This is a genomic window from Ectobacillus ponti, assembly GCF_024294785.1.
GTDB classification, from domain to species: domain Bacteria; phylum Bacillota; class Bacilli; order Bacillales; family Bacillaceae_G; genus Ectobacillus; species Ectobacillus ponti.
In genome coordinates this window covers 1-115343 of sequence record NZ_JANCLT010000006.1, presented here as the reverse complement: position 1 = coordinate 115343, position 115343 = coordinate 1, and the positions used below count along the sequence as shown (strand labels likewise).

Annotated in this window: 101 protein-coding genes, 13 tRNA genes and 1 riboswitch (1 of these 115 running past the window's edge); of the genes, 23 read left to right on the top strand and 91 right to left on the bottom strand. The window is 49.8% G+C overall.

The genetic code is table 11. The features are described 5' to 3' along the window. Nucleotides 1-724 carry the 3' portion of an FAD:protein FMN transferase gene (locus NK662_RS12940; RefSeq protein WP_254759356.1) on the top strand. Its footprint begins 149 nt before the window's first position, so the window shows 724 of its 873 coding nt (coding positions 150-873); its start codon lies off the left edge, out of view; the stop codon is at nucleotides 722-724. Between the two features lie 265 nt (nucleotides 725-989). Further along, nucleotides 990-2816: an APC family permease gene (locus NK662_RS12935; protein ID WP_254759355.1), complete on the top strand. Its 1827-nt coding sequence runs from the start codon at nucleotides 990-992 to the stop codon at nucleotides 2814-2816. Between the two features lie 35 nt (nucleotides 2817-2851). On the opposite strand, the gene NK662_RS12930 is transcribed toward NK662_RS12935, so the two are convergent. Then, on the bottom strand, nucleotides 2852-4462 hold the full coding sequence (locus tag NK662_RS12930) for an MDR family MFS transporter (RefSeq protein ID WP_254759354.1): 1611 nt from the start codon (nucleotides 4460-4462) through the stop codon (nucleotides 2852-2854). After that, nucleotides 4440-4919: a MarR family winged helix-turn-helix transcriptional regulator gene (locus NK662_RS12925; RefSeq protein WP_254759353.1), complete on the bottom strand. Its 480-nt coding sequence runs from the start codon at nucleotides 4917-4919 to the stop codon at nucleotides 4440-4442. Before NK662_RS12925 ends, NK662_RS12930 begins: the two co-directional genes overlap by 23 nt. A gap of 225 nt (nucleotides 4920-5144) precedes the next feature. Between NK662_RS12925 and NK662_RS12920 the strand changes: the two genes are divergently transcribed. Together NK662_RS12920 and NK662_RS12915 are read left to right on the top strand one after the other, a co-directional pair. Then, nucleotides 5145-6224: an AI-2E family transporter gene (locus tag NK662_RS12920; protein WP_254759352.1), complete on the top strand. Its 1080-nt coding sequence runs from the start codon at nucleotides 5145-5147 to the stop codon at nucleotides 6222-6224. 93 nt (nucleotides 6225-6317) lie between these two features. Then, the gene (locus NK662_RS12915) at nucleotides 6318-6746 is read left to right on the top strand and encodes a hypothetical protein (RefSeq protein WP_254759351.1); all 429 of its coding nucleotides are present in this window, start codon (nucleotides 6318-6320) and stop codon (nucleotides 6744-6746) included. 13 nt (nucleotides 6747-6759) lie between these two features. Here NK662_RS12915 and NK662_RS12910 read toward each other — a convergent pair whose 3' ends face one another. The 9 genes from NK662_RS12910 to NK662_RS12870 form a co-directional block, all read right to left on the bottom strand. Further along, complete coding sequence (locus NK662_RS12910; protein WP_254759350.1) at nucleotides 6760-7512, bottom strand: DUF4247 domain-containing protein; 753 nt, start codon at nucleotides 7510-7512, stop codon at nucleotides 6760-6762. A 12-nt stretch (nucleotides 7513-7524) separates the two neighbouring features. After that, nucleotides 7525-8028, bottom strand: coding sequence for a DUF4178 domain-containing protein (locus NK662_RS12905; RefSeq protein ID WP_254759349.1), 504 nt, complete (start codon nucleotides 8026-8028; stop codon nucleotides 7525-7527). A gap of 50 nt (nucleotides 8029-8078) precedes the next feature. Then, complete coding sequence (locus tag NK662_RS12900; RefSeq protein ID WP_254759348.1) at nucleotides 8079-8744, bottom strand: PspA/IM30 family protein; 666 nt, start codon at nucleotides 8742-8744, stop codon at nucleotides 8079-8081. Between the two features lie 403 nt (nucleotides 8745-9147). Next, nucleotides 9148-9507, bottom strand: coding sequence for a group I truncated hemoglobin (locus tag NK662_RS12895; RefSeq protein ID WP_254759347.1), 360 nt, complete (start codon nucleotides 9505-9507; stop codon nucleotides 9148-9150). Nucleotides 9508-9520: 13 nt separating this feature from the next. Further along, complete coding sequence (locus tag NK662_RS12890; RefSeq protein ID WP_254759346.1) at nucleotides 9521-9715, bottom strand: hypothetical protein; 195 nt, start codon at nucleotides 9713-9715, stop codon at nucleotides 9521-9523. Nucleotides 9716-9726: 11 nt separating this feature from the next. Continuing rightward, nucleotides 9727-10230 carry a QcrA and Rieske domain-containing protein gene (locus tag NK662_RS12885; protein WP_254759345.1) on the bottom strand — a complete coding sequence of 168 codons (504 nt, stop codon included), beginning with the start codon at nucleotides 10228-10230 and terminating at the stop codon, nucleotides 9727-9729. Then, nucleotides 10227-10796, bottom strand: a complete 570-nt coding sequence (locus NK662_RS12880) for a 4Fe-4S dicluster domain-containing protein (RefSeq protein WP_254759344.1) — start codon at nucleotides 10794-10796, stop codon at nucleotides 10227-10229. Before NK662_RS12880 ends, NK662_RS12885 begins: the two co-directional genes overlap by 4 nt. After that, complete coding sequence (gene fdhF / locus NK662_RS12875; protein WP_254759343.1) at nucleotides 10796-12946, bottom strand: formate dehydrogenase subunit alpha; 2151 nt, start codon at nucleotides 12944-12946, stop codon at nucleotides 10796-10798. Before fdhF ends, NK662_RS12880 begins: the two co-directional genes overlap by 1 nt. After that, nucleotides 12924-14066, bottom strand: coding sequence for an MFS transporter (locus tag NK662_RS12870; protein ID WP_254759342.1), 1143 nt, complete (start codon nucleotides 14064-14066; stop codon nucleotides 12924-12926). The genes fdhF and NK662_RS12870 overlap by 23 nt, the downstream gene beginning before the upstream one ends. A 133-nt stretch (nucleotides 14067-14199) precedes the next feature. Here NK662_RS12870 and NK662_RS12865 point away from each other — a divergent pair, with 133 nt between their 5' ends. Then, complete coding sequence (locus NK662_RS12865) at nucleotides 14200-14934, top strand: Mrp/NBP35 family ATP-binding protein (RefSeq protein WP_254759341.1); 735 nt, start codon at nucleotides 14200-14202, stop codon at nucleotides 14932-14934. A 43-nt stretch (nucleotides 14935-14977) separates the two neighbouring features. Here the strand turns inward: NK662_RS12865 and NK662_RS12860 are convergent, their stop codons facing one another. The 6 genes from NK662_RS12860 to NK662_RS12835 form a co-directional block, all read right to left on the bottom strand. Continuing rightward, nucleotides 14978-16306, bottom strand: coding sequence for a 6-phospho-beta-glucosidase (locus tag NK662_RS12860; RefSeq protein WP_254759340.1), 1329 nt, complete (start codon nucleotides 16304-16306; stop codon nucleotides 14978-14980). Next, the gene (locus NK662_RS12855) at nucleotides 16303-16632 is read right to left on the bottom strand and encodes a PTS lactose/cellobiose transporter subunit IIA (RefSeq protein WP_254759339.1); all 330 of its coding nucleotides are present in this window, start codon (nucleotides 16630-16632) and stop codon (nucleotides 16303-16305) included. The genes NK662_RS12860 and NK662_RS12855 overlap by 4 nt, the downstream gene beginning before the upstream one ends. Nucleotides 16633-16737: 105 nt before the next feature. Next, entirely contained in the window at nucleotides 16738-18081 is a 1344-nt protein-coding gene (gene celB / locus NK662_RS12850; protein WP_254759338.1) for a PTS cellobiose transporter subunit IIC, read from the bottom strand. A 14-nt stretch (nucleotides 18082-18095) separates the two neighbouring features. Beyond that, on the bottom strand, nucleotides 18096-18401 hold the full coding sequence (locus NK662_RS12845; protein WP_254759337.1) for a PTS sugar transporter subunit IIB: 306 nt from the start codon (nucleotides 18399-18401) through the stop codon (nucleotides 18096-18098). Between the two features lie 266 nt (nucleotides 18402-18667). Continuing rightward, on the bottom strand, nucleotides 18668-19585 hold the full coding sequence (locus NK662_RS12840) for a DMT family transporter (RefSeq protein WP_254759336.1): 918 nt from the start codon (nucleotides 19583-19585) through the stop codon (nucleotides 18668-18670). A gap of 135 nt (nucleotides 19586-19720) precedes the next feature. Beyond that, on the bottom strand, nucleotides 19721-20146 hold the full coding sequence (locus NK662_RS12835) for a DoxX family protein (RefSeq protein WP_254759335.1): 426 nt from the start codon (nucleotides 20144-20146) through the stop codon (nucleotides 19721-19723). Nucleotides 20147-20357: 211 nt separating this feature from the next. On the opposite strand from NK662_RS12835, the gene NK662_RS12830 reads away from it, so the two are divergent. Beyond that, nucleotides 20358-20903 carry a helix-turn-helix domain-containing protein gene (locus NK662_RS12830; protein WP_254759334.1) on the top strand — a complete coding sequence of 182 codons (546 nt, stop codon included), beginning with the start codon at nucleotides 20358-20360 and terminating at the stop codon, nucleotides 20901-20903. A gap of 69 nt (nucleotides 20904-20972) precedes the next feature. On the opposite strand, the gene NK662_RS12825 is transcribed toward NK662_RS12830, so the two are convergent. Further along, nucleotides 20973-21962, bottom strand: a complete 990-nt coding sequence (locus NK662_RS12825) for a Gfo/Idh/MocA family protein (RefSeq protein WP_254759333.1) — start codon at nucleotides 21960-21962, stop codon at nucleotides 20973-20975. 137 nt (nucleotides 21963-22099) lie between these two features. On the opposite strand from NK662_RS12825, the gene NK662_RS12820 reads away from it, so the two are divergent. Then, the gene (locus tag NK662_RS12820) at nucleotides 22100-23494 is read left to right on the top strand and encodes a PAS domain S-box protein (RefSeq protein ID WP_254759332.1); all 1395 of its coding nucleotides are present in this window, start codon (nucleotides 22100-22102) and stop codon (nucleotides 23492-23494) included. A 41-nt stretch (nucleotides 23495-23535) separates the two neighbouring features. Here the strand turns inward: NK662_RS12820 and NK662_RS12815 are convergent, their stop codons facing one another. From NK662_RS12815 to NK662_RS12805, 3 genes are all read right to left on the bottom strand, one after another. Beyond that, nucleotides 23536-23694 carry a hypothetical protein gene (locus NK662_RS12815; protein ID WP_254759331.1) on the bottom strand — a complete coding sequence of 53 codons (159 nt, stop codon included), beginning with the start codon at nucleotides 23692-23694 and terminating at the stop codon, nucleotides 23536-23538. Nucleotides 23695-23846: 152 nt separating this feature from the next. Further along, nucleotides 23847-24161 carry a DMT family transporter gene (locus NK662_RS12810; protein ID WP_254759330.1) on the bottom strand — a complete coding sequence of 105 codons (315 nt, stop codon included), beginning with the start codon at nucleotides 24159-24161 and terminating at the stop codon, nucleotides 23847-23849. After that, nucleotides 24161-24493 carry a DMT family transporter gene (locus NK662_RS12805; protein ID WP_254759329.1) on the bottom strand — a complete coding sequence of 111 codons (333 nt, stop codon included), beginning with the start codon at nucleotides 24491-24493 and terminating at the stop codon, nucleotides 24161-24163. The genes NK662_RS12810 and NK662_RS12805 overlap by 1 nt, the downstream gene beginning before the upstream one ends. A 58-nt stretch (nucleotides 24494-24551) precedes the next feature. Beyond that, nucleotides 24552-24649: riboswitch (guanidine-I (ykkC/yxkD leader) on the bottom strand. A gap of 163 nt (nucleotides 24650-24812) precedes the next feature. Here NK662_RS12805 and NK662_RS12800 point away from each other — a divergent pair. Further along, the gene (locus tag NK662_RS12800; protein ID WP_254759328.1) at nucleotides 24813-25403 is read left to right on the top strand and encodes a nitroreductase family protein; all 591 of its coding nucleotides are present in this window, start codon (nucleotides 24813-24815) and stop codon (nucleotides 25401-25403) included. A 75-nt stretch (nucleotides 25404-25478) separates the two neighbouring features. Then, a complete protein-coding gene (kynA, locus tag NK662_RS12795) occupies nucleotides 25479-26306 on the top strand; it encodes a tryptophan 2,3-dioxygenase (protein WP_254759327.1) in 828 nt (275 codons plus the stop codon). 34 nt (nucleotides 26307-26340) lie between these two features. On the opposite strand, the gene NK662_RS12790 is transcribed toward kynA, so the two are convergent. The 4 genes from NK662_RS12790 to NK662_RS12775 form a co-directional block, all read right to left on the bottom strand. Next, a complete protein-coding gene (locus tag NK662_RS12790; protein WP_254759326.1) occupies nucleotides 26341-26952 on the bottom strand; it encodes a flavin reductase family protein in 612 nt (203 codons plus the stop codon). A gap of 472 nt (nucleotides 26953-27424) precedes the next feature. Beyond that, a complete protein-coding gene (locus NK662_RS12785; protein WP_254759325.1) occupies nucleotides 27425-28132 on the bottom strand; it encodes a FadR/GntR family transcriptional regulator in 708 nt (235 codons plus the stop codon). Nucleotides 28133-28211: 79 nt separating this feature from the next. Beyond that, nucleotides 28212-29099 carry an ROK family protein gene (locus tag NK662_RS12780; RefSeq protein WP_254759324.1) on the bottom strand — a complete coding sequence of 296 codons (888 nt, stop codon included), beginning with the start codon at nucleotides 29097-29099 and terminating at the stop codon, nucleotides 28212-28214. A 138-nt stretch (nucleotides 29100-29237) separates the two neighbouring features. Next, on the bottom strand, nucleotides 29238-30089 hold the full coding sequence (locus NK662_RS12775; protein WP_254759323.1) for a VOC family protein: 852 nt from the start codon (nucleotides 30087-30089) through the stop codon (nucleotides 29238-29240). A 172-nt stretch (nucleotides 30090-30261) separates the two neighbouring features. Between NK662_RS12775 and NK662_RS12770 the strand changes: the two genes are divergently transcribed. Then, a complete protein-coding gene (locus NK662_RS12770) occupies nucleotides 30262-31308 on the top strand; it encodes a lactonase family protein (RefSeq protein WP_254759322.1) in 1047 nt (348 codons plus the stop codon). Nucleotides 31309-31339: 31 nt separating this feature from the next. Here NK662_RS12770 and NK662_RS12765 read toward each other — a convergent pair whose 3' ends face one another. The 3 genes from NK662_RS12765 to NK662_RS12755 are packed head-to-tail and all read right to left on the bottom strand — an operon-like array spanning nucleotide 31340 to nucleotide 33735. Further along, a complete protein-coding gene (locus NK662_RS12765; RefSeq protein WP_254759321.1) occupies nucleotides 31340-31903 on the bottom strand; it encodes a 5' nucleotidase, NT5C type in 564 nt (187 codons plus the stop codon). Nucleotide 31904: 1 nt separating this feature from the next. Further along, a complete protein-coding gene (gene ribD, locus NK662_RS12760; protein ID WP_254759320.1) occupies nucleotides 31905-33002 on the bottom strand; it encodes a bifunctional diaminohydroxyphosphoribosylaminopyrimidine deaminase/5-amino-6-(5-phosphoribosylamino)uracil reductase RibD in 1098 nt (365 codons plus the stop codon). After that, the gene (locus tag NK662_RS12755; protein WP_254759319.1) at nucleotides 32995-33735 is read right to left on the bottom strand and encodes a GTP cyclohydrolase II; all 741 of its coding nucleotides are present in this window, start codon (nucleotides 33733-33735) and stop codon (nucleotides 32995-32997) included. The genes ribD and NK662_RS12755 overlap by 8 nt, the downstream gene beginning before the upstream one ends. Before the next feature lie 201 nt (nucleotides 33736-33936). On the opposite strand from NK662_RS12755, the gene NK662_RS12750 reads away from it, so the two are divergent. After that, the gene (locus NK662_RS12750; RefSeq protein WP_254759318.1) at nucleotides 33937-34791 is read left to right on the top strand and encodes a manganese catalase family protein; all 855 of its coding nucleotides are present in this window, start codon (nucleotides 33937-33939) and stop codon (nucleotides 34789-34791) included. Nucleotides 34792-34856: 65 nt separating this feature from the next. Here the strand turns inward: NK662_RS12750 and NK662_RS12745 are convergent, their stop codons facing one another. The 5 genes from NK662_RS12745 to NK662_RS12725 form a co-directional block, all read right to left on the bottom strand. Then, entirely contained in the window at nucleotides 34857-35507 is a 651-nt protein-coding gene (locus NK662_RS12745; protein ID WP_254759317.1) for a TetR/AcrR family transcriptional regulator, read from the bottom strand. Nucleotides 35508-35522: 15 nt separating this feature from the next. Further along, nucleotides 35523-36581 (bottom strand): ABC transporter permease, encoded by a 1059-nt coding sequence (locus NK662_RS12740; protein ID WP_254759316.1) that lies wholly within the window; start codon nucleotides 36579-36581, stop codon nucleotides 35523-35525. Next, entirely contained in the window at nucleotides 36559-37302 is a 744-nt protein-coding gene (locus tag NK662_RS12735; RefSeq protein WP_254759315.1) for an ABC transporter ATP-binding protein, read from the bottom strand. The genes NK662_RS12740 and NK662_RS12735 overlap by 23 nt, the downstream gene beginning before the upstream one ends. Nucleotides 37303-37461: 159 nt before the next feature. Continuing rightward, complete coding sequence (locus NK662_RS12730; protein ID WP_254759314.1) at nucleotides 37462-37662, bottom strand: cold-shock protein; 201 nt, start codon at nucleotides 37660-37662, stop codon at nucleotides 37462-37464. Between the two features lie 102 nt (nucleotides 37663-37764). Continuing rightward, complete coding sequence (locus NK662_RS12725) at nucleotides 37765-38304, bottom strand: DUF1836 domain-containing protein (RefSeq protein WP_254759313.1); 540 nt, start codon at nucleotides 38302-38304, stop codon at nucleotides 37765-37767. A gap of 132 nt (nucleotides 38305-38436) precedes the next feature. Between NK662_RS12725 and trhA the strand changes: the two genes are divergently transcribed. After that, nucleotides 38437-39084, top strand: coding sequence for a PAQR family membrane homeostasis protein TrhA (trhA, locus tag NK662_RS12720; RefSeq protein ID WP_254759312.1), 648 nt, complete (start codon nucleotides 38437-38439; stop codon nucleotides 39082-39084). A gap of 74 nt (nucleotides 39085-39158) precedes the next feature. Here trhA and NK662_RS12715 read toward each other — a convergent pair whose 3' ends face one another. Continuing rightward, a complete protein-coding gene (locus NK662_RS12715; protein WP_254759311.1) occupies nucleotides 39159-40043 on the bottom strand; it encodes a LysR family transcriptional regulator in 885 nt (294 codons plus the stop codon). A 132-nt stretch (nucleotides 40044-40175) separates the two neighbouring features. Between NK662_RS12715 and NK662_RS12710 the strand changes: the two genes are divergently transcribed. The 3 genes from NK662_RS12710 to NK662_RS12700 all read left to right on the top strand — a co-directional run bounded on the left by NK662_RS12710 (nucleotide 40176) and on the right by NK662_RS12700 (nucleotide 43421). Further along, complete coding sequence (locus NK662_RS12710) at nucleotides 40176-41438, top strand: APC family permease (protein ID WP_254759310.1); 1263 nt, start codon at nucleotides 40176-40178, stop codon at nucleotides 41436-41438. A 158-nt stretch (nucleotides 41439-41596) separates the two neighbouring features. Further along, nucleotides 41597-42271 carry a hypothetical protein gene (locus tag NK662_RS12705; RefSeq protein WP_254759309.1) on the top strand — a complete coding sequence of 225 codons (675 nt, stop codon included), beginning with the start codon at nucleotides 41597-41599 and terminating at the stop codon, nucleotides 42269-42271. Nucleotides 42272-42476: 205 nt separating this feature from the next. Then, a complete protein-coding gene (locus tag NK662_RS12700; protein ID WP_254759308.1) occupies nucleotides 42477-43421 on the top strand; it encodes a L,D-transpeptidase family protein in 945 nt (314 codons plus the stop codon). Nucleotides 43422-43510: 89 nt separating this feature from the next. On the opposite strand, the gene NK662_RS12695 is transcribed toward NK662_RS12700, so the two are convergent. The 32 genes from NK662_RS12695 to NK662_RS12540 form a co-directional block, all read right to left on the bottom strand. After that, nucleotides 43511-43765, bottom strand: coding sequence for a hypothetical protein (locus NK662_RS12695; RefSeq protein ID WP_254759307.1), 255 nt, complete (start codon nucleotides 43763-43765; stop codon nucleotides 43511-43513). A gap of 7 nt (nucleotides 43766-43772) precedes the next feature. Next, nucleotides 43773-51104 carry an Ig-like domain-containing protein gene (locus NK662_RS12690; RefSeq protein WP_254759306.1) on the bottom strand — a complete coding sequence of 2444 codons (7332 nt, stop codon included), beginning with the start codon at nucleotides 51102-51104 and terminating at the stop codon, nucleotides 43773-43775. 47 nt (nucleotides 51105-51151) lie between these two features. Beyond that, nucleotides 51152-51820 (bottom strand): hypothetical protein, encoded by a 669-nt coding sequence (locus NK662_RS12685; protein WP_254759305.1) that lies wholly within the window; start codon nucleotides 51818-51820, stop codon nucleotides 51152-51154. Continuing rightward, nucleotides 51817-53520 carry a serine/threonine protein kinase gene (locus tag NK662_RS12680; RefSeq protein ID WP_254759304.1) on the bottom strand — a complete coding sequence of 568 codons (1704 nt, stop codon included), beginning with the start codon at nucleotides 53518-53520 and terminating at the stop codon, nucleotides 51817-51819. Before NK662_RS12680 ends, NK662_RS12685 begins: the two co-directional genes overlap by 4 nt. 16 nt (nucleotides 53521-53536) lie before the next feature. Continuing rightward, nucleotides 53537-54304, bottom strand: coding sequence for a PP2C family protein-serine/threonine phosphatase (locus tag NK662_RS12675; protein WP_254759303.1), 768 nt, complete (start codon nucleotides 54302-54304; stop codon nucleotides 53537-53539). A gap of 17 nt (nucleotides 54305-54321) precedes the next feature. After that, on the bottom strand, nucleotides 54322-55563 hold the full coding sequence (locus NK662_RS12670; protein WP_254759302.1) for an FHA domain-containing protein: 1242 nt from the start codon (nucleotides 55561-55563) through the stop codon (nucleotides 54322-54324). Between the two features lie 30 nt (nucleotides 55564-55593). After that, nucleotides 55594-55896: a WXG100 family type VII secretion target gene (locus tag NK662_RS12665; RefSeq protein WP_254759301.1), complete on the bottom strand. Its 303-nt coding sequence runs from the start codon at nucleotides 55894-55896 to the stop codon at nucleotides 55594-55596. A gap of 28 nt (nucleotides 55897-55924) precedes the next feature. Next, entirely contained in the window at nucleotides 55925-56230 is a 306-nt protein-coding gene (locus NK662_RS12660; protein WP_254759300.1) for a WXG100 family type VII secretion target, read from the bottom strand. A 30-nt stretch (nucleotides 56231-56260) separates the two neighbouring features. Further along, entirely contained in the window at nucleotides 56261-56497 is a 237-nt protein-coding gene (locus NK662_RS12655) for a hypothetical protein (protein WP_254759299.1), read from the bottom strand. 515 nt (nucleotides 56498-57012) lie between these two features. Beyond that, nucleotides 57013-58527 (bottom strand): Mbeg1-like protein, encoded by a 1515-nt coding sequence (locus NK662_RS12650; protein WP_254759298.1) that lies wholly within the window; start codon nucleotides 58525-58527, stop codon nucleotides 57013-57015. 1 nt (nucleotide 58528) lies between these two features. After that, the gene (locus NK662_RS12645; RefSeq protein WP_254759297.1) at nucleotides 58529-59239 is read right to left on the bottom strand and encodes a hypothetical protein; all 711 of its coding nucleotides are present in this window, start codon (nucleotides 59237-59239) and stop codon (nucleotides 58529-58531) included. A gap of 252 nt (nucleotides 59240-59491) precedes the next feature. Then, nucleotides 59492-59797: a WXG100 family type VII secretion target gene (locus tag NK662_RS12640; RefSeq protein WP_254759296.1), complete on the bottom strand. Its 306-nt coding sequence runs from the start codon at nucleotides 59795-59797 to the stop codon at nucleotides 59492-59494. Between the two features lie 23 nt (nucleotides 59798-59820). Beyond that, a complete protein-coding gene (locus tag NK662_RS12635) occupies nucleotides 59821-60123 on the bottom strand; it encodes a WXG100 family type VII secretion target (protein ID WP_254759295.1) in 303 nt (100 codons plus the stop codon). A 27-nt stretch (nucleotides 60124-60150) separates the two neighbouring features. Continuing rightward, nucleotides 60151-60402, bottom strand: coding sequence for a ubiquitin family protein (locus tag NK662_RS12630; protein WP_254759294.1), 252 nt, complete (start codon nucleotides 60400-60402; stop codon nucleotides 60151-60153). Continuing rightward, nucleotides 60395-64990, bottom strand: coding sequence for a type VII secretion protein EssC (essC, locus tag NK662_RS12625; protein WP_254759293.1), 4596 nt, complete (start codon nucleotides 64988-64990; stop codon nucleotides 60395-60397). The genes NK662_RS12630 and essC overlap by 8 nt, the downstream gene beginning before the upstream one ends. 460 nt (nucleotides 64991-65450) lie before the next feature. After that, nucleotides 65451-67661 carry a bifunctional 2',3'-cyclic-nucleotide 2'-phosphodiesterase/3'-nucleotidase gene (locus tag NK662_RS12620; RefSeq protein ID WP_254759292.1) on the bottom strand — a complete coding sequence of 737 codons (2211 nt, stop codon included), beginning with the start codon at nucleotides 67659-67661 and terminating at the stop codon, nucleotides 65451-65453. A 386-nt stretch (nucleotides 67662-68047) separates the two neighbouring features. Beyond that, a complete protein-coding gene (locus NK662_RS12615; RefSeq protein ID WP_254759291.1) occupies nucleotides 68048-68575 on the bottom strand; it encodes a YceI family protein in 528 nt (175 codons plus the stop codon). A 207-nt stretch (nucleotides 68576-68782) separates the two neighbouring features. Beyond that, nucleotides 68783-69457, bottom strand: a complete 675-nt coding sequence (locus tag NK662_RS12610; protein WP_254759290.1) for an NAD(P)H-dependent oxidoreductase — start codon at nucleotides 69455-69457, stop codon at nucleotides 68783-68785. A 170-nt stretch (nucleotides 69458-69627) separates the two neighbouring features. Then, a complete protein-coding gene (gene rpiB / locus NK662_RS12605; RefSeq protein WP_254759289.1) occupies nucleotides 69628-70107 on the bottom strand; it encodes a ribose 5-phosphate isomerase B in 480 nt (159 codons plus the stop codon). A 1-nt stretch (nucleotide 70108) separates the two neighbouring features. After that, nucleotides 70109-70252: a GapA-binding peptide SR1P gene (locus NK662_RS12600; RefSeq protein ID WP_254759288.1), complete on the bottom strand. Its 144-nt coding sequence runs from the start codon at nucleotides 70250-70252 to the stop codon at nucleotides 70109-70111. A gap of 36 nt (nucleotides 70253-70288) precedes the next feature. After that, nucleotides 70289-71242, bottom strand: a complete 954-nt coding sequence (gene pfkA, locus NK662_RS12595) for a 6-phosphofructokinase (RefSeq protein ID WP_254759287.1) — start codon at nucleotides 71240-71242, stop codon at nucleotides 70289-70291. Between the two features lie 103 nt (nucleotides 71243-71345). Then, nucleotides 71346-72677 (bottom strand): MFS transporter, encoded by a 1332-nt coding sequence (locus tag NK662_RS12590; protein ID WP_254759286.1) that lies wholly within the window; start codon nucleotides 72675-72677, stop codon nucleotides 71346-71348. A 442-nt stretch (nucleotides 72678-73119) separates the two neighbouring features. Next, a complete protein-coding gene (locus tag NK662_RS12585; RefSeq protein ID WP_254759285.1) occupies nucleotides 73120-73785 on the bottom strand; it encodes a FadR/GntR family transcriptional regulator in 666 nt (221 codons plus the stop codon). Between the two features lie 172 nt (nucleotides 73786-73957). Further along, entirely contained in the window at nucleotides 73958-74716 is a 759-nt protein-coding gene (locus NK662_RS12580) for an SDR family NAD(P)-dependent oxidoreductase (RefSeq protein ID WP_254759284.1), read from the bottom strand. Nucleotides 74717-74740: 24 nt separating this feature from the next. After that, on the bottom strand, nucleotides 74741-75688 hold the full coding sequence (locus NK662_RS12575; protein ID WP_254759283.1) for a transketolase family protein: 948 nt from the start codon (nucleotides 75686-75688) through the stop codon (nucleotides 74741-74743). Beyond that, on the bottom strand, nucleotides 75688-76521 hold the full coding sequence (locus NK662_RS12570) for a transketolase (protein ID WP_254759282.1): 834 nt from the start codon (nucleotides 76519-76521) through the stop codon (nucleotides 75688-75690). The genes NK662_RS12575 and NK662_RS12570 overlap by 1 nt, the downstream gene beginning before the upstream one ends. Nucleotides 76522-76831: 310 nt before the next feature. Next, on the bottom strand, nucleotides 76832-77815 hold the full coding sequence (locus tag NK662_RS12565) for an NAD(P)H-dependent flavin oxidoreductase (protein ID WP_254759522.1): 984 nt from the start codon (nucleotides 77813-77815) through the stop codon (nucleotides 76832-76834). A gap of 203 nt (nucleotides 77816-78018) precedes the next feature. Continuing rightward, on the bottom strand, nucleotides 78019-80154 hold the full coding sequence (locus NK662_RS12560) for an SEC-C metal-binding domain-containing protein (RefSeq protein WP_254759281.1): 2136 nt from the start codon (nucleotides 80152-80154) through the stop codon (nucleotides 78019-78021). Nucleotides 80155-80426: 272 nt separating this feature from the next. Beyond that, nucleotides 80427-81713 carry a TIGR02679 family protein gene (locus NK662_RS12555; protein ID WP_254759280.1) on the bottom strand — a complete coding sequence of 429 codons (1287 nt, stop codon included), beginning with the start codon at nucleotides 81711-81713 and terminating at the stop codon, nucleotides 80427-80429. Further along, a complete protein-coding gene (locus tag NK662_RS12550) occupies nucleotides 81706-85815 on the bottom strand; it encodes a TIGR02680 family protein (protein ID WP_254759279.1) in 4110 nt (1369 codons plus the stop codon). The genes NK662_RS12555 and NK662_RS12550 overlap by 8 nt, the downstream gene beginning before the upstream one ends. Continuing rightward, nucleotides 85808-86965, bottom strand: coding sequence for a TIGR02678 family protein (locus NK662_RS12545; protein WP_254759278.1), 1158 nt, complete (start codon nucleotides 86963-86965; stop codon nucleotides 85808-85810). The genes NK662_RS12550 and NK662_RS12545 overlap by 8 nt, the downstream gene beginning before the upstream one ends. A 5-nt stretch (nucleotides 86966-86970) precedes the next feature. Continuing rightward, a complete protein-coding gene (locus tag NK662_RS12540) occupies nucleotides 86971-88458 on the bottom strand; it encodes a TIGR02677 family protein (RefSeq protein WP_254759277.1) in 1488 nt (495 codons plus the stop codon). Nucleotides 88459-88716: 258 nt separating this feature from the next. Here NK662_RS12540 and NK662_RS12535 point away from each other — a divergent pair, with 258 nt between their 5' ends. Then, on the top strand, nucleotides 88717-89127 hold the full coding sequence (locus NK662_RS12535) for a VOC family protein (RefSeq protein WP_254759276.1): 411 nt from the start codon (nucleotides 88717-88719) through the stop codon (nucleotides 89125-89127). 199 nt (nucleotides 89128-89326) lie between these two features. On the opposite strand, the gene NK662_RS12530 is transcribed toward NK662_RS12535, so the two are convergent. From NK662_RS12530 to NK662_RS12520, 3 genes are all read right to left on the bottom strand, one after another. Then, nucleotides 89327-89890, bottom strand: a complete 564-nt coding sequence (locus tag NK662_RS12530; RefSeq protein ID WP_254759521.1) for a Uma2 family endonuclease — start codon at nucleotides 89888-89890, stop codon at nucleotides 89327-89329. Nucleotides 89891-89967: 77 nt separating this feature from the next. Further along, nucleotides 89968-90459 carry a GNAT family N-acetyltransferase gene (locus NK662_RS12525; protein WP_254759275.1) on the bottom strand — a complete coding sequence of 164 codons (492 nt, stop codon included), beginning with the start codon at nucleotides 90457-90459 and terminating at the stop codon, nucleotides 89968-89970. A 136-nt stretch (nucleotides 90460-90595) separates the two neighbouring features. Further along, the gene (locus NK662_RS12520) at nucleotides 90596-90775 is read right to left on the bottom strand and encodes a hypothetical protein (RefSeq protein WP_254759274.1); all 180 of its coding nucleotides are present in this window, start codon (nucleotides 90773-90775) and stop codon (nucleotides 90596-90598) included. A 197-nt stretch (nucleotides 90776-90972) separates the two neighbouring features. Between NK662_RS12520 and NK662_RS12515 the strand changes: the two genes are divergently transcribed. The 3 genes from NK662_RS12515 to NK662_RS12505 are packed head-to-tail and all read left to right on the top strand — an operon-like array spanning nucleotide 90973 to nucleotide 93186. Next, a complete protein-coding gene (locus NK662_RS12515; protein WP_254759273.1) occupies nucleotides 90973-91506 on the top strand; it encodes a sigma-70 family RNA polymerase sigma factor in 534 nt (177 codons plus the stop codon). Between the two features lie 2 nt (nucleotides 91507-91508). Continuing rightward, nucleotides 91509-91934: a PadR family transcriptional regulator gene (locus NK662_RS12510; protein ID WP_254759272.1), complete on the top strand. Its 426-nt coding sequence runs from the start codon at nucleotides 91509-91511 to the stop codon at nucleotides 91932-91934. After that, a complete protein-coding gene (locus NK662_RS12505; protein WP_254759271.1) occupies nucleotides 91921-93186 on the top strand; it encodes an FtsW/RodA/SpoVE family cell cycle protein in 1266 nt (421 codons plus the stop codon). The genes NK662_RS12510 and NK662_RS12505 overlap by 14 nt, the downstream gene beginning before the upstream one ends. A 104-nt stretch (nucleotides 93187-93290) precedes the next feature. Here NK662_RS12505 and NK662_RS12500 read toward each other — a convergent pair whose 3' ends face one another. The 8 genes from NK662_RS12500 to NK662_RS12465 all read right to left on the bottom strand — a co-directional run bounded on the left by NK662_RS12500 (nucleotide 93291) and on the right by NK662_RS12465 (nucleotide 108227). Then, complete coding sequence (locus NK662_RS12500; protein ID WP_254759270.1) at nucleotides 93291-93461, bottom strand: nucleotidyltransferase domain-containing protein; 171 nt, start codon at nucleotides 93459-93461, stop codon at nucleotides 93291-93293. Nucleotides 93462-93792: 331 nt separating this feature from the next. Beyond that, the gene (gene yhbH / locus NK662_RS12495; protein WP_254759269.1) at nucleotides 93793-94968 is read right to left on the bottom strand and encodes a sporulation protein YhbH; all 1176 of its coding nucleotides are present in this window, start codon (nucleotides 94966-94968) and stop codon (nucleotides 93793-93795) included. 350 nt (nucleotides 94969-95318) lie between these two features. Next, nucleotides 95319-97214: a PrkA family serine protein kinase gene (locus NK662_RS12490; protein ID WP_254759268.1), complete on the bottom strand. Its 1896-nt coding sequence runs from the start codon at nucleotides 97212-97214 to the stop codon at nucleotides 95319-95321. A 455-nt stretch (nucleotides 97215-97669) separates the two neighbouring features. Beyond that, nucleotides 97670-99703, bottom strand: coding sequence for a putative bifunctional diguanylate cyclase/phosphodiesterase (locus NK662_RS12485; RefSeq protein WP_254759267.1), 2034 nt, complete (start codon nucleotides 99701-99703; stop codon nucleotides 97670-97672). Nucleotides 99704-99874: 171 nt separating this feature from the next. Then, nucleotides 99875-100363 (bottom strand): tRNA (uridine(34)/cytosine(34)/5-carboxymethylaminomethyluridine(34)-2'-O)-methyltransferase TrmL, encoded by a 489-nt coding sequence (gene trmL, locus NK662_RS12480; RefSeq protein ID WP_254759266.1) that lies wholly within the window; start codon nucleotides 100361-100363, stop codon nucleotides 99875-99877. Nucleotides 100364-100428: 65 nt separating this feature from the next. After that, nucleotides 100429-101325 carry an amidase domain-containing protein gene (locus tag NK662_RS12475; RefSeq protein WP_254759265.1) on the bottom strand — a complete coding sequence of 299 codons (897 nt, stop codon included), beginning with the start codon at nucleotides 101323-101325 and terminating at the stop codon, nucleotides 100429-100431. A 56-nt stretch (nucleotides 101326-101381) separates the two neighbouring features. Continuing rightward, nucleotides 101382-102518 (bottom strand): tRNA epoxyqueuosine(34) reductase QueG, encoded by a 1137-nt coding sequence (gene queG, locus NK662_RS12470; protein WP_254759264.1) that lies wholly within the window; start codon nucleotides 102516-102518, stop codon nucleotides 101382-101384. 447 nt (nucleotides 102519-102965) lie between these two features. After that, nucleotides 102966-108227: a pullulanase X25 domain-containing protein gene (locus NK662_RS12465; RefSeq protein WP_254759263.1), complete on the bottom strand. Its 5262-nt coding sequence runs from the start codon at nucleotides 108225-108227 to the stop codon at nucleotides 102966-102968. 320 nt (nucleotides 108228-108547) lie between these two features. Between NK662_RS12465 and NK662_RS12460 the strand changes: the two genes are divergently transcribed. The 4 genes from NK662_RS12460 to NK662_RS12445 all read left to right on the top strand — a co-directional run bounded on the left by NK662_RS12460 (nucleotide 108548) and on the right by NK662_RS12445 (nucleotide 113064). Further along, nucleotides 108548-109252: a response regulator transcription factor gene (locus NK662_RS12460; RefSeq protein ID WP_254759262.1), complete on the top strand. Its 705-nt coding sequence runs from the start codon at nucleotides 108548-108550 to the stop codon at nucleotides 109250-109252. Then, nucleotides 109249-110268, top strand: a complete 1020-nt coding sequence (locus NK662_RS12455; RefSeq protein WP_254759261.1) for a sensor histidine kinase — start codon at nucleotides 109249-109251, stop codon at nucleotides 110266-110268. The genes NK662_RS12460 and NK662_RS12455 overlap by 4 nt, the downstream gene beginning before the upstream one ends. Nucleotides 110269-110399: 131 nt before the next feature. Next, the gene (locus tag NK662_RS12450; protein WP_254759260.1) at nucleotides 110400-111170 is read left to right on the top strand and encodes an ABC transporter ATP-binding protein; all 771 of its coding nucleotides are present in this window, start codon (nucleotides 110400-110402) and stop codon (nucleotides 111168-111170) included. Then, nucleotides 111145-113064 carry an ABC transporter permease gene (locus tag NK662_RS12445; RefSeq protein WP_254759259.1) on the top strand — a complete coding sequence of 640 codons (1920 nt, stop codon included), beginning with the start codon at nucleotides 111145-111147 and terminating at the stop codon, nucleotides 113062-113064. Before NK662_RS12450 ends, NK662_RS12445 begins: the two co-directional genes overlap by 26 nt. Nucleotides 113065-113090: 26 nt before the next feature. Here NK662_RS12445 and NK662_RS12440 read toward each other — a convergent pair whose 3' ends face one another. The 14 genes from NK662_RS12440 to NK662_RS12375 form a co-directional block, all read right to left on the bottom strand. Beyond that, entirely contained in the window at nucleotides 113091-113738 is a 648-nt protein-coding gene (locus NK662_RS12440) for a DsbA family protein (RefSeq protein ID WP_254759258.1), read from the bottom strand. Between the two features lie 201 nt (nucleotides 113739-113939). Next, nucleotides 113940-114020: transfer RNA gene (locus NK662_RS12435), tRNA-Leu, on the bottom strand. 183 nt (nucleotides 114021-114203) lie between these two features. Then, nucleotides 114204-114284, bottom strand: a tRNA-Leu gene (locus tag NK662_RS12430). Between the two features lie 3 nt (nucleotides 114285-114287). Continuing rightward, nucleotides 114288-114361, bottom strand: a tRNA-Cys gene (locus NK662_RS12425). Nucleotides 114362-114369: 8 nt separating this feature from the next. Further along, a tRNA-Gly gene (locus NK662_RS12420) sits at nucleotides 114370-114444 on the bottom strand. 8 nt (nucleotides 114445-114452) lie between these two features. Beyond that, a tRNA-Gln gene (locus NK662_RS12415) sits at nucleotides 114453-114527 on the bottom strand. Between the two features lie 130 nt (nucleotides 114528-114657). Continuing rightward, a tRNA-His gene (locus NK662_RS12410) sits at nucleotides 114658-114733 on the bottom strand. 6 nt (nucleotides 114734-114739) lie between these two features. Further along, nucleotides 114740-114813: transfer RNA gene (locus tag NK662_RS12405), tRNA-Trp, on the bottom strand. A 4-nt stretch (nucleotides 114814-114817) separates the two neighbouring features. Continuing rightward, a tRNA-Tyr gene (locus NK662_RS12400) sits at nucleotides 114818-114902 on the bottom strand. Between the two features lie 5 nt (nucleotides 114903-114907). Further along, nucleotides 114908-114983: transfer RNA gene (locus NK662_RS12395), tRNA-Thr, on the bottom strand. 10 nt (nucleotides 114984-114993) lie between these two features. Continuing rightward, nucleotides 114994-115066 (bottom strand) — tRNA-Phe (locus tag NK662_RS12390). 5 nt (nucleotides 115067-115071) lie between these two features. Beyond that, nucleotides 115072-115147 (bottom strand) — tRNA-Asp (locus NK662_RS12385). 4 nt (nucleotides 115148-115151) lie between these two features. Then, nucleotides 115152-115228, bottom strand: a tRNA-Met gene (locus tag NK662_RS12380). A 36-nt stretch (nucleotides 115229-115264) separates the two neighbouring features. Beyond that, nucleotides 115265-115340 (bottom strand) — tRNA-Val (locus tag NK662_RS12375). Between the last annotated feature and the right edge of the window lie 3 nt (nucleotides 115341-115343).

Below are 115343 nucleotides of genomic sequence, written 5' to 3'. Positions count from 1 at the left end.
GCTGAATCAGCGGGTGGACAAAGAAACAGCCGTGTCATCCTTTATGTTTGATGTGCTCCGCCAGGCGGCGCGGTTCCATCAAGAAACAGACGGCTTGTTTCAGCCGGGCATCCTTTCCGCCCTGGAGCAGGCCGGATACCGGCAATCCATTGAACTGATTCGGGACCGGGAGCTGTACGGACAGCATGCGGATTCACAGCCTGTTCACGCGCTCCCTTACGTGCTGAATGAACAGACCAAGACGGCCATACTGCACCGGCCAATTGACCTTGGCGGCATTGTAAAGGGCTGGGCTGTGGACCGGGCAGCCGAATTGCTTTCTCCATTGGAATACGGCTTTGTGAATGCAGGCGGCGACATCCGCATATTCGGCACCCTGCCGCAGCCGTTGCAGGTTGGCATTGAACACCCGCTGGCAGCCAACCGCATTTTTGAGACGCTGTCTCTTGTCTCCGGCGCCGTGGCCACTTCTTCCACCGGCAAACGGCGCTGGCTGCAAAACGGTGACCTCTCGCATCACCTGATTGACCCGCGCACCGGCGCCCCCGCTGACAGTGCCATTGTTTCAGCCACTGTCACTGCGGTCACTGCGACAGAAGCAGATGTCCGCGCCAAAGTCACCTTATTGCTCGATGAACAGGCCGGCCGGAAGCAGGCAGAGATGTGGAATTCACGGACAGTGCTGATGAACTGCCGCGGAGAGATTTGGAGGAACCCGGCTTGACCTTATACACACGGTACATCACCCGATCCGCTGGAACGGTTACGTGCCTGCCACTTATGTAAAAGCACACAGGAATGTCCTGTGTGCTTTGCTATTCCCCACCTGCTGCTATTTAGATTTTTCCGTCTTCAAATATCATACCTTCAACGAACTGACTGCTATATATCTAAATATAAAATAGTTGGCAAGATTGCATCTCTCATCTATTCAGGATTGTAAAACAATGATACAATTCTCGTGAAAATTTCCTAATGGTGGTGTATGTATGTATTCTTCCCTTAAGCGGTTTCTCATTGGAAAACCGCTGAAGTCCACAGAGCTGGGAGAGCAGAAGCTGACTAAGCTGAAAGCATTGGCAATCCTGTCCTCTGATGCATTGTCTTCGGTCGCGTACGGTACCGAGCAAATTTTGCTGGTGCTGGCTACGGTCGGCGCTGTTGCTTTCTGGTATTCGCTTCCGATCGCAATCGGTGTACTGATCCTACTGACTGCACTCATTCTTTCTTACCGCCAAATCATCTACACATATCCCCAGGGCGGCGGCGCATACGTTGTATCGCGCAATAACTTGGGGGAAAACGCCGGCCTCATTGCAGGCGGTTCACTGTTGGTGGATTACATTTTGACAGTGGCAGTAAGTGTCTCAGCTGGAACCGATGCCATAACCTCCGCTTTCCCGCAATGGCATGCGTATACGGTGCAAATCGCAATTGTATTGGTCATTTTGATTACTATTTTAAACCTGCGCGGTGTAACGGAATCTGCTTCTGTGCTTGCTTATCCCGTTTACCTGTTCGTTGTGGCGCTTGTCGTTTTAATTGGCGCCGGCATTTATCACGCGGCAACAGGAGGCATAACAGCTGAGCATGAAGCTGCGGCTGTCGGCACTGCTGTACCGGGAATCACCCTGTTCCTGCTGCTCCGGGCATTTGCTTCCGGCTGCTCTGCTTTGACAGGCGTAGAGGCCATTTCCAATGCCATCCCGAACTTTAAGGATCCTGCCGCCAAAAATGCAGCCACGACACTTGTTATGATGGGGGCGATTCTGGCGGTTCTGTTCTCAGGCATCACCTTCTTGGCTTACACATACGGTGTTGCGCCAAAGGTGGAGGAAACGGTTGTATCGCAGATTGCCGAGCATGTGTTTGGCCGCAGCTTCATGTACTACTTTGTACAGGGAACCACTGCGTTAATTCTTGTCCTGGCAGCCAATACAGGCTTCTCCGCCTTCCCGCTGCTCGCTTATAATCTGGCTTCCGACAAGTACATGCCGCGGATGTACCTGATGCGCGGAGACCGTCTTGGCTACTCAAATGGAATTCTGACACTTGGCCTGGCTTCCATTATCCTGATTATTGCCTTTAAAGGCCAGACAGAACAGCTCATTCCTTTGTACGCAGTGGGGGTATTTATTCCTTTTACCTTGTCACAGACAGGGATGACCCTGAAATGGATCCGCGAAAAGCCGCAGGGCTGGCTTGGCAAAATGCTCATTAACTCAATGGGAGCAATCATCACTCTTACCGTGTTGTCCATCCTGTTCCTGACGAAGTTCGGACAGGTATGGTCCGTGCTTATATTCCTGCCGATTATCGTGTCCATTTTCCACCGCATCCACAGCCACTACAGCTCAGTCGGCGAGCAATTGCGGGTGGAGGCGGGCTATGTGCCGGAGCAGATTGAAGGCAATGTCATTGTCGTACCCGTTGCCGGCATTACCAAAGTGGTGGAGCATTCTGTGAATTACGCCAAGTCTATTGGAGATCAAGTCTTTGCGGTATATGTATCCTTCGACCGTGAAGAAGAAGTGCGGATGAAGAAGAAATGGGAGGAACGCCATCCCGATGTGCGGCTGATTGTCCTGCACTCCTCCTATCGCTCGCTGACACGCCCCATATTGAAGCTGCTCGACACAATTGAAACGAAAGCAAACGAAAACAACTATGAAGTGACAGTGCTAATTCCGCAGTTTGTACCGAAAAAGGGCTGGCATAATATTTTGCATAATCAGTCCAGCGTTCTGCTGCGGACGTATCTGCTGTACCGGCGGAATATTATTGTCTCAACAGTTCCATATCGTTTCTCTAAATAGAAAAAGGAGGGTACCTTGACGGTGCCCTCCTTCCTTTAGTTAGTGGCCGCAGCCTGCGGCTCTTCTTGTGTTTCCTTTTTCCCTGTCTTCCGGTCTGACAGCTTAATTTGGGGTACAAGCAATGTGAACAGCGCACCCACTACAATCACTGCCAATCCTGTCAGGAATACGCTGTGCAGCGAATCCATCAAGGAGGTTCTTAAGATCGGAACCAACTTCTCGGCCATTGCTGACGGAATTTGCTTCAGGGCGGCAGGGCTGAAGAGCGACTGCAGCAGACCTTCCGGATTATCCGCAATCATGGCTTTGAACTGCTTCACCATGGCTCCGGCTTGTGCCGGCAGCGTATTCAGGAACGGTACAAGCTTATCATTTAAAGCTGTGCCGGCGCGGCTGTTCATGACAGCGCCGAGCACGGTGATGCCGAAGGTTCCGCCGATGGAGCGGAAGAATTGGCTGGAGGAGGTGACAACGCCAAGCTCCTGCTTGGAGAAGCTCTCCTGCAGCGCCAGGGTGAGGAGCGGCATAACCAAGCCCATGCCCAGACCAATCACCACCATATACGACGTGGCAGCCAGCTTTGTTGTATCCACATCCATCGTTGTCAAAAGGCCGAAGCCGCCGGCCATCACCAGCATGCCAATGACAATTTGAATTTTAATCCCGATTTTATAGACAAGCTGTCCGCCCAAAATACTGGAGACAATCATGGAAATCATCATCGGTGTCATGATGGTGCCGGATGCTGTGGCACTTACACCGACAATCCCCTGCATGAAGAATGGAACAAACATGATGGCGCCGAACATGCCGATGCTCATGAAGAAGCCGATCAGATTCAGCGATGTAAATGCGCGGTTCTTAAACAGATGCATTGGCAAAATAGGTTCCTTTGCCTTCGTCTCCACAATCACAAAGCTGATCAGGCCGATTGCCGCTACAGCAAACATGCTGATGATCTGCCAGGAATTCCAATCATAATCCTTGCCGCCAAGGCTCATCGCCAACAGAAGGCTGACAACGCCGACAATCATCGTGAACATACCGGCAATATCAAAGTTGACAGGGCCTGTATGCTTGCGTCCCTGCAATCCTAATGCGATAAAAATTGTTGCGACAATGCCGACGGGCAGATTGATGTAAAATACCCATTTCCAGTTCCAAGCATCGACAATCCAGCCGCCGATTTGCGGTCCGATTACAGAGGCAAGGCCGTAGATGCCGCCGAATACCCCTTGAAACTTCGCGCGCTGGGCGCCCGTGAACAAGTCACCGATGACAATCATGGCCATCGGCATCATAATGCCGCCGCCAAGTCCTTGAATGCCGCGATAAATAATCAGTTCTGTCATGTTATGGGCCATGCCGCAAAGGGCGGAGGCACCCATGAAAATAATTAAGCCTGTTACGTAAACCACACGCCGCCCTAAAAGGTCGGCCAGCTTTCCCGCAATCGGCACAACTGTGGTGGACGTCAGCATATATCCTGTCGTCAGCCATGTCATCATGCTTAAACCGCCCAAATCACCGACAATTCGGGGCATTGCTGTCCCGACAATCGTCCCATCCAGCGCGGAAAAGAACATTGCGATAATCAAACCAATTAACAGCAATGTCCGCTTGTTATCCTTCTCCTGCATAGCCATTTTGTTCTCTCCTCTGCTCTTCTGTTGTACTGGCTGCTTGAATGATTTTCTCACTCATATCCGCCAAAGCCCCAAGCTCTTCTTCGTTCAAGAATGACAGATACCGCCTTACTATATCCCTTCGTTCCTGCAAGGCATGACGAAGCTTTTCCTCTCCCTCATCGGTCAGACGGATATTGACCACTCTTCGGTCCTTCTTGTCATGCTCGCGGACCACAAACCCATGCTGCTCCAGACGGTCCATCATTAAAGTCACTGCGCTTGGCTTTACATCCAAATGCTCTGCCAGCTTCGACACCTTGCTGCTGCCCTTTTTGCTCAAATACATTAATACAAAAAACTGTGATGGTGTAATGCTTTGACGTTGCATGCTTTCTGCCATCAGCGGCTGCAGCTGCTGAAAAGCCGTATGCAAGGCTGTCTGAATCCGGTCCATGTAGCCTTCTGATTTTGCCATCTTATAACACCCTTTACTATTTAATCCAAGCTAATATATAACACACATATATATTTAATGCAGATTAAATATTTTCATTTGATAACTATACAATTTAACGTTTGTATTGTCAACTTGTTTTATCCGGCAGCCGGTTTCTTTTTGCCATAACGATAAACAAGCAGTTAATTTTTTCCTCGTTTCCTATTATAATGGCTATATATTCAAGATAGAGAAGGTGACCCTATGCCCCAGTCCAAGCTGTTCCGGTTCGGCTACGGCGTTTTGCTGCTGTTCCTCATTATTTGGATCGGAACCAAAATCAATTTCATGTTCCGTCCTCTCGTTGTACTGATTCAGACCCTCTTTTCCCCCTTTCTTGTGGCAGGGGTATTGTACTATTTGTTCCGGCCGTTAGTAAACTATTTGGAAAAGAAGAATGTCAAGCGCCCTCTGGCCATCTTGCTCTTATATGCAGCGGCGGGAGGCTTGCTCATTTTGTTTGTTGTATGGCTCGGTCCCGTGCTGCAAAAGCAAGTGCAGAGCTTTATCCAAAACGCGCCTGCATTAGTGGAGGCGGCGCGGGTGAAATTCACGGAGCTGCAGGAAAATGAACTGATCCGCCGCTTTCTGCAGGATAATACCCCTCAGCTTGAGGGCGCGGCAAATCAAGTATTTCAATACATATCCTCCAGCCTGTCCCATGTCGGCACCAATGTTGCCAATGTGGTCGGCGTCATTACCAGCATTGTTACTGTGTTTGTCACAGTGCCGTTCATCCTGTTCTACATGCTGAAGGAAGGGGAAAAGGCACCGCAGCAAATTTTGCGTCTGCTTCCATCTGCCCAGCAGCAAAACGGTTGGAGGGTCTTAAACGACCTCGACGCGGCGCTCAGCTCTTACATCCAGGGACAGATTTTCGTAAGCATCTGCGTGGGTGTCATGCTGTATATGGGATACCTGATTATCGGCATCCAGTACTCGCTTGTTCTGGCCATTGTCGCCATGTTCACAAACGTTATCCCGTTCCTTGGACCTATCATCGCCATCATTCCGGCGCTTGTGGTAGCAATTCTGCAGTCCCCGGCTATGATTGTAAAGGTGCTGATTGTCATGGTGATTGCCCAGCAGGTGGAAGGCAACATTATTTCGCCTCAGGTCATGGGCCGTTCCCTGGCCATCCATCCGCTCACAATTATTTCCATTCTGCTGGTCGCAGGCAGCCTCGGCGGTGTATTCGGCTTAATCCTCGCCGTTCCGGTCTATGCAGTGCTGAAGGTCATTGTCCAAAATGCCTATCGCCTTTGGAAGCTGCGCCAAGATTAAAAAAGCAGGGCAGAGACTCATGGGTCTCTGCCCTGCTTTTTCTGTCAATAAATAGGAGAAGAACTGGACAACCTATACATTGAGGTGATACAGATGAATTATTCCTTCCTTGCAGCACTATTCTTTGCACTTGGACAAAGGCTGCTGGACAAGCGCTCTCAACAAACAAACTGGGAGCGAATCGTAAGTCTTCTTTTTCATACATCCTTTGATGTGGTAATCAATCGCTTCACCATTAAAAAGAAGCCTGCCCCCATTGCCTGCCGGTCTCCATACACGGATGATCTGCCTGGAAACGGTCCAGCTCCGAGAATCCCCGGGCTGAATGCCTTATCCGCTGTACTGGCGGCTGCCCTGATTTATGCATGCCGCGGACTGAAGCTGATGCAGTACAAACGGCTCTGGACATGGCTCTATACCCTGTTTGTCATCAGACGGCTTGCGCGCGGCCTGATTGTGCTGGTCCGGCAGGCTCAGCGCAAAGAACAAGATGCATGCCAAGCAGAAGAGGCGCTCCGGTAAAGGGCGCCTCTTCTTATCTTCGCCGTATGATTCTTCCGCCCCCTGATCCGGTGCGCGGCGGAGAAACCCTCGGCGGTGTGGTGACCCGCGGGGTGCTCGGCGTAACATTGGTGCCGCTGTCCGGGGATCTGATAATCTTCCCGCTGCTTCCGCCTGATGGGGTCCTTGTACTTGGCGTGCTGCTGCCGGATCCGCCGGCCGAATCGCCCCGGCGGATGATGCTGCCGGTGCCATCCCGCGTCAGCGGCGGTACAATGCGCTTTTCTTCCGTAGTCGGCTTCCGGTAATCAACGCTCGGTTTTTGCAGATCGCGGGAATTATATCCGCGGTAATTGCCGTAGTAGCCACCGCGCCCGCCGAAAATATTATCGAGAACACTGGCCAGCAGAAATCCCTGCAGAAAGGAAGGGCTGTAATTCTGCCGGACAAACTCGTCATTGCTGACTTCAATGATCGTGTCCGATGGTTTGTCGGCATCCTGCTGCAGGTTATACAGCTCATCCGGATACACAAGAAACATTTGCTTCGAGTCTTCCTTGGACATCTGATCCGGCTGCCGCTGCTCCGTCAGCTTTTTTGCCACCTGCGGCACTGTTTCACCGGCAGCCCAGTACACGTAGGACCGCTGATTGCCGTCACGGACGACGGATTCCAGCGGATAATCCTTCTGGACTGTCTGGCTCACGCTGCCGCACCCTGCCAGCACGGTGAACGCAACAGCCATTGCGACAACGACCTTCAGCCATGTCAGCAGCCGCTTCGTCATATTGCTTCCCCCTTATGTTGCCCGAATGACCTGCACATCCGCAGGAAGCACAGCTTCCCCTTCATACATCATCATCTTTCCCGCCTGCCATTCAATCCGCAGCAGCTTGCGCTGGTCAGACTGAAAATCCCAGACATGCTGCTCGCCTGATGCAGGAAAAGGTGTGTGGCCCAGAATCAGTACATGGCCGGCATACTGCTCCTCCAAATGGTACACGATGTCTTCCAGTTCAATCGTGGTTGGAATGTCCGCAGAATCCAGACGGCCGTCAATCGGGGCAAACAGTTTATAATATAGCTTCTCTCGCTGCTCTACTTTTAAGTATCGGATGATATTGCCATCCCGCAGGGTCAGAAACATTTCCCGGCGCTCCCGCCAATCCGCCTTGCCGATGACTTCATATGTAACAAGGGATACCTCCACGATATCGCCCGGCATGAGTGTTAAAATGCTCCGTTCCGGCCGCGGCGGCTCCGGCGCCTTCATTAAGTTCTTCACCCGTTTGAACAAATCCACGCTGCTGCACCTCCCTTATTTCAAAAACCGGGGAAAATCCCCGGTCATCCTTATTTGCCATATTGCTGCATAAGCTTGGCCAGTTCGTCATCCACTTCTTTATTCCGGTTGAGGGAAGCAAATTCTTCATCCAATGATTTCTCCCGCTTGTGCACCTCACCGCTTGCTTCCGCCTCAGCCTCAAGCTGCAGCGCCTTCTCTTCCATCCGTTTCAGGCCCGCCATTGCTGTGTTGGAATCGAAGCCTGACATTGCTTTGTTAATGTTCTTCTGCGCCTTCGCAGCGTTCACACGCGCCACCAATGTCTCACGCTTATCCTTCAGGGCCGTTACCTGCTTGCGCATTTCATCCAGTTTGCCGCGCAAATTGTCAGCGGCCGCTTTATTCTGCTCGTAGCTTGCTTTATATTCACTCGCCTTTTGCTCGGCGCTTTTCTTCTCTTCCAACGCCCGGCGCGCCAAATCAATATTGCCGGCCTGCACCGCGGTATGCGCTTGCTCCTCGCGCTTCTTCACCAGCGCTTCCTGCTCTTCATACAGGGTTTTAAATTTCTTCTCCAATGCAATCTGGGCAGCAACACTTTTCTCGGCCTCCGCTACATCTTCCTGCATGTCGCGCAGATACTGGTCCGTCATTTTAATCGGGTCCTCCGCCTTCTCAATCAAAGCATACACATTGGACATGGTCAGATCACGCAATCGTTTGAAAACAGACATATTTATTTCCTCCTATTCGTCGCTTCACCCGTTATGTTACAGAAAAACAGCTGCCTGCATACGACTCGGGCGACTGCTGCGGGTTATCTACTATATTACACCTTTCACATCATATGTTCAATTGAATTTTTCAAGATAGGGTTCTTATGAACTTATTTTATTATGGGCCAAATGTAAGATTTCACCCAGCTCCAACATTCATAGGAGTCCTTCTCTTCCTATTATACCTGTCTGGGCCAGCAAATCGCTTCAGTTCTTTACTTTTTTGTTTCAAATTTACAAAACATAGTTTTCTTGCACTGTCCTATTATAACCTTTTGCAATTGCTCCACATCCGCAAAAACTGCTTGAAAGGCCCCCCTTATTGCTTCGCCTGCAAAAGAAAAAAGGAGGACGCATCCCCCTATTCCTTCACAATATGCTGACGATACCCCGCCACATGATTCATCACTTGGGCCAGATGATGGTCTTCGACTCCATGCGCCTGCATCGTATCACGCAGGTATCCGACAATGGCATCGAAATGCTCATGCTTTTGCGCCATGTTCCGATGGGCTTCCGCCACAGCGTCACTGCTGTATCCATGCGGGCCGCCCGTCGCCATCGTCAGCAAACGCTGCTGATGCTCATGCTGCTGCTCCGGGCTCAGTCCGCCAAAGAAGGCTTGCAGGGATGCATCTCCCTGTATGCGATCATGAAGATCCGCCGCCATCATGCCCAGCTTCTCCTGACCGCCAATTTGCTGAAATACGTTGTTCTCCATTTTCTCTTCTCCTTTACTCTTCCCGTACCTGGTTTGTCTTTTGGAAGAACTTGTAGGTAATATAGGAACAAATGAACGTGAAGCCGAGTGCCCCCGCATAATACGGGAGTTGGTGGTAATGCTCGGCTAAATATACCTCCACCATGTATTGCACGAGAATAATTTGCACTGCCAGCAGCGCCATGAAAATCCACCAGGCCATTCTCATCCTTTCACCCCCTACATGCTGCGGCCATCCAAGCCCATCGCATAAATGCCGTCATTGCGCTTTTCGAGCAGCACGGCTGTCAGCGGCCGCTGCGGCGGTCCGGCCAGTACGTTTCCATCTTCTACAGAGAAATAGCCATTATGGCATGGACATGCCATTTGGTTGCTCGGCTTATCGTAATAGACGGGGCACTGCAAATGCGTGCATTTAATGTTATAAGCCCGGTATTCCTCCTCGGAGATACGAATTAACAGCGATGGCTCATGCTCATCCGGGTAATGGAACGGCTTGCTGTCGCCGACCTTCAGCTCATCAGCGCCCGCAATCTTTATCCCTTTTGGCGGGTCCTCCAAATTTTGATGCAGTGTGCGGGCCACCAGCGGGAAGGAGGAAGCGAACATGACTCCCATCAGGCTCAGGCTGGAGACAATAAAGCCTCTCCGGTTCAAATCAATTTCCTTGTCACGCCGTACATTGAATGCTGCCTTTTGTAAAAATTCATCGAGTCTCTTCATCTTTCGTCACCCTGTGGATCGTAATAGCCGTACTTGTGCGTCTCCGTATCCGGCATGCCAATCACCGTTCTTGTTTCAATCAGCGTGCCGCCAAAGTTCCAAACAAACTGCACCGGTTTGCGGGATTTCCGCTTGACCTCTTCTTCCTCCAAAAACTGAATCGTATCCGTCGGACATACACTGACACACATCGGCGGACGTCCCTTGGAGGTGCGGTCATAGCACAAATCGCACTTATACATCAGCTTCCGCTCATCATCCACACGCGGAATGCCGAATGGGCAGGCATATGTACAGTTTTTGCAGCCGATGCATTTTTCGTGGGAGGCCGACAGCACAACGCCGTCGCTCGTGATGCCGATGGCCTGCACCGGGCAGGATTCGGCGCAGGCCGGTGTGTAGCAATGCATGCAGGGTGTCGGTGATGCAGCCACCGTTTCACCCGGCATGAGCTGGTCTACAAACATCCGGGAGAGATGATCATGGCCGCTGCACTCCTCGCAGCCGATCATACAAGCCCGGCAGGCAATGCATCTCTCGAAGTCAATGTATAGAACCTTTGCCATTATGCTCTCCTCTGTTCCGTTTTTTCAATGCGGACCGCGCATACCTTGAATTCCGGAATTTTGGACTTCGGATCCAAGGCCGGGTTGGTCAAATGGTTGATGGCCATCGTCTTGCCCCAATGGTATGGCACAAAGAAGGTGTCAGGGCGGATAATTTTCGTCACGCGGGCCGGCACCGTCAAATCGCCGCGGCGGCTGACAAGGCGCACCATTTCCCCCTCCCGGATGTTCAGCTTGCGGGCTGTTTCCGGATTGATTTCCACATACGGCTCCGGACACAGCTTGCGCAGCGCTTCAATCCGGCGCGTCTGATTGCCGCTGAGATAGTGGTAGACAACCCGGCCGGTCGTCAGGATATAGGGATATTCCTTGTCAACCTTTTCATTCGGACCCTTGTATTCAAAGGAAAGAATGCGGGCCTTGCCATCCGGAAAGAAGAATTTTTTATCCTCAAATAAGCGAGGGGTGCCTTCATGCTCCTCGGACGGGCATGGCCAAAACACACCCTGCATCCGCTCAAGCTTCTCGTAGGTGATGCCGGAATAGTCGGCTTTGCCATCCTTGCTGGCAATCCGCAGCTCCTCAAAAATGTCCTCCGGCGAGTCGTATTGAAAATACTTGCCGCGTCCGAGGCGTTCTGCGATTTCGCAAAGCACCTTCCAATCGCGCTTGGACTGCCCAGGTGTCCGGTCCAGCCCTTGCAGCAGGATTACACGCCCTTCCACATTTGTCGTCGTCCCGGTATCCTCAATCCAAACGGTGGACGGCAGGACAACATCGGCAAGCTCTGCCGATTCTGACAGGAACATGTCCATGGCGACGAAGAAGTCCAGCTTCTCCAGATACGTCTTGACACTGCCGACGGTCGGCGCGGACACCATCGGATTGCTGCAAATGAGCAGCAGCCCCTTTACCTCTTCGCCAAGCGACTGCAGCAGTTCGAAGGCAGACAGGCCCGGCCCCGGAATTTCAGCTTCATCCACACCCCATACCTTCGCGATGTAAGCACGTGCTTCCGGATCCGTAATTTTGCGGTAGCCCGGCAGCTGGTCCGTCTTTTGTCCGTGCTCGCGGCCGCCCTGGCCGTTTCCTTGGCCGGTGAAGGTGGCAAAGCCTGCGCCTTTGCGTCCGACTTTTCCCGTGATCAGGCACATGTTGACGTAATTAGATACTGTGTCGGACCCATTGGAGTGCTGCTCGATGCCGCGTGCGAACATGACCATGCCGTTTTTTGCCTGTCCGAACATCCGGGCAGCCGCCTCAATTTTTTCAACCGAGACACCTGTAATATCCGCCACTCGTTCCGGCGTATAGGAGGCTGTCAGCTCCTTTAATTCTTCGAAACCGTTCGTATGATTTTGCACAAACTCCTGATCAATCATATTTTCCTTAATTAAGATATGAATGAGCCCGTTGACAAGCGCAATGTCTGTTCCCGGACGCACATCGAGGTGCACATCCGACACAAGAGCCGTTTTCGTCTGGCGCGGATCCACTACAATGAGCTTCGCGCCGCGGTCACGGGCCCCCCATATGTACGGCATGGACAGCGGATGGCACTCTGCTGTATTGGAGCCGGCAATCAGCAGCACGTCCGCAAACTTAATATCGGACCAGGGGTTGGTGGAGCCGCGGTCAATGCCCACTGTCTGGTTGAAGCCTACCGCGGCCGAGGACATACAATAGCGTCCATTGTAGTCAATATTTTTCGTGCCAAGGCCGATTCTGGCAAACTTGCCGACAAGATAGCACTTCTCATTTGTCATGGAGGAGCCGCTGTAGATGCCGAATGCATCCTTGCCGTACTTCCCTTGAATCTCTTGAATCTTAGAAACAATGAGATCCAGTGCTTCCTCCCATGTCGCCTCCACCAGCTCCCCGTTTTTGCGGATCAGCGGATGCATAAGACGTTCATCATGCTCGGCCTGCCGATAGGCTGACACGCCCTTTGGACATAAGCGTCCGCCATTCATCGGAAAGTCATAGCGCGGCTCTACGCCCAGCACCTGATTCGTTTCTGTGCTGACCCGGATATTCATGCCGCACTGCATGCCGCAAAAGCAGCAGTGCGTCACAAGATTTTTTTCCCCTTGCCTCTCAATTGCATCATAGGCTCTTTGTGAGTAATCAGCGTTCTGTGCGTGTCCCATCATTAACTCCTCCCTCTTGCTGTAATATGAGGCCATTTTGTCCGTTTGGCTTTACCAGCACATCAGCTTGCCCGAAGTGCACTGGTGAACCGAAGGCGGCCAAACGGTTTGTCACCCGGCGGCATTGCGAGCACAAGTCAGACATGTGCAAATGCGACTGCTCAATCGGTACAGACAATCTTCTCTGCGATAAGGCGTCCTGCACGTCCTTGATTTGTGTTTTTGTCGCGTATTTCACCCCGCAGCGCGCGCAATGCTTCTCTTCCTCCAGCGCGTGATAGGCAGGGATGACAACCGCCAGAAAACGCAGCGGGATATGCCAGAACTTCCCGAATGGAAAGTACAACAGAAAAATGATGACAACAATCTGATGCGCCAGCGAGATGCCGACATAGAAGGTGCCTTCCATAAAATAAGTGGACAGCGTCAGCAGCGATCCTGTCACCGAAATGGCAATGAGCAGAATGAGCGGAAAGAAATCATACTCCTTGGACTGCTCGACAAGCTGCTTTTCCTCCTTGTACCGGCGGTAAATCGCCATGAAGCTGCCGATAATGACCGCAATTCCGGCCCAGTTCAAACCGTGATAAATCATGAAGGCCAGTACGGAATCCACCGGCATCCGGAACACCGGCAGGCCGAACATGACAACCTGATAAGTACGGGAGCTTACCAGTTCAAAGTGCAGCCAGCTGAACACAAGCGAGAAGGTGATGGCAAAGGAGAGAATGACCCCCCAGGAAATGCACATATGCTGTGTCCACCGGTACCAGGAGCGGTGTGAGATAAACTTTTGGGCGCCGATATTGTTGTACAGCGTTCCGAAGAGGAACTTCCAGCCTTTCGGGCTGCTGAACATTCGAAAGCCTTGCTTCCAGAGCCGCCGCGCCGGCGGACGCAGGGTCCAAGCTGTGACGCGCATGGTCATTAAAATAAAGCAGAGAATGCTGGCCCACAAATAGCCATACAGGGCCATGTCAAAATAACCGAATGCTTCTGAGCCAATGTAAATTGAGAAGAACAACAGCACGGTCACGATGAACGCATTCCGCATCGCCCGGACCGAGAAGGTGCCGCCCGACACCGTGTAGGCTTGATACGAACGTGCATTTTCCTCCATACAAAAACCCTCCTGTCTCTATCGCGTAATTACCCTTATTCTGTCTGCATCAGCCTGTATTATTCCATAATTTGATAAATCTGAAGCATCCTGCCCATACTGATAAAACACACATGATAGAGGAGGAGTTTACATGAAGCCTGTGCATGTTTCCATCGTGAGCGGGAAAGGCGGGGTCGGCAAGTCTACTGTATCTGCCAATCTGGCGGTCTCACTGAGCCGTCTTGGCAAAAAGGTGGGACTCATCGATGCAGATATATACGGATTCAGCATCCCCAGCATGATGGAGGTGCGAATGGAGCCGGAAACCGTACAGGAGCGCCTGCAGCCCATTGAAAAATTCGGGGTGAAGCTGATGTCCTCAGGGTTTCTGCGGCTGGATAATCAGCCTGTGGTCATGCGGGGCCCCATGCTGGGGCGTGTGCTGAAGACCTTTTTACATACGGTAGATTGGGGCGAGTTGGACTATTTGCTGTTTGATTTGCCGCCCGGAACCGGGGATATTCCATTGGATTTGCATGATTTGGTGAAGGATATGAGGGAAATTGTGGTTACGACACCGCATGAAACAGCTTCCGAAGTGGCATTCCGCGCCGGGGCCATGACTGCCCGGACCGGAAACGAGATATTGGGTGTGGTGGAGAACATGTCCTATATTCAATGCGGCTGCTGCGACAAGCCGCTGTATCCGTTTGGAGAAAACGGCGGAAAGCAGCTCGCGGAAAGTCTGCGCAGCCGGGTGCTGGCACAGTTTCCGATTGAACGCCCGGGACAGGAAGCACCGGCGCTTGGGATTTACCATGAAGACTCCTTGATTGGCAGACAATACCGGGAATTGGCCGATGATGTTATCAGACTGACCTCTTGAACAAAAAGCAGGGAAATCCGGCACCCCGGATTTCCCTGCTTCTTTATGCCTCTACCGGCTGAAAAAACTGCGGCAGATACTCTTTGTGCGCTTCCAGCATTTCATCCAGAATTTCCTTGGCAATCTTGTCTGTCGGCACGAGCGGGTTAATGGTCATCGCCAGCAGTGCCTTGTTGTAGTCACCTGTTACTGCTGCCTCTGCCGCCACACGCTCAAAGGACTTGATTTGTTGAACAAGCCCGCGTACAGCCACCGGCAGGTCGCCCACAGCAATCGGCTTCGGGCCTTCCTTCGTGATGACGCAGTTCACCTCTACCGCAGAATCGTCCTCAATGCTGGCAATCGCACCATTGTTCCGCGTGTTTACCGGCTGAATATCACGCTTGTCATTATAGATGGAATTGATTAAATTGCAGGCTGCATCGCTGTAATACGCGCCTCCGCGTTTTTCCAGCTGAGGCGGCTTGATTGCCAGATTTGGATCCTTGTACAGCTCAAACAATTCTTTTTCCACCTGCTTCACCACTTCGGCGCGTGTGCCCTTTGTTTCAGCTGCTTCCAGCTCCTCGGCAAGCATTTCACTCGTCTTGTAGTAGTAGCGGTGGTACCCGCATGGGATTACACCGAGGCCGCGCAGAAAGTCAGGCTCCCAAGACAGGCCGGAAATGTTTTTCATTGTCATCGCATTGGATGGGTCAGCCATTGCCTCAACCACCTGCGGCAGCACGGACACTCCGTCCAGGTACACATTCAGACCGTATACCATATGGTTCAAGCCGGCGAAGTCCACCTGCACGCGGGAAGCATCCACATCCAGTGCCTTGGCAATTCCCATGCGCATGCCGATTGGCACATTGCACAAGCCGACAACTTTTCGAATATTGGAGTAACGAAGCACCGCTTCCGTCACCATACCGGCCGGGTTTGTAAAGTTGATCAGCCACGCATCCGGACACAGCTCCTCTATATCCTTGCAAATCTCCAGAATGACCGGAATGGTTCTTAATCCCTTGAACAATCCGCCTGGCCCGTTTGTTTCCTGGCCGATAACGCCGTATTTCAACGGAATTCTTTCATCCTTGGCACGCGCATCCAGCAGGCCGACACGGAACTGTGTTGTAACAAAATCTGCATCCTTCAACGCAGCGCGGCGGTCCAAAGTCAAGTGCACTTCAATCGGAAGACCAGCCTTCTCCACCATACGCTTTGCCAGTGCGCCAACAATGTTCAGCTTTTCCTGTCCCTCTGGGATGTCCACAAGCCATAGCTCTCTGATTGGCAATTCATCATATCTTTTAATGAAGCCCTCAACCAGCTCCGGTGTATAGCTGGAGCCGCCGCCAATTGTTACGATTTTAATTCCTTTTGTCATACCATCACACCTCCAAGTTTTGAAAGACGCTCATGCATTTCCACAATCTCTGCCGCCAAATCCTTGACTGTCATTGCATTCATCAGATGATCTTGTGCATGAATCATGAGGAGCGAGACTTCCACCTTTTCACCGCGTATCTCGCCTTGAATGAAGGATGTCTGCACATGATGTGCTTCAGCAAGCGCTTCGCCGGACTGCTGCAGCAGTTCCTTCGCTTTGGCGAAATCACCTTCTTTTGCACTGATGATGGCCTCCATCGCCAGGCTTCTTCCGTTTCCGCCGTGCAAAATCAGCTGGAAGATTGCAGTTTCTAGTGATTCCATTGTAATCTCTCCTCTATATGCTTTGTTCTTTGGGCCCTATTCCTGCACCAAGTGTAGTTTTCTGTGAAGGGGCGGGGCCTGCGTGAAGCGCAGCCCCATCCTCTCTTATCCAGCCTTTGTAGTGCTTGTTGGGGTCGTATCTGTACCTTGCTCCATCTTCAGGTTCTGCTTATCAATGATGCGGAAGAATGGATAGTAGATTAAGAAGTTGATGGCAATTGTGACGAGCTGAATGACTGCGCCGGAAATCTTGCCGCCCGTTGCCATGTATCCGCTGATGATTGGAGGCATTGTCCAAGGAACTGCGATACCCGCTGTCTTTGCCACCATACCTGTTTTCATCGCGAAGTAAGTTACAATAACTGAAGTAACAGGTCCGAGAATAAACGGTACCATCATAATTGGATTCATTACAATCGGCATACCGAAAATGATTGGTTCATTAATGTTAAAGAGCGCCGGACCGAATGCCAGTCTGCCGAGCTGTTTGGATTGCTCACTTCGTGCACGGAGAAGCATGGCAAGTGCAAGTCCAAGAGTAGCGCCGCTGCCGCCGATATTGATAAAGTTATCGAAGAATTGCTGTGTGAAAATGTGCGGCAGTGCATCACCTGCTTGGAAAGCCACACGGTTTTCATCTGTCGCAGACAGCCAAATTGCTGCCATAACGCCGCTTACAATGGAGGAGCCGTGCAGGCCGCAAGACCAGAGCAGCATTTGTACAAGTACGATTACAATCATGCCCGGCAGGGTTCCCGCAAGATGTCCCAGCGGTTTTCCCAGCAATTCGCCAACAATGTTGTGCAAGCTTCCAAAGGATGTGTTCTCAACAATCAAGCGCAGAACCCAAATCACTGTCAGAACTGCGGCCGCCGGAATTAAAGCAACGAAGGATTTACTTACGGATGGCGGTACACCGTCAGGCATTTTAATGACAATGTCTTTTTGAATAATCCAGCGATAAATTTCTGTGGACAGCATGGCAATCAGCATAGCTACGAAAAGGCCTTTACTTCCCATCAGAGCAGATGGAATAGCGCCGCCAACCATCACGGCTGTCTTTGATCCTGCTGGTGTAAAAGCTACTTGATACGGTGTTGCCAGCAGGAATGCTGCGACGGAGACCGCACCCGCTGCCAAAGCATCCACGTTATACTTCTCTGCCAGGCGATAAGCAATTGCGAAAGCAGCAATAAGGGCCATAATGTCGAAGGTTGCGCCAACCGGGTACGTCAGCTTCGTCAGCCATTGGGCGCCGAAGGTATGTGCCATGAAATCACTGTATCCTGGAATCGGAAGATAACCCAAGACAAGAAATACAGAACCGACAATGATCAGCGGCATTGTCATCAGGATGCCATCACGCAGCGCCTGCAGGTGGCGTTGCCCCGCAATGCGGCCGGCTACCGGTATAACCTTTTCTTCTAGGAAACTGTTTACCTTACTCACAGCGTTCACTCTCCTTATTTTGAAATCATCTGCTCAGCAAACTTCAGGACCTCAGGACCATTGCACATACCGTAATGAACAGGATTGATTACATCTACCGGAATACCTTTTTCCGCACCCAGCTTCTTCATCTGCGGCAGCAGAAAGCGCACTTGCGGACCCAGCAACAGTACATCCGCCTCATTAATATGGTTCTTCACCGCATCGCCCGGAACAGCCCAAATCTTGCAGGACTTCCCTTGATCTGCGGCACTCTTCTCCATCTTTGTTACCAGTAAGCTTGTAGACATACCTGCTGCACAGCACAATAAAATATTCATCTTCGGTTCCTCCTATAAAAGTAGTTTTTTCAGTATATTTTGCAGTCCGGCTATAATGAGAGCCCTCTCACCAGCCTGCACAGGATGGTTTTTGCTATCCTCCTTATCAGCTTGATCTTCTTGATAGTTTTATTCTAATTTGCAAACGTTTTCAACTACACATAACCTTTTTCCGTTGCCCGGCGGAAAAAGGTGGTTGAATATTCAGACTTAGTAAAATTGAAAGAACAGCTTTGTGTAATGCCATTAAAAAAGGCGGCGGGATTTTATCCCGCTGCCCTCATCTTTCGCTTTCGGTTCAAATACAGCTCCTCTGCCGAACCCGAGCCGAGAAGCACACCGCCCAAAATCATGACAAAGCCCGCAACCTGGGCAAACACCAGCTTTTCCCCCAGGAATACTACCGCCCCGAGCAGGGAGAAAAACGGCGTCAGATTCAAGAAGATAGATGCTTCCGCCGCCCCCACCGCCTGAATCGCATAGTTATAGCTCATATGCCCGAAAGCAGTGGCGAGCACTGCCGAAGCAAAGAATACGGCCCAAATGCCCGGAGAGCCATGCTTCATCTGCGCCAGCCCATCCGGCTCCATCCAGAGTCCCAATACGAACAAAAAGCCCGAACCGATCAGCAGCATATATCCGGTCATCAGACGAGGATCCAAGGTTTCTGAAGCTTTCTTAATCAGGATAAAGCTTGCGGCCTGCAGGAGGATTGCCAGAAATACATCCACATCTCCGAAGGAAACACCGGCTATCCCGCCGCCTTCAAGCACAATGAAGGAAACACCGGACAGCCCCAGCACAATGCCGATTACCCGAAGCACCGACATGGCGCTCCCCAGAAATATGACTGCCATGATAGATGTCAACAGCGGCCCCAGCCCAAGAATCAGGCCGCCGTTGGAAGCTGTTGTTTTGGACAGCCCGACTGATAGAAAATAATGATGCCCCACCACATTCAGCAATGCGCCAAATGCGACATAGAGGAACTCTCTCCTTGTCAGCCGGCGCACCTTCTTCATTAAAAAGAGCACGATAAACACACTGCAGCCTGCTGTGAAAATACGGAAAGCAGTCATTGTCACCGGCAAAAATGCGGCCACCAGCAGCTTCGTCGCAATGACATTGAATCCCCAGGCAACCATGACACAAAACAACAATACATACATATGGTACTTTTTCAAATTCCCAATTTCCTTTCTCATACATTCGATGTATCTTCCATTCTAGCAAATCCTTCACCAAGTGAATATAAAAAAGCATTTCCATATGTATGCATTTTACGGCAAAAAGGGACTGCATCTGCAGTCCCTCCCCCCTTATACAAACCGGCTCGCCTGAACCTCGCGCTTGTTCCGCAGCATACTGTCCACAGAAAAAGTGCCTCCTCCTGTTACAAGCAGACTGATTGCCATTGCCAGCAGCGCCAACTCCAGCTCCCAGCCAGCTCCTTGTCCATTTCCTGTAAAACCGGCTGCCAGCTTTACCTTTACAATGGCCCCGGCCATCACCAAAGCAAGCAAAGCGGCAACAACCTTTGTGCCCAATCCAAGAAGAATGGCAATTCCGCCGATCAATTCAACCGTGGCGACACCGTACGCAAGCACGCTCGGCAAACCAATGCTCTGGAACCAGCCTGCAATATTGCTGATTCCGCTGGAGAACTTCATTGATCCGTGCACAATAAAGGTTGCTCCCAATACAATCCGTAAAACCAACGCGCTCATTTCACTCTTCCACGCCATATTTCATTCCTCCTCAAATATGTAAATGTGTGAAAACCAGAGCAAACTGCCTCCCTTACATACAAAATAAGCAAAAGAGTTCCCACGCTTGTTGTTCACAATGGTAAAACTTAATTTTTTATTACAAAACTTATTATAGAGAACTGACTTCCATCCGTCAATTCGTTACAATAAAATGATGAGAAAAAACTTGCAGTAAAGGAGCAACAGTATGGACGTAGGTGCAACCATCCGCGAAGTGCGGCTGCGCAAAGGCTTTACCCTGGCGCAAATCTGTGAAGGAACGGGCTTGTCAAAAGGCTTCATGAGCCAGGTGGAAAATAACAAAACCTCTCCTTCCATTTCAACCTTGGACTTGATCGCCAAGTTTTTAAATGTGCCGCTGCCTTATTTTCTGTTGGAAAAGAAGGACCGGCTGAGCATTGTAAAGAAGGAAGAGCGCCAGCACAGCATGTATGGCCGGGATCAACTGAAAATTGAGCATGTGGCAGAGCAAGGCGGATTGCGCCTGTCACTGGTGGAGATTCCGCCGGGCTTTCCGCGCGAAAATCGGGAAAATGTCCACGAAGGAGAAGAGTGCCATCTTGTGCTGCGCGGCACATTGGAGGTCCGGCATGGCGATGACATTGCCATTGTGAGCGAGGGGGACTCCTTTTCCTGGAATGCCAGTGTGCCGCATCTTGTGCGCAACATCGGCGAAGAGCCGGTGCTGCTGCTCATCTCCTCCCATGCTGAAAATCGGCAGCGCATCTATTAAACGGATGCGCCCCTCACAAACAGACATAAAGAAAGGACTGACTCTGTGGGTCAGTCCTTTCTTTATGTCTCATCTCTTGCGATCAGCTGGATACACAATCCCCATTTGCTTTCGGGCCTCGTCCATGATTCCCACGGTAATCAAGGAAGCCTGATGGGAATTGACAGCAGACTCCCGCTCACCCATCTGAATCAGCCGGATAAACTCCGCTGTTTCGTAATACATGGCCGGCCGCTGCAGCAGGCTGGTTAAATCCTCGACCTCCCCGTTGCGATAGCGAAGCTCCACCTTTTCCGGGGTATGGATCCGGTCAATCCTGATGCTTCCGTTCTCCCCTTGAATTTCCGACGGCAAGGCGGAATCCGTAATTTTGGAGTACATGACAACCGCGTCCATCTCCGGATATTGCATTACCATGCTGCCTTCCCCGTCCACGCCGGATTGCAAAACCAGGCCGCTTGCCTTTACTGTATCAGGCTTCCCGAACAAAACAACGAGCGGATACAGGCAATATACCCCGATATCCATCAGTGCCCCGTTGGAGAAGGCTGGATTGAATGCATTCAAGATGGTTCCTTGCTTATAGGCATCGTAGCGCGAGGAATATTGGCAATAGCTCGCAAAGTACCGGCGGACCGGCCCGATTTTATGCAGATTCTCCCGGATGAGCCCGAAAGCCGGCAGCAGAGTGGACTTTACCGCCTCCATCAGCAGCACCCCATTTTCCTTTGCCGCTTCCGTCATCAGCCTTGCCTCCGCTTCATTTGATGCCAGAGGCTTTTCACAAAGCACATGCTTGCCGTGCTTCATGAATAACACAGCCTGTTCGGCATGCAGAGAATTTGGGCTGGCAATATATACGGCATCAATTTCTTTGCTGGCTGCCATGCTCTCCATATCTGTGAAAACCAGGGCAGCCTCATGCTTGGCTGCAAATGCTTCTGCCGTTTCCCGGCTGCGGGAATACACTGCGGCAAGCGCAAACCCGGGCACCTCTCTTGCCGCCTGAAGGAAGGCATCCGTAATCCAATTCGTACCGATTGTTCCAAAGCGAATCATGTTTCATGCTCCTTTTTTATCAGTAATCATATTTTTAAAATAATATTATTGCAAAACTCCCCTGGTTTCGGGGAGGAATTCCTTGTAAAAAAAGAGAATATTACCTAAAAGTCTAACAATAAGGCGAGGGTTGCTTCATGATCATTCCGCAAATCAACGCATTGGAAATCTTAGACCGCATTACTGATGGATTTTTTGCATTGGACCGGGATTGGAATTTTACTTACATGAATGCAGAGGCCGGCCGCCTGCTGTTTCGTGACCATGCTGACATATGCGGCAAAAATATTTGGGCCGAGTTTCCGGCCGCATCTGCGTTGCCGTTTTATAAACAATACCATAAAGCCATGTCCGCGCAAACAGCTGTCACCTTCGATGCGTATTTTCCGCCGCTTGATGCTTGGTTTGATGTCAGGGCGTATCCCTGCGAAAATGGACTGTCTGTTTTCTTTAAGGATATTACGGACCAAAGGCTGGCTTCTGCGCAAAACGAACAGCATTACCGTTCCCTCTTTGAACAGAATCCCGATGCCGTATACTCCTTTGACCTGCAGGGTAACTACTTAAGCGTCAATCCGGCCATGGAGAAAATGTTCGGCTACAGTGAGGCAGAGCTGCTGCAATCCTCCTTTACGCTTCTTGTGGCGCCGGAGGATTTAGAGCGGACCATCCACCATTATGAATTGGCTGCCAACGGGATTACCCAGCATTATGAAGTAAAGGCCCGGCACAAGGATGGCCATGTGATTCATGTACGTGTTACAAACATCCCGATTATTGTAGACGGGGAGATTGTCGGTGTTTATGGCATTGCCAAGGATGTGACCATACAAAAGCAAACGGAAGACCGCCTTGTGCGCTCTGAAAAGCTGACGGCCGTCGGACAGCTGTCTGCATCCATTGCCCATGAAATCCGCAATCCGCTCACCTCCCTGAAGGGCTTCCTGCAGCTGATGCGGACATCTGCCGAAGACAGCAGCACCAACTATTTCCACATTATGGAATCAGAAATCACACGCATTGAAGCCATCACAGGAGAATTGCTTTTGCTGGCCAAGCCGCAGGCACAACAATTCCGCCTGGAAAGCGTACAGGATATTGTGGAAGATGTTATGCTGCTGCTCAGTTCCCAGGCGCTCATGAATAAAGTTACTCTGGAAGCCGATTGCGAAGTGCTTCCTCCCGTGCAGTGCATCGGCAATCAGCTGAAGCAAGTCTTCATTAACCTTGTTAAAAACTCCATTGAGGCCATGCCTGAGGGCGGCTGCATACGCATTACCCTGCAGCAATATGATGCAGAAAGCATCTGTGTCCAAATTCAAGATGAAGGCTGCGGCATTCCGGCCGAGCTGCTGGACAAAATCGGCCTCCCCTTCTACACAACAAAGGAGAAAGGCACCGGGCTTGGCATGCTGACCACCTTCAAAATTGTCGAGTCCCACGGCGGGCGGATGCACATTGAAAGCAAAGTTGGCACAGGAACAAAGGTTTCTATCTATCTGCCATTTCAACCGCCATTATCCGGTGCTTAAAGAAAATAGACCATTACTGAAGCCCGGTGCAATTAGGGACTTCAGTGATGGTCTATTTTCAGCCGAATTTCCCGCAGGGCTGGTTCAGACGGATACTGGCTCAACAAAATCGCGCCATTACTTGCATGCCATGATAAAACTGATGGGGCAGCCAAGGCATTCAACAGGGATTGTTTCATTTTTTGGACTTTTTGTTTCACTGCTTGCACTCCCGCCGGGGAAACAATTCTGTTTTGTTTCATTTGTGCTGGTTTTGTTTCACCACAATCGCCTATTGTTTCACGCCAGGAAGCCAACAAAAAAGGAACTGATTGTCAGCTCCTCCGTTGTTTTTTCTGTAACTAGATTTCTCTCAAGAAACCAGCTTCAGCCCGACAGCGGATCCCAGCACAAGCGAAATGAACAGGATGCGCAGCCCGCTGCGCGGCTCCCCATACAGCACCATTCCCAAAATTGCGCCGCCGGAAGCACCGATGCCGGTCCAAATCGCATAGGCAGTTCCCATCGGCAGCGATTTCATCGCCAACGCCAGGAAGCCGAAGCTTGCGCCAAATCCGATTCCCAGCAGCAAAAGGGATTTCCAGCTGCGGTCGCGATGCAGCCGGCTAATCATCACAACGCCCATCATCTCAAACAAACCGGCAAGCACCAGATACAACCATGCCATTATGCTTCTCCCCCTTCTTCTTTGGTCACCAGCTTCAGTCCAACCACCCCGATTAACAAAATGCCAATCAGCAGAAGCTTGATGAGCTTCATCGGCTCCTGAAACAACACAATTTCTGCAAGGACTGTCCCGGCTGTGCCAAGCCCGACAAATACTGCATACACCGTCCCGACCGGCAGCCGTTTCCCTGCCATGATCAGCATATAAAAGCTCACTGCAATCGCAATCGCAGTCCCGGTCCATTCCCATATCGTATCAGCATGCTTAAGCCCCACGACCCAGCCCACTTCAAAAAAAGCAGCAAAAAATACCTTTGCCCATTCTCTGTTCATGAAATCTCCTCCCTTTCAAAGAGGTGCCGCAAAAAAGCCCGGAAAGATATCCTTGATATCCTCCCGGGCTTTTGTCCCTCCGTGTGACACAGGCACCCTGTGCGTTTTCTCTCGGACCAGGCCAGCCACTGCTGCGGAACCCTAGAAAACTGTATGCAGCTTTTCTCTTCCTTGCATTATAGCAAAGCGGGCGGCTGCCTTCAATTGGAAAACACAACCCAACCATAAATCCCAATAGTCAAAAGTTCATATGTTTGGAATACACATAAAACACACGCTACAATAAAAAGACACTATACTTTTGTAAGGAGGTTATCCTATGTCTGTACAGACAAATGCAAGTCGCCAATCCGCTTACGACATTAATCCGGTCTTTCTGAATCGCTGGTCACCGCGTTCCTTCTCCACACAGGAGGTGCCGGAGGACATTCTTCTCAGCCTGTTTGAAGCGTCACGCTGGGCACCATCCGCCTTTAACCGCCAGCCTTGGCGTTTTATTCTTGCCCATACACAAGAAGCACGCGAGAAGTTCCACTCCTTCATTGGCGAATTTAACATGCTGTGGTGCAAGCCGGTGCCGGCATTCGCGCTCATTATTTCCGAGAAAGTAACAGAGCATGGCGAAAACCGCTCCGCCAGCTTTGATGCAGGAGCAGCTTGGGGATTCCTGGCTTTGGAGGCTGTGCACAAAGGCCTTATCACGCATCCGATGACAGGCATCGACTTTGCCAAAGCGAGAGAGGTGCTGAATATCCCGGAAACCTATGAAATTGACGCACTTGTTGCCATCGGCTATCAAGGCACCCCGGAAGCACTGCCGGAGCAGCTGCGGGAACGCGAACAGCCTTCGCAGCGCCGCGCCACGAAGGAATCTGTATTCGAAGGCAGCTTCGGCCGCTCCCTTAAATAAATCACGCAGCCCGGCCATTGTGCCGGGCATTTTTTTGTTTGTCTCCCATATAGTGAACTAAAAGGGGGAGCGCTTATGGCAGAGCAAGAGGAGCCTGGTCTTCACACTGACTTTCGGGAACGCATGACATATGGGGATTATCTGCAGTTGGATGCCATTTTGTCCAGCCAAAACCGGCTGTCCGGGCATCATGATGAAATGTTGTTTATCATTATTCACCAGGTGAGTGAGCTTTGGATGAAGCTGACCTTGCACGAGCTGGATGGAGCTGTTGCCTGTATCAGCCGGGACCAATTTTCTCCGGCCTTCAAAATGCTGGCACGTGTCTCCCGCATCCAGGCACAGCTCATCCAATCCTGGGACGTACTCGCCACCATGACTCCGGCCGAGTATTTGGAATTCCGCAGCGAGCTGGGACAATCCTCGGGCTTTCAATCCTATCAGCACCGCCTGATTGAATTTGTCCTCGGACATAAGTCCCCGCACATTCTGAAAATCTATGAAAAAGACCCGGCTCTGCAAGCCCGGCTGCAGGAGGCTTTCCGCGCGCCCAGCCTGTATGATGCCGCCATTGGGGCGCTGGCCCGGAACGGATTCTCCATCAACCAGACCGTTTTGCAGCGGGATGTTACCCGGCCGTATACAGCTGATGCCAGTGTGGAAGCAGCCTGGATTGCTGTCTATCATAACGTGAATGCGTATTGGAACCTGTATCAGCTGGCCGAAAAGCTGGTGGATGTAGAGGATTGTATGCAGCAGTGGCGCTTCCGCCATATGAAGACGGTTGAGCGGATTATCGGACATAAAACCGGCACGGGCGGCTCATCCGGAGTATCCTATCTGAAGAAGGTATTGGACCACCGCTTTTTTCCGGAGCTGTGGGACATCCGGACGAAGCTGTAACCAGCTTGCCGGATATCCCTGAAGCTTCCTTGCGTCACAGCGGACGCTGCAAATCAAAGGTTTCTCCCAGCTTTACAAACGTATTGCCTGCCAAACGGCCAATCGGGCGCAGCGCAGCCGCATCAATGCGCCCGTTCTCATACAAATCTTCCCGGACATGATATTGCACCACACGGCCAATCAGCAGGTCACAGGCCGGACTCTCCCCGTTCCCGCCGAGCTGGATTGCCTGTTCGAGCACACATTCCATTCTGATGCCAGCTTCTCCAAGGCCGGGCACCGCAATTTCCTTGCTCGGCACAGGAGTCAATCCTGCAAAGTCAACTTCACTTTCATCACCAGGCAGGCTCGCACTTGTCTTATTTAATGCTTCCACATATGCTTCATCCCCGATATGGACGACAAATTCTCCTTTTGCTATCGCATTGCGGGCTGTATCCTTCATCTCTTTCCCCTTCCGCTGCACTGACACCGAAATCAGCGGCGGGTTGGATGCAACAATGCTGAAATAGCTGAACGGCGCCGCATTTAACACACCCTCCTCAGAGAGGGTGGTCACCAAGGCCACCGGCCGCGGGATAATGCTGCCAATCAGCAGCTTATAGTTTTCACGTTCTGACAGCTCGTTTGGGTTTATTTCTCTCACTTAAGTTCCTTCCTTTCAAGCTCCTCATTTAAAAATGAGAATCATTTTCAAATCAAATGAAAGTAACATCTCTTCATGCTATAGAAACGGCAGCGGAAAGTAATCCGCCCAGAGCCGGCATGAATATAAGGAGGCATACGTATGAAGCGTCAGTTTGTTGTGCTTGAATGGTTTCAGCACGAAGCCGGCTGCAGAAGCTGAAAGAGCAAATTCATTGTGCAAATCTATCTGTATGATTCCCCGTGTGCGTTCGGTTTCCTTCCGGAGCATATAAAAAAAGCAGAAAGCTTTGTGAAGCCTGCAGAACTTTCCCTTAGCTTGAACTATTGCCGGTTCAGATGTTTCTTCCTGGGCACGCTTTATAATGCTTCTCTCTCGCATATTATAAAGCCCTTCCCTATAGGCTTCGAAGGTACGGCATCGCCTTGGGACAGGAACGTTCTTCTCTTTCATGCCAGGAAAGAGCTGTCTCTTACGACAGCTCTTTCGAAAAATGGTCCAGCACGCGCTTGACTCCTTCCAGATGCCGCAGCAGCGCTTCTTCTGCCCCTTGCACATCCTGGCGGGCAATGGCCGCAAAGATATCCTGATGCTGCTGCACCAAATCTTCCGCAGTTGCCCGTTCTCCGTGTAAAGCGACGCGCCGTGTTTCATGGACCGCCTCAAGCACCCGGTTCATCAACTCCAGCAGGGTGTTGTTGTGGGCGGCCTTCGCCATAGCCATATGAAACTGCAGGTCAGCCCATTCACTGGCTTTTTCGTCGCCAAGGTGCTGTTGTCCCTCGTCCAGCCATGCTTTCATCACTGCCAAGTCTGCGTCCGTCCGCCGCAGGGCAGCCCCTCTTACTACACCTACCTCCAGCACTTTGCGCACTTCCAGCAAGTCCATCAGGTCCTGATGCTTCATTAGGAGCATCTGATGCAGCGGCATGGCTGCGGCTGCCGGTTCCGGAGCCTTGACAAAGGTTCCTTCGCCCTGGCGAACCTCAATCAAGCCTCTGGCCCGCAGCGCGCTGAGCGCCTCGCGGACCGCCGAACGCCCGACCTGGAACTGTTCCGCAAGCTGCCAGGAGGACGGAAGCTTGTCCCCAGGCTTCAGAGAACCTTCCTGTATCCGTTGATGAATAATATCAAAAATCTGCTCATAAATCTTCTTTGTCTGAATTGATGAATACTCCAATGACACCCCTCCACTTTTGTCCGAATCATAGTATACGTGATAATTGTGAAAAAGCGTACTCATTTATAACCGGCATACTTCAATTATCCTGCGTGCTTGTGCGCTGGAAATGGCAAACCGCCCCCAGAAGCCCGGCATCATTCCGATGCTTGCAGACCTGCAGCGGCACCTGCAGCATCTCCCAATATGGCAGCGCTTCCAATTTTGTGGTAAGCTCCGCTGCAATTTCCTCCCTTGCGCTGACGCCGCCGCCGATTAAAATCTTCTGCGGGTTCAGCGTTGCCGCCAGATTGTAAATCCCGTAGCTCAGGCTGCTGTACCATTGATCGAGAATACGCTTTACCTCTTCGTCACGGTAGGCCTCTGCGAACACATCCGCACCTTCTACCGGAGTTTCAATTCCTTTATATTCCTTATATTTCTTGATCAAAGCAGCAGTAGAAGCATTGTCATGCATGCTGTCTTTATTTGTGTCACTTGCTTGGGTAAACATAAAACCAAATTCGCCGCCCCGGAAGCGGTGGCCATGCACGATTTGGTCATTGACGAAGATGCCCCCGCCAATCCCTGTGCCGATGGTCAGGCAGATGAAATTCCGGCACTCCACTGCATTTCCATTCAATTTCTCAGCCAAAGCGGCACAGTTTCCGTCATTTTCAATCTCAACCCGCAAGGAAGTCCGTTCTACGAGCAATTGCTTCAAATTCTGGCCTTGCAAAGCAGCTACTGCTCCGGCCCACTCTGCATAGCCCGTGTCCACATTAATAAAACCAGGCATGCTGATCGCAATCCCCGCTGCCTCCTCCTGGCCATATTCCTCTATAACCCTGAGCATATCAGCCAGAAATATCTCCAGACTGTCACAGTCAGTCCGGTAGCTTCCTTTATGTATAATGGTGCCATCGGCCAATACCAGTCCATGCTTCACCTTTGTTCCCCCGATATCAAAGGCAATATACTTCTCCATGCAATCCCCTGTCCTCTCATCACATCATCATATCCTTTTACATCTCTATTATAGCTTTTACTGCCAGGTTTCGCTTCATTTTCCTGACTTTCTCCCCCTAAAAAATGAGGATGCCCAAATCAGGCATCCTCCGCAATCCTATACATGCAGCAAAATACGGTTCCCGGCCGGGTCCTCTGTAAAGAAGCGGCCGTTCTCCTCGGTTACCGGGGAACCAATGGCCTGCAGCTGCCGGACAACCTGCTTTCTCATTTCCTCACTCGGAAGCACAAGTGTATACCATTGCAGCCCCGCACTGTTCCGGGCCGGCGCAGGCGCCCCAACTCCATTCCACGTGTTGAGGCCGATATGGTGGTGGTAACGCCCGTAGGAAACAAAGAGCGCCTGGCTGCCATAATGCAGAACGACATCCATGCCAAGACCCTTTGTATAGAACTGTTCCGCTTCTTGCAGGTCAGATACATGAAGATGAATATGCCCCATAATGGTGCTTGCAGGCAGCCCTTCCCATGGCGACTCATCAGCTTCTGCCAGCACACCTTCTGCGTCCATGCCCACTGTTGTCATAAAGACATGGTCGCCTTCCCATTTCCAAGCTTCCGCAGGGCGGTCGACATAGATCTCAATTCCGTTTCCATCCGGATCCCCAAGATAAATGGCCTCGCTCACATGATGATCGGATGCGCCCTGCAGCGGCCAACCCGTATGAAGCAAATGGCGAAGTGCCTTTCCAAGCTCAGCACGGTTCGGCAGCAGCAGAGCAAAGTGGTACAGCCCTGTTGCGCGCGGCTGCTTTGGCAGCACATCCGCCGGCTGTTCCAGGGTAAGAAGCGCTGTTTTTCCATCTGCAGTTAAAGATGCTTCATGATTGGACTGCTCCAAGATGCGCAATCCGATGACTTCCTGATAAAACCGAAGGGAACGCTGCAGATTTTGCACATTAAGACGAGCATGACTGACAAATGCATGTGGATACTGATGAAATTTCATCTGCTTCTCTCCTTTTAAAAAATAAATAAGTTAATTACTTTATGTAAGCTATTATACTTTCTCGAATTATATCTGTCAATCTGATATAGAATTGCAGAAACATGCATTTTCTATGGGGAATATTAGGCTATAATGGAACATGAGAACATTTTCACAAAAGGAGCATCTACCTATGACGCAGAACCTTTTCCACGGCTACATCGGTACCTACACAAAAGGTGACAGTGAAGGCATCTACTCCTTCACCCTCGACACCGCCGCCGGCAAAATCGGCCATGTGCAGACAGCCGCGAAGCTGGACAATCCTACATACCTGACCATCAGCTCTGACAACCGCTATGTGTATGCAGTTGTCAAGCAGGGAGACGAAGGCGGCGTGTCCTCCTACACATTGCAGGATGGCACGCTGACAGCGCTGAACACACAAACCTCAGCCGGTTCCCCGCCTTGCCATATCAGCACTGACAAGGAAAACACAACGGTGGTGACGGCCAACTATCATAAGGGCACTATTGAATCTTATCTTGTCCAGGAGGATGGCTCTGTAAGCCCCGCTGTTTCTGTGATGGAGCACGCCGGCTCCGGACCGGACCCGCGCCAGGAAAAGCCGCATGCCCACTATGCCGGATTCACGCCGGACGGGCAGTATGTGGTCGCGGTTGACCTTGGCACAGATACTGTTTTCTCGTACCGCTCCTATAACGGCAACCTCACAGAGGCGAGCCGATTCTCTGTGAAGCCGGGAAGCGGCCCAAGACATATCGTCTTCCATCCAAACGGCACATATGCATATATCATGACAGAGTTCGGCTCTACCGTAATCGCTGTTTCCTACAATCCGGCTGATGGCAGCTTCACGGAGAAGCAGTACGTTTCCACACTGCCGGCTGATTTTACAGCCAACAACCAAGGAAGCGCCATCCACATCTCTGCCGACGGCCGCTTCGTCTATGCCGGCAACCGCGGACATGACAGCATTGCAGTCTTCAGCGTGAATCAGGACTCTGGTGAACTGACATTCGTGGAGCATGTATCCACAGAAGGCCACTGGCCGCGTGATTTCGTGTTGGACCCTACGGAGCAATTTGTCATTGCGGCGAACCAAGAGTCCAGCAACCTCGTTTTATTCGCGCGTGATGCTGAAACAGGAAAGCTCCGTCTGCTGCAGTCTGATGTGCAGGTGCCAGACCCGGTTTGCGTGAAATTCCTGCATGTATAAGAAAAAGGGAGGCAGCCGCCTCCCTTTTTCTCTACCCTTCCAAGATTCCCTTCAGCTCCGACCAGCAGGTGATGCGCGGAATATGTAGGTGCTGATTGTAGGAATTGCTTTTGGCGTACACCTTCAGCTGCTGATCCATCAATGTTTCCAGCACCCGCGGCTTATCATCAAAGTAATAATCGAGCCCAAGCTGCCCGATAATCTGCAGCTTCTCTTCATCCTTCATGCCGTAATAGAACCGGTCATCACGAACAGGAAAGCCGTTATCCTTCATCCACTGCTTGGTCCGTTCGCCATGTTCCTTCGGGCGCGCAGTGATGTAATAGATTTCATGCCCCTGCTCCTCCAGCTCCCGCAGCACTTCGACCGCATACGGAAACGGGGGACAGTCGGTAAAGTACACCTCTTCCATGGAATCACGCCACATCCGGCCGCCTTCCTCCTTCGTCAGACCGAATGCCTCATGAATCTCCAATGTTTTCAGCCCGTGAAACACATCCAAGCCGACATTTTGGTTCAGCTTCCTATTGTACAAATGAAAGGCATGCTCCCGCAGATTAATCAAGGTATCATCAATATCAAAGCCAAGCTTCATCTTAGGCCTCCCGGTATACAGGATATCCTGTAAATTTGAAGTCTTTGCCGGCCTGCGTCATTGATACATCGGTAAACTCAATTGCATCCTTCATCTTCTCTGCGCCAACGCCCTCCAAAAAGCTTGGCGCCAGTTTGCCGCCGATGGCCTTGGGCGCAATATACAAAACGAGCTTATCAATCAGCCTTTGCTCCAGAAATGCGGCGTTGATTTCACCGCCGCCCTCCAGCAGGACCGAGGAAACAAAGCTCTGCCCCAGAATCTCCATTGCCTCCTGCAGATCTACATGCTGCTCTCCCTTGGTCACAAACACCTTGACACCCGCCGTCTCCAACGCATGCCGCTTGTCTGTATCGTGCCGCTCTGTTGTGAAAACCCAGGTTGGCGCCTGCCCGTCTGTTACCACCTTTGCTGCGAGGGGAATGCGCAGCGTGGAGTCCAGGATAATCCGGATGGGATTGCGCCCGTTTGGAATGCGGGATGTCAGCTCCGGATCATCGTGAATCACCGTGCTGACACCGACCAGAATGCCGCTGTTTTCGTTTCGCATTTCATGCACTTCCCGGCGGGCGGCTTCGGAGGTAATCCATTTGCTGTCGGAGGAGGCTGTCGCGATCTTGCCGTCCAAGGTTACCGCAGATTTCAGGGTGACAAACGGCAGCTTCGAGACAATATATTTATTGAAAACCTCATTCATTCTGCGGGACTCTTCCTCCAGAATGCCTGTTTCCACTTCAATGCCGGCGTTGCGCAAGATTTCAATGCCGCGTCCAGCTACAAGGGGATTCGGGTCCAACGCTGCCACAACCACCTTTTTCAAGCCTGCCTGCACAATGGCCTCCGCGCATGGGCCGGTCCGGCCATGATGCGAGCACGGCTCCAGCGTCACATAGATTGTGCCGCCCCGCGCCTTCTCGCCCGCCATACGGAGCGCATGAATCTCGGCATGCGGCTCCCCCGCTTTCATATGTGCGCCAAACCCGACAATGCGGCTGTCATTCACAATAACAGACCCCACCAGCGGGTTCGGGTCCGTCTGTCCCTTCATCGCACGGGCATTATCCAGCGCCAGGCGCATATAATGCTCATGCTCATTCATCCGGATGGCCTCCCTTTAGGTGGCCGGAGCGCTTGATTTTTGTCTGCAGATATTTCTCGTTGAACTCGGACACGTCGCCCCAAAGCGGCTGGCGTTCAGACACATTCAAGCCTGCCTGCTGCAGCGCCTCCAGCTTGCGCGGGTTATTGGTCATCAACGTTACCGGCTTGGAGCGCAGCGCCTTGAGCACTTCAATGGCATCGTCATAATTACGGGCATCATCGACAAAGCCGAGCGCCAGATTTGCCTCCACTGTATCCAGACCATTCTCCTGCAGCACATAGGCCAGCGCCTTGCTGAACAAGCCGATGCCGCGCCCTTCATGGTTGGCGAGATAGAACAGCGCCCCTGTGCCAAACTCGGTAATAAGCTGCATGGACTTTTTCAGCTGATAGCCGCAGTCGCAGCGCTTGCTGCCGAAAATATCACCTGTGTGGCAGATGCTGTGCATACGGATAATGGCTTCCTCCGCATTCTCGAAATCACCGTAGACAAGCACACTGGACTGCTGCATTTCAGCCAGGTTGACCGAGGACAGCTTTTCCACGATACGCTCCACATCCTCCGTCACTTCACCGCATTCGAGCCAGCAGTACCACTGAAAAATCTTTGTTTCGCCGTATAGATTAACCGGCAGCTTGACCGGGCCGACCAAATAAATGGCCTGATCCTCCTTTGGGCGAATGAGCTGTATTTTATCCTTTAATATGCCAATGGCATTTGCTGTCAGCATGAAACCTCTCCTTTTCATCATTTCTGCTTATGCTGTTAGTATCAGCATGCATAATCATCTCATGTATCATGCTAGAGGAACTTCTATCCACTTGTCAAAGGACAAGGTTTTGTAAGGAATTCCCGACGCTTGAATCGGAGGAAAAGGCGAACACTATAAGAGGTATTCCATACCATCATTATCAGAAAAGAGGGATAGCCTATGTACTATTACAAAGAAGAGCTCATTAACATAATTGTACCGGACAAGCCGGACCCGGCGGCAGCCAAGGTACTGCAGGAAGCGCTCGGCGGCCAGTTCGGCGAAATGCGCACACTGATGCAATTCTCCTTCCAAAGCGCCAACTTCCGCGGAAAAGCCAAGCAATACCGCGACTTGATCCGCGGCGTTTTCCTGGAGGAGCTGAGCCATGTTGAATTGGTCCAAACAACGATCAATCAGCTGCTGAATGAGTCCGGCGGCGAAATGCCGGGGAATATGGCAGCCGATGGCGCACCGCTTGATGATGTGGTAAAACACGCCAATCCGCACCATTATATTATCGGCGCGAAGGCTTCCCTGCCGGTTGATGCCGGCGGCAACCCTTGGAACGGCTCTTGGGTATACGACCACGGCAATCTCGTGGCGAACCTGCTGAACAACGTCATGCTGGAGTCTACCGGCGTACTGCAAAAGTCCCGTATTTACGAAATGAGCTCCAACAAAACACTCCGCGAAACCATCGCCTTCCTGATGGTGCGCGACAATGCCCACCAGAATGCCTTTGCGAAGGCGCTGGAAACTCTGGGCGTTCAATGGGGCAAGCTGTTCCCTGTGCCAAACTATGATTTGAACAAATATCCGGAATGCCGCAAGTATGTGGAAATGGGCTTCCATAATACGCAGTTCAACTTCCGCCTGGACCCGACCCGCATTGGCGAGATTTACAGCGGCACAACACCAAGCCGCAACGGGGGCGAACTCATGGTTACAGAGCCTCCGCAGGGATATCCAGTACCGGAGCTGCCTGATATGCCGAACGAGCATGCATCCGGCATGTGGGATTTGAACGCCTAAAGCAAGATTCCCCGGCTTATGCAGCCGGGGAATTTGCGTATCATCATTCAATCTGGACAGACTGCTTACCCGCCAATTCCACGCAGGATAAAGCCAACCATCCGATCAGCCTCCGCTTCATGGTTCAGCGGCTGCCCCGGAAGCAGGGCAAACCGGGAGAAAAAATAACCGAACAGATATGTTCCCGCCAGCTCCACGATTGCTTCAGCCGGTATATCTGCCACTTCGCCGCGCTCCCGATACACCTCAATGACAGTATACAAATGCTTCAGGACGCGCTTCTGGAACATCCCGAAGAACTGCTGGCGAAGGTCATCCCGATGCAGCAGTTCCATCACCAAAATCTTAAAGATTTCACGGTTTGCTTCCAGGAATGCCAAACGATTTATAATGAGTGCCCGAAGGAAGGATGCAAGGCTGTCGTGCGGCGGAATCAGCACATCATGCACCAGTTCGTCAGCAATAACAGGCGCTGCTTCCATTAGGAAAGGCACCAGCACGGCAAGCAGCAGATTCTCCTTTGTGCCATAATGCCGGAAAATCGTTCCCTCTGCCACGCCGGCCGCTTTTGCAATCTCGCTGGTGGAGGCTGCCGCATAGCCTTTCTCCGCGAAAATCCGGACAGCCGCATCAAGAATCTGCTGCTGCTTATCCGTCTGCTTCCCCTTTACCTGCAGCCGGGCAAGTGCAGCTTCAATTAGATTATGGGATGACACAGGCCCTGCCCCTTCCTATAGCTTGCGATATTTTTTCAGGGCGACGATATTCAGGATCATAAAGAGCAGTGCGAACCCTGCCAGCACCAGCAAATTGCCCGATACATCCGCCAGCCCCATTCCCTTGTACATGACATCCTTCAATGCCTCAGCACCGTAGTACATCGGCATAATTTTCGCGATTGCCTGCAGCCAAACCGGCATCCCCTCCAACGGAAAAATCCCGGTAAAAAAGACCTGGGGAATAATCACGAGCGGAATGAACTGAATCATTTGGAATTCGGAAGCGGCAAAGGCCGACAAGAGAATTCCGAGCGACAAAGCCACCAAGGCCAGCAGCAGATTGATTGCGATCACACTCCAAATGGACCCGACCAAAATAATGCCCAGCACATTCACGGCATACAGGACGACAATTGTTGTTTGCAGAACCGCCAACGCACCGTACCCAATCAGATATCCGGCAACAATTTCCCAGCGGCGGACCGGCGTCGACAGAAGGCGCTCCAGCGTTCCGGTGACCCGCTCCCGCAGCAGGCCGATGCCTGAAATCAAGAAAACGAAAAAGAAGACAAAGAAGCCGACCAGAATCGGGCTGAACACATCAAAGAAAGAGGTATCCTTGTTGCCGTATACATACTCCACTCCCATTTGCGGCGGCTGCGGCACAGCCTGCTTCATTTTTGCCGCCTGCACCTGCTGCATATAGGCGGCCAGAATCTGCTGCGTCTTCATCTGCAGCTGCTTGCTCTTGGTCGGGTCTGTATTATACAGGGTCAGCTCTGTTTTGCCGTTTTCTATTTTCAGCAAGCCATCCAGCTTCTCTTCCTTCAAGATGTCGTTGCTGCTTTTCTCAGTGTTGTAAGTTGTAACGTCCAAATCAGCAGCCTTCAGCTTTTCCACCAGAGCACTGTCTGCCCCCACTACACCAAGCTTCGGGTCCACCGCGCTGCTGTTGAACAGAAAGTGCATGAGAGTGAGCACAAGCAAGGGCGCCAAAAACAGCAGCGCCAGCGTCCGCTTATCCCGCCCGATTTGCCGCCAAATTCGTTTAATGAGCGCCGCTGTCCGCATGCTTGCCGCCTCCCGCCATCAGAAATACCTGCTCCAGTTCTCCTACGCCATACCGCTCCTTCAGCTCCTGCGGTGTGCCGCTCGTCAGGATGCTGCCGTCCCGGACCATGGCCAGACGGTCGCATTTTTCCGCCTCATCCATAACATGTGTCGTCACCAAAATTGTTTTCCCTTCCTCACTCCTCAGCCGCTTCAGCTCCTCCCAAATGGAGAGCCGCAGCTCCGGGTCAATGCCGACAGTCGGCTCATCGAGCACGAGCACACTCGGATTTTGAATGAGTGCGATTGCCAGGGAGAGACGGCGCTTCATGCCGCCGGAGTAAGCTGAGACCCGCTTGCCAAGGTCCTCTTTCAGATTGACCAACCCGGCTGCATACGAAATCCGTTCCTTCTGCGCAGCCCTGTTCAACCCGAACAAAGCGGCAAAGAAGGCCAAATTTTCCCGGCCGGTCAGCTCCGGATATAAGGCATCTGATTGTGCCATATAGCCGATTTCCTGCAGCAGCCCCAAATCCGGGACTGAGGTGCCGCGCACCTCCACCGCGCCTTGTGTCGGCCGGTCCATGCCGACAATCAGCTTGACAAGAGTGGTCTTCCCGGAGCCGGACGGCCCAATCAGCCCATAAATTTGGCCCTCCTCCACCGTCAGATCCACATGGTTCAGTACTTCCTTCTTCCCAAAGTGCTTGCTTACCCGCTTGACTGCAATTGCCGCTTTCATCCTCTCAGCTCCTCACAAGTGAGTGATTACTCACTTTATACTATACAGGATATAGTTCATATAAACAGATCTTTCATTGAACACTTTTTTACATGTCGCGACCGCTTTCGGCAAATAAAAAAACAGACCCTGTATCGGGTCTGTCTGACATGTCGACAATTATACTTTTTGCACGTTTGTCGCTTGTGGTCCACGCTGGCCATTTTCGATGTCGAAAGTAACCTCCTGGCCTTCTTCGAGTGACTTGTAGCCTTCGCCCTGAATCGCGGAGAAATGAACAAACACATCCTCGCCGCCTTCACGCTCGATGAATCCAAAACCCTTTTCGCTGTTGAACCACTTTACTTTACCACGTTCCATTGTTGTTGCCTCCTAGCATGTAACAAGTACATAAAATTGCAATTTTCATCTTGCGTACTTATTATGACCCGCCCATTCTGTATTTAAACCTGTCAGCAAAAATTATTTTTGCTCCAGCCGATCCACCAGCTTTTCCGCAGCCCGGCGGTACAGATTGCTCATATGAACAAGTGAGGCGGTCAGCAGCACCTCCGGCAGCTGTTGTTGCTCTGCCGCCGCGGCGCGCACCTGCAGATCCTCTTTGAATGCCGCTGCATTTTGGGCAGCCAGCTGCAGATAGCCGCCGTATACTTCTTCCAGGTCAATTTCGTTCTCCGTCACTTTTTCATTCATGGGGCTCAGCAGCGCCTTAATATCATTGATGGACAGAGCTCCCTTCAGCTGGTAAATCAAGCTGATCAGAATTAAATGCTCTTTGGTGTACTTTTTATTTCTAATCGGAAAAAACAGCTTTCCCTTTGCGTAGTTATTGATCATCGTTTTCGTTAAAATTTTTTCCTCGCCGGTCCGTTTGGCATCCTTGAATTTGTTCTCAAACAGCTGAATGACTTGATCCATATACAAATCCAAATTCGGGATATCCTCCAGCTCCAGCTGACTGTCGACGTCCAATTCTCTCATGATTTTCTCAATCTCGCCCACATTAAAACCCCTGTTTTCAAATTTTGTTCACATGCTGATCGTATCATAGACTGTAATGATTGACTACTGCACAGAATACATATATCATTATAAGTAGTAACAAAAACTACATAAGGTGATGGAGGTCTTTTTATGAATCAATATATTCGCGAGCCAATCAATGGACTGACGCACTTGGCCGGCGCCATTCTTTCCTTTGCGGCGTTGTTGGCCATGGTAATCAAAGCTGCCATGACTACACCGTCGGCTATTGCCATTGCAGCTGTCACTGTATTTGGCATCAGTATGATTCTGCTGTATGCGGCATCCGCCACCTACCATATGGTGATTGCCCGGGATAAAGTGATTGCTTTCTTAAGAAGACTCGATCACTCCATGATTTTCATCTTGATTGCCGGCTCTTATGCTCCCTTCTGCCTGATCAGCCTGAACGGGCTGACAGGCTGGACACTTTTCTCGGTGATTGCTTGTACAGCCATATTCGGAGTTGTCTTTAAAATGGTATGGTTTAACTGTCCCCGTTGGCTGTCCACTGTCCTTTATATTCTGATGGGATGGATGATTGTATTTGCGGCAGGCCCGCTTGCAAAGGCACTGGCCGGCGGCGGCTTATTCCTTCTTATACTGGGCGGCATCTTCTATACCATCGGCGGTGTCATCTATGCGGTGAAGCCAAAGTTCCTTGAATTTAAGCACATGGGCTTCCATGAGATTTTTCATATTTTTATTCTGCTTGGCACGCTGGCCCACTTCTTGAGTGTATTCCTGTTCGTGCTGTAAGTGAGAACAGGGGATGATTCCGAAGGTGCGCCTTTCATCGCGCCTCCGGGATCATCCCCTTCACTCTTCCTGCTTCAAGTCCACCCCTTCGCCTGCTCCCTTGTCATCTCCAGAAACACCCGCGCTGCCTGTGAGAGCCACCTTTGCTTATGATAGGACACGAGTGTTGATGTGCTGCCAAGTGCATTATCCCACGGAATGCCGCGCAATTTGCCTGCTTCCAGCTCGTTCCGTACGGTCATAAGCGGCAGCATGGCAACACCCAAACCGCAGATCACACATTGCTTGATGGCCTCGATGCTCCAAAACTCCATGCCGTTGTCTGTGCGGATGCCCTTCTGGCGCAAAAAGGCTTCAAAGTAATCCCGGTAGCCGCCCCGTTCCGTAAATAATACATGGTCCTGTGGAGACAGCTGCAGTTCCCCCAACGCTCCCGCCGGATGCTCCGGCGGAAGAATAATGACAAACGGCTCTATGAGAAGCTGCTCTGTATGAACAGCCGTGTTGGTCAAGGATGCCTGCAAGGCAAAGGCAATATCCAAATCCCCTCTGCGCAAGTCCTCCTGCAGCGTCCAGCAGGAGGCTGTCTTCATTATAATTTTGACCTTTGGATATTGACGCCGGAAGGCTTGGATAATGGAGGGCAGCCGGTACACTGTCAAGGATTCCGGCGCGCCGATCCGCAGCTCTCCCTGCGGCTGATCCTGCAGCCTGGAAATGTCCTTTGCCTTCTCGTACAGCTGAATCATTTCCGCAGCATGCGGCAGCAGATGCTTTCCTGCTTCCGTCAGCAGCACTTTCTTCCCGACCCGGTCAAATACAGGCATTCCAATTTCCTGCTCCAGCGCTTGAATGTGTGCGGTCACTGTTGATTGGGCATAGCCCAACTGCTCGGCAGCTTTTGTAAATCCTCCCGCTTCCACTATTGTCTTGAAGGTAACCAGCTGTCTGATTTCCATCTCTCTGCCCCCATTATCACTTTTTCCGATCGCTTACATCAAAAACATTCATTTTACTGATGGAAGATACATGAATATACTCAAGATAAAGGAAAGTACCTTTTCCTTCAAGTATATATTGGGGTGAAGTAAATGAAACGAAAACAAATCGGTCCCATTGCTTTAAGTGGTCTCATGATTGGTCCTATTCTTGGGTCAGGTATTATCATTCTGCCGCCGGCCGTATATGAGGCTGCCGGCGAATATGCGATTGCCGCCTGGCTCATTATTCTCGGTCTCAGCTATTTGTTTGCCCGCCTGTTCGGGCAACTGACCATGCAATTCCCCGGTGACTCCGGTATTTCGCTTGTTGTGGAGCGGGCCTTTGGGCGCTCCATCAAAAATCTGTCAGCTCTATATTTTATCCTTGCGGTTTGCTTCGGTCCCGTCGCAGTGCTCGGCACAGCCGGGAGCTATCTGCAGCTTTTGCTGGGGCAAGAGCTTATACGCCCGGAATGGCTGACACTGGCCCTCCTTCTTTTTACCTATGCAGTGCTGACCCGGGAAATTGCCGCAGTCGGAAAAATTGCCTTCATCATGTCCAGCCTGGCAGTCATTATACTGCTTATAGGCAGTGCGGCCACATTGCTGCAGGCAAAGCCTGATTTGCATCTGGACACCCCATTTCAAGCAAAAGCCTTCGGATACAGCCTGCTGCTGTTGTTTTGGGCCTTGATTGGCTGGGAGGTGATCGGCAGCTATTCCTCCGATATCCGGGATATGAAGCGCACCATTCCGCGTGCCATCCTGCTGAGCTTCTCAGTAATTGCCGCTGTCAGCATAGCTGTTGCACTCGCCTTTCAATGGTCACCGCATTCTGATGCTCAATCGTATTCACTTGCTGTCATTTTGCAGGCAGCCTTTGGCCGGCTTGCCGTTCCCTTCATTTCAGGAATCACCATTATTCTGTGTATTTGCACGGTTCTGCTTGTCATTGGAGCTGTAGCCCGCCTAATCAGTGATCAGGCACAAAGTGGAGCCCTGCCTGTTTGGCTGGCCGCGAGAAATCAAGAGCACGTGCCGGTCCGGGCTTTCCTGCTCATGTTTCTCCTTCATACTGCCGTCTTTGTTCTCCTGTATTTGCAGGTTGTTGCCATTCATCAGCTCGTAGCCATTGCCAATGCCTTTTTCCTTTGCAATGCCCTGCTTGGCACATTGGCTTCCATTTCCGTGCTTCCTTCACGTCCCATGAAAGCAGCCGGCATTCTTCTCTCACTTTGCTTCTTCGCTATTCTGCTGTTTTCTTCTTACTGGATGCTGATGATCGTATTCGCTCTGGCGGGCGGTTTCGCCTACCTGCAATATAAAGAGCATATGCGGCAGGCTTGCCGCCATACAGACCCCCCCTTCAACTGAAGGGGGTTTGCCCTTATCTTCTTCCTGGCCTTCGTTCAAAATTAAATCCATGTATACGGATTTGGTATTATTCGTGGATGTTTTCTGACAATTTAATTACACTTACTATAGATGATATAACGTGTTTTCTTTATATCCCGAGAAAGGGGGATAACACCTTGAAGCAACTGCTCTGGAATCGAATGGATTTAAGGCGATTTTTGCTTGTCAATCAGGAAACCGTTCAAGCGGAGAAGACAGCTCTTTCTCATTATACCGTCCGTGCAAAATTTCTGGCCATTGCCGGCTCACGTGTTGAAGCACTGCAGCTTTTTCAAAAACGGGTTCGTGATTTTGCCTCACTTGAAGTAATCGACTCTTACCGCTTTTTTGACTATAACCTGTATATTGTTTCCGTCATTTCTTTACAGGAGGATGCCAAACAGGTACAGAAGAAGCTGCTGCCCTCACTTGACATTTATGCCTTGGATGGCGCCATTACCTTCCTGCGCAGGAACAGACAGCACTTGGATTTATATATTAAGCAGCTGGAACGGGAAAGAGTCCTTTTTACGATGTTTCCTGATGTCCCCACTGAACTTATTCTTTGGATTCAATCCCATATGGCGGCTCCTGAAATGGATAAGCAAAGGATGTACATGGCAACAGGAGCCGGCGGGCAGCGGCAATGCTTGCTGGCTGCCAATGCACAAGGTGTTCTGCATGACCTGCAGAAGCTTTATCCGGATGCTGTTGATTGGTCACAGAAGCAGCTGGCAGAGCAATACTGGACGATTACAGTCATTGGTGAGGAAACGGACAACGGCCTGCAAATACACACCCAGCAGCGCTGACATATTGAACGATGAAAAGAACCCGCGTGTGGGTTCTTTTCACATTCAGCATACGTAAGAAAAGGAGAAGCCTATGCCGGCATCCGCAAGAACACAAAAGCCCCCTCTGCTGCAAAGAATATATATCCTGATAAGAAGAAATGTCCGAAAGTACTATCCAAAAGCAGAACATCCGCAGAAGCAAAGCCGCAAGGGAAAATCCATTGTGTTTGCTCTGCTTTTTCTGCTGCCTCAGCTGTTGGCGCCGGCAGCCTTAAATGACAGCTCCATTCTCCGATTTGCGTCAAGAACCGGACAGCAGTCATCCAGTATAGAAGCTGCCGCTGAACAGCCGGGTAGAAAGGAGCTGGCCATCATGCGCACCGCCATCTATCAGTTTGCCATTGCAGAAGGCAGGTTTCCGGAGAGCTTGGCCGAACTCACCTCGCCGTTTCCGGCAAACTATCTGTCCTTCCTCTTCCCGGAGCCGATTTCAGGCAGCCGTCAAGTGGTTTCCCGCTACGATGGCAAGGGCGGCTGGGTATATCAAAAACCAGAAAAGCTTGATCCGGATGACCTGCAAAAGCAGGTGGAAGCTGCACTCTCTCCAAATGTACCGGGCTCTCCGTCATACGGGTTTCAGCCTGTCCACCTCGTTGTGTCCAAGGAGAAGCACACCATCAGTATGCTGTCCGGTGAGGAAACGCTCGCTTCCTTTCCGGTCGGGCTGGGACAGAAAACACCTGCGGGAACCTTCTTTGTGAACAGACGGGTTGCAGAGCCAAAGTCCCGCGTCCCCAAGGTATATGGAACGCGGGGGATGGAGCTCTCCGACCCGGTCTACGCCATTCACGGGACATATGACACGGGCAGCATCGGGCAAAACAAGTCAAAAGGCTGTATCCGCCTGGGTGTTGCCGATATGGAAGAGCTGTATGCCATGACGCCATTGCATACCCCGGTTACCATTGTTTCCGGTGATCCATTGCAGGCTGACGTTGCACCGGATTCGCAGGTGCTGCAATATCAGCAGAAACAAAAACAAAGAGAACAAGGAACACCATTGAGCAAGGTAACGCCGCAGGCAGCTCAGCAAAGAGCACAGCGGCAGCCGGGAGCACCCGGTTCCTTCGAGCAGGACCCGCAAACCATCTATCACTGGGCCCATTAGCTTCTAAGCATGGACGCTGCCCACAAAAACAGATAATAACAAGAAACTCCCCGTCTGCCGAGAGACGGGGAGCTTCAGTTTTCCACTGGTTAAGCTCTTGCTGTTTTACAGTCCGGGCAAGCTGTTGCCGCCGAGTCGTACTGTGTGCCGCAGCTTCGGCAAAACACAACTCCCGACCCTGCAGAGGCGCTTGCTGCTTGTAACGCGCCAGCCTGCAAAGAGGCTGCTTTTTCTGTCTGTACCTTTACCCTGCGCCACAGCACAAGGACAAGAATCAGTGTAATTACGCTTACAGCCAAAGAAGAGGCTGCAAGTACTGCGACGAGTGTTGCTTCTCCAAACATTGTTGTATTAGCCTCCAATCGTTTCTTCTTCGCGGACTGCTCTTTTATTTCGGGAAAGGATGAAGTATCCGGCAATGGCCATGGCCATTGTGCCGATCCCAATTAAAGATCCGACAAACAAGGCTGTGTTATTGTACCAACGTGCAAATACATTTGTTGTAACCAGGAAGCCATCCACCTTCGCAACCAGCTCATTCCCGGCCGCATCCACCGCCTTGATCGTGACATCCTGCTTTTGGTTGCTTCCCGGAATTTCGAAGGTATAGCTTTCGCCGCTTGCCTTATACGTTACCTTCTCGTCATTCAAGTAGATGGAAGCATTTTGCAGCACCAAGTTGTCTTTTATGGACACGCTGGCCGTTTTCCGGTCCACTGCGTACTGCTGGCCGTTTTCCAAATCAATCGGTACAATCACAGGCGCCGTTTTATCGATGCCGAAGGAGATTTCAGCTCTCTTTGTCTCATCGATATTTTCATTCACATTGCCGGCAGCATCCTCTGAGTAGAGCGCCACTGTGTACCGGCCATCGCCGGCAAACAGTGTTTTCTTCACTGTATACTGGTACTGGCTCCATTTTCCGTTGCCGCCCGACTTGGCGACAGTATAATCTGCCCCCTCCTTCAGGTCGGAAGGCGTGCCATTCTTCGTCATTTTGACCCGGATGGAGCCTTCCTTCAAGCTGTCGACGTTTGTTTCTGTCAGTGTAATATCTCTCTCGTTTTTCACGTACTTGCCATCGATGTTCTGCAGGGAATTATCGAACACATAGACGGAACCAAAGCGGTTTACCGAGAAGGCAATGGTTTGCTTTGTTTCATTTCCGGCAAGGTCTGTCAATCTTGCTGTCAAGGTGTAGATATCATCCACTTCTTTTTCCTTCTTGAAGTTACGGAAAGTAAATGCTTGCCCATTCGGCACATCCGCATAGCTGCCATCCAGCTCCACCTTCTCCCGATTGGCGCCGGTTAAAGTAATCGCCGCGGCATTTTTGTTAAAGTTCGTATCCGAATACGTTACGACCGGCACGACATCGCCGTTGTTGGCCGATTTGTCCTGTACGCCTGTAATGGCAAGGGCCGGAGCCGTCTTGTCGACATAAAACTCCTCTGTCTTATAGTCATCCATGACATTGCCCGCCATATCGGTGAAGTCGATGTCAAAGCTGTATTTGCCATCCGCCTGATACGTAACGGTAGCTGTGTGCACATCCCCATTTGCAGTCCATCCGCTTGCCTGGGGGAAGCTGATGGCAGCGCCCTTATCACTTGCGGAGCCTGTGATCTTGATGCGGCTTGGATTGAAATTGTGCTCCGTCATGGAGATGGTTGCTGTTCTCGCAGCCTTATAATAGTTGCCGTTCGCCGCGGCGCTGTTGCTGTAGGAAACCTTCACCTGCGGCTTCGTCTTGTCAATGGTAAACTTCTGCTGGGCAAACGGTGCAGCCGCATTGCCGGCATTATCCTTGTATGCGATATCAAACGTGTAATCCCCATCCGCCTCATACAGGATGGTCGCCGTATGCGTGGTCTCATCAGGATCAGCCGGATTGGCTGTTGTTCTCCAGCCTGACAGAGCCGGGATTTTGCCATCCGTATTGGTGATAAGATGCTTCGCATCCTCTGCCCGGAAGTTGCGCTCGGTAATAATAATGGTTGCTGTACGGTTTTCCTTATAGAACTCTGCATTTTGGGCATCCGCTCTGTTGTTATCATACGTGACCTTAATCTCCGGCGCTGTCTTATCAATGCTGAAGCTCAGCTTCTTTTCAGATGTGTTGCCGGCCCGGTCCGTCATCTTCACGTTAACCGTAATGCTGTTGCTGTTGTTCTTGACGTTCAGAACCTTCGTCATTTCATAGACAAGATTCTTTTCCGTTCTTGTCTGTGTCCAGCCTTCCGTGCTGCTGCCGGCTGCATATGACTTGTCATTATTCAGAACAACCGTTCCGCGTTGATTGTTTGCCGTGTCATACGGGGCTTCCACGGACCACTCTATTTGGCCGATGCCGGAGTACGTGTCCGTCACTGTCAGCTTCACATCCACATTGCCAGCATACAAGTCCATGCCGTTGTTATCCTTGTAAGATGTGACTGCCTTCTCCAGCTGAATATGATCTCCTTCATCAGCATGCTTCTCGGCATTTTCAACAATCGTGCCGTCCGGTGTTTGGAAAGCACTCGTGTTGTAAACGCGGTCTGTCGCTTTGGTGAAGATTTGCCCTTTGAATGCTGCCGGAACGTTGAAGGTGATTTCTTCTGTTGCCGCAACAGGGGTGATCTTTCCAATGGCAGACTCTTGAATTTCCTGCAGGCCGCCGCCTTTCAGGACAGCGTAATACTTGCCATTTTCATAATCTTGCAGATAAGCCGTGATGGATTGAACGCCGCTGGCATGATCCTTCGGAAGCTTACCGTCCACTGCCTTTATCGTCACCCGGGTTGGCTCCTCGAAATAGAAGCCGTAGCCTGTCAACTCCACTGTGCTCTGCAAACTGGCAGGCTCGCCGACTCGATCGTATCCCCCTTTGCTGTTGCGATTGAAGAAGGAAACATCGGTAATTCTCGGCTTTGTCTTGTCCCGGTAGGTTGTGATGTGTTGCTCTGTTTCATTGCCCGCGTTATCAATTGTCTTAACGGCCACTACAAAAGAGCCGTCATCATTGATGGCAATGTCTCCATTGTCTGTGCTTATCCCTGGAACATCCGGAGCCGTTTGCTTCTCAGCTCCATCTGAGTAATGATGTGTGTATACTTTTCCATTCACATTGATCTCAACAGTATTCACACCGGAATCAGGGTCCACTGCCTTTACCTTATATGTGACATCGCCGTTGTACTCCTTGTTTCCGCTGTATTGGACGCCCTCATGCGGAATGACCTCGATATTCACAGAAGGCTTTTCCTTCTCAAACATGATGGCTGCCGATTTCTCCGAAGCCATGTTGGAGTTCAAGTGTGTGATGAGGTACCCCTCTGTATTATGGGCCAGGTCTGTAACCTCCGCAGTGAACGTTCCTTCAAATCGGTCCGCGTCGACAGTGAACTCCACTTCACCTGTTAAGCCATTTTGCTTCCAAGTATTCGGCTTCACCTGTGGGATTACCTTGCCATCACTCGTACGCAGTTCAATCTTCTCTACGCCTGTAGCCAGGTCCTGGGCTTTCACCTGTACCGTGATCTGTTTATTGAAGAAGGTTCCAAACGTAAGCAGGTTCAAGATCTTGGCAATGGTGCCGCCATTTTCTTGGGTGAAGGTTACCGCTTTGGATCCATCTGCAAGAACCGGGACTGTTTTGTCCACATAAAACTCTTCAGCCTTGTAATCGTCCGCATCATTGCCTGCTTTATCTCTGAAGTCGATGTCAAAGCTGTACTTGGCATCTCCCTGGTACACAATTGTAGCAGTATGCGTATCGCCATTCGTCATCCACTCACTTGTCTGCGGGAATTCCAACGGCTTCCCGTTATTCGTTGCAGAGCCTGTCACCCGCACACGGCTTGGGTCAAAGTTATGCTCTTTAATGATGAGGGTGGCAGTCCGGTTGGCATTATAGTAGTTGCCGTTTGCCGCGTTATTATTGTCATAGGAAACCTGCAGCTCCGGCTTTGTTTGATCCAGCGTGAACTTCTGCTGCTGAAACGGTGCAGCAGCATTTCCGGCGGCATCCTTATAAGCGATGTCAAACGTATAGTCGCCATCTGCCGCATAATGAATTGTTGCCGTATGGATGGTCCGGTCAGGGTTCTCTTCATCCACAGCTGTTTCCCAGCTGCTCAGCTCCGGAATGGCGCCGGCCGTGTTTGTAATGGTATGCTGCACAGCTTTTGGATTAAAGTTGCGCTCCATTACCTTGATGGTCGCAGTCCGGCCTTTTTTATAGAAGTCCTTGTGGTCAGCATCTGGTCTGTCATTATCATAGGTTACTTGAATTTCCGGCACTGTTTTGTCAATGCTGAACTCCTGCGTTTCCGCTGATACGTTTCCGGCCCGGTCGGTGATAACAGCCCGCACCCGAATTCTATTGCTGTTGTTTTTTACAACAAGGGTTTTCTTCATTTCATGGACAAGGTTGCTATCTGTCTTCGTTTGGCTCCAGCCCTCAGATTCGCTTCCTGCTTCATACTGCTTATTGTTGTTCACCATGACTTTACCGCTTTGGTTGTTTGCTTTGTCATTGTCTCCTTCGACAAACCATTCCACCTGCTTCAAGCCTGAGTATGTGTCTGTGACAGTAAGCTGCACATTCACATCATCTGCGTACAAGTCCTTGCCGTCAGCATCCTTGAAGACGGCAGCAGGCCTTTCCAGGGCAATGTGCTTCTCTTCCTCGTGCTTTTGCTTATTTTCAAGAACGGCTGCATCCGGTTCTTGCGGAGCACCTGTGTTTTGTACATAGTCTATTGCCTTGGCAATGATCTGTCCTTTAAACACCTCAGGAATACTAAAGGTAAACTTGCTGTCTGCCGCATTGACAGGCGTAATGCTTCCAAGATCCGCTTCACTCACTTCCTGGAGGGATCCATCTTGCTTGACCGCTTGATATGTCCCGGTATTGCCGCGAAGATAGATGACCATGGACTGAACACCGCTTGCATGCTCATTCGCAGGTGCAAGGTCTTCCGCTTGCACGGTCACCTTTGTTGGCTGCTTGAAATAGAAGCCGTATGTTGCGGGCTCGACCATGTCGTGCGGTTGGGCCTCGTCTTTTAAATCCTCATACTTCCTGCTTACTTCGTCATAAACAGAGAAACGGAATCCGGAGATGATTGGACCTGTTTTGTCTACGTAGGATATAAGCTCCTTTTGCTTTGTGTTGCCGGCATTATCAACTGCAGCCACTACAATGCGGTAGGCGCCTTTCTCATCAGGCTTCCAATCCTTTGTTTGGATTTCAAAGGCTGCTGCCGTCTTCTTCTCAGCAAGCTGCGCGTATTCATCAGTCTTGTATTCTTTTCCATTGATTGTAATCGCCACCGCATGAAGACCAGAGTCCTCGTCGCCGGCTGCAATCTTGTAAGTCACGTCGCCGCTGTAGACACTATTGTGCTCGTGTACACCTTCCGGCTGATCCACTTGTATGCTGACAGAAGGCTCATTTTCCTCAAACAGGATGACTCCGCTGTTATCAGCAGCAATATTGGAGTTGTCCTTTGTAATGAGATACTCCTTCTTATTGCCGACACGATCCATAATTTCAGCAGTAAAGGATCCAGTGACCTCCTCTGCCTGCACTGTAAATGTTGCTTCTTCAGCAGTGCCATTGCCCACGGAGCGAATTTCCCCGTCCGGTTTCACTGTAATCTTGCTGTTGCTTGGATGCAAAGAGATTTCTTTGATGCCGGAGCCATCCTTCTTCGCCTTTACCTTAACAGTAATTTCTTTTTTAAAGAAGGTGCCGAAGGACAGAAAGTGCAATGCTTCAGCAAATGCGCTATCATTCCTTTGCTGAAACTCCACTGCCTTGCCATCCGCAAGGACAGGAAGTGTTTTGTCAATGTTGATATCCACCGTCTGGACATCGGACATATTTCCGGCTTTGTCTACAGCCCATATGCTGTACACACCCTTGTAGTCCTCATCATCTGTGGTGAAGGAATAACGGCCTTCGACAGGGGCGATTTCTGCACCCACTGTCCCTTGGGAGTAGTTCCCTTTGGTGTAGTAGACCTTATCAATGCCGGAGGCAAATGTGATGCCTTCGAATGTCTCCTCTTCATTTTCCACAGTGAAGGATACGTTTACCTTGCCGCTGTGCCAGATTGAGCCATCGACCTCTGCTTGCTCATCACTCTTCACCTCAGGCTTGTTAATATGAGGCGCTTTTTTATCAAATACAAGCAGCATCTTTCCGCCAAAATCCACTCGGCCTATATCTCGTTTCACGCCCTTTCTTTCCTTGACAAACAACTGCTCAATGGACGTGGACGAAGAGATTGTGTGGCTCTGCTTCCAGTTCAGGATAAGGTCAATTGGACCTAAATCCAGGTAAGACAGGCTTACATAGTTATACGGATCTTGTGGTGCAATGGTGACTTGTGCATTCTTGGAGTACAGGAGTGCCTGGTCCTTGCCCTTTTTAAATGAATCTAAATATTCCCCGGAGGTTGGATTGATGGATACATATGTATCCCAGGCATTCTTTAAATCTTGCACCTTCTCAAATACAGCAGTTACAGAAATGTCGCTGGTCACATTTGAAATGGTGTATGTTGTGCTGTTATCCTCGTGGTCTACAAATTTCTCGTCCATCGGGACAGGCGTGTTGTTAATCAGCAGCTCGGCTACCTGATAAGACAAATCCTCCGGACGCATCGTCACGGTTGTCTGGCCGCCGTGTGCCACAGTTGATGGGCTAACTGAAACACTGCCATTCTTTATACCGCTGTCAACTGTAACCTTATATGTCTTCAAGTCAAAGGTAACTTGAACGCTGTGATTCTTATCTACTTTTCCGAAAGAGTAGCGATAGCCGTCAGAATCAACCTTCCCAGCTTCCGTTCCCAGTCCAACCGCCTTTCCATCCACCAAGATTTCCTTTACAAGATATCCCTGATTGGGAATGGCGGTAAAAGCTGATTCTTTGCCGTCTTGCACTTCCACATCGACCTTGCCCGCCACAGATTGGATGATTTGGCCATTCTCGTCCTTGATATCCCCATTTCCATTGCTTTCAAAGGTAATGGTATAGCTCTTCAGGACGAATTTCACATCAATGACAGTGTCCTTGGAGATGCCGGAGAGAGCAGCCTTATAGCTGGCATTCTTAATCTCCTTTGCTTCTCCATTGATGGTGACAGATTGAATCTCGTAGTTTTCATCAGACACAGCCTCCAGCTTCACATCGCTCCCGGCCTTCACCTGAACCGCCTTCGTATAAGGAGTGCCATTCAGCTTCACTTGTCCATGCTCTGGCGCCGCAGCCAAGGAAACCTGATACATGACCTGGTCTGCGCCGCGCGTCACTGTCTTTGTTCCCACATCATAGATGTAATGGGCTGTTGTCTGCTCCTCCAAGGAAATTTCAAATGTGTCCGTTCCCGTTGCAAACCGGAATTTCTTATCAGCACCCAAGCTCGCATTCGTCAGCTCTGAAAATGCCGCAACCCCGTTTTCATCTGTTGTATGTATGCCAATTTCCTGCTCGCCGTCAAATACAGCAACGGCCTGGTTGGCAACCGGGGCTTCCCCATCAACAAGCTGCAGTGTAAAGACCCCCGGGTTCTTGTCAGTCTGGGCAAAGGCCGTCAGGATCGCTCCTGCAGGCACATTATACACAGCAAGCATGACTGCCAGGATGACTGCCAGCATTCTCGTAATCTTAAACCTTCTTCTCGCCATTTCTCCCTCTCCCTAATATGTCATTCCCGCGACAGCTTTCTTGTTTCTCAAATCACCTCACTTGTGTGTACAATCTTAATATTTTTAACTATCTTAAATGCCACGGCTTGCGGTTCGCCCTCAGGTTCAGGACTCAGCTCGCTGGTGGCGCCTAAAACAGTTGTTCCCTCGTCCTGCAGCAGTACTTCTGTTCCATAGTCTGATACAGCGGCGGATGTGCCGCTCTGCGGCTCTTCTGTCAACACAGTTGTTTCTTCGGCAAGCACAGCAGTATCTTCAAACAGTACTGTTGTTTCTTCAGGCAATACTGCTGTTTCCTCAGAAAGTACAGTTGTGTCAGGCTCTGCAAAATGGCTCTGCGGGACATGGATCTCCCGCTCCGCCTGCACCCGGTTCATCATGACCGGCGGAGGCGTTTCCTCTGTTTTGCCCTTCAGCCTTTTGGAAGCGCCGAAGGCCGTGCGGATGGTCCGGGAGACAGGTGTTGTCAGAGGCCCCCGTTCTACATTGAATACATCAGGCCGGTGGCGTTTTTCCCCTGTCCTTTGGTTCAGCTCGCGAATTTGCTGAATTTGCTTCGCCGCTGTTCTGCCGGTTACATCTCCAATCACGGCCCATATATTCATTTTAAAGAACATGAACACAGCGGCTGCGAACAGGATGCCGGCAAGGGCGTACCCTGCCACAGAGACTACCAGCCAAGTTGTCGCACTCATTCTGATCCCCCCTGTGAGCTCTTAAATGCATGATCAATGGCCTTCTCCGTTGTATCAAAGCGCTGAAGGATTTCATTCCGGATGGCTTCTGTTTTCTCAGTTGTGGCCGTCATGTCACTTGTGCTTTTCTGAATGGAAGCAGCAACAGACCTGATGTCACTCTCGGATATGCCGTCCAGCTTCAGCTTGCGGGCATATGCCTCAATGGAATGGGCAGCCAGCTTGTACAGCTCCAGCTTCACAATCTCGCTTTCGTCAGGCGTTTCATTAATCAGCTGGATCAGCTTCCTCATGTCATTCCAATACGGCTTATATTTCCCCTTGTCAGATGCTTCTTCCACATGCAGGGTAATATCGCGGTTGAACATCCCGATGTTGCTGTAGATTGCCGCAATCTTATAATAGTCCTTCTTGGCTGAGCCGTATTTCACCGCATCCTGAAACCATTGAACGGCACTTTGCATTCTTGTCAGCTGATTATCATTCTGCTTTGTTTTGCCGTAATCATAGTAATACCAATACGTCTTTCCAATTTCAAAGGCAAGGTCGGCATAATCCGGACTCTGGCGAATCTCAACCAGATGGGGGTTTATTTTTTTCTTGAACTGCTCCTCTTCCTCCACCGTATAAGCCGCATCATTTTTAAAGGTATGAAGAAGACCCATATAGGCTTTCTTCTCTTCCGGCTTAATGTCGATGGCCTGGGAGTAAAATTGAACCTTGTCCGCATATTCGGCAGATTTCTCAGCCATTTGCAGGCTTCGGTCATAATCAGCATTATTTGTCCGTGTCTGCATCGCCTGGCCGGTGATTCCGACGAACAAGGACAGCAGGGCTGCTCCCGCCACAAGGGAAACATTGCGCAGCTTTGCTTTTTGCTTCTCCCGGTACAGGTCATCCACTTCTTCATAATGCTGCAGTGCGTACAAAAGCTCGGCACAGGACTGATAGCGGTCCTCCGGGTTCAGCTGCGTACACTTTTGTATAATCCTTTCCAGGCCCCCGGACAGCTGCGGGTTCCACTGGCGGATTGGATAGAGCTCATATGGCGGCTCACATGGGTTTTGCCCTGTCACCAAGTGATACAGGGTCACACCAAGACAATACACATCCGTCCTTGGGTCTGTCTGCCCTTTCCCGCCAAACTGCTCAGGGGCTGCATATCCCTTTGTGCCAAGGCTCACTGTATCAGCCAGGTTCTGCTCCTTATATTCCCTGGCAATGCCAAAGTCGATCAGCTTCAGATTTCCATCAGGCCTCAGCATGATGTTCGCCGGCTTCATATCCCGGTAGATAATGGGCGGATTGCAGGTGTGTAGATATTCCAGCACCTCACACAGCTGCTTGGCCCATTCAATGACCAAGTCCTGCGGCTGCGCCCCATACTCATCCAAAATCTTGCTGAGCGGTTCTCCTTCAATATAGTCCATGATGACAAAGATGACGTCCCCGTTATCAATAATGTCAACAATGCGGGGCAAGGAAGGATGATCGAGCCTTTTAATCATATTCGCTTCCGCAATGGCGCTTTGAATGATGACTTCGTTATTCCTGTCCTTTGCCTTCTTTTCGATTTCCTTTACGGCCCACTGCTTGTTCAGGCGCTGGTCCATGGCAAGATATACCTTCGACATCCCGCCCTGGCCGATCAGCTTCAATATCTCGTATTTCCCGTCTATAATAGAACCGATGACTGCCAAAACAAAATCCCCATCCTCACTTGATTTTCACAAGCAACACAGTAATGTTGTCTGTTTCCTGCCGCTGCTTGTTCAATTCCACCAGTTCCTTTACCTTCCGCTCCATAATGGCCTCATCAAGCAGGCCTTCCGGCGCGAATTCCTGATACATTTCCTCACTTGTGATCATATGGCGGAATCCATCGGAGCAAAGCACATATACTTCGCCAAGCACCGGCTGCCCGCGCACAAATTGCGGCTCCACCAGCCTGGATGCTCCGATGCACTGCAACAGCACATTTCGTCTCGGATCACTTTTCGCCTGCTCAGGGGTAATCGTGCCGCGCTTCAGCTCTCTGCCAATCACGGTTTGGTCTTCGGTCAAAATCTCCAGCTGCCCACGCAGCCGGTACACCCGTGAGTCGCCAATATGGCCGATCAGCATATGCTTCTTATCAATCAGCAGCAGCGCAGTCCAAGTCGTCCCCAGATGAATGTTAATTCGTCTGCCATACTCCGCAATCCGTTGGTTTTGCTCCTGGATGATGCGGCTCCAGCGATACTGGATCTCCTCCAGGCCGCTGCCCGCAAGCTGCAGCGGCAGCTCCTGATCAAACCAGTCGGAAAAGGCATGAATGACGCTGGCGCTTGCCACTTCCCCCTTGGATAACCCGCCCATGCCATCGCATACAACCGCCAACATGACGGTCCCCAATGGGGTTTCCGCCACCTTCAGGCACAGGCTGTCTTGATTGGTTGCCTTTTGTATTCCAATATCCGTGTATACCGCACTTAATACTTCCATGTCAGAACCTTCACCGCCTAAATATAAAAAACAAATTCTTCGTTTGCGAGCTTCAGCTTTGTGCCGGAAAAAATCTCAATCTCCTTCTGTACAGGAATGGCCCGCCCATCCACATATGTTTTATTTGTGGAGTTGTTATCGAGGATGTAATACCGGCCATTGCGCGTAAGGATATCAGCATGGCTGCGGCTGACAGCGTTATTGTTCATGACAAAATAGTCACAGTAGCTGCGCTCCTTTCCGATACGGAATGAAGGCTTATTCACGCTGATTTTCTCCTCCGTCTTACTGCGGATTAAATACGGAAACACCGGCTCCTCAAACGTATCCATTCCAAGCACAGTTGTGCCGCCATTCTCCTCCATGCCAAGGACCGTTGTTTCACTGAAGTTCTGCGTGCTGATCTCATCCGCACCTGGGGCCGGGAAACCTGGCTGCAGCGACGTCCCGCAGTTCACACAAAACTTTGCCCCCTCCACCCGGGCATGCCCGCAGTGTATACAAAACTTCGGCTCAGCTTGCTTCACAGGGGAGGCGGGTTGATGCTTCTTTTCTTCATTAGAAATATTTGCAGCGTCCTGCTTGCCAAGCGGGTTGTAAGCAATATTGCCCGTGTTGCCTTTCGCATGCTCCAATCTGGCGGAGACTCCCCTGCCTTCTCCTGACTCTGTTGTATCCGTAGGAATATGCAGCCGGCTCTTCAATGGCTTTCCCATCAGCTCCAGAATCAGCTTTTCAAATCCATTCATAGAGAAAGAGCTATTATTCTGGAAATATTGCAGATAAATAGGCACATAATCATGCTTCTCATCTCTGGAGAAAATCATTTGAAACGGAAGGTCATTCAGAAACTCCGCGGCTGAACAAGCATTCTGATTATTGACAATCGGCCAGAAAATGCACTTGATTGTTTGCGACTTTGGCTGTACAAAGATGTAGTCACAGTCCAGCATCAGGTTATTGATGTTCATAAGCCCCTTCTCGCAGTGCTTCATAATGGCAATAAGCTGAGACACGATGTTAAAGAATTTGGTCTTGCTCACCACACCGCCCACATAAGAGCGTAAGGATACCACATCAGCAACAGAGCTTGTCAGCACGGTACCCTTCTTGCCCTTCTCTGCCTTGACAGGAAGGAGGCCGCTCATGTGTCCGCCGGCAATGGCTTGCAGCTCCCGCTCATTCACGGCCTCAGGATACATCAGCTTATTTGTAACAACATGTATACCGGCATTTTGTTCAATAGATGTTTTTCCCATACAAGTCTCCCAATATCAAAAATACTCAGTTTATAAATCGTTGGCGCGGTTCACGGCCTTTGCTTGCGCGTTCTTATATTCACCGGCAGCATATCGCAAAAACTTCGCATAGCTCTCCATGGATTTGGCCATCTTCTTGGCAGTGGAGTCATTGTCAGCGACCCGGTCCCATTGCTGCTGAAACTGGGCAGAATCCTTTCCCTGCCAGGAGCTTGACAATGCTGTAACCTCTTGACTTGCAGCGTTCATATTCTTGCCGTGGTTGGCAACGTACGTTTCAATAGCTGCGGCGGCAGCCTCAAACTTGCTGTGGTTCACACGAATATGGCCCACTTCCACTCCTCCTTTGCCAATACATGGATCACTTAAAGGCATCCGCCAAAGATGTGTTTGTTTGCTCTGTCTGCGTGTAGCCCGGGTCCACCTGCTGCTGCAGGAAGTTTACGAAATTCTGAATTACCTGATACTGCGGCTCATAGTAGGCATGCTTGATCTCATAGAAAGAATGCATGGCTGAGGCAGACGCCTCTCCCTCCCAGGAGCTGTCCAGGGCCTTCATTGCCGACTCAACAGCCGCAAAATCCTGCTTGATCTTGTTGTTGCAGCGGGCAATGCCTTTGGCCGCCGCCGCCACACGCGCAGTATCCACTTGAATAAAATCCGCCATCCTTCATCCCCCTTACCTTTCCATTTCCACTCAGGTTGTGCATTGGCTGCTGCCGGGGAAGCCTTCCTTAATCTTTGTCGTATCAATACGGCTCAGCTTGTCGGTCACACTCCGATAATGGTCTGCCACCTCATGAATGGCGGAAGCGCACCCGCGGTTGCCGATCCCTTCAAAGTCATGGCCAACCCCTGAGGCAATGCTCTCCAGCTCATTAATAATGCTGCGCAGCTCCTGCTTAATGGCATACAGCTCCTGTTGTCCACTCATCCACGGCTCCTCCTGATCTATACAATTTGCCCCTGCAATCCTGCGTGCTCAAATGAGAACTCCATTCTGCTCTCCAAGTCTTTTACTGACCACACTAAAAAACTGAACTAGTACATTTCTCTTATCAAAAATTTCATCCCTTGGAATTATATGTATGAATAAATATAATTATCTCAATAACTATCCATATATTCCAGAGTTTTTACCAATTACTCATGAATTCCCATAGGAAATCATAGCTGGATAACTTGCCCATCAGATAAGGCTCAAACCAAAGTCCACTGTTTTATCTATACGTTTCTAACGGATTTTCTTCTACAGAAAAATCACTTTTAATCCAATGTTCCTTCGCCTCCACAAAAGGCTTCATATGTGAGGACATAATATCCTCAAACAGAGAATCTCTAATTGTGTCGGTGCTGTCAGGAGCAATGGCCGTGAAATACACATCTTGTAAACATCCTTCTTTTCATTTACTTCAGCAAGACCGCAATTCTCTAAAACAATTATAAAAATTAGTGGAGTTGACTTGCGATTTTACGTTCTGCTGCCTCAAAATCGGCAGCCGTTTCTTCTAGATAAGCAATGCACTTATTCAGCTTTCGGCTTTTTCCCGTCATTATATCTGCCTGCATTAAGCTTAAAACATCAAGCAGCCCCACCTTAGTATATAAAGAATTCAGTCTCCTATCTAAACTGCCTAATTTCTTGTTCACATCCTGCAAGCGCTGTGCATATTGGCGAAGCTTATGGGTGTCAATTTTCACTTCCGGATGTGTCGCTGCGTACCGGTAGCCTGCATTAAAAGCTTTCTTTAATAACTCTTTAGCCCTTTGAATCTGGGAATGGACAAAATCTTTTAACTCATTTACCTTCTCCCTTGTCCAACTCACAATTTCACCAATGAGTTCACACGTTTTGTTAGCCAGCCAAACAATTCCTTCGTAAATAAGCTCACCCACCACAACTGCTGCCAAGAACGCAACTGTAACAATGGCCACTATCTTAATTACTGCAAGGATTGGACCTAACCCGATGATTCCAATGCCAACAAGCGTGGCAGCCACAACAGTCCAGCCAAAACTAGTTAAATTTCCGCCCTTAACCATTCTATCCTTCAACCAAATGGCAGAAAGCAACAGTCCACCCGTCAAATCCACCAGCTTATTTCCAATTCCGTTAGGCAAATGATCCATCCCCCGGCTGAATAAGCCGATGAATCCCGAAAACATATCTTGCTCTCCCCTATAGGCAGTTCCATATTTATCAAATTCAAGACTGCTGGCGGAATGTTTGCCGCCTATATTATAAACAAGGCTATCTTTCTCTTTAACCTTTAGCGTCTCGAACTTGACCCCTGGCAGTTTTTCAAGTATATTCCCAACTAAACTCCATTGAAAATGAAGCATCCTGTCTGCCATGGCAGCAATATGCTCTTTATGTTCACGAATATATTCTTCTGAGAAACCGGGTCCGTCAAAATTAACAACTTGTGTAATTTTTTGGGCAAGCCCATACTTGTAGGCCATTATAGCTGAATGGTCTGCCAGGTTTCCACCTAAAGAATGGCCTGTAAATGCAAGATTATCGTATTTATTGACATAATCGCTTTTAGAAATCTTCTCCAAAAACTTCTCTGCTTCCTTTTGCTGCTCTGTCAGCATGGAGTTTACTAGTTTTAAATCTGCATTATACCAATCATTTTTTGCATTGCCATACTCTCCAACAGGCTCACTCCCCCTGAAGCTTACAATAATGCCTTCTCCCGTATCAATTGCACAGCCGTAGAACCCTGTCTTTTTATTCGTGTCATGATAGTCTACAATTTTCCAATTCAGCTGTGTTTCCGACAGACCATTTAATCTATCAAAATTCATGTTAAGGTCTGGCATCTTAGATCCTTCTTGAATTAACTGTTTGACTGTGTAGGGGGGACCGGGAACATGGTCAGGCATGCCTTCAATTACCTTTGAAAAGTCAACGTAAGCTATGTCGGTAGCATTCCGCAGTTCCTGTTCTGAATTTGCCATGCTACTTGCCTCCCTTAATCAGAGATTCCAGTTCACTCTCACTTTTGTTAACTCCAGCGCCAGTAACACTTACTGAGAACTCACTCATAACTTTAAAATCTTCATACCATGTTTTTGTTACAGAAACCTCTTCTCTAAACTTCTCCGCACAGTCAGCATATTGCTCAGCCGCAATGACCTTTACTTTTCCTTCTAATCCTGTACCGTATAAATTCGCATATATATTCTGATAGGCCTGCATTATGGATGCCGCACTTGCTTTCAAGTCACCAGTTGGATTCTTCAAGATGATTTGGGCAATGAACAACTCCGGCTTGTGCGACTTCACATACTCCTCCAGTGTAATGTCCGGATTTGTCGGTTTAGCGCCAGTCGGTCCGTATATGTGTACATTCGCAAGAGCTTCCAGCGACTGATCCTGGAAGCTCTTGCGAATGATGTCTTCCACCTGCCGCGTCACTCTGCGTTCAACGTAATTGTCAAAGGTCAGTTCACCCTTCGTATTCACTTCCGCTTCAAATAGGACATCCGGCTTATTTTCAGCATATACATAAGAAGTTACTGTATCATTCGTTGCCGTGCCCAACCGATTTCCCAAGCCTGTAACCTTAAACTTCTCGCCATATTTCTTCTGTAGAGCCTCGGTGATTTGGTCTGCATTGCTGTCATTTAAAATGCTGCAGCCAAACAGATTGATTAAAGCTAAAAGCATAATAGCTACACCTGCTTTCCTTAACACAATAGAAAATTCCATGTCTAATCCTCGCTCTTAATCAGACAACACTGTCCGACTGGGTAGTCTTGTTATATCCCGCTTGCCATGCTGTTATTTCAGGAAAGAGCACAAATCTAAAAACCTACGTCTCACCAAGCCACTCCAACAGGGCATGTTGGCCAAACCCTGATGCAAATAAAAAACTTGCACTGAAGGCAGCAGAAAAGCCGCCCCCAGTGCAGGTCACTATTATTTAAACGCGTCAGACAGGCTTGTGTTGACTGTCTCTGTTTCTGTATAGCCTTGGTCAACGTTCGCACGCAGAAACTTCACATAGTTGTCAAGGATGTCATAGTAGCTTTGGAAGTACTTCGCCGCAAACTCATCGAAAGCAGCCACTGTTGCCTGCGCAGCCTCACCTTCCCAAGAGTTTGTCAGGTTTTTCAAAGTCGCCTGGCTCGTCTTCAGCTCTTCCATGAGACGCTTGTTCAGGCTTTCTACAGTGGTAGCTGTTTGCGCGACCTGGGCGGTGCTTACGCGAATATGTCCAGCCATTTCATTCACTCCTCCCGGATGGTTTAGTTTGTCAGGCGCTTAACCTGCACCGTGTTGTTTTCTTGCGTTGCCACATAGTTGTCTCTTTGCGTCTTCAGCGTAGTGCTTGCTGTCGTCAGCTTATCGGCCATTGCCTTCAGGTCTTCAGTCATGCCATTGATCTGCTCAACGAATGCGAGATTGTCCTCGCCCTCCCAAGCTTCGCCCATTGTTTTGGCAACCGTCATCAGCTGCGTGTAGATGCTTGTATAGCTTTCGGACAGCTCCGCAAACTTCTTGGAGGCTGTTTCCATCTCCTGAGGTGTTACTCGAATGCGTTTCCCCATGTTCGTTCTCCTTTCACCCTTTGTAATTTATATCAACATGAGCCTGGAGCCGTTTCGGATGCCCAGCTCCGCAACAGCCATGTTAATATTGTAGATGATTCCTGTATCGGCATCGCACAGGATTGCGTTGTCGGCAGCCTTGTACTTGCCGCCTGATACATCACTCAGTGCCGCGGAGACGAGGGCCAATACCTCGCTCATCTGGCTGTCCAACGGTATATACACATCAAAGCTCGCATTGGCTGCAGGAAGGAAAATTTCAACAAGTGCTTTATTCATCGTTGTCCTCATTCTCTCTTTCTGAGTTTAATAGCTTTACCTTCACACTCTTGCCCTTGTGCAGGGAGAAGCCGAAGTGGTCCGCTATGTCTTCGCGCATTTCCGATGTTGTTTTGCTTGGCTTCAGCTGGTATTGGTTGGCAATGCCGCTTCCCACCCAAATGCCGTCGCCGGCGTCAATGTGACGTTTGTACCATTTATCAAATGTAACAGCGGAGAGGTTTTTGGCTTGCTCGGTAAAGATGATGGTCAAGTTATACTTCACATCTCCTCTTTCCAGAATTAAACCAAGCCGTTCAGCTCCCTCGCTGGACAACACATTTTTCAGCGCTGTTATAGAATTTACAACAATGATCTTCTGATCAAACGGCTTTGCTTCCAGCCCTTGCTCCATAGCTTCCTTGCAGGTGTTATGGCGATATACCACAAGGTCAAACAGGCTTACCATGGCTGCCTCGCACTCTTTGGCTGTTGCATAGTAAGAGACATTCGCATTGTCTTTCAGCACAAGAGTTTGCGGCGCATCAAGGACCGTCACGTCAAAGCCGCCCTTTTGCGCCAATAGAAGGGACAGATCCTTTGCAAACGGCTCATGTTCGTTGCCATTGGCCAGCACCATATGAATGTAGGAGCTGCCAAACGGGTAGTAATGGACATTCAGCGAGCCCTTCTCCACACCAATTGGGATATGCAGGCTCTTATGGCTGCCCATGTACTCGGACAAGAATTCAATATCCACTTTATCAGGCAGAATTGGAATTTTCTTGGCGGTTGGCCCTTGCCAGCTGTCCTGGAGCTTTTTGCATTCCTTTTGAATGAACCCAAATGGCACCGGCTCATCGGTGATGTGGGCAATTTGGAACTCATAGAGGCCATCCCGCTTCACAAGGCCGCGTCCTTTCATCTTGGACGGCAGCAGGCCTTCTGTTTTGCCGACAATGGTTGCGTAGTCAGATTCATCATTCATTTGCAGGGCAAGCAGCTGCTTAAAGTTCTGCAGCATACGGAATTTGACGGAGCTCGTGCCGAGCGCGGTCAAAACAAAGTAAATGCCGTACTTCGTTCCTTCCCGTGACAGGAAGGATACTGCCTCTTCCTTCTCGTCATACATTTCTGTGAAAGCGGCAAAGTTGTTGATTGCAATTACAATTGCCGGCAGCTTCCCGCCGGTTGCGGTAATGTAAGAAGCATAGTCGCCTCCATAATCAGCAAACAGCTTCTTGCGCGTCTCCACCTCATCGCGCAGCATTTTAAATAGATTGCTGACCTTCTCGCTTTCATAAGACAGAATGACATCACCGACATGCGGGGCCTTTGCGAAGGCGCGCAATGTTTCAGAGGCAAAATCTAATAGGTAAATATTTACCTCTTCTGGTGTATGCTCCTGCATAAGGGAAAAGACCATCGTGTTCAGGAAGGTTGTTTTCCCGCTTCCCGCCGCCCCGTAAATGACGACGTTGCCTTCTTCAGAAAGCGGCAGGCGCAGCAGGCTCTGCTGTTGCTTTGCCGGATTGTCGTATTCGCCGATGACCGGATTCAGCTTAAAGGATCGGTCTTTGTCAGCATGATATTTCTTCTTAAGATTCTGCAGTAAAATCATGGCCGGAATCGGCTCCAGCCAAATTGGCCGAATCACAATATTCTCTTCCGCCGCAATGCTGCTTAAGTATTCTGTAATCACATCCATCTGCTTTTTCGGATGAGCAAGCAGACTTCTCTTTCTATCAAACTTCACCTGCTTGATCGGACGGCCGTTCCGGTCAATGACGACAACACTGTTATCCTTTTCCGCTATTACCTTGTCAGATGGATAATACGGTGCGCCCGCCCATGCGGATTGCCCCATTTCAAACAGTTCGTTATAGCCCACTTGGAGATAGAAGCGTCCCGCATCCGTCAGCTCGGCTGCATCCGGCCGTTTCAGCATATCCATACTGTCCGCGCGTTCCTGCACCTTCAGGGATACCCGGAACTTACTGTTGCTCCAAATCTGGTCATCCACTACACCGCTTGGCTTCTGTGTAGCCAGAATGAGGTGCACACCCAGGCTCCGTCCGATACGGGCGGCGCTGACAAGCTGCTGCATGAATTCCGGCTGCTGCGTTTTCAACTCGGCAAACTCATCAGAAATAATAAACAAGTGCTGCAGTGGCTCATGAACCGCACCTTCGCGGTACAGCTTCTGATATTTATAAATATCAATGTTGCTTTCGCCAACCTTCTTGCTGGCTTCCGCAAAAATGGCCTGTCTCCGCTTCAGTTCACTTTCCACCGCAATGAGTGACCGCTTGATTGCCGCTCCATCCAGGTTTGTGATGATGCCGGCTGTATGAGGCAGCTTCTCAAACGATTTCGCCATGCCGCCGCCCTTGTAATCGATCAGAATGAAAGCAACCTCGTGCGGATGATAGTTCACCGCCAATGATAGAATATACGTTATAATGAACTCACTTTTACCCGAACCGGTCATCCCGGCAACAAGTCCATGCGGCCCATGGAATTTCTCATGCAAATCCAGCTTAAACAGCTCTCCCATTGCATCAACCCCTACGGCTGCTTCCAGAGATTTTGTAGGGTCGTTATCCTGCCAGCGGGTAAGCGCATTTAAATGCTCAACCTTTCCCACTCCAAACAGCTCCAGGAAGGTAATCATGGATGGAAAGTTGGAAGCTTCCGCCGCCTGATCAAGCTGTACATTGGCAAGCCGAATACTCAACTCATCCGGATTTGCATCTAGGTAAATATCCGGGATAAACGGTATAGATTTGCCGGTAATATCATTTTTATCAAACAGCTTCCCGCTGTTTTCCGCCAATTCCACCACCATCGTACACTCTTTCGGCAGATTCTTGAGCTCATCGTAGAAGTGTAAGACACTGATGTGCAAATTCTTCTTCTTTGCGTAAACCTGCTTCAGCATTTCTGCTTTGACAGCCAGCTTTTTGCTCATGGAAAACACAACATAATACGGCTTGATGTCTTCCATGTCCCTGTCACTTGTTTGCGAGCTTTCTTCAACCTCTTTTTCTATGTAGGCCGAGACTTCCTTCAGTTCATTGCCGGTTGTCGCAATGAAACGAAATTTACCATCATTATTCCATACATGCGGCAGCCATTTCACAAATGCAAATTCATGTTCTTCCTCTTCATCATAGAGAAAGACCATCTTTACCTCGTCATAGCTGTATAAGGCAGCAAGCTGGAAAATGAGGCCCTTGGCAAACTCAACAGTTTGGCGGCGGCTGCCAATCACCCCGGATATATGATTTTCAAACAAAGATAGTGTAATAGGAACATTCTTCAGCTCCTTAGGGGCTTCACACAAGGTGTATAGTTCCTCTTGTAAATTATCGTCGTCAATGGTGAACTGCTTCTCAGAATATGTAAGGTTGGCAGATAAAAGCCCATTTCCAAGACCAACCCTCAGCTTTAAGAAATCATTCTGTCCGTAGCCGCGCTCCCAGAGGTTTCTTTGTACATTCTCTATTCTGCTGACACAGTCAGCCAGCGGAACATAGTTTTCCCGCAGGATTTCTTCTTGCTTCTCGCTCTCCTCCCGGAACAGCACCGCCATTCGATCCAAGTAATCTCTGTATTTCTCTTGGCGGACCTTCTCCTTCTTCCGTCTGCGCCGCATATCATATTTTTTTGAAACAAGGGGCCATAGAATTGTGCCCAGCAGCATGCTTGCAGACATAATGATGGAAGGAGTGGCTGCCGCAATATTCCCATTTGCCATCGCATGATTAATCGCAAAAATTGCCGTCCCCATGGAGGCCATCCCCATCGTCATGGAAGGGCCGAGCACCAGCATCATGGGCATCTCATCGCCAATGGCGTTTGGCGGCGGAGAGTCAATCTTCAAATGCAGCTCCTCAATATCCCGCTTGAACCGGGGCGAACGGTAGAAATACTCAACGGCCGGCAATTCATAAGCATCTTCCTCATCCACAGCCTGCGCTTCCTGATGGATGAACGGCTTCAGTGCATCCGTCTTGACTGATACAGCCCCATCCGGATTATTGAACGCAATAAACTGGGCTCCGATAATGATCTTGAAGCCCATAATGTAAATCATATCCCCAATGCGCAAGTCTCTGCTTTGCACTCTGTTCCCTTCCAAAAAGGTGCCGTTTGTGCTGTCATTATCCACGATGCTCCATTGCCCGCGTTTAAAAGACAGCTTGGCATGCGCTGCCGAGACGAAACGATTCGCAACTACGATATGATTCTGCTCCGCCCTGCCAATGGAAATATCCATATCCCGGTCTATCATATATTTCTTGAATACTTGCCGGTCATCTGTATTTGGCTCTGTAAATACAAAGGTTTTATTGTCCTCTCCGGCCACGGCTAAATGATAGATGCTGAGCGGGCTTAAGACGGTGTTGCGGATGGGCTTGCCGGAGCCATCCATTACTTTTGCATCCTTATTGGACTTTAAAATCCATTGGCTGTTCAACTCTTCAATACTGATCAGCTTTTCGGATGAACTGCTGCTGGATTTACGGATCCAGTACTGCCCTCTTACCTTCTCGGGCAGTGTGAGGGAGTTCATCCTTTCCCTGTTCATTAACGTTACAATCATTCCCAAGTTCTCCTTATAGCACGCTTCCATATATCTATGTATCTGATCAGAGCTTCCTGCAGGCAGGAGGTCTTCCAGGTTCATAGATGAAAAGAAGACAATAGCTGTCGAATCAATTAACCCACTAAATCCTCCTTGATTTTACCATGTATTTTTATGGAATGTCGATGCTTATATTTAAATTCTTAGATAAAACAAAAACTCTTTATATGCTTATATCCAGGATAAATGCTCATTAAAACTATTCCATCCCTCCTGAACTTCTCTCCCCTCTCCCAAGCGGAATAAAAGAGGTGTATCCAAGGAAATGAATCCAAAGTTCTCCCCTTGAATTTGCGGCGACCCGGTGTTTTTCCGGCAAAGCATATAAAAAGGACGACCCGGAAGTCCGCTTGTGGGCAGTCTTTTGGGTCATCCTCCTTTTCACTTCTATCTTTTCGAGACTTGTCCTATATATCTATTAAGCTTTCTTGCGGCGGTACAGACCGGCAATGCCTGCACCCACTGCCGCAAGGCCCGCTGCCAGCATCGTGAAGATGTTGGTCGCTGTGTCAGGAAGCTCACCCGTTGTATTGGAACCGCCTGTGTTTGTTGCAGGTGTTGTACCCTGATTGCCGCCTGCACCCGTTTGAGAGCCGGGAGCTGTTGTGCCGGTTCCCGGAGCTGGTGTACCCTTGTCCGGAGCTGGTGTTTCAGTTCCAGGGTCTGGTGTATCATCGCCGGGAGCCGGTGTGCTTGGCGCCTCAAACTTCAGGGAGTATCTCGCAAATCCCGTGTTTACATCAGAAGCTCCCACATATTTAATGTCAGATTCGTCCGTCAAATACTTTTGGGCATTTGGCGAGGATTCAAAGGTAACATTCAAGGTTTTGCTGTCAATCGGCTTAAAGGACCAGTTGCCGTCCGCAGATGGATTCACTGTACCTACATTGCGGATATATTCCACAATGATTTGACGGTTCTCATCCGGAGCCCGCAGGATGATTTCACCCTTGCCTACGCCAGGGAATGACGGGTTGCTGCCGCGATAGTTGTTTGTCGCCACAACGAATTCTTGCGTGTCAGCCACCGGTTTGCCCTGGTATGTCAGGTTCACAATACGATTGGCTCCTTCGTTCACTACTTTTCCATCCTTATCAAACCTGGCCGGCTGTGTAACGTCAATTTGATATTGTACGCCATCCAGCACATCATAGTTGTAGGTTGGGAAGACTGTGTTAATTAATGCCTGCTCTTCTGTCTTGGCCGGGTCAATCTGATTGAACTGTCCTGCAGACATTTCCAGCCAGTCCTTCAATTGCGCACCGTTAATTTTCACTGCATACAGTGTATTCGGGAATACATACAGGTCAGCCACGTTCTTAATGGCCAGTGTGCCCGCCGGGATATCTGTATAATAGTCTACGCCATTACGGCCGCCTGCTTTAAATGGCGCGCCTGCTGACAGAACCGGCAGCCCTTCATATTTTGTCCCCTTCATCTTCTGCTCTGTATACCACTTTTGGGCATTCGTTACAATCTGAATGGACGGGTCGTCCTTCACAAGTGCGAAGTAGCTGTTGATTGGAGCAGTTGTTTTTCCAACCGGCTGATTGACATAAGCAATGGTTCCCTCATGCTCCGGCTTCACTGCATCGACCAGTGTTGGGTCAAGCTGCACTGCTGTAGTAGGAATTGGACGGACAGACGGAACAGAAGCCTGCTGATTCACAACCCACTTTCCGTTCTCCTGCTTGAGCTCCATATCAATAATACCGAGGTTGCTGCCGAACGCGCCCGGCATAACAACGGGTACACCGTTATAATTCTTCGCGATTACAGCATGGGAGTGGCCGGTCAGCACAGCATCAATACCTTGAACCTGTGTCAAGTAGAAGGATGCGTTTTCCATGCCAAGCAGATAACCTCTCTCATCCACACCGGAGTGTGCCAGGGCCACAATCACATCGGCTCCTTTTGCTTTCATTTCCGGAACAAGCTTATTGGCTGTTTCAATAATATCCTTCGCTTTTACCTTGCCTTCCAGGTTCGCTTTGTCCCAGTTCATAACTTGCGGCGGCACAAAGCCCAACACGCCGACTTTCAGGCTGTGCTTTTGCCCGTTTTGGTCTTCTACTTGCTTATCAATAATCTCATATGGCTTGAAATAATTTTGATCATTTGCATCATTATTATCGCCATCGTCCTTGTACACGTTAGAGTTAATAACAGGGAATTTCGCTGTCTCCAATGATTTTGCCAGGAAATCCAACCCATAGTTAAATTCATGGTTTCCCAGTGAAATCGCATCATATTGCAAAAGATTCATCAATCGGTACAGCGGGTGTGTTTCGCCAGTCTGAATGCCCTTTATCTTGGCCATATAGTCGCCAAGCGGATTGCCTTGCAACGCATCTCCATCATCAAACAGGACAGAGTTCTTCACTTCGCCGCGGGCAGCCTGAATCAATGTTGCAGTCTTAACCAAACCAACCTTTTCGTCTACCTTTGTTTGATAGTAGTCGTAGTTCATCAGGTTTTCGTGAATATCGGATGTCTCCAGAATACGCAGCTGTACAACAGGATCAGCCGCAGCTGTTCCTTCAGCAGTGGCCATTGCCGGCACCAGCTGAGGAACCGTTACCCCCAATGCAATTGCAGTTCCGAGCAGCACTTTCTTGTCTTTCTTCACCGGTAAATTCCCCCCTAAAAAAGTACACACAAAAAATTCCCTGTACGTAAGCTCCGCCGCAAGAAAAAACTTGCGTATAAGGGACCTGCCAACGCTTCCCCACGAAACGGCCTGCCATCTACAAACTTCCCCCTGCTTCCATTACCGGATAGCAGCCTGTTGGCCATATCACCTTAATTACATAAGATAGTTTTTATGTATGCGTCTTCAATTATAGAGATGGCATTCTTAACAGTCAACGCTATTGTTCTCAATAATAGACAAATTCCAACTTTTCTGGACATGATTCGCCGGCGGTTTCTACCCCGAACATAAAAAATATGTTGAATCCACACCTGTTTGCAGGATGGATTCAACATATTTTAATTCAAATCATATGATAAAGCTTACGCTTGCGGATTGACTTCCAGCTCTACTTTGATTTTAACGTCTTTGCCAACGAGTACGCCGCCTGTTTCCAAAGCTGCATTCCAAGTCAGGCCGAACTCTTCACGGTTGATTTTCGCTTCTGCTTCAAAGCCGTATACTTCCACGCCCCATGGGTTCGTGCCTTTGCCGCCAAATTCAACAGCGAATGTTACCGGCTTTGTTACATCCTTGATTGTCAGGTCGCCCGTCACTTCGTAATCGTCGCCGTCTCTTGTGATGCTTGTGGATTGGAACGTGATCGCTGGATATTGCTCTGCATCGAAGAAGTCTGCAGATTTCAAGTGTCCGTCACGGTCTGCACTGCTTGTGTTGATGCTTGCCACATCAAACTTGAAGGAGATGCTTGCTGTTGTCAGGTCTGTCAGGTCTGCCGCTTCTACGTCAGCAGTGTAAGAAGTGAATTGTCCTCTCACCTTGGATACCATCATATGCTTTACTTCAAAGCCAACGCTGGAGTGCGCTTGGTCAACTGTCCACTTTGCCATGTTAAAATTCCCCCAATATTTTTATTTTATTTTCAAAGCATACAGCCTCGAAAGTAATTATCTCGAAATTAATTATCTTTAATTCGAGATAAATGTACCATGTCATGAGGAGCACTGTCAACAAAAATAACTGCCTGTGCAGTATACCCGTCCATTTTTCAGCCACTAAAGAACAACCGCCTGCTGCACGCAGACGGTTATTGTCCTTTAGTTGATCCACTGCACAATCTGCTCCAGTGACTGTCTTGTTTTTGCGCGGGCCGGATCCTGTGCCCGGTAACCGAACGCCGCCATCACAGATAAGCCCCACTCCTTGCTGTCAAGCAAGCCTTCTTCCTCCAGAATAGCTTGTACCTTATCATAAGGGAAGCCTTCAATCGGGCAGGAGTCGATGCCAATCAGGGCGGCAGCTGTCATCATATTTCCTAACGCAATGTATGTCTGCTTGGATGCCCAGTCGAACAAAGCGCGTTCGCTTTCAAACAGCTTCTGGTCTGACTCCTGGAACTCCTTGTAGCGCGGCTCAATCATCTGAATGGTCTCTTCCGGCATCCCCTTCACGTTCCGCTGCAGGTCCAACACATACTCGGAGTCATAGCGGGCATTCTTTTTCGCAAGGATAATCATAAAATGGCTCGCTGTCGGCAATTGTCCCTGCGCCCCCCAGCATACCTCACGCAGCTTTTCGCGCAAGCTCTGGTTTTGCACAATCAGAAACTTCCATGGCTCAAAGCCGACAGAGCTTGGGGATAATCTTCCTGTTTCTAAAATAAAGTGAAAATCCTCATCGCTGATTTTCTTTGTTGGGTCAAACACCTTTGTTGCATGGCGGAATTCATAAGCGGCGAGAATTTCTTGTTTCTTGGTTGTGTTATTGCTCATGTTGTTTTCTCCTTTTCATTCAGTTCATATGATGTAGGATTTAAAAAATAGCATGATTTTATGTAGATGGCAATTCAAACGCCTTGTCCAAGAGAAGAGGTTCCCAAAGAAAAGCAAGGATGCGGCAGCCACAGTTTTGGCCGCCATACCCTTGCTTTTCTGGTATGTTACTATTTTTCATGCGGAATCATGAATGTATCAGTTAACCCCAGATTCCCCTCGTATTCCATAATTTTGCTCACGCGTTGCTCATGTCTGCCGCCTGCAAAAGGCGTTTCCAGCCATACCTTTACAATCTCACAGGCCAAACCCGGCCCGATGACACGCTCGCCCATCGCAAGCATATTTGTATTATTATGCTCTCGTGTTGCCTTAGCGCTGAATGTATCGTGCACCAGCGCGCAGCGGACACCTCTTACTTTATTGGCTGCGATACTCATGCCAATGCCCGTTCCGCAGATTAGGATACCACAATCGACTTCACCGCGCGCCACCTTTTCCGCCGCTGGAATCGCATAGTCCGGATAGTCAACGGAACCACTGCAGTCACAGCCAAGGTCCAAGTATGTAATATGTAATTCCTCCAGCAACGATATAATCTCTCTGCGGATTCCTACTCCGCCATGGTCAGATGCGATTACGACCTTCATCCTATCTCTCCCCTTCACTCATCCGCTTTTTCCCCGAACAGCCCGCACATACCCCATACCATGTTTTCACTGCCTCCGCGCCGTCGACCTCGGCAATCACCTCTTCACATGCCTGGCAAATAATAATCCCCTGCTTTACCTGCATTCCTCATCCTCCATTCTCTTCCCTTTAGAAATCTCCCTATAGGAGGGTAGCCAACAGCTGATATTGCTCTTGCTTATCCGCCGTTTCAGCATGAATATCCCGGAATGCCTTATGAATCAACTTATTCTCCTTCATTCCAACGGCCTGTCCTGAGACACCCTCTAACAGCAGTTCTACCGCCTTGACACCCATCCTGCCTGCAAGCACCCGGTCAAATGCCGATGGATTTCCCCCTCTTTGGATAAAGCCCAGTACGGTTGTTCTGACGCTTACATGCAACTCTTCTTCAATATATTGCTGCAGCTCTGGCAGACTGTACATTCTCTCGGTTACAATAATGAGATTGTCATGCTTTCCGGCAACGATTCTCTCCTGCAATTGTGAACAGATTTCAGCAAATCCAAGCTTCTGTTCAGGAGTGGATATAATCTCTCCTCCGCCGGCTAAAGCAGAATACAGGGCAACATCACCGCAGTACCTTCCCATAACCTCAATGATGGTTGTTTTGTCATGAGAAGAGTCTGTGTCTTTGATCCGTCCAATGCATTCCAGCACAGTATTCAGCGTTGTATCAAACCCGATGGAGTAATCTGTGTAGGCTAAGTCGTTGTCAATCGTTCCTGGAATGCCAATTACCTGTATACCGGATTCATGCAGCTTCTCTGCTCCTTTAAAGGAGCCTTCCCCGCCAATTACAACCAGACGATTGATTTCGAGGCGCTCCAGTGTACGCAATGCCTTGCTGCGTCCTGCCTCTTCCATAAACTCCAGAGAACGGGATGTCTTTAGGATTGTTCCACCTTTATCTGCAAAATCCGCTACATCAGCAAACTGCAACTGGCGGACATCTCCTTCCATTAAGCCTTGGTAACCGCGCTGAATCCCTGTCACATCTAATCCATGATGGTTCGCAGCTTTTACCGCAGCTCGAATGGCAGCATTCATACCCGGTGCATCTCCGCCGCTTGTTAAAATCCCCAGTCTACTCATACGCCTTACACCTCCCACTTCATGAAATGGTTTATCCTACGGAAGAGATTCCAGGTGCCTGATGAATACGGCCACTGGAATCTCCTTTTGGAACATATTATGTTCAGCTGGACTTTTGCAGCTTGTCCTCCGCTTGGCGATTGACTGCTTTACCAGACTGCTTCACCAAAAATACAATGATGAGGGAGCCAACAATCATACTAATGCCAAGGAAAATCATGCTTGCATTAAAGGAACCCGTTACATCCTTTATGTAGCCTACGATGTAAGGACCAAAGAATCCGCCCAAGTTACCGATACTGTTAATGAGTGCAATCGCTCCGCCCGCTGCCGCGCCTGTCAGGAAGGACGGCGGGATGGCCCAGAACGGGGAGTAGGCGCCAAATGCTCCGCACAATGCAATTGTTAGAAGTACAAATGCCAGAACGATGTTGGAGCTTGCTACGTAGGTGCTGGAGATCATGGCAATTGCACTTACTACCAGACATACCGCTACGTGCCAGCGTCTCTCATTCTTCTTATCAGAATGGTTTCCAACAAGGAACATGGTAACCATCGCACACACATACATGAGGCCCAATACCCAGCCCATATTCTGCATCGTAAGGGATGTCTTATCAGCCAAGCCCTTGGAAATTGTCGGAAGGAACATGTTGATTCCGTAATAGCCAATCAACCAACAGAAGTACCCGGCGGACAGAATGAGCACATCCCGGTCCTTCAAAGCTTGGAGGAAGGTATAATGCTTAACCTTTTGCTTCTCCAGGCTTTCTTTTGTTGTTACATCAATCAGCCACTTCTTCTCGTCACTGTTCAGCCACTTTGCATCTTCAATCGTATCATCAAGATAGAAATAACAGATAACGCCCAGGACAAGAGCAGGCACTGCTTCAATCACGAACAACCATTGCCATCCGGCCAATCCCATCCAGTTGATTCCCAACAGGAAGGTAGAGAGCGGAGAACCCAAAGCGTTGGCACCCGGGATTGCCAGCATAAAGCCGGCGATTGCTTTTGCGTGATGCTTGGATTGATAGAATCCGCTCAGGTAATGAACCATACATGGATAGAAGCTCGCTTCAGCCATACCCAACAAGAATCGTGCTGTATAAAACTGGCCGGGTGTTTTAACAAATGCCATAAAAATTGCGATGGCTGCCCATGTAACCATGATTCGGCTGATCCACTTTCTTGCGCCAATCTTGGTCATGATAGCGCTTCCCGGCACCTCCAGCAGGAAATAGCCAAGGAAGAAAATACCTGCTCCAAAGCCGAAAACAGCATTAGAGAAACCCAAATCTTTATTCATTTGTAAAGCGGCAAAGCCGATGTTTACTCTGTCTAGGATTGCGATAATAAAACATAAAAATAAGAACGGAATAAGTCTCATAGTAACTTTTCTCGTAGCGGATTGCTCCAATGCCAGTTGATCCAAAATAACTCCTCCTTAGACCTTTATATCTTTCTTCCTTTAGACCTTGCAACTGCTTTCATATCTCTGCATGGCATGTGACATATAGAGAATTTATTGAAAACCCTTACAGTAATTTAAACACCTTTCCCCCCTGAAAGTAATGCGTATCTCCCTCCCGCCTAAACTTGACTACTTGTCTACTAAGTTACCTTATGTATTCAGTATATATTTGTTAATATTGCTTGTCAATGCAGTTCGTTTTAATAATTCTAAATATTTATACTGGGTTAAGCGTATATAACAGGGGTTCACAAAAGAGCTTCAGCCTTTCTATCTTAAGAAGCTCCCTTCTTGAAAATAAAAAAAATTCCCCTCTCTCTTTAGACGGGGAAATACAATGAATAAAGCAATATTCAGTATACTATTTCATCTATCTTGAGATATCAAAGCTGCTTGTTCTCATTTAATCCTTCCAGTACCGGTCATACAGATTCTGCATGTGTTTGGTCATAATATCGACAGCTTCCTTCTCATTGTGCCTTTCAATAGCTGCAATCAGCAATTGATGCTCCCGGAAATTAACTTCCCGATAGTCCGGTCTTGTAACCGTCCGATCCCGGATAAACTTCCACATTTCCTGCTGCTTCATCGCGTTGGCGATTGCCGCCATGATGCTTACAAACAGTTCATTATGAGAAGCCTTGGCTATGCCATAGTGCAGCCTTTCGTCCGTTTCCGGCACATAGACGCCGGCACTTGTTTCTTCTTCCATCTGCTTAATGGTTGCGCGGAGCTCCTCTATATCCTCGTCAGTAGCTCTCTGTGCCGCAAACCTCACGATTAAGGGCTCAATATTCATTCTGGCTTCTACAATCTCTTCTGGAGACACAGAGTGGGAGAAAATGGATGCTTGGGGATCATTTACTGCTACTCGATTGCTTTTTACGTATATTCCTTCGCCTTGGCGGGAGTAAATAATACCGTTCAGCTCCAGCGCGCTCAACGCCTGCCGAATTGGCGCCCGGCTTACGCCAAACTGTTCGCACAGCTCCCGCTCAGCCGGAAGCTTGTCGCCAATTTGAAAGGTGCCTGACTGGATTTCTGAAAGAATCTGATTATAAATTTGCATATACAACTTTTTGCTGGAAACCGGATTGAAACTAATAATAACCACTTCTCTCTATATTGTGTTCGCTATATCTGATGTAATTATAAAGAAAATTACCAGTAAGGGCAATATGATTGCAGGTCCGCCATACAGCAGACACAGGCATACTGGAATAGTATGCCTGTGGGGGACATTAGTCCATATGGGAACCACCGTTAATATCGATTTCTTCCCCTGTGATGTAGGATGCTTCTTCGGAAGCCAAGAAGGCAATGGCCGCCGTAATTTCCTTTGTTTCCCCAGGACGCCCCATAGGAATTCCCGCAATGACACTTTGTGCCTGCTCCTCAGGAAGCGACTTCCAGATATCTGTATTGACAAGACCTGGCGCAACACTGTTTACCGTGATGCCATCAAGGGCAACCTCACGGGCAAGGTTTTTGGCAAAGCCTAGTACAGCTGCTTTGGAGGCAGAGTAATGAGGTCCCCCAAACACGCCTCCGCCACGCTTGGCTGAAACAGAGGAGAGATTGATGATTCTGCCGTACTTTTGCTCCTTCATTGGCTGCAAAACAGCCTGCGTGCACAGGAACAGTCCAAACATGTTCACATTGAACACCCTTGTAATATCCTCCAATGACATGTCGGCAACTGTTACTTTCTGTGAGATGCCGGCGTTGTTGACAAGAATATCAATTCTTCCATATGCCTGCAGGACCTTCTCAACCATTGCCTCATTGGACTCTTTGCTTGTAACATTCAACTCTACACCCAAAGCTTCGCCGCCAGCTTCCTGAATTGCATTCACTGTATCCTGAATGCCCTCTATATTCAAGTCAGCAACAACAACCTTTGCGCCCTGCTCTGCCAGTGTCAGTGCAATGGTGCGTCCAATTCCTCTTATAGAGCCGCTGCCAGTGACAATGGCTACTCTGCCGTCTAATCTAAACATGCGATGTCGTCTCCCCTGCTTCTATTATTTTAATAGATCCTTTGCGGTTGCTACGATATTTTCAATAGTGATGCCATTCAGCTCCAATAGCTTTTCGTACGGTGCCGACTGGCCGAATTGATCCTGTACACCAATTCTTCTCACAACGCCTTTTCCTTCCTCCGCCACTACTTCACATACAGCGCTGCCGAGGCCGTTCAGAATATTGTGGTCTTCAACCGTGATGATCTTCCCAACATGCAGGCATTCCACTACAGCTTCCCGGTCTAAAGGTTTAATAGTATGCATATCCAGCAGCTTCACAGAAACTCCTGCTGCCTCCAGCTGTTTGGCTGCTTCCAGTGCCAGATACACAGTATCCCCATTTGCAATGATGGCAATATCTGTGCCCTCTTTCACCTTTTTCGCTTTACCGATGATAAACTCCTCATGTTCATCATAAATCATTGGAACGGTATCTCTCGTAAAGCGCAGGTATACCGGGCCGTACATTTCTGCCGCCTGCTTTACCAGCTTTCTGGTAGAGTAATAGTCCGCTCCCATAATGACTGTCATGTTCGGAATGGTTCTGAGTACACCCATATCTTCAATGCTCTGATGGCTCGCCCCATCATTGGCCGGAGTCAATCCCCCGTGCGAGCAGGCAATTTTCACATTCAAATTCGGATAACAGACTTCCTGTCTGATTTGCTCTGCCATCCGCAGAGAACCAAATACAGCGTAAGTGCTTACAAAAGGAATTTTGCCTGTTGTCGCCAAGCCTGCTGCCAGGCCGGCTGCATTTTGCTCAGCAATCCCCACGTTCACATGCTGATTCGGAAACTGTTGGGAAAATGCTGTTGTTTTGCATGATTTGCCGATATCAATATCCACTACATAGATGTTTTTGTTCTCTCTGCCAAGCTCAACAATTTCATCGCCAAAAGCTTCCCGTGTTGCTTTTTTCGTTAAAACGCTTCCTGCTGTACTCATTATCGCAGCCCCCCAGAAATCTCTTCCAATGCTTGAAGATACTCTTGTTGGTTAGGCGCCACGCCATGCCAGTTCACTACATCCTCCATGAAAGAAACTCCCTTGCCCTTCACCGTATTGCACACAATGCATTTTGGCTTTCCGTTTCTTGCTTCACGGGCGTAGTCCAGGGCTTCCACAATTTCTTCCATAGAATGGCCGTCAATTCGCTTTGTATCGAAACCAAAGGCGGCAAACTTCTTTTCCAAATCAAGGTTTGGCATAACTTCTTCTGTCGTGCCGTCAATTTGCAGACCATTGTCGTCCACAAACACAATGAGATTGTCCAACTGGTACTTCACTGCGCTTTGCGCAGCTTCCCAAATTTGGCCCTCTTGGCATTCGCCGTCTCCAACCATTGCGAAGACACGGTACTCTTTCTCATCCCGCTTGCCCCCCAGCGCCATGCCCACTGCACAGGAAAGTCCCTGACCGAGAGAACCAGTGGAAATATCAATTCCAGGGCATCTTTTCATATCGGGATGCCCTTGGAACGGCGAACCGTATTGTCTCAGTGTATAAATGGTATCGTACGGTACATAGCCGCGCAGAGCCAATGCGGCATACTGGATTGGACATACATGCCCTTTTGATAAAACAAAACGGTCGCGGTCCTCCCACTGCGGATACTCTGGATCAATATTCATTTCGTTGAAATAAAGAGCCGATACTACATCAGCTGCAGATAAAGATCCGCCTGGATGCCCGGACTGCGCTTCATAGATCATCGTAATGGCTGCTTTTCTAAGCTCAATTGCTTTTTGCTTCAGGTTTTCAATACTGACGGCGTTCATGCCATTCACCTCACTGAATTATGACTTGCTGCTCTTGCCTGAGAATCACGCATCATCTCGTTGTCTACTTGTCTACTAAGTTACCTTATGAGTTCAGTATAGCACTGTTGTAAATTTTGTCAACTCAGATTTTGTTTGTTTTGGCCCGGAGACGTAAAAGCAAGACAGGCATATTTGTGAATTTCTCAAACACTCTCCTGTGTACCAGCTTGAACAAATAAAAAGGAGCTCTACGCCAGACTGGCATAGAGCTCCTGCTCCAGTTATTTTTTCTCTCGCTAACTTGATATCTACGGAATTCCCCATTCAATTAACACGTTAGCGCGCCGGGGGACTGCTCCCATACTTCACGAAACTCATCCATGATGGAGTTCATAATGGTTTTTACCGGGAGAATTTCCTTTATTTCATGAACACGGGCGCCGGCGAAGACGAGACCATTTTCACAATCCCCATTCATCGAGGTGACTAAAGAATCCAATGTACAGAAGCGGTACGAGCAATTCTTCAAACAATCCTGGCATTTCCTAATTTTGACCTTTCTTTCTTGGTCGGCGATGAGTTCACTGAAGGCATTTTTAATGGCACGGCCCTGCAACCCTACTGTAGTTTTGACGAGCATTGTATCTTCTTCTTTTGCCTGAACGTACTTCTCCTTGAACGATAATGGGGCATCGCATTCTTCGCTTGCGACAAATCTTGTTCCCATTTGCACACCAGCTGCCCCCATTTCAATTGCACGGGCCAGATCCTTGCCATTCATAATTCCACCAGCAGCAAGAACAGGAATACCCACGGCTTCAACTACTTCCGGTAAAATATCAAACAATGGACGGTCGGTACCGAGATGGCCGCCCGCTTCATGACCTTCCACCACAACAGCCGCTGCCCCAAGCCGCTCGGACAATCTGGCCAATTTTGCAGAAGAGACGATGGAGATAACAGGAATAGAGGCTGCTTTCCTCCATGCATACATATCTCTGGAGATTCCTGCTCCTGAGATGATGAAGTCCACCTTTTCCTCAATGGCTGCTTTCATCTTCTGGGCAAAATCATTCATGGCAAACAACACATTTACGCCGATATAGCCTTCTCCTTGCATAGACTCTCTTGCCTTTCGAATATGTAACCGCAATTCATCTATAGAGATGCCAGTCCCCGAGATGATTCCAATTCCCCCTGCATTCGCAACTGCAGAAGCCAGCCCGCTAAGAGAAATTCCAACTCCCATCCCGCCTTGCATAATGGGAACCTTTGGCATCATATGCCCGATTTTCAACTGAGGAACCTTCATTCTGAACAACCCCATTCCTTCATATTTACCCTTCCATCCTACCAAAATCCCCTCCGAAAACTAGTGATATACGTAACACATACTATCAATAGCTCATCATAATTTTGATCAGGGCTGCCTGCGCTGATAACAAGCCCACAATTAAAAAAGTCCTGCTTATGCAAAGTCCCGTCAGCTGTTCCAATGTCCAAAACAATCCGCTCTTACACGACATGGCTTGCTGGAAACACACGTTCCATTGCTGCAATTTTCCATTGCATCTTATCAGCTGGTTTTAAAATAAACGCTGAAAAGCACATGTTCTTTTCCAAAAGCTTTCTTGCTGGTATCGGAATGGCCACCTCATATACTTGATGCTGCTGAGTATGCTCTACTATCATACCTGTTCCTGTAAGCTTATCAACCCGAAATAAGCCTTCTATTACTCCTTCATGCCGTTCCCCAATATGGGGCAGCATCGCTAAGCCCGTTTGCAGGAGGGACGGCATATACCTCCTTTGGTCAGCTGGTGTGTAATAATCCCAAAGGGCAATTGCCCGCCGCAACTTGGGCTCTGTTTCTTGTATAAGCGTTATCACTGCCGGGGCAGTCTTAGTCCCACATTGCCGATCCAGCCATTTCACCAGCGCCCTTAGGACAGCCAATACGGCTTTGAGCTGGTTCAGACTCACATCGTCTCTCGTTTCAAAATAATAGACAGACAAAAACCTCTCCCAATGATACACCGTTACCTCCTCCCAGGAAGATGCCTGCAAGGTTGTGAGATAGTCCGCCAGAATGGTAAGCCCGGTTCGATATTTATAATAGGTTCCCTCTGATTTACCGGATATCTTTTGTTTAAAAAACTCAATTACATCATTCACGAAAAAGGATTGCATGGCCTCTGCTGTGAGCTGCAAACCCTCATAGAACATGAAATCCTCCTCTTCTATAAGAGGTGCCTGTACAAAGGGATTGACTGCCGGATCCAGCTTTGTCTCCCTCTTCTCCCGCAAAGTAACAAATGGAGAAAGAGGCAGCCCCAGCTGTTTTCGAACCGTATTATAGTCGGCGGTAACCGCAGAGACAGCATCACGCAGCCGATAGCTACTAAATTCTCTTTGGCGCAGCCATGTCTCCACCTGCTCGCGATAGCCCTGAACCACAGCCTCCTCCAGCGAAAGATTTTGCATAGCCGGCAGTCGAAGACTCTTGTCATACAGGGATGCCGTTTCCTGTGCAATGAGAGCCGTTTCCGATGAAAGTGCCTCCTCAGACCGGATGCTGTATGTTTGCTGAATAACACCCTCCGGAACGCGATGTGTACGGGTCTCCTCATGTGAAAAATGAAGAGTGGCGTGCAACGATTCTGCCTTCTGTATGAAGGATTGGATATGAACTGCATTTGCAGACGTAAACTTCATCACTCCGGACATCACATGAATGGTGCCGTACACAGGTGCCATATATAGCACAGCCGGCAGCGCATTATCCGTATAGCAGGTCCAATCACCGACAAAGCTGATTTCCGCTTCCTTCTGTGATAGGTGGTCAAATGAGAATGCGGAATCCTTCATAAGCTCTTGGAATACCTGGTCAGTCTGAGGAACCTCGTAATATAATGTCTTCTCCTCTAAATCCATCATCCTGCGATTTTCCGCGCCATGGACAGGCTTTCTCATTACCCGCAGCAGCTCCAAGTAATATGTAAATATAACCTGTTCGTAAGGCTGCTTTGTTTCTTCCAATACTTCCTGTAAACGTACAGTTCCTTTCTCCAGCTCTTGCGGCCCGACAATCAAGGCCATTCCATGGATATAATAGCCGCTGCCCATCTCCTCCAACAAACAGAGAGCTCCGCCCCAAGGAATCGGGTCTGGCATTGTTGGCGCATATGGCATCCACAGTCGCTCCTTTGTCACAGCATCCTCCACAATGACACCCTGTTCATCATAATCGATCATTTGTATAAAGCGCGGTATAAGCCCCTTCCAGATTTGCAGCATAGATTGAAGCTCCTGACTCAGCCGATGACCTTGCTTGTCGGAGAACCACTCCACACCGCGTAAGCCATTAGAGAAACGGTGCAAAAATGTGAGCCAGAATTGAAACATGCCCTCCTCGCCAAATGAATCTCTGCCGCTTCTTCTCTTATACTCTTTTTGCAGCTGCAGCATGTCCTGATAGGACAATTGCCCTGAGATAAACTCCCACGTCCGGAGGGTAAGCTCATGCTTGATTCGAAAAAAATGATCCTGTCTGGCTTGTCCCGCCTCCTGTTCATTTTTCCGCTTCATACAGCATTTCTTATACTTTTTGCCGCTGCCGCATGGGCAGGCATCATTCCGATTGATGGACATATCTATCACTCCTCTTTTTCTACTAATATTTTGGACAAACAAAAGCAAATTCAACAGAGGAAATGGACTATGTTCCAACAAAAATCCCTGCGCACACCGTACGCAGAGCCTCCCATCAACTGTTCTTCTCCGTTGATTCATCTATTTTGTCCTAACAAAACTTCCTCATTGCAGATTCCCTTGCTGTCGTTCAAAACACCTTTCCGCCAATACCGTAAATCCCTCGATCACAGAAGAGAAAAGCCCTGTATGCGCGGCATACAGGGCTCTTCCTATATTCTACAGCTTCTCTTTATATCTTCACAGAGACGGGCAGTAAGTCCCTCTTGATAACCGGCCACCTTCTTTTCTCTCATAAGACTTACTACCTCTTGGAGTTCCGCCGCATACATTGCCTCCAGCTTGGAGATTCTCCCGGATATATCTTCCTCTGACAAAGCCGCTTCATAAGACTTTGCATCCATTTGCCAGAAGGCTACCTGTTCCCCATAGCGTTCCTTCAAGCGCTGCGCCATCACAAGTCCTTCCGGGTCAAAATCACCGGAGTAGTACAGCGAACATCCTGACTGGACAAGGAAATCCAACATAACCCAGCTTGCCATCCGGAACTGGCCATGGGTGCATAGAATGGGGGCATCCGGCACTTCATCGACAATGGTAGAATACACGCTGGAGTTTTCCACAATCCAGACTGTGCTGCCTCGTGCAGGCCTGATTCTTTCCAGCTTCACAAGCTCCTTCATCGGGATGTTCAAGACTGTATTTGTTTTTACGGCAGCTTCCCAGACTGGATGAATACCATGTTCATTTTCTGCCAAAAATCCCCGGCACGAAAGAAAGCTCCATAAATCATCCTTCATAATTCCGTACAAGCCCAGCAGTTCATGAATTTCTTCTGCTGTTCTCGGCATACGGGCCAGCTGCGTTCCCTTATGCTGTTGGTCTATGTACAGGGAGTGAAGAAGCAGCTTTCCAGCCGTTGTACCGCTATCAAAAAAATGTGGATTGCCTGTCGTTCTTTGCGCAAACAAAGGCAGCTTTTCATACTTGCCTGCATCGGGGAGCTTTGTGAATGCTTCACAACAAGCAGTCAGATGATCGAACAAGGCTGCTGCATCTTCCCGATACAGCGACCAAATCCAACGGACATCTACTCCTTTTGCCCGGATTCTGTCCCACCACCATGCCCCGCTTGGATATGCGTCGTACAGCCGTTGCAGAAATGCCTCTTCTTCCTCCTGCAACAGCCTCTCCTGCTCACTTTTTGTCAGGATGGGCTCTCCTGTGGTGGCCTCCAGAAGCTGAAGAAGCGAAAAATCCGAAAAGGAGGTGTGCTGCAGCGCTTTCTCAAACTCAGAAAGGGACACCTTTCCCTTTTGGCGCAACATATCTGCTGATTGTGCCAAAAACCCGGCAATTGCTTCAATCTCTGAATCGGTAAAAGAACGGAGACTGACCGTTCCCCCCATTTTGCCGAGGGAACGGTATTTTTCCTTAAAGAGCAGAAATAGCTTCATAAAGCCCGGTTCATCACGGAACACCCGCAGTCTGTCATTCATGGGCAGCCAGCTCCTCCATTTGCGCCATGTCCGCCACAAAGCCCCGCCGTTTCCCGTTCCAATAGTACGGGATGACGGTGACAAAGTCGGCATTCTTCGGCCGGACCAATTCATAAATGGCCAAGCTGGAAATGGTATCGTAATCGCCCCATAACGCCTGTGAGTTCATCATATAGTCAAATTGCAGCTCCTCCACGACCTCAAACATATCCCGGATGTTGTTTTCATCTACTCCTGCAAAGGCCTCATCCAAGGTGATGATGTACGGCGCCATATCTGCCGCTTCCTGATAACGGGAATAGGCCGCCGTGAACAATGGAATATACATCGCCATCGCCTTCTCCCCGCCGCTGAACTTGAAGAAGGCATTGTTGGTCAACTCCCGCTTCGGTTCGTTCACCCGCTTGTAGGATAAAACAAAGGAGAACCATTTGCGGTAGTCCAGCACTTCCTTCAACACTTGATGCAGCGTGGTCCCTTCATTGCGCAGCTGAATGAATTCCTTTGCCTTGGTAATTCTCGACTGAAAGTGCTTGGTAATGCGGTTTAAGTCCTCCTCCTGCAGGAATTTGCTGTTGCGCTGCAAAAGCTGTACAAGCTCTTTTGTGTCGAGTTCCTGCTCCGCCTCAGCGGTCCGCGGCTTCCATGCAATCGAGAAGGTCAGCCCGGACGAGCTGTTCCGGCTCGCCATAATTTTGTCCATATCCCGCACCCACTTTTCAGCACGCTGAATCCGGCGGCGCAGGATGACCCCGACCGTATTGACCATGATATCCTCATACAACTGCCGGTCCTGCTCATCAAACCAGCTTTTCTGCTCCTCCAGCTCCTGCTGCAGCGATTTCGCCACAAGGTAAGGCGTGACACGCTGTCCCTTGTATTCCATTTGAATGAGTCTGCGGCTTCTGAACTGCTTCCATTCGCTGATAAAAGGCCGCAATGCCTCATCCCATTCCTGCGAAAACCAATCCGGCTGCTCGAAGTCTTCCGAGTGTTCAAACATCCGATACTCCGTCAAGGAAGGCTGCTCTTGTAAGAAGGTCTTGGTCAGCTGCTCCTGCAGCTTGGAGCGGTCATGTTTTGTAAGCATGCCGCCAAACTGGGCAGTGACCATATCAGGATTCAGCTCCCCCACTGCAACGAACCCGCGCGCCGCCTCCCGCTGCACCATCTGCTCCCACTGTCCGGCCATATTCCGCCAAAAGGAAACCTGCGTCTCCAAGCTCTCCAGCTTTTCCTGACATGTCCGATGATCTGCTTTCTTTTGCGGCAGCTCTCCGGTAATCTCATCAATTCTGGAGGCAGCCTGCTGCAGTCTATTCTGCACCTCCCGAATTTGCAGCCGGATTTCCTCAACGCCTTTTAGCTTCAGCTGCTGCTCGATCGCGGCAAGATTGCCCTTCTCCTTTTCCAGCTCAGCTTCTCTGCTGTTTTGCTCGCCCTTCATTTCGTCCAGCTCTTCTTCCAGCTCCCGGGTGCCTTCCCGCAGCTGTTGAATTCTCTCTCGCACATGTACATATGCCTGGACCGTCCGCTGCAGCTCATGCAACTCATCCTGATATTCTCTCATGGCTTCAGCAGCTTGCCCGAGCACTTCCGCTGTCAATTCCAAGCCCAGGCTGCTCCCTTGCTGATGAATGTCCAACTGCAGCTTCTGCAGCTGTTCATATATCCTCTTCCACTGTTCTTCCAGCTTCGCTAAATCAGCCTCCCGCTGCGTCAGCCTGTCCTTTGTTTGCACTATCTCCCTGTCTATGCTCAGCAAATCCTTATCGCCTGGGATGGCTTTACGCCACTCTGCCGTCTGTTCCAGCTCTTTCTGACAAGCTTCTGCCTGCTGCTGCAGAAGAAGCTTGTCTGCTTGCAGCCGTTCCATCCGCGCCTCACATTCTTGTATCATCTCAAGCTGGTGCCGCTTGCGGGAAGAGCGGCCGATATATTTTGCCGCGCCTTCCTCCGGTGCATGTCCAACCATGCATCCAATCGCATATGTTCCATCTGCATCAATCCGGAAGCTCCTCCCATCCTGGTCCACAGGAACACTGCGCAGCACTTCATCCACAAGCGCTGCCGGGATTGTACTATTTTCATCTACGTCCGGCTCCAAATAATCCGCTAATGTATAGCCAAATGCGACTGGATCCGGCTGGATGAGACGGTCATGCAGCGGCACCAGGGGGTGGTCCACAAGCAAACTGTCCAGAATCCCGACTTGCTTCAGCACTGCCTCCAATCGGTTTCGCTGCTCTTCCTTCACATGAGCACGGAATTCGACAGCGGCATAAAATGGCAGATAAGCTCGGCCCTTCTCCATCAGCTGCCGGCGGGAGACTTCGGTTGCCGCTGCCCGCTCCGGGTTCGACAGCTTCAGTGTTTTCCAATGCTGCAGCTCCTCCCCGGCCGCCTGCAGCTCCTGCTTTTTCCCCTGTATCCGGCCGTTTATCCCCTGCAGCTCGGCCTCTACACGCAGTACGTAATCTTGAATCGCTCCAACGAGAATGTCCCGCACCTCTTCATATGAGTTTTCCTCATACAATCCTTCTAGAGAACGGGCGATATGCTGGAGCTGCGTGCTGGAAAAGGAAAGAGAAGGATGCTGCTTGATCCAAGCGAACACCTGCTGCTCCAGCTGCTGCCGCTGCTCTGTAAACCAGCCATCCAGATGCTGCAGCTCCTGCTTCAGCTTATCCACCTCTCCCTTCTTTCCAGATACATCAGCTTGCACTCTGCTATACTCCGCCTGTGCCCGCCCCCGCTGCTCAATCAGCTGCCTCAGGACAGCCAGCCGCTGCTCATGCTCCCTCGCTTCCTTCTGCCACACCGAGAAATGGAAAACTTGCTTTCCTTGGCGGGTGAAATCGGCCAAATTCACCTCATGCTGGGAAAAGTCAGCTTCCTCCGCCCTGTAAGCAAGCTCGTCAAGCAGCTCCTCCTGCTTCCGCTCGGCCTCTGTCAGCTGCTCCTCCGCCTTCTGCTGCTTTTGCAGGGCCTCCTTATACTGCCCATGCTTTTTATCCCATTTGCTTTGGATGGATTGGACCTGCCTTGCCAGCTCCTGAAGGCGTTCCTCCTTCTTCTTCCGCTCTCCTTCTAAATCCCATACCTCGTGCTTTTGTAATCGTTCCTTCTGCTCCTCAGCCAGCACTTTCTCCGCCAAGCAGCTTTGCTTTTCGATTTCCAGCCGGGCAATGGCGGCAGCCAGTTCCCGCTCTTGCTGCTGCCGCCTGCCCGCCTGCTCCACTGCTGCATTGTATTTCTCAATTGCCTTTTGCCAGCCATCAGCACGTTCAGCCAGCACATACTGGTTGTACGCGTCATACTGCTTGACCAGCCTTTGAATGGAGCTATACTCACGCTCCAATTGCTCCATCTGCTGCTGCGTCTGATCCAAGCTTTCAATCGTGTCCGATAAATGCCGCAGTTCATCGTCAGTTAAGGGCGGCAGCGCGGACTCCAAAATTTCATAAATAACGGTCGGCTTGAAGTCCTTGGAAAGCTTGGGGCTCCGCAGCTGAATCAACAGCTTGATGAGATCCTCATATGCTTCCGAAGACGAGAAGCCAAACACGTACTTGTTCACCAGCTCCATATATTCCTGCTGTGAGTCCACAACATAGCCGCCGGCGCCGATCCGGTTCTCCAATTCCTTTTGGGACAGCGGAACACGGTCTCCCAAATGCTCCTGCGTCAGCTGCAGCTCCCCGCCAATCCGGCGATTATCCGTCACGACAAAGTACCAGGACTTGATTCCCTTGTTCCGCCGCGCCTGCATGCCGATGCCTGTCGTTATATACCGGTCCATGCCTTTTTGCTTATATTCCAGAAATAAGTAGCCCGTCCGCTCATCCCGGTCCACCACCTCTTTCTCGCCAAGCAAATAGTCCTCCATTTTACGGGCCTTGGAGCCAAAAGGGTCCAGCCGGTCTGCCGATTTCTTTCCATCCAAGAGCACCGGCAAAAAGCTCTGCATCGTAACAGATTTCCCCGAGCCGTTTGTTCCTCGCAGCAGCAGCTTTCCATCGGAAAACTGAAATGTTTCTTCGGTATAGTACCAGAAATTCACGAGCCCTGCCCGATTCATCACCCATTTGCCATTACTCATTTGCTGTCCCCTCCTGAAAATCCTTTGGATACTGGCCGGCCAGCACGCCCGCAAGCGGCCGGATACGAATGAATGCCTCATCGGCTTCTGCCATCATCCAGTATTTCATCTCCCCCAGCATATCTGCACAAACGGCAGACACGCTCTTCTCCCGGAATGCCTTGGACCAGCCCTGCTGAAATTGCTGGCGAAGCTCTTCCACCATTCGTTCGAACTCGCTTTTCGTCAGCAGCACCTGTCCCGACTCATTCGGCTGAAACCGCTCCGGCTGCTGATGCATATACCAGGAAAGCTGCAAAATCAAATCTGATACTGCCTGGTTGGTCGGAAACACCTTATGGTATTGCCGCGGTTCAGCCGTAGACAGGAAAGCCGTATTTTTGTAGATATGGAGTGTATAGTCGCTATGCTCCTCAATATCTTCAGATAACCGGTTCCGGAAATTGCGGATATAGTGAAAATCCAAGTCCTGCTGCTCCCCGCGCTGCAGCCCCGGTGAGAAAAACAGCTTGCGGTACACCCGCTTGCGGCGCTCATCCTCTTGATTCATCTTCCAATCACTTTCCAGCAGCTCTTCCCAATGCCGGTAGGCGGAAAAGTCATCCGGGTAGGTTCTCATGAAATATCGGCTGTATACCGTTGCTTCGTACAGCACCTCCTGCTCCTCATTATGGTCAAACCGGGCGATATCGCCATCAACCACCCGGATAAGCTGAAAATCCAGCAAAACCTTCATGACGCGGATCAGCGACTTTCGATGCGTATACAGCGTCCAATCAAGCGGAAGCTCTCCCGGATAATCTCCCTGCAAATCCTGGCACAGCTCAGAAAGCAAGAACTGCTCCTCCACCGCTTTCCCTTCCAAAAAGGACAAGGCGCAGCAGAAAATAGCATAGTCCATCTGCTCCTGAAAATCTTGAATTCCCATCCAGCCCTCCGGCTCGACCGGAATTTTCTCCAGCTTAATAAAATACTGATGCACAATGAGGCGCAGGCCAAACTTATCACTGATATACCTGCGCAGCACCTTCTCCCGTTCACGGATGAGCTGATACCATTCCGGCTGCTTTGCTCTTAGAATCCAATAGTGATGCAGCAACAGCTCCAAGCCCTGCTTTGCTTTTTCATCAAACAACTGCCCTGCTTCCAACACCCTCACCTCACTTCAGCAAATTCAAACACCGCATCCGGCATAACCAAATCTCCATCTTCCGCCTTCAGCGTTATACTCTTTTCCGGATCCAGCATGACTTTGACAAGAAAGCCGTAGTCCGTCTTCACGATGCTGTCTTTGGCTGTAACGGATTTGCCGATCCAGCCGAGCAATGTCTTTCGGACAAACGGCTCCACTGCCGGCAAGGAAGAAAGCTGAATTACGCCTTGGTCCATATATGCCTCAATCAGCTGCTTCTCCTGCTGCCGTTCCGCCAAATATTGCTTTCGTTGCTGCTCCCTTTTCTCTTTCTGCAAACTGAAGGCCCCCGGCTTTGTCTTTTCCCGGTAGTGTACCGTTCTCGGTTTAATCGTCAAGAGCGACGGCTTCTCCTCCCATGGGTCCGCATGAAGGTTGTCTGTCGTTCCCTGCTCTACATGCAAATGCCGCACGGTTGTCAGTCCAAATACAATAGAAGAAATTTGGTGCGCTTCCTCCATGCTTTCGCTTTCTGCAAACCATTTTGCTAAATGCAAGTAGTCTTTTTTCCGGCTGCGAAAATGCTGATGCCGTTCCCCGACTCGCTGTACATATCTGGTCATGCGGCGGATAACTTCATTCGTTTGCCGCTGCAAAATATCAAGCTCACTCTGCTGGCCGGCAAAGCCAAGGAACCAGCCCCGAAGAGAAGACCAGTACCCGTCATACTCCGAAAGCAACTGTTCCTTTGGAAAAGGAGCATCCTCCAGCCGGGGAATGGACTCCTCATGCTCTAGCAGCTTTTGAAAATAGCTGCCTAGTTGGACAGACGACACGTCCTGCAGAACCTGCTGAATTTGCAGGGCTGTTTTCTGCAAAGACACAATGAAATCCCGCAAATATGCCGTAAAACGGCTTTTGTATACAAGAAACGCCTCTGTTTGCATGCGCTGGTCCGTACGTTCACTGTTGATGTAGGCAATATAGTCAGCCGTGCTTGTCCGAATGGACTGAAAATAGCGGAATACGTCCTCCCACATCCGCTTATACTCTTCAGCCGGCCGGGACAATTCCCCCTGCAGCTCCCCCTGCAAGGCAGTGAGCGCCTGAAGCAAACGCTCAAATTGCGACCGCTCCAATGAACCCTGGAAGTTGTCGCTCATCCGCTCCAGCTGAATCAGCATTCTTTCAATTTCAACAGTGTACGGCGTACATTGATACCGAAATCTTTTTTTCTTATATTCTTCAATGCTTTTCGCATTCGTCATATCCTGCCGGGCCGTGAGATTGTTCCACTTCACCAGCTGGGCCAGCTGCTGATGCAGCTGCGCTTCTTCATAATCGGCAAAGGTTGAGATGGAACGCATGTGCTCCAGAATTTCCTCCGGCGCAATATAATCACGCATTCTCTCATGCTGCTGATAGAAGTATCGCAGTATCGTCCGATAATGTGCTGCAGAATCGGCAGTCAAATAGCTTGCCTCAATAATTTTTTTCATGGTTACATCCATCCTGCACCATCCTCTTTCCTTCTTACCTCTTAATTGTAAAGCATACATATGTAAATATGGAATAAAAATACCAATTGATAAAATTGGAAAATACCTGCGGGTGCCAAAAGCAGCAGCCTCTACGAAAACAGCCTAGAATAAACAAAGGTGCTAGCGAAGCTATTATGCAGCTCTTACATTTTTCTTAACTATACCAACTCTTTTGCATGTATACTAAAATTAGACTTGTCAAACAATTGAATGAGGAGGCCTATAAATATGGAGAAAGTCACACCATTCTTAATGTTCCAAGATGGAAAAGCAGAAGAAGCAATGAATTTCTACACGTCCCTGGTTGAAGATTCAGCAATTACCAATATCGTGCGATATGGCGCAAATGAAAACGGGGATGAAGGAACTGTCATGCAGGCTACTTTCACCTTAAAAGGTCAAGAATTTATGTGCATCGACAGCAATATAAAACATCCATTTTCCTTCACACCTTCCTTCTCTATATTTGTTACTTGTACTACTGAAGAAGAGCTTAACAATCTGTATCAGCAGCTGAGCGACGGCGGACAAGTGCTTATGCCAATAGGAGATTATGGCTTCAGTAAAAAATTTGGCTGGCTAAATGACCGTTTTGGGGTTTCGTGGCAACTCAATCTAAGTCATTCATATACGGGCTGAATACCCTGTCGGCTATGAAGGCATTGTTTCTTCAAGCCTCCCACAAAAAAAGACCCTGCACATCCCAGATGCAGGGCCTCCCATCAGCTGCTCTTCTCCTTTATTGTCAGGAGAAGCTATCCATGATGTTGAACACATCGGAATTTTGCTTAAGGATATGTGTCCTAACAAGGGAGCCTCATTGCAGGCTCCCTTGCCGTCATCCAAAACAACTTTCCGCCAATACCGTAAATCCCTCTATCACAGAAGAGGATGCTATGCCGGTGTCCTTCACGGCAGTTGTTTGGATATAATAGCCCTCTTCATTCAGGAGATACACGAAAATGGTGTTCAAAAGAGGATTTACAATCCAATACTCCCGAACCCCATATTGCATATAGACATTCAGCTTTGTTACCAAATCATGCGCTTGGTTGGAAGGGGAAACAATTTCTACAATCAAGGTCGGAATCCCAACATATCGTTGCTCTCCAAGACCTGCTTTGTCACAGATCACCGATATATCAGGAATGACAACCTTTGTATCCTCCATTGCTTCGCTTTGCAGTTCCACATCAAAAGGGGCAGTAAACACTTCGCAGGATGTTCCCTGCAGCAAACTGAACAGTTGGGCGGACAATCTCATTGAAATACGTTGATGCTGCGTGGAAGGAGATGGAGTCATATACACTGCTCCATCTATGTACTCCCACAGACCATCTGTTGATTTGCGGAACTCGTAATATTCCTCTAGCGTCATACGTTTTTCTTTTGGCATCCTCAGGCATCCCTATCTTTCATTTCCTTATTTCTCATTATAATCCTACTCTGCTTGCGACACACGCCGCAGCAGAATTGTCCTTATTCTACGGGCAGACGCAGCACCATTCTTGTTGTTTTTAAGATATGGCCATCAAAATCATCATCAAACACATCAACCACTTTAAAGCCTTGTTTCTCGTAGAAACTTCGTCCCTTGAGATTATCTGTTTCCACGTTTACATACAGGCTGCTTGCATCCATACGTTGTATGGCTGCAAGCAGCAAGGCCTTACCTATGCCTTTTCTCTGCTGACCCGGAAGCAAATAGAGGGCAAAGAGTTCCACTTGCTTTTGTTCATCCGGCGAAGAGAGGTTGATAAAGCCAACAATGTGTTCCCCTCTCTCCGCAACGAGCAGACAAGAGGTTTGCATACGTTGCTTCATTATGTCATCTGAATACGCATAGCGTAAAAACGCTTCTTGAATCTCCATCGGAATGATGCCTTCATATGTATCATGCCAAGATGCTTTCGCTACATACTGCACCTGTGCAATGTCCGTATCGACGGCATTGCGGATTTTATCACACATGCTGTACCTTCTCTCTATATAGTCCCAATATTCATACATTTTATCACATGAAGAAGTAGGGCTGGAATCAGCTATCCCGGCACAATCTTTGACAACAAAGGAGACAATAGGCTGACATTATCTGTGAATTCATTCCTCATTGTCCATCTTGCAATCTTTCTCGAATCTTCCGCAATTCCTGCAATACCTGTTGATCATGCTCTTTCTTATCATGTAAATATCTCAAAATCCGAATGGCTACAAAGATGCCTAAAACATACAGAACCAGTTGTAAGCAGAGAATTGCATATGCAGAAAAGAAAGAAAATCCTTCCATCACATCTCTCCTTCTTTCCCCTATTTCAAAGCATATTTAAGTATATGCTCTATTATATATACGATGATACTATTCTACTCTCCTTTTCAAACTATATGAAATAGGATTATGAAACAGAAAGATGCTAACATTTTGTACATATAAGAAACTAAATGACTTCGGGAATCGTCTCATTATATGGAAAGGAGTTTGAAAGGATGGAAGAAGCGATTGCAAATATACACCTATCTGATAGCCGCGAAGCTGTCATTACGCAAGCCATGGGGTTGCATGGACAAGCTCTGCTGGAACTGGTGTATTCATATGTACAAAACCGGGAGCTTGCAGAGGATTTGACACAGGAGATTTTTCTTAAATGCTATCAAAAGCTGCACCAGTATAATGGGAAGGCAAAATTCAAAACGTGGCTGTGGCAGATTGCCATCAATCATTGCCGGGATTACCTCAAAAGCTGGTATAACCAAAATGTCTTCGTATCGGAAGAACACGCTGGCGCAGTCTCCAGCATGAAAGAAGCGTTTGAAAACCAGGTGGTTGCCAAAGATGAGCACGAACAGCTCGCTCACGCTGTTATGAGCTTGTCCCCCGTTTACAGGGAAGTGATCTACCTGCATTACTATGAGGATCTTTCCATGAAAGAGATTTCTTATGTGACGGGAGCGAATCAAAATACCGTAAAAACCCGTTTGAAGCGGGCAAAGGTTCTATTAAAAGAAAGCTTGGAGGGCTGAGAATGGAAGAACGCCTTAAACATTTGAAAAAAGCCATGAAGCAGCACACATTTTCTCAACTTACTTTTACAGAACAGCAGCAAAAGCAAATTCAACAAAAAGTAAACAGACTGGCCGAGAAGACGGAGAAGGACATATTGCTTGCAGTGCTGCAGCTGCTCACAAAAGAGAAAACAGGGTTTGAGCTAAGCGCGCTGTTGCACGCAAGAGGGATTGTTTCCTTCGAAAATCATGAGGGCAGTCTGTATATGCTGCTGCATCATTTAGAGCAAAAAGGACAGCTGCAGGCCCGCTGGACAGAAAACGAAGGCAAATATTATTCGCTTACCCGCAAAGGAAGCAAGCTGCTGCACACTGCTGAAAAAACCAATGCCGGTTCGGCGCTGCAAAAGCTGCTGGAAGGGTGGTTGCTGCATGAACAGCTGTAAGGATAGCTTTCTGACAACAGTATTGCAGCATATTAAATCCAAGGAGGCAAAGGACTTCGTCCGCATGGAGCTGCTGCATCACTTATCCCGGTCCAAGGCACAGCTGCTGGCAAAGGGGGTATCAGAGGCGGAAGCCGAGGAAACGGCAGTCAAACAAATGGGCAATCCAATTGAGCTTGGCAGGCAGTTCAATAAGCTGCACCGGCCCAAAACAGATTGGATGCTCATCAGTCTGTTCACGCTGGCATTTGCAATGGGGCTGCTGCCGCTCCTGCACATACCAGCATTATATTCACATTTGCTTTCCAACCGGCTGATACATATTGTTCTCGCTCTCATCATAGCTGCTACAACGATGATGCTGGATTATCGGAAGCTGGAGCGTTACTGCTGGTGGTTTCTCGGCCTCGGTACAGGGATTCTTGTCCCGGTAGCTTATTTTCCTACGGCAACCATACAGGCACATCCCTATTTCGCCATTTATGGCATTGGCTATATTTCCAGTGATGCTGCTTTGCCCTTTCTGTTTCTATTTTGGGCTGCATATTCCGTTAACAGCCATGCAAAGCTGCGCATGATGATTCCTGTGTATGCGATTACTATGCTGTCTTTCCTTCTGTCAAGCCTGCCGGCAGCCATGATATACAGTCTGGTTGTACTGATCCTGCTTTTCAAGAGCTCCATTTGCTGGAGTATTTCACGTATCCTGACTGTAGCCGGAGCCGGATTGTCCATAGCGGCGGCTGTCCTCTTTTGGTTCACCCGCATTCCGTATCGGACGGAGCGCCTATTGGCCTTTCTTCACCCGAAGGCAGATGCGCATGGAAACGGCTTTATGTACGTGAAGATTCGGGAATTGATTGCTTCAGGAGGCTGGTTTGGTGCCGGTTCTTCAACATATATCTCGAATCCTGCCGGCGAACTGGTTTTGGTGGACGTTGCCCAATCCTATGGCTGGGTTGCTATGGGCATGCTGATCGCTGTACTCATTCTCCTATTATTTAGAATGGCCGTCTTGCTGCGGCAGACAAGAACGGGCTTCGGCAGAAATCTGCTGGCCGGCATCCTTACTTTCTTTGCTGTCCAATGCGCCTACAACATGGGCATGATTGCCGGCTTCCTCCCGCTGACCTCCATTGATGTACCTTTTGTCAGCTACGGCTTTACCTCCACCCTACTGAATTCTTTTCTGTTTGGTCTGGCACTGAGTGTTTGCCGCCGCCGGCATTTGGTGACGGCAGCCAGTAAATAAGAAGGAAAGCCCTGTATGCGGCATACAGGGCTTTCCTTCTTTGCTGTAACCTCTCTTTGTATTCTCACAGAACCGGGCAGTAAGTCCCTCTTGTATGAAAAGGCCTATAGTTCCGTTACCGCCAATGAAAGAATACCTATATCCGAACTCTGCCTCTCTTCCTGACGCGCCCATGACCCAAAGAGATACACCCGGACATTCTCCTTATGCAGTTCACTTAAAACAATATGCTTAAACTCGTCCATAATACGGTCGCGAAAGCTTTGTTCATTCATTCGTTTCTCCCCCTTCAAGGAGTATGGAGTCACTTCCAGCTATAGCAAAAACAAGCTAAAGCCCTTCATAACCATTATATCGGAAGTTTGTCCTCATCTCCTACTGACCTTCAAACGGACTGCCAATTCACATCGCATACGAAACAAGTATTTCTTTATCATGAACAGAGGCTGCCTAACTAGGAACCCAGCGTTGTCTTAACCGAGGCTCCTCAGGGATCTCTCTTGCTTTCACTATAAGGGCTACGTATCCAACAGAAACAACAGCCATTCGGACGATACATGATACAAAAATAAAAAACCCTGCGCACACCGTACGCAGGGCCTCCCATCAACTGCTCTTCTCCTTCGCCTCCTGGCGGAAGAAGCTCTTCATCGCGTTGAACACATCGGACTTTTGCTTGAGGATATAATAGCGGAACTTCTCGTCGTGAATATTTTTATATGCGGACATCAGTGTAGAATGACGGTTATATTGGTTAACTTCCCCGTACCCGAACATGTTGGATACTTTAATAAGCTCCTGCACCAGCTTCACGCAGCGGGCATTGTCGGATGTCAGATTATCTCCATCGGAGAAGTGGAATGGATAGATGTTATAGCGCTCCGGCGAATATTTCGTATCCACGAGCTCCAGCGCCTTGCGGTAGGCGGAGGAGCAGATGGTGCCGCCGCTTTCTCCCTTGGAGAAGAAGTCATCTTCGGATACGACCTTTGCCTCTGTGTGATGGGCGATAAATTCGATATCGACAGATTCATATTTAGTGCGCAGGAAGCGCGCCATCCAGAAGAAAAAGCTGCGGGCCATGTACTTCTCCCAGATGCCCATCGAGCCGCTCGTATCCATCATGGCGAGTACGACAGCCTTGGATTCCGGCTTCAGCACCTCATTCCAGGTGCGGAACTTCAGGTCCTCCTGCCGGATGGGATAGAACGACGGTGTGCCGCTCATGGCGTTCCGCTTGTAGGCGGACATCATGGTCTTCTTCTTATCGATGTTGCCCATGAGGCCGGTTTTGCGGACATCATTGAATTCAATGTGCTCCACCCGGTTTTCATCTGTTTGCTTGCGCTGCAGGTTCGGCAGCTCCAGCTGGCTGAAGAGCGCCTGCTCCAGCTCGATGATGGATACCTCTGCCTCGTAGTAATCCTCGCCAGCCTGGTCGCCGGCACCCTTTCCTTTGCCGGCACCCTTTTGCGGTGTGCCGCCGGAGCCGTCCCGGGCCACGACGTCCCCAACCTTGCTGCCGCCGTTTCCTTGGCCGACGTGCTTATTTTTATCGTAATTATAGCGAATTTTATATTCATCCAAAGACCGAATCGGAATCTTCACGACGTCGCGTCCGTTTGACATGATGATGCTTTCTTCCGTGATCAAATCGGCCAGATTGTTTTTGATTGCCTCCTGTACCTTCTCCTGGTGCCTTTGTTGATCGTCATATCCTTTTCTGTGGAGGGACCAATTCTCTCTGGCAATCGTATAATTGTTTTTATTGTCCTGACTCACGTTTCTTCCCTCCCTAATCATTGAGATTGGATTTTCCCCCGAAACCTTGTATACATATGAAAAGTCAGAAACCACCGTAAAGAAAATGACACAATATTTCCGAAGTGTTGCACATACGTGTATGAAGCAACATATGGTATTGTGTCGGTCTTTTGCATTATTTCCTGTTATGGTTGGTTACTCTATCATATGCATACGCTACAAATAATTGACAAATAATTTAGCCTGCCGGTTGACTCAATTTTGTTTGGGACAGGCATATTCTTTCCTGGGAGCTGAACGAGTCCCCTTCGCTTTTCTTGTATAGGGACAAAAAAAGCATGCCAGGAGCGGCATACTTTTTCTGTCGTTTATCGGTTCAGCAGGCTTCCTACATAGCGCAGCAATTCGTTTGCTGATGTAGAGTTGTAGCCGTATTCATCTATCAAGCGCACGACGACTTCGTTGATTTTCTTCAGCTGGCTTTCGTCCGGCGTCTTGGAGGAGGTCGTGATTTTCACCACGTCCTTCAGGTCAGCAAACAGCTTCTTCTGGATGGCTTCGCGCAGCCGCTCATGAGAATTGTAGTTGAACCGCTGCCCTTTGCGCGCATAAGCGGAAATCCGGATGAGAATCTCTTCCCGGAAAGCTTTTTTCGCATTTTCAGAGATGCCGATTTGCTCTTCAATGGACCGCATCAGCTTCTCATCCGGGCTCATCTCCTCGCCGGTGAGCGGGTCACGCAGCTTGGATTTGTTGCAATATGCCTCCACGTTGTCCAAGTAGTTGTCCATGAGCGTCTTGGCGGATTCCTCGTAGGAATATACGAATGCCTTCTGCACCTCGCGCTTGGCAATATCGTCATATTCCTTGCGCGCCAAGGAAATGAAGTTCATATAACGCTCGCGGTCTTCATTGCTGATGGACGGATGCTGGTCCAGGCCATCCTTCAGGGAACGGAGCACATCCAGCGCGTTGATGGATGGAATCTCCTTGCGGATGATCGTGGAAGAAATCCGGTTGATGACGTAGCGCGGATCAATGCCGCCCATGCCCTCATCCTGATATTCGCGCTTCATCTCTTCTACATCAATGGAGTTGTAGCCCTCCACCAGTTCGCCGTCATACAGGCGCATCTTCTTAATAAGGTCAATATCCGGCCGCTTCGGATCCTTCAGGCGCGTCAGGATCGTGAACATCGCAGCGACACGCAGTGTGTGCGGCGCAATGTGGACGTTGGACACATCGCTTTCCTTAATCATCTTTTCATAAATGCGCTCTTCCTCGCTCACCCGCAGGTTATACGGTACCGGCATGACGATGATACGGGAATGCAGCGCCTCGTTCTTCTTATTTGAAATAAAGGAGCGGTACTCCGTTTCATTCGTATGGGCAATGATCAGCTCATCTGCGGAAATGAGAGCGAAACGCCCGGCCTTAAAGTTGCCCTCCTGCGTCAGTGACAGCAGGTGCCAGAGGAATTTCTCATCGCACTTCAGCATCTCCTGGAACTCCATCATACCGCGATTCGCCTTGTTCAATTCACCGTCGAAGCGATAGGCGCGCGGGTCAGACTCAGAGCCGAACTCCGCGATGGTCGAGAAATCGATGCTGCCGGTGAGGTCAGCAATATCCTGCGACTTCGGATCGGACGGGCTGAAGGTGCCGATGCCGACGCGGCGGTCTTCTGATAAGAAAATGCGCTCCACCAGCACATCTTCAATCCGGCCGCCATATTCCTTCTCCAGGCGCATCAGGTTGAGCGGCGACAGGTTGCCCTCAATCCGGATGCCGTATTCCTTGTAGAAATCCTCCCGTAAATGATGCGGAATCAGGTGGAGAGGATCTTCATGCATCGGGCAGCCCTTAATGGCAAAGATTGCTCCCGCATCTGAATGCGAATAAGCTTCCAGACCGCGCTTCAACATCGTCACCAGAGTGGACTTACCGCCGCTCACTGGTCCCATCAGCAGCAAAATCCGCTTTCTTACATCCAAGCGCTTCGCTGATGGATGAAAATACTCCTCCACGAGACGCTCCAGCGCCTCCTCCAAACCAAACAGCTGATTGCTGAAGAAGCTGTACCGCTTTTTGCCTTCCACCTCTTTAATGCCGGCATCCTTAATCATATTGTAAATGCGGGAGTGCGCAGTTTGTGCGACCCACGGCTTTTCCTTGACGATCTCCAAATACTCCCCGAATGTCCCTTCCCACTTCATCCGTTGTTCTTCGATGCGGTGCTGCTCAATTTTCTTTAAAATATCCATTCTGGACCTCCCCCATTGTCTTGTTCAAAAAGGATTATTATAACTCTATGCGAGGATGTCCCCGAACATTCGCATGAATCCGAAAACAAGACGCAAGGAGATTTTCTTGCAAAAACTTTCTGAATTCGTACAACATCCGGGAGGAAAAATTCGCTATAATGAGGATATTGGGGAATATGACACAAAGGGAGGAATTGAAATGAAACTCGTATTGATTATTGGGGTTATGGCAGCGTTCATAAGCGCGATTTTCACAGCTGGCTACAACGATAAGCCGGGAACAAAATAAGAAAAGCGCAACCGGCTCGTTCAGCTCACAGAAGGGAGGTTCTGGACGCTAAAAGGCGCTTTTTGCCTTTTATGCGGGCAGGTTCTCCCTGGCAGTGAGCTGGCCGGTGGAGCTGGACAATAAGAAAAGCGCAAAAAGTGATGGACCTCAGTGCCCATCACTTTTTTCATACCTTGCGCAAATACATTTTCTCCACTTCCGCAACCGGCAGCGGTTTTGCGAAATAGTAGCCTTGTGCGTACCAGGCCATTTTGTCTCTTAAAAACCGGATGTGCCCTTCATTCTCGACACCCTCGACAATGACCCTCATTCCCAGTGAGCGGGCGAGATGAATGATTGCGGTTGTAATTTTGGCGTCGTATTCATCCCCCTCCACATCCCGAATAAACGAACGGTCAATCTTCAGGGTATCAATCGGCAGACGCTTGAGGTAGCTCAGGGAGGAATAGCCTGTTCCGAAGTCATCCAAATGGACGGCCACTCCGATTTCCCGCAGCTTGGCAGAGATGACTTCGGCGTGCTCCTCCTGTGCGAGAGCGCCTTCGGTAATCTCCAACCCCAGCAATCGGGCGGGAAGCCTGTATTGCTGCAAGGCCCGTTTGGTCAGCTCCAGGATACGGGAGGAACGGAATTGACTTGCGGAAATGTTGACAGACACCGGAGCCACTTGCAGCCCCTGGTCCAGCCATTCCCGCAGCTGGCGGCATGCCTCGAAGATCACCCACTCATCAATCTGTAAAATAAATCCTGTCTTTTCAGCCAGCGGAATAAATTCACCCGGCGCTATGAAGCCCAGCTCCTGATTATGCCAGCGCAGCAGCGCTTCCCAGCCAATCACTTCTCCCGTTTCAATATGCACCTGCGGCTGATAATATAATGCAAATTCCTGCCGCTGAATGGCCCGGCTCAGCTGGGACTCCAGCATGAACAGCTTCTCGCGCTGCTGATCGAACTGCCTGTCATACAAGCAATAGCAGCCGCTTCCCTGCTCCCGCGCCTTTTCCAATGCCATATCGGCATGCTTCATCAGCGTTTGTTCATCCTCCCCATCTCTCGGATTGCAGGCGATGCCGATGCTCACCTTCATCCCCCTTTCCTCGCCATGGACGGAGAACGGCTTTTGCAGGGTCTCCAGCAGGCACTCTGCCAAAGCAGCTGCCGCAGCATCCCCGCCCTGTTCGGCCAGCAGTACAAATTGATTGCCGTGGCGCCGGAACACCTGCCCCCTGTCTCCCACTTCCTGCACGGCCCGGTCAGCTGCCTGCTGCAGAATCCGGTCTCCCGCCTCGTGCCCGAATACCTCATTGATTGTACGAAATTCATTTAAATTAATAATATATACAGCGATGCGCTTGCCAGCCTCCAAAAGCGCATCAAAAGCCTTTGATAAGGAAATGCGGTTCTGCAGGCCGGTCAGCTGGTCATAGTAAGCAAAGTACTCCGTTTTCCACTCATCCAGCAGCTGCTGTGTCACGTCCCTGGCAATGAAATACACGCCTTTGACCCGATCCTGTATAATAATAGGAATTGTTTTCAAGTCCATGTAAAATACCAGGCCATCCTTCTGCCTGTACTCGATCCTGCTGCGGCGCACCGGCTTTCCCTGCACCGTTTCTTCAAAAATCCTCTGTACCTCCTGCTCATCCTTTGGATGAATCAGTTCTGCGGCTTTCCATCCTTTGCATGCTTCTTCCGGGCAATGAAACATTTCGGCGGCAGCCGGGTTGATGCCAATGATGCAGCCCTCAAGGTCAACAGACACAATAGCATCGCTGTTATACTTCATCAGCGACGAATAGCGCTTTTGGCTCTCCAGAAGCTCCTCCTGCTTGCGGATCCAATCTGTGACATTTCGGGTGATACATACAATATACAGCTTCTCCCCCACCCTTGTAACAGGGTTCAGCACCGATTCATAATGCTCCATTTCGCCGCTGTGTGTCTCAATCGGATCATGCACCACTTGCAAGGTGCCTGTCTCAGCTGCTGCTGTGTAAATCTGCTGCAGCCGGGCTGCCTGCCGGGCCGGCAATACCTCCTGAAGTGTCTTTCCATAGCTGCTTTCATCCAGGCCGGCATGCCTCATTGCTTTCTTATTCATATATACATAACGAAATACATAGCCGGGTGCTGCTTCTATCACAAATACGAGATCCTGAATGGTATTCAGCATGACTTGCTGCAGCAGCTGTATATGCATATATTTCTCTCCATTCTCCTCAAGTAGGTAATCCTCCAGTATATATCATCTGTTCCTTATCGATTTTTCATTATGCCTAGTCTTCCCCTAAGACGCATTATAATGAAGGTTATGTACCATTTCTGGAAAAAAGACAAGAAAAAGCATGCAGGAAACGAGCCTGCATGTTTGTTAGTACATAATCTCTTTCTCCAAATCCGGGTAATCCTGCTGGCGCAGCGCCTCATATACAAGAATGGCCGCTGTATTGGACAGATTAAGCGAACGGATATTTTGGTTCATCGGCACCCGCAGGCAGCGCTCATAGTTTTCCTGCACGACATTGGCCGGCAGTCCGTCTGTTTCGCGCCCAAACACGAAGTAATACTCCTGTTCCCGGTTGCTGTAGTCAAAGGAGGAATGCGGCTTTTTGCCATACTTCGTTAAGTAGAAAAACTCCCCTCCGGCATTCTTTTCGTAAAATTCATCCAAGGAGTCATAATAGTGAATGTCCACATGCTCCCAATAATCAAGGCCGGCACGCTTCAAGGCCTTATCATCCGTTGAAAAGCCGAGCGGCCGGATTAAATGAAGAGAGGCACCCGTTCCTGCGCAGGTGCGCGCAATATTGCCGGTATTGGCCGGAATCAGGGGCTGATATAAAACGACATGAATTCCCACAATGTTCACCTCTGTTGTATTCTGCTCCTTATTATATCACCCTGCGGCCCCATCTAAAAACTTGTTTACACATTGTCGAGGATGCGGAAGAACTGATACCTCATCTGCGGCGTGTATTTGCTGGAATCCTCATAAGCCCAATAGCGCCGGCGGCTGTCGGCGGAGTGGGCATTCACAAGCGGCATGCCGTTCGCATCCTTGGCCGTCACAATGGTTGTATGATTCCAGCGGCCATCATTTTCAAAATCATACGCAATCACATCCCCCAGCAGCAAATCCTCCGGACGCTCCATTCGCTGCGCCCGCAAGCCGACAGAGGAACCGGATAAATACCAGTAGAAGGAATTGGCGACAGCCCAGCTCCAGCTCCACTGGCTGTTCTGCTGCCACCAGCCCCGGCCGGCATTCGGATAGCCGTTCATGGGAGCTGTGCCGGCGCGCAGACATTGCGAGATGAAATTCGTGCAATTATCCTGAAAATTCTTGTACGCCGGGTTGCGGCCGTTCCACCAGGCCTCGGCATAGCGGACAGCCTCCAGCCGATTGTACTGATACGGAATCAGGTCTCCCTTGCCCTTCGTGACCTCCCGCTCAATCCTTGCCTCCGGGGGAGAAAACTCCTCTGCCCGCAGAAAGCCGTCAGCCGCCACTTTGTTGCTCTCAAGCAGCAGCCGGCGCTCCCACTTCTCTTCCTCGATATAGAAATAATCCCTCTGCCTCACGAGATGCTGATAGTGGACTGTATAATCAATCTGCTTCTGCTTTCCGACAGTCATCTCGCGGGCAACCGCCAGCCGGGCATCGCATTTTACAATTTCCGCGCCGCGGCGCTGCATCATATCCTTTTTTCGCTGCAATACCTGCAGCGTGTCTTTCGGTATATGGGCACTTCTGGATAAGTCACTGACGAGAAATTCCACATGATCGTGCACAAGCTCTTCCAGAATTCTTCGGATTCTCATCACGGCTCCCCCCTCATCTACTACCTTATGAGGAGAGAAGCCCAATTCTGTCTGTCCTACCTGTTTTGCAGCAGCGACAGGCCCTTTTCAATTTCCTTCAGTACGTCCTCATCCGTTTCAGCAGACTTGGCCTTCTCCAGAACATCACCTGTGTCCGGCGCCCCGATCTTGCCAAGTGCCCAGGCAGCCGTTCCCCGGAGCACCGGCCGCGGGTCATTGCACAAAACGCCGATTAAATCTGGTACGGCTGTTTCATCCTTGTAATGAGCCAATGCCAAAATGGCATTGCGCTGAATGGGCTTCTTGCCGCGCCATGACCCGGACATCGGACCATATTTCTCTTTAAATTCCTTGTTCCCGATTGTCAGCAGGGGCCGCAGCAATGGCTTTGCCAGCTCGGGGTCCGGCTCCATTTCGGGATGGTTGTGAAAATCAATGCCCTTATTCTTCGGACATACAGTTTGGCAAGTATCGCAGCCATAGAGACGGTTGCCGATTTTCTCCCGGTATTCATCCGGCAGAAAGCCCTTCGTTTGTGTCAAAAAGGCAATGCACTTTTGTGCATTCAGCTGCCCGCCCTGCACCAGCGCCCCGGTTGGGCAAACCTCAATGCATTTGTTGCAGGTGCCGCAGCCATCTTCAATTGGAGTATCCGGCGGAAACGGAATATTGGTGATCATTTCTCCCAAGTACACATAGGAACCAAACTCCGGTGTGATAATGGAGCAGTTCTTGCCGCTCCAGCCGATGCCCGCCCGCTCCGCAACCGCCCGGTCACTCAGCTCTCCTGTATCAACCATGGATTGTAATTCGGCGCTGGGCAGACGCTCCTGCAGATAGTGCTCCAGCTTTTGCAGGCGGTCGCGCAGCACATGGTGATAATCCTGTCCCCAGGAAGCGCGGCAGAAGATGCCTCTTCGTTCCCCCCGCTTGCTTTTCGGTGCATCCTTCAGCTTGGAGGGATACGCCAACGCAATGGAAATGATGGACTGCGCTCCCGGCAGCAGCAGCGCCGGATTCGTCCGCTTCTCCAGATCGGCTTCTTCAAAGCCGGACTGATAGTTCAGCTGCTGTTGGGCAATCAATCTTTGCTTCAGCTCTGTGAACGGCTCCGCGCTGGCAAAGCCGATTTTGTCGATGCCGATTTGCCTGCTGTAGGCAATCACATCCCGCTTTACTTCCTCCCAATTCATCTGTACCCCTCCCACTTGTATAATTTTAACATTTTATCGGCACGCATAAAAAAACGCAATGCCCCGTTCATCTAGGAAACGAAACACTGCGTTTGTCACGAAAGTATACTGCCTGTACAAACTCTGTATGATGGATACGAGCTGAACTGCTGATCGTATTCCCTCTCGTTTACATGTACGAGCCATGTAATACAGTGAGTATATCATACGAATACAAGCCAGACAAGAATTTTATCGAAAAAAGTCGAAAAACTTATGCAACTGGCATTTCGGTACTGTTTTGTGCAAAAAACAGGAAACTTCCCCATGGTCAGCTAATTTTTCTGATTTATCCTCTAATATTCATCATTATATAGGAATTCTAACATGAATTCACCTGTTCAGGGAGGTGATCTGCAAAATATCTGAAAAGAAGGGCTGGCCACAGATGAACCAGCCTTCCCACTCTTACTTCGCAGCCTTTCTGCGGTATACAAGTACGCCTGCGCCTGTAAGTGCCGCTCCCAGCAGCAACAGGTTAAATGTCATCGTTGCTGTGTCAGGAAGGTTATCCTTGCCCTCTTCCGCAACAGGACCCGTTGTCGGTGCCGTAGTACCAGTTCCCTTTCCAGGAGTGCTGCCCTGATCCGGGGTTGTGCCGGTTCCAGGATTGCCTTCTTGGCCCGGCTTCGTGCCTGGATCTTTTCCAGGTGTGCCGCCTTGGTCCGGCGCTCCTGTCCCATCAGCCTTTGCCGCGTTCACAACACCGTATGTGCTGAAGTGCTTGACTGCCGCGGCAGCCACACCTGACTCTTCATCATATGTGCTGTCCTGCAGCTCCCACTTCTTGCTTTCCGGATTGTAGTAGGCGACTGCCACATCCTTGGCAGCAACACCTTCCACTTTGCCCGTGTTGAAGAACAGATGGATTTCTTCCTTGAACTCATGAACAGTTGTTTTGCCTGCCAGGATGGAGAAATCGTACACAGGGCCGATTGCACCTTGTGCTGTCAGCTTGTGCATGCTGATCTTCACATCCTGTCCGCCTGCCGCCTCTTTCAGCTGGGCCAGTACAGCCGTTGGGATAGAAAGAGCTGTGTCTCCTTTATCAACAAGCAGATCTGCACCCTGCTCAATCAGCTTGGCCAGTACAGAGGATGGGAACGCAATAACAAGCTGCTTCTGCTCCTTGGCATTCTTCGGCTCCACATGCAGCGTGCCGCCGTTTTTCACAGCTGCCGCGTGCTCATCCGTTACTGCGGCTGTCATTGTGCCGTCTGTCACTGTTGTTGCCGGATTCACTGTAACAACGCCATCCTCCGGCTCCGTCGTGCCGCCGCTGCGCTCTACGCTCAGCACCAGCTTCTTCGTATTCTTGTCGATGGCGCCGGCATCACCCTTGAAGATATTGGTCTTGCTGTCTTCAGATGGCTCAATGTCCACTTCAATGTCGTTCTTGCCAGGCTGCAGCTTCACCTGATGGCTGAAGGTCAAATCATCCCGAATGGCTACCTTCTCGCCGCCGATTGTTAAATTGCCGCCCTTGATGGCATTTCCTTTTACCTCTACTGTATCACCGTCTGTCACCGTTCCGTTCACCGGAGATGTGATGACAACCGGCTGGTCGATCCAGCGCAGGATTTTGTCTTGCACCACCATTTTATTGCCGCCTTGGTTTTGTACAATGACCTTCATGTCTGTACCGATTGCACCATAGCCGTACAAGCTCACGTCATCATCACCTGCATTGCCAGGTGTATGATCCGGCAGGCCTTCCTGGTCCCAAGAGCTGCCTTTGACGTACTTGTAGGTCACCTCTGTACCTTCCTGCAGCTCCACTGTATACTCCCAATCCGGTGTTACCGCACCGTTGCGGCTCATTTCCCAAGCGCCGTTGTTCCAGCCGTTGGCGCTGCCCGGCATAGTGATTTTCTCTGTAAGCGGGGTGTACGCCGGTGCGTTCACCTTGAAGGTAACCTGTACCATGACAATATCAGGGGTAACAGAAACCTCTTTGGATGCTGTTGTATTGCCGGCCTTATCATATACATGCACTTGGTACTTGTATGTCTTGCCGTTTGCCACCTCATAATCACGGTACGTTGCGGCATTTCCATCATCCAGTACAGCAATTACCGCGCCGTCACGTGTAATTGTTGTAAGGAATGGATCTTTCTTATTAGTCAGGCTCCAGTGCAGATTAACCTGCCCGGATTCCTGAACTGGCTGCTGCAGCTCCACTGCCGCCGCCGGCTGCTCTGTATCCGCTGTATCCTTTGTCAGAGTCACCTTGTATGCATCTGTCTTGCTCCAGGTCCGGCCGTTGTCGGAGCTGAAGGCAAAGCGATAGGTGTACTGGCCCGCCGCAAATGCGCGGAAGGAGGATTGGAATACGTTTTTCGCGCCGTCCTGATGACTGTAGGAAGCGGTGAATACTTCAGGCTGATCAAGGCCTGGCGCCTGCACTTCCAGCTGTGCTGTCATGCCTTCTGCCTGTCCTTGCTCTGTTGCGCCTGCCAATTCAATCGCTGCCTGCACTGTGTTTGCCTTGGACAAATCGAGCGTGCCGTTCTCAAGCTGCGTCAGCACCTTAACGGATGCCGCACCAAGGTCATAATGCGGAATGACTTCCTTTGTTTCTGCCAGCTTGGATGGATTTCCATTCGCATCTACCGCTGCAACCGCGAAGTAGTAGCTCCGTCCATTATCCAAGCCTGTTGCCTGGAAGGACTTTTCTGTTGTTTCGCCGATCTTCTTGAACAGAGCGCCGCTGATGTTGGATTGGTAAATGCAATATTTCACTGCATTACCGCTCCAAGTCAGGGAAGCTTCTTTAGACTGCTCGGCAGCCTTCAGGTCTGTAACCGCCGCAGGTGCCTGTACATCTAATCCCGCTGTGAGCATACGGCCCTGCATGGCGCCCACTGTTACCTTCAGCACACCATTTTCAGATGTTGCTTTGTAAGCCTGCTGCAATTCATCTGTGAAGGCAACACCGCTGTTTGCAAATGCAGCCACAGGGATTTCCACTGTTTGCTCGCTGCTGCCGCGGTTCACCACCACGATAGCTGCATCTTTTCCATTTGTGCGTGCATAAGCCAGCACATCGCCTTTTGCATACACATGCTTCAGTTCCCCGTTCGCAAACAGGTCAGCGTGCTGCGTACGCACTTTTCCAATTGCCTGATAGTAAGCAATCAGGTCTTTATCCTCGTTGCCCCACGGATATGTGCGGCGATCGTCCGGATCCTTGGAGCCTGTTACGCCCGCCTCATCACCGTAGTAAATCGTCGGCGCGCCGGCATAGCCCATTTGCAGCGTGGCTGCCAGCTTCAGGCGCTGCTTGCCCAATTCGTAATTGTAGTTCTTGTCCCATTCTGCCCGCTCTGCATTGTCTGTACCGTTGCCCAGCAGGAATACAGCACGCGCTGTATCATGGGAGCCCATCAGGTTCATCAGCGCATAGAAGCTTTCGCGCGGGTAGTCTTCCTGAATGGCTGTCAGTTGGTTATTTGCATTTTCCGCTTTTCCGTTCTTCAAGAAGTCCAGAACAGCACCGCGGAAACGGTAGTTCATTACAGAATCATACTGATCGCCGACGAAGTATTTGGAAGCATCGTCCCAGATCTCCCCGAGAATCAGCGGCGCTTCGCCCGGCTGCAGTGTCGCACCTTCGCCGACCATCTTTGTTTTCAAGTCTTGGCGGAACTGTCTCCAGAACTCCTCGTCCACTTCGTTGGCCACGTCCAAGCGCCAGCCGGAGGAACCGCGTTCAATCCAAGATTTCGCGACGGAATCACTGTCGCGGAAGATGTAATTCGCAAATGGTGTATTGTTCAGCTCGCTGTCATGATTGACAGCTGTGCCTGGAACGGACTTGATCTCCGGTAGACTGTCATAGCCCCACCAGCCTTGATACTTATAGTGCTCGTTTTTCGTGCCGGCTTCTACCTTCTCGTTTTGAATGTTGAACCAGTTGTGGAAGCCGTACGGGCTGAACTCCTGGCCTTCATCCTTGAATTTCTTTTCAGCTGCCGCTTTGGCATCAGCTTCAGACATCTTCTTATCATTCATCAGGTCATACACAGCAGACCAGTATTCATAAGCGCCGACTGTGTTGTATTTATGATAGCGGTCGAAATAGACGGAATCGTCCGCCACGTGATTGAACACGCCATCCAGGATCAAATGCATATGGCGCTGTTCCAATTCCTTCACGAATGCTTCAAATTCTGCAGGTGAGCCAAACATTGGGTCAATTGCTTTGTAATCTGTAGCATCGTACTTATGGTTGGAGGCTGCTTCCGCAATCGGGTTCAGATACAGGGTGTTGACCCCTAGAGATTGCAGATAGTCCAGCTTCTTCTGTACACCCGCGATGTCTCCTCCGAAGAAGTCGTTGCTCCATTCACCGTCGCCATCGTAAGGGCCCAAGTTGTTTTCTTTAATACGCGGATTGTCAGGAAGTGTATTCCAGCTCTTTGGATGCTCAATCGGCTGGCTGCCGCGTGCACCCTGCTCATCCTTCGCGTGATCGTTGCTTGTGTTTCCATTAAAGAACCGATCCGGGAAGATTTGATAGACAACTGCTTCCTTCATCCAGTCCGGCGTTTTGTAGGACGGATCGTAAACTGTCAATTGGAACAGGCCGGCATTGGCATCAGCAGCCGCTCCTGTGCCGCCTTCTGTTGTATCCTCACCGTATTCCGCAACAGCTGCCCCGTCGCCAACAATGAACTTATAGCCATGCACACCCTTTTGCTCAGGCGTGAAGGCCGCTTCCCAAAATTCTGTCGGGCCTTGTCCGACTACATCTGTCCAGCCGGCGTACTTCATCTTGACCACCTTTGTGCTGCCTGTTAAGTAATTCTTCACCTGCAGGCTGGCACGAGTGAGGTCGCCTTTCTTCGCTGCCAAGCGGAGCGTTACTTCCTGCCCTGCAGGCACAGCTCCGAATGGCTGGCGGTATGCTGCTTCCCATGTATTGTGAAACAGCTTGTCCTTGGCAATCTGGCCGTCGGATACGCCAGGGTTGTAGTCCGTTAACACCGCTTTTGTTTCGCTGTTAAAGGAGAATGTAATTTCGCTGTCGCTCAGTACATTCAGCTGCATGTTGTCGCCCGGATACTGTTCGCCCCAGTTATTGCCGAGCACAACCTTAAACTCATATTTGCCTTTTGGCACCGTTGTTTTTAATGTGTACACTCCGTCAAAATCAGCATCTGTCAAGATGGCTGTCGAAGTGCCGGGAGACCATTCATCCCCGGCTTTTATAGCTGGCTGGATGGTTCCTGCCAAACGCGGCAGCTTATCTGCTGCAATGGCTGTATACCAGGTGGAGTCCGCAATTTTATGCGTGGCATCATTGTAGTAGAATGTCACCTCTTTGGACTCGCTCAGAGACAAGCTGATATTGTCTCCGCCGGACTTTCCGTCCTTGCCATAGTTCTCATCCCAAGAACCGCCGACGGCAATCTTATATTGATAGCTTCCAGCCGGCAAGGTGCCCTTGAATTCATAGAGACCATTGCCGAGATTCTTCATTTTTGTCACAGCCGCAGCCGGGTCCCAGTCGCCTGTATGACCCAGTTCGCTTTGCAGATCCCCGACAAGCGTCACAATTTTGCCGGCATCCTCAGCTGCCGCTTTACTGATCGGCACTGCATAGGAGACCAATTGCAGCAGCAAAACAAGAATCAGCAAAATGGACCATTGCTTTTTGTTTCTCATACGTACCTCCCCCATCCCTTTGCTATGCACGTTGCACGCGCAACTTGTGAAACCGTTTGCGCATTTTCTGTTTTGAAAGGAGACTACTAATCTAGCACTCTCTCTTTAAAACGTAACATATAAATACATTATAACCATTCACTGCCGTGCAAACGCTTCCGTTACCTATTCTCCCATATTTCTACAGCCTTTTCAATTAGAATTTTTTTACTTTTTGTAGAATACTGTATTTTCTACTTTGTTTTCTGGAAAGCATTCGCAAGGCATCTCTTTCCATGTATACTGAGATAATATAGGAATTTTTGGAAGGTGAGTCTGATATGTTTACCATTTTCATTGTGGAAGATGACCACAAGCTCGGCACCCTGCTGCAAAAGCAATTTGAAAAATACGGATACCGGGCTGTTACAGCCCGCTGCTTCCATGATATTCTGGCTGAGTTTCAAGACATTAATCCGCACCTGGTTGTTATGGATGTCAACCTGCCCCGCTTCGATGGCTTTTATTGGTGCAGGCAGATCCGCGCGGTATCCAATTGTCCCATTCTTTTTCTGTCTGCCAGAGACAGCAGCATGGACCAGGTCATGGCAATTGAAAACGGTGCCGATGATTATATGACAAAGCCCTTCCATTATGAGCTGGCGCTGGCAAAGGTAAAAAGCCTGCTGCGCCGGGTGTATGGTTCATACGCGCAAGGGATGCGGAACGAGCGCACCATCGAGCTGTCAGGACTCATCCTCTACCCGGAACGGCTGCTTCTCTCGTTCAAGAATCAGACGGCTGAGTTAAGCCATACAGAAAGCAAGCTGCTGCAGGAGCTGATGGAACGAAGCGGACGGGTAGTCAGCCGGGACAGGCTGCTGGAGCGAATTTGGGATGACCAGAACTTCATAGATGATAATACCCTGAGTGTATATGTGGCCCGTGTCCGCAAAAAGCTGAAGGACCTTGGCCTGGAGGATTCCATTGACACCGTGCGCGGAGTCGGATATATGCTGAAGTCTGTCTGGGGTGAGAATGCATGAAGCTATTTTTGCGCGAGCATCTTCCGCTTACGGTTGTCTACACCCTGCAGCTTCTGTTCACTGTCCTCATCTTCTGGCTGGCAGACCGCCGGAACCTCCCGCTTGCCTTGTACACCGCTTTGCTCAGCACAGCCTTGTATATTGGATATTTGCTGTATCGGTACATCACCCACCGTTCCTTGTATCAGCGATTGTCCCAGCCATTACTGAGTCTGGAGGAATTTATGGGCCATACACAGCAGCCTCCTCTTGCTGAAGCTGTACAACGCCTGTTCGAGGAGCAATTTCGGCAGTACCAGCACATCATCCATACATACGAGGATAAGCAAAGGCAGCACCTCACCTTCGTCCATCAATGGGTGCACCAGATGAAGACACCTGTCTCCGTTCTTCATCTCATGCTGCAGGAGCAAGAGGATGTGGATGAGCTGCGGGCAGAGGTGGACCGGATTGAAAGAGGACTGCAAATGATCTTGTACACGTCCCGTCTGGACACCTTCGCCCAAGATTTGCAGGCCGAACCGGTTCATATAGAAGCATTGGTAAAACAAGCTGTCTCTGAATACAAGCGCCTTCTTATCCGGAATCGTGTCTATCCGCAGTTTACAATCGATTCTTCCCTGCATGTCGCCTCTGATCAAAAGTGGCTTGCCTTCGTACTCGGACAGTTGATAACAAATGCCGTACGATACTCAGCAGGCTGCAGCAATCATCTGCAGATTTCCGCTTTTCGGGACGGCCGCCGGGCTGTGCTTGAGGTGCAGGATTTCGGCATTGGCATTCCACAAAAAGACATACGCCGTGTATTTGATTCGTATTTCACCGGGGAGAACGGCCGGAGGTACGGAGAGTCTACCGGCATGGGGCTGTACCTGGTAAAGCAGATTTGCGAAAAGCTCGGGCATCGGGTCCAGCTTACGTCACAGGAAGGAAGCGGAACAAGGGTGCAGATTATGTTTCATGAGGCTCTGACGTCCGAGGGAACAGCACTCCATAACAGTTCGCAACCGACATAACATCAGCCAGCCTGCCCGGCCGGCATTTTCTTTCTTACAGCATTGTAAGGAAGCTGTAAGACTGGCGCATGGAAGAGAAATGAAAGAGAGATTAGAATGTGACTATCAGATCATGAAAGGAGCTTTGCCGTATGGATCTCTTACTGGTGAAGAACTTGACAAAAATTTATCAGGGTAAGGTCCCTTACAAGGCCCTGCACAATATTAACCTGTGCTTGGAGCAGGGGGAATTTGTCGGCATCATGGGGCCTTCCGGAAGCGGGAAAACCACCCTGTTGAATGTGATTTCCACGATTGACGCGCCGACTTCAGGGGACGTGTTCATAAATGGGAACAACCCGTATTCCTTGAAAAAGAATGACATTGCCCACTTCCGCCGACGCGAGCTCGGCTTTGTGTTCCAGCACTTTAATCTGCTGGAGACGCTGACCGTGGCAGAGAATATTGTCCTGCCGCTGACGCTGGAGGGAACACCGCTTGCGGAAATGGAGCAGCGGTTGCAGGAGGCCGCCCGCAAGCTTGGCATTGAGGGCATTTTACAGAAGCGGACCTATGAAATTTCCGGCGGCCAGATGCAGCGGACTGCGATTGCCAGAGCCATTATTCATAAGCCGCAGCTGCTGCTGGCAGATGAGCCCACAGGAAACCTGGATTCGAAATCCTCACGCGATGTCATGGAAACGCTGGAGCAGCTCAACAGCTGCGATCAGACCACGATGATGATGGTAACACATGACGCGCTTGCGGCCAGCTACTGCAACCGGGTTGTGTTCATTAAGGATGGACAGCTGTACAATGAAATTCATAGGGGCACGAGCCGGCAGGCCTTTTTTCAAGAGATCATTGATATGCTGTCCTTGTTAGGAGGAACCACCCATGACCTTTCGACAGCTCGCCTGTAACAACGTGCTGCGCAACAAGCGCACCTACGCAGCCTATTTCTTCAGCAGCGCCCTGTCTGTCATGATTTTCTTTTTGTATGCAGTGTTCATCTTTCATCCTGGCATCGCGCAAGGAGTTACAAGAGAGCTCGCCAAGGAAGCAATGAAAATTGCGGAATGCGTTTTGTTCGTTTTCGCTTTCTTTTTTATTCTATATTCTGTCGGCGCTTTTCTGAAATCCAGAAAGAAGGAGTTCGGTATTCTTGTGATGCACGGCATGTCACAGCGGCAGCTGAACCGGCTTGTCCTGCTTGAGAATATGCTGATTGGCCTGACTGCGATTGCAGTCGGAATCGGTCTGGGTCTGCTGCTGTCAAAGCTGTTTTTGCTATGGGGCGCCAGCATTCTGCATATGGAGGAGCTGCCCTTCTATCTTTCGTGGAAGCCGCTGCTGCTTACAATTGGCGCTTTTGTCCCGTTGTTCCTGATTATCTCCCTATTGACCGCTTTCTTTGTCCGCAGCAACAATCTGCTTGATTTGCTGCAGGGAGACATGAAGCCAAAGCCGGAGCCAAAGGCCTCCATCCTTCTTTCCTTGCTCGCAGCTGCTCTGCTGCTGGGGGGCTATACTCTTTCATTCACTACGACAGACAAAAATATTGCCGGACGCTTCGTTATGGTAGTGCCGATGATTATTGCGGGAACCTACTTTATGTTCAGCCAGCTGAGCGTATTCATCATCCATTTGCTAAAAGGCCGAAACTCCTTATTTTGGCGGAAGACGAATATCCTGACCCTGTCTGATTTAGCCTATCGGATGAAGGACAATGCCCGGATGTTTTTCCTGGTCAGCATCGTATCCACAGTTACTTTCTGTGCTGTGGGAACCTTCGCCACCTCTAATGTGTATCGTGAGCAGTTTAAGGAAAATCATCCATTTGCAGTATCCTATACATCAAAGGAAGGCAATATGAGCGAGGCGAGACATCTTACTTCCATTGAAGCAGAGCTGAAAAAAGAAAAGCTTGCGTACACCAAAGCAGCCGTACCGCTCATCTCACAGACGAGCAAGGAAAGCGGACAGGAGGTTGTGCTTGTCAGCCAAAGCAGCTACAATACACTGGCCAAGCTGCTCCAGCATCCAGCCATCTCCCTGCAGGGCAGCCAGGCCATGTTCGTTCCGGCCACGCTGGACCAGCGCGGCAAGCTGCCTGCTGGCACAAGAACCGTCACCTTCCAAGAAAGCGGATTGATTATGCAGACGAAGGGGAGCACACCCTTTCTGATCTTCAGCACCCAAACGATCGGCACCAATTTGCTGGTTGTTTCGGATGAAGCGTACGAGCAAATACCGCCGCTGCATCCGCAAACAGTGACTGCCTATCAGGTGGACGATTGGCAGCAAACCGCCAAAGTCGGCGAGGGTATTTTCAATGAAGTACAGAAGCACTTTCAAAGCATGCAAAAAGGCGAAGCCTCCGGGCCGGCCCCATTCAGCTTTGTTTCCGCCGGCTATTTCTATGACATCATCAAACAGTCAAACAATGTCATGTTTTTTGTGGCCCTGCTGATCGGTGCCGTCTTCTTCATTGCAGCCGGCAGCTTCTTATACTTCCGCCTGTATACGGATTTAAACCGGGATCAGCGCAAGTATCAGGCAATTGCCAAGCTGGGTTTGACAGAGCAGGAGCTCAACCGGACCGTCACCATCCAGATGGCAGTCCTCTTCTTCCTGCCGATTGCAGTTGCCATGGTGCACAGTGTATTTGCGTTTACTGCCCTGCAAAGCATGTTCCAGCTTTCCATTGCCCGAGACACTTTTATCGTGCTGGCCATATTCCTTGTACTGCAGGCAGTCTATTTCTTGATCATCCGGTCGCGTTACCTGCTGCATTTGAAAAAGAATTTGTTATAAAAAAATGATGAAGGGATGCCCCTTCATCATTTTTTCTTCTGCGCTTCTATAATTGCCTGCTTGATGCTGTCATAGTCCGGATTTGACAGGGTGCCGTCCACATACACAGTCGGAGCTCCCTGCGCATTCTGTTTGCGGGCGATATCAAAATCATTCGCCACCTTCTGCTGGATTTCCTTGCTCTTTACATCCTTCTGGAATTGTGCAAAGTCAACCCCAGGCAGCCCCTTTACAATTCCCTCCACCAGCTGTTCCGTAATCCAGGCCTCATGCTCGTCGCCCTGGCTTTCATACATCTTGCTGTAAAATGTCCAGAATGCCTCAGGACTCTGCTTATACACAGCTTCACCGGCTGCCGCACCGTAATCAGAATCCTTTCCAATGAACGGAAAGTTAATAAAGTGCAGCTGCACCGTGCCCTTATCAATGTAGTCTTTTTTCAGCTGCGGGAATACAGTAGTATCCCAAGTCCGGCAGGCCGCACACTTGAAGTCGCCAAACTCCACAACGTGGACAGGCGCCTTCTTGTTACCCAAGGTTTGCTGCTTCTCGTAAGCAAATGGACTTTCCTTTGGTTCATTCTTTTTTGAAATAATGGTGTAGGCAATGGTTCCACCCAAAATGAGAAACACAAGTGAAAACACAATAAATATAATGGATCCAGTTTTCTTCATGAACGTATCCTCTTTAGCTGTAATGTAGTATTAGTATGACCCGAGTCATACGGAAACATCATATCAACTTAAGCAAGACAAGTCCAACAGGAGCACCTTCCTGCAGAAATGGCGGAATAGTCTGTATGGTCATCTTTCCTAAGCAAACTTACCTATAAAAATAAAAAAGAGAATACTCTAAATAGAGCATTCTCTTCAGGATACCGGTGGCCGGGGTCGAACCGGCACTCCAGAGGAACACGATTTTGAGTCGTGCGCGTCTGCCAATTCCGCCACACCGGCATAACAAGCATCAGATTCTTTCCTGATGACATTTATTATTATAACCTGTCTTCTTTGTTGTGTCAATAAAAAATCCATCTTAATATAGCAGGTATCCCCAAACCAGGCGGACAAACAGCTTCTCCTTCATCCTCGGATAAAAGAGCAAAGGCTCCATACCGAAGTATGAAGCCTTTATTTCGATACCGGTGGCCGGGGTCGAACCGGCACTCCAGAGGAACACGATTTTGAGTCGTGCGCGTCTGCCAATTCCGCCACACCGGCATGTGGAGGCGGCAACCGGACTCGAACCGGTGGTAAAGGTTTTGCAGACCTTGGCCTTACCGCTTGGCTATGCCGCCGTATAATTTGGAGCGGAAGACGGGATTCGAACCCGCGACCCCAACCTTGGCAAGGTTGTATTCTACCACTGAACTACTTCCGCATATGAAATGGCTGGGCTAGCTGGATTCGAACCAACGAATGACGGAGTCAAAGTCCGTTGCCTTACCGCTTGGCTATAGCCCAGTAGAGTAAGCTTCATGAACTTGCATCTGTAAATTCGTATGATGAATCCTTACTGCAAGATCATTATAAGCTGCTTAAGCTTGTTGTGTTACCATTATATTCTTAAGACAAGTCTTTTGTAAAGAATAAATGGGGCGACTGATGGGAATCGAACCCACGAGTGTTGGAGCCACAATCCAATGCGTTAACCACTTCGCCACAGCCGCCATAATTGGCAGGGGTAGTAGGAATCGAACCCACACCGGAGGTTTTGGAGACCTCTGTTCTACCTTTAAACTATACCCCTAAAATGGTGGAGGGGGACGGATTCGAACCGCCGAACCCTGAGGGAGCGGATTTACAGTCCGCCGCGTTTAGCCACTTCGCTACCCCTCCATCACTGGTGCCGGCTAGAGGACTTGAACCCCCAACCTACTGATTACAAGTCAGTTGCTCTACCAATTGAGCTAAGCCGGCAAATCAAAAGTGGCTCGGGACGGAATCGAACCGCCGACACGAGGATTTTCAGTCCTCTGCTCTACCGACTGAGCTACCGAGCCATACATGGCGGTCCCGACCGGGATCGAACCGGCGATCTCCTGCGTGACAGGCAGGCATGTTAACCGCTACACCACGGGACCATGTTGGTTGCGGGGACAGGATTTGAACCTGCGACCTTCGGGTTATGAGCCCGACGAGCTACCAGACTGCTCCACCCCGCGATGATAAAAAGTATTGCATATTCTCTTTTTAAGAGATGGTGGAGGATGACGGGCTCGAACCGCCGACCCTCTGCTTGTAAGGCAGATGCTCTCCCAGCTGAGCTAATCCTCCACA

What these genes read in the sequence shown, in the direction of transcription:
- NK662_RS12935 (WP_254759355.1), top strand. Translation starts at nt 990, where the DNA reads ATGTATTCTTCCCTTAAGCGGTTTCTCATTGGAAAACCGCTGAAGTCC.
- NK662_RS12930 (WP_254759354.1), bottom strand. Translation starts at nt 4,462, where the DNA reads ATGGCTATGCAGGAGAAGGATAACAAGCGGACATTGCTGTTAATTGGT.
- NK662_RS12925 (WP_254759353.1), bottom strand. Translation starts at nt 4,919, where the DNA reads ATGGCAAAATCAGAAGGCTACATGGACCGGATTCAGACAGCCTTGCAT.
- NK662_RS12920 (WP_254759352.1), top strand. Translation starts at nt 5,145, where the DNA reads ATGCCCCAGTCCAAGCTGTTCCGGTTCGGCTACGGCGTTTTGCTGCTG.
- NK662_RS12915 (WP_254759351.1), top strand. Translation starts at nt 6,318, where the DNA reads ATGAATTATTCCTTCCTTGCAGCACTATTCTTTGCACTTGGACAAAGG.
- NK662_RS12910 (WP_254759350.1), bottom strand. Translation starts at nt 7,512, where the DNA reads ATGACGAAGCGGCTGCTGACATGGCTGAAGGTCGTTGTCGCAATGGCT.
- NK662_RS12900 (WP_254759348.1), bottom strand. Translation starts at nt 8,744, where the DNA reads ATGTCTGTTTTCAAACGATTGCGTGATCTGACCATGTCCAATGTGTAT.
- NK662_RS12895 (WP_254759347.1), bottom strand. Translation starts at nt 9,507, where the DNA reads ATGGAGAACAACGTATTTCAGCAAATTGGCGGTCAGGAGAAGCTGGGC.
- NK662_RS12890 (WP_254759346.1), bottom strand. Translation starts at nt 9,715, where the DNA reads ATGAGAATGGCCTGGTGGATTTTCATGGCGCTGCTGGCAGTGCAAATT.
- NK662_RS12885 (WP_254759345.1), bottom strand. Translation starts at nt 10,230, where the DNA reads ATGAAGAGACTCGATGAATTTTTACAAAAGGCAGCATTCAATGTACGG.
- NK662_RS12880 (WP_254759344.1), bottom strand. Translation starts at nt 10,796, where the DNA reads ATGGCAAAGGTTCTATACATTGACTTCGAGAGATGCATTGCCTGCCGG.
- fdhF (WP_254759343.1), bottom strand. Translation starts at nt 12,946, where the DNA reads ATGGGACACGCACAGAACGCTGATTACTCACAAAGAGCCTATGATGCA.
- NK662_RS12870 (WP_254759342.1), bottom strand. Translation starts at nt 14,066, where the DNA reads ATGGAGGAAAATGCACGTTCGTATCAAGCCTACACGGTGTCGGGCGGC.
- NK662_RS12865 (WP_254759341.1), top strand. Translation starts at nt 14,200, where the DNA reads ATGAAGCCTGTGCATGTTTCCATCGTGAGCGGGAAAGGCGGGGTCGGC.
- NK662_RS12860 (WP_254759340.1), bottom strand. Translation starts at nt 16,306, where the DNA reads ATGACAAAAGGAATTAAAATCGTAACAATTGGCGGCGGCTCCAGCTAT.
- NK662_RS12855 (WP_254759339.1), bottom strand. Translation starts at nt 16,632, where the DNA reads ATGGAATCACTAGAAACTGCAATCTTCCAGCTGATTTTGCACGGCGGA.
- NK662_RS12845 (WP_254759337.1), bottom strand. Translation starts at nt 18,401, where the DNA reads ATGAATATTTTATTGTGCTGTGCAGCAGGTATGTCTACAAGCTTACTG.
- NK662_RS12835 (WP_254759335.1), bottom strand. Translation starts at nt 20,146, where the DNA reads ATGGCGTGGAAGAGTGAAATGAGCGCGTTGGTTTTACGGATTGTATTG.
- NK662_RS12830 (WP_254759334.1), top strand. Translation starts at nt 20,358, where the DNA reads ATGGACGTAGGTGCAACCATCCGCGAAGTGCGGCTGCGCAAAGGCTTT.
- NK662_RS12825 (WP_254759333.1), bottom strand. Translation starts at nt 21,962, where the DNA reads ATGATTCGCTTTGGAACAATCGGTACGAATTGGATTACGGATGCCTTC.
- NK662_RS12820 (WP_254759332.1), top strand. Translation starts at nt 22,100, where the DNA reads ATGATCATTCCGCAAATCAACGCATTGGAAATCTTAGACCGCATTACT.
- NK662_RS12810 (WP_254759330.1), bottom strand. Translation starts at nt 24,161, where the DNA reads ATGGCATGGTTGTATCTGGTGCTTGCCGGTTTGTTTGAGATGATGGGC.
- NK662_RS12805 (WP_254759329.1), bottom strand. Translation starts at nt 24,493, where the DNA reads ATGAACAGAGAATGGGCAAAGGTATTTTTTGCTGCTTTTTTTGAAGTG.
- NK662_RS12800 (WP_254759328.1), top strand. Translation starts at nt 24,813, where the DNA reads ATGTCTGTACAGACAAATGCAAGTCGCCAATCCGCTTACGACATTAAT.
- kynA (WP_254759327.1), top strand. Translation starts at nt 25,479, where the DNA reads ATGGCAGAGCAAGAGGAGCCTGGTCTTCACACTGACTTTCGGGAACGC.
- NK662_RS12780 (WP_254759324.1), bottom strand. Translation starts at nt 29,099, where the DNA reads ATGGAGAAGTATATTGCCTTTGATATCGGGGGAACAAAGGTGAAGCAT.
- NK662_RS12775 (WP_254759323.1), bottom strand. Translation starts at nt 30,089, where the DNA reads ATGAAATTTCATCAGTATCCACATGCATTTGTCAGTCATGCTCGTCTT.
- NK662_RS12770 (WP_254759322.1), top strand. Translation starts at nt 30,262, where the DNA reads ATGACGCAGAACCTTTTCCACGGCTACATCGGTACCTACACAAAAGGT.
- NK662_RS12765 (WP_254759321.1), bottom strand. Translation starts at nt 31,903, where the DNA reads ATGAAGCTTGGCTTTGATATTGATGATACCTTGATTAATCTGCGGGAG.
- ribD (WP_254759320.1), bottom strand. Translation starts at nt 33,002, where the DNA reads ATGAATGAGCATGAGCATTATATGCGCCTGGCGCTGGATAATGCCCGT.
- NK662_RS12755 (WP_254759319.1), bottom strand. Translation starts at nt 33,735, where the DNA reads ATGCTGACAGCAAATGCCATTGGCATATTAAAGGATAAAATACAGCTC.
- NK662_RS12750 (WP_254759318.1), top strand. Translation starts at nt 33,937, where the DNA reads ATGTACTATTACAAAGAAGAGCTCATTAACATAATTGTACCGGACAAG.
- NK662_RS12740 (WP_254759316.1), bottom strand. Translation starts at nt 36,581, where the DNA reads ATGCGGACAGCGGCGCTCATTAAACGAATTTGGCGGCAAATCGGGCGG.
- NK662_RS12735 (WP_254759315.1), bottom strand. Translation starts at nt 37,302, where the DNA reads ATGAAAGCGGCAATTGCAGTCAAGCGGGTAAGCAAGCACTTTGGGAAG.
- NK662_RS12730 (WP_254759314.1), bottom strand. Translation starts at nt 37,662, where the DNA reads ATGGAACGTGGTAAAGTAAAGTGGTTCAACAGCGAAAAGGGTTTTGGA.
- trhA (WP_254759312.1), top strand. Translation starts at nt 38,437, where the DNA reads ATGAATCAATATATTCGCGAGCCAATCAATGGACTGACGCACTTGGCC.
- NK662_RS12715 (WP_254759311.1), bottom strand. Translation starts at nt 40,043, where the DNA reads ATGGAAATCAGACAGCTGGTTACCTTCAAGACAATAGTGGAAGCGGGA.
- NK662_RS12710 (WP_254759310.1), top strand. Translation starts at nt 40,176, where the DNA reads ATGAAACGAAAACAAATCGGTCCCATTGCTTTAAGTGGTCTCATGATT.
- NK662_RS12695 (WP_254759307.1), bottom strand. Translation starts at nt 43,765, where the DNA reads ATGTTTGGAGAAGCAACACTCGTCGCAGTACTTGCAGCCTCTTCTTTG.
- NK662_RS12690 (WP_254759306.1), bottom strand. Translation starts at nt 51,104, where the DNA reads ATGGCGAGAAGAAGGTTTAAGATTACGAGAATGCTGGCAGTCATCCTG.
- NK662_RS12685 (WP_254759305.1), bottom strand. Translation starts at nt 51,820, where the DNA reads ATGAGTGCGACAACTTGGCTGGTAGTCTCTGTGGCAGGGTACGCCCTT.
- NK662_RS12675 (WP_254759303.1), bottom strand. Translation starts at nt 54,304, where the DNA reads ATGGAAGTATTAAGTGCGGTATACACGGATATTGGAATACAAAAGGCA.
- NK662_RS12670 (WP_254759302.1), bottom strand. Translation starts at nt 55,563, where the DNA reads ATGGGAAAAACATCTATTGAACAAAATGCCGGTATACATGTTGTTACA.
- NK662_RS12660 (WP_254759300.1), bottom strand. Translation starts at nt 56,230, where the DNA reads ATGGCGGATTTTATTCAAGTGGATACTGCGCGTGTGGCGGCGGCGGCC.
- NK662_RS12655 (WP_254759299.1), bottom strand. Translation starts at nt 56,497, where the DNA reads ATGAGTGGACAACAGGAGCTGTATGCCATTAAGCAGGAGCTGCGCAGC.
- NK662_RS12650 (WP_254759298.1), bottom strand. Translation starts at nt 58,527, where the DNA reads ATGGCAAATTCAGAACAGGAACTGCGGAATGCTACCGACATAGCTTAC.
- NK662_RS12645 (WP_254759297.1), bottom strand. Translation starts at nt 59,239, where the DNA reads ATGCTTTTAGCTTTAATCAATCTGTTTGGCTGCAGCATTTTAAATGAC.
- NK662_RS12640 (WP_254759296.1), bottom strand. Translation starts at nt 59,797, where the DNA reads ATGGCTGGACATATTCGCGTAAGCACCGCCCAGGTCGCGCAAACAGCT.
- NK662_RS12635 (WP_254759295.1), bottom strand. Translation starts at nt 60,123, where the DNA reads ATGGGGAAACGCATTCGAGTAACACCTCAGGAGATGGAAACAGCCTCC.
- NK662_RS12630 (WP_254759294.1), bottom strand. Translation starts at nt 60,402, where the DNA reads ATGAATAAAGCACTTGTTGAAATTTTCCTTCCTGCAGCCAATGCGAGC.
- essC (WP_254759293.1), bottom strand. Translation starts at nt 64,990, where the DNA reads ATGATTGTAACGTTAATGAACAGGGAAAGGATGAACTCCCTCACACTG.
- NK662_RS12615 (WP_254759291.1), bottom strand. Translation starts at nt 68,575, where the DNA reads ATGGCAAAGTGGACAGTTGACCAAGCGCACTCCAGCGTTGGCTTTGAA.
- NK662_RS12610 (WP_254759290.1), bottom strand. Translation starts at nt 69,457, where the DNA reads ATGAGCAATAACACAACCAAGAAACAAGAAATTCTCGCCGCTTATGAA.
- rpiB (WP_254759289.1), bottom strand. Translation starts at nt 70,107, where the DNA reads ATGAAGGTCGTAATCGCATCTGACCATGGCGGAGTAGGAATCCGCAGA.
- NK662_RS12600 (WP_254759288.1), bottom strand. Translation starts at nt 70,252, where the DNA reads ATGCAGGTAAAGCAGGGGATTATTATTTGCCAGGCATGTGAAGAGGTG.
- pfkA (WP_254759287.1), bottom strand. Translation starts at nt 71,242, where the DNA reads ATGAGTAGACTGGGGATTTTAACAAGCGGCGGAGATGCACCGGGTATG.
- NK662_RS12585 (WP_254759285.1), bottom strand. Translation starts at nt 73,785, where the DNA reads ATGCAAATTTATAATCAGATTCTTTCAGAAATCCAGTCAGGCACCTTT.
- NK662_RS12580 (WP_254759284.1), bottom strand. Translation starts at nt 74,716, where the DNA reads ATGTTTAGATTAGACGGCAGAGTAGCCATTGTCACTGGCAGCGGCTCT.
- NK662_RS12575 (WP_254759283.1), bottom strand. Translation starts at nt 75,688, where the DNA reads ATGAGTACAGCAGGAAGCGTTTTAACGAAAAAAGCAACACGGGAAGCT.
- NK662_RS12570 (WP_254759282.1), bottom strand. Translation starts at nt 76,521, where the DNA reads ATGAACGCCGTCAGTATTGAAAACCTGAAGCAAAAAGCAATTGAGCTT.
- NK662_RS12565 (WP_254759522.1), bottom strand. Translation starts at nt 77,815, where the DNA reads ATGAAGGTTCCTCAGTTGAAAATCGGGCATATGATGCCAAAGGTTCCC.
- NK662_RS12560 (WP_254759281.1), bottom strand. Translation starts at nt 80,154, where the DNA reads ATGTCCATCAATCGGAATGATGCCTGCCCATGCGGCAGCGGCAAAAAG.
- NK662_RS12555 (WP_254759280.1), bottom strand. Translation starts at nt 81,713, where the DNA reads ATGAATGACAGACTGCGGGTGTTCCGTGATGAACCGGGCTTTATGAAG.
- NK662_RS12550 (WP_254759279.1), bottom strand. Translation starts at nt 85,815, where the DNA reads ATGAGTAATGGCAAATGGGTGATGAATCGGGCAGGGCTCGTGAATTTC.
- NK662_RS12540 (WP_254759277.1), bottom strand. Translation starts at nt 88,458, where the DNA reads ATGGATGTAACCATGAAAAAAATTATTGAGGCAAGCTATTTGACTGCC.
- NK662_RS12535 (WP_254759276.1), top strand. Translation starts at nt 88,717, where the DNA reads ATGGAGAAAGTCACACCATTCTTAATGTTCCAAGATGGAAAAGCAGAA.
- NK662_RS12525 (WP_254759275.1), bottom strand. Translation starts at nt 90,459, where the DNA reads ATGTGTGATAAAATCCGCAATGCCGTCGATACGGACATTGCACAGGTG.
- NK662_RS12520 (WP_254759274.1), bottom strand. Translation starts at nt 90,775, where the DNA reads ATGGAAGGATTTTCTTTCTTTTCTGCATATGCAATTCTCTGCTTACAA.
- NK662_RS12515 (WP_254759273.1), top strand. Translation starts at nt 90,973, where the DNA reads ATGGAAGAAGCGATTGCAAATATACACCTATCTGATAGCCGCGAAGCT.
- NK662_RS12510 (WP_254759272.1), top strand. Translation starts at nt 91,509, where the DNA reads ATGGAAGAACGCCTTAAACATTTGAAAAAAGCCATGAAGCAGCACACA.
- NK662_RS12505 (WP_254759271.1), top strand. Translation starts at nt 91,921, where the DNA reads ATGAACAGCTGTAAGGATAGCTTTCTGACAACAGTATTGCAGCATATT.
- NK662_RS12500 (WP_254759270.1), bottom strand. Translation starts at nt 93,461, where the DNA reads ATGAATGAACAAAGCTTTCGCGACCGTATTATGGACGAGTTTAAGCAT.
- NK662_RS12490 (WP_254759268.1), bottom strand. Translation starts at nt 97,214, where the DNA reads ATGGATATTTTAAAGAAAATTGAGCAGCACCGCATCGAAGAACAACGG.
- NK662_RS12485 (WP_254759267.1), bottom strand. Translation starts at nt 99,703, where the DNA reads ATGCATATACAGCTGCTGCAGCAAGTCATGCTGAATACCATTCAGGAT.
- NK662_RS12475 (WP_254759265.1), bottom strand. Translation starts at nt 101,325, where the DNA reads ATGAGAATCCGAAGAATTCTGGAAGAGCTTGTGCACGATCATGTGGAA.
- queG (WP_254759264.1), bottom strand. Translation starts at nt 102,518, where the DNA reads ATGAATTGGGAGGAAGTAAAGCGGGATGTGATTGCCTACAGCAGGCAA.
- NK662_RS12465 (WP_254759263.1), bottom strand. Translation starts at nt 108,227, where the DNA reads ATGAGAAACAAAAAGCAATGGTCCATTTTGCTGATTCTTGTTTTGCTG.
- NK662_RS12460 (WP_254759262.1), top strand. Translation starts at nt 108,548, where the DNA reads ATGTTTACCATTTTCATTGTGGAAGATGACCACAAGCTCGGCACCCTG.
- NK662_RS12455 (WP_254759261.1), top strand. Translation starts at nt 109,249, where the DNA reads ATGAAGCTATTTTTGCGCGAGCATCTTCCGCTTACGGTTGTCTACACC.
- NK662_RS12450 (WP_254759260.1), top strand. Translation starts at nt 110,400, where the DNA reads ATGGATCTCTTACTGGTGAAGAACTTGACAAAAATTTATCAGGGTAAG.
- NK662_RS12445 (WP_254759259.1), top strand. Translation starts at nt 111,145, where the DNA reads ATGACCTTTCGACAGCTCGCCTGTAACAACGTGCTGCGCAACAAGCGC.
- NK662_RS12440 (WP_254759258.1), bottom strand. Translation starts at nt 113,738, where the DNA reads ATGAAGAAAACTGGATCCATTATATTTATTGTGTTTTCACTTGTGTTT.